This window comes from Niallia endozanthoxylica (assembly GCF_008710145.1).
GTDB lineage: Bacteria > Bacillota > Bacilli > Bacillales > Cytobacillaceae > Bacillus_BD > Bacillus_BD endozanthoxylica.
This window is the reverse complement of the sequence record NZ_VYKL01000019.1, coordinates 1-115,343: the sequence shown is the minus strand read 5'-3', so window position 1 is coordinate 115,343 and position 115,343 is coordinate 1. Positions and strand designations below refer to the sequence as shown.

General features: G+C 35.7%; 106 protein-coding genes, 2 tRNA genes and 2 pseudogenes (1 of these 110 running past the window's edge). 37 read left to right on the top strand and 73 right to left on the bottom strand.

Annotated elements, in window-relative coordinates; translation table 11 throughout:
- Together F4V44_RS13330 and F4V44_RS13325 are read left to right on the top strand one after the other, a co-directional pair.
- Positions 1-158, top strand: partial view of an AbrB family transcriptional regulator gene (locus tag F4V44_RS13330; RefSeq protein ID WP_150440511.1) — the final stretch only. It extends 979 nt beyond the left edge of the window; the window shows 158 of its 1,137 coding nt (coding positions 980-1,137); the start codon falls outside the window, past its left edge; it ends in the stop codon at positions 156-158.
- Between the two features lie 144 nt (positions 159-302).
- Positions 303-1,022 (top strand): NAD-dependent protein deacylase, encoded by a 720-nt coding sequence (locus F4V44_RS13325; RefSeq protein WP_150440544.1) that lies wholly within the window; start codon positions 303-305, stop codon positions 1,020-1,022.
- A 58-nt stretch (positions 1,023-1,080) separates the two neighbouring features.
- Here F4V44_RS13325 and F4V44_RS13320 read toward each other — a convergent pair whose 3' ends face one another.
- The 3 genes from F4V44_RS13320 to F4V44_RS13310 all read right to left on the bottom strand — a co-directional run bounded on the left by F4V44_RS13320 (position 1,081) and on the right by F4V44_RS13310 (position 4,248).
- A complete protein-coding gene (locus F4V44_RS13320) occupies positions 1,081-1,557 on the bottom strand; it encodes an SRPBCC family protein (RefSeq protein WP_150440510.1) in 477 nt (158 codons plus the stop codon).
- 45 nt (positions 1,558-1,602) lie between these two features.
- On the bottom strand, positions 1,603-2,367 hold the full coding sequence (locus F4V44_RS13315) for an NRDE family protein (protein ID WP_150440509.1): 765 nt from the start codon (positions 2,365-2,367) through the stop codon (positions 1,603-1,605).
- Positions 2,368-2,700: 333 nt separating this feature from the next.
- Positions 2,701-4,248, bottom strand: a complete 1,548-nt coding sequence (locus F4V44_RS13310) for a hypothetical protein (protein ID WP_150440508.1) — start codon at positions 4,246-4,248, stop codon at positions 2,701-2,703.
- A 308-nt stretch (positions 4,249-4,556) separates the two neighbouring features.
- On the opposite strand from F4V44_RS13310, the gene F4V44_RS13305 reads away from it, so the two are divergent.
- On the top strand, positions 4,557-4,733 hold the full coding sequence (locus F4V44_RS13305) for a YozQ family protein (RefSeq protein ID WP_150440507.1): 177 nt from the start codon (positions 4,557-4,559) through the stop codon (positions 4,731-4,733).
- A 49-nt stretch (positions 4,734-4,782) separates the two neighbouring features.
- Here F4V44_RS13305 and F4V44_RS13300 read toward each other — a convergent pair whose 3' ends face one another.
- The 4 genes from F4V44_RS13300 to F4V44_RS13285 form a co-directional block, all read right to left on the bottom strand.
- Positions 4,783-5,982 carry an MFS transporter gene (locus F4V44_RS13300; RefSeq protein ID WP_150440506.1) on the bottom strand — a complete coding sequence of 400 codons (1,200 nt, stop codon included), beginning with the start codon at positions 5,980-5,982 and terminating at the stop codon, positions 4,783-4,785.
- A gap of 224 nt (positions 5,983-6,206) precedes the next feature.
- Positions 6,207-6,575: a helix-turn-helix transcriptional regulator gene (locus tag F4V44_RS13295; RefSeq protein ID WP_150440505.1), complete on the bottom strand. Its 369-nt coding sequence runs from the start codon at positions 6,573-6,575 to the stop codon at positions 6,207-6,209.
- A gap of 166 nt (positions 6,576-6,741) precedes the next feature.
- Positions 6,742-7,332, bottom strand: a complete 591-nt coding sequence (locus tag F4V44_RS13290) for a class I SAM-dependent methyltransferase (RefSeq protein WP_150440504.1) — start codon at positions 7,330-7,332, stop codon at positions 6,742-6,744.
- A gap of 126 nt (positions 7,333-7,458) precedes the next feature.
- Positions 7,459-8,070: a cell wall hydrolase gene (locus F4V44_RS13285; RefSeq protein ID WP_150440503.1), complete on the bottom strand. Its 612-nt coding sequence runs from the start codon at positions 8,068-8,070 to the stop codon at positions 7,459-7,461.
- Between the two features lie 425 nt (positions 8,071-8,495).
- Between F4V44_RS13285 and F4V44_RS13280 the strand changes: the two genes are divergently transcribed.
- Entirely contained in the window at positions 8,496-10,145 is a 1,650-nt protein-coding gene (locus F4V44_RS13280; RefSeq protein ID WP_191090673.1) for a Na/Pi cotransporter family protein, read from the top strand.
- A 63-nt stretch (positions 10,146-10,208) separates the two neighbouring features.
- Here the strand turns inward: F4V44_RS13280 and F4V44_RS13275 are convergent, their stop codons facing one another.
- From F4V44_RS13275 to F4V44_RS13260, 4 genes are all read right to left on the bottom strand, one after another.
- Positions 10,209-12,317 (bottom strand): MMPL family transporter, encoded by a 2,109-nt coding sequence (locus F4V44_RS13275; RefSeq protein ID WP_317978325.1) that lies wholly within the window; start codon positions 12,315-12,317, stop codon positions 10,209-10,211.
- A 105-nt stretch (positions 12,318-12,422) separates the two neighbouring features.
- Positions 12,423-13,142 (bottom strand): YebC/PmpR family DNA-binding transcriptional regulator, encoded by a 720-nt coding sequence (locus F4V44_RS13270; RefSeq protein ID WP_150440501.1) that lies wholly within the window; start codon positions 13,140-13,142, stop codon positions 12,423-12,425.
- A 236-nt stretch (positions 13,143-13,378) separates the two neighbouring features.
- Positions 13,379-13,858 (bottom strand): aromatic-ring-hydroxylating dioxygenase subunit beta, encoded by a 480-nt coding sequence (locus tag F4V44_RS13265; protein WP_150440500.1) that lies wholly within the window; start codon positions 13,856-13,858, stop codon positions 13,379-13,381.
- On the bottom strand, positions 13,855-15,162 hold the full coding sequence (locus tag F4V44_RS13260; RefSeq protein WP_150440499.1) for an aromatic ring-hydroxylating oxygenase subunit alpha: 1,308 nt from the start codon (positions 15,160-15,162) through the stop codon (positions 13,855-13,857). The genes F4V44_RS13265 and F4V44_RS13260 overlap by 4 nt, the downstream gene beginning before the upstream one ends.
- A gap of 809 nt (positions 15,163-15,971) precedes the next feature.
- Between F4V44_RS13260 and F4V44_RS13255 the strand changes: the two genes are divergently transcribed.
- The gene (locus tag F4V44_RS13255; RefSeq protein WP_150440498.1) at positions 15,972-16,853 is read left to right on the top strand and encodes a LysR family transcriptional regulator; all 882 of its coding nucleotides are present in this window, start codon (positions 15,972-15,974) and stop codon (positions 16,851-16,853) included.
- A gap of 41 nt (positions 16,854-16,894) precedes the next feature.
- Here the strand turns inward: F4V44_RS13255 and pepF are convergent, their stop codons facing one another.
- Positions 16,895-18,685: an oligoendopeptidase F gene (pepF, locus tag F4V44_RS13250; RefSeq protein WP_150440497.1), complete on the bottom strand. Its 1,791-nt coding sequence runs from the start codon at positions 18,683-18,685 to the stop codon at positions 16,895-16,897.
- A gap of 183 nt (positions 18,686-18,868) precedes the next feature.
- Here pepF and F4V44_RS13245 point away from each other — a divergent pair, with 183 nt between their 5' ends.
- Together F4V44_RS13245 and F4V44_RS13240 are read left to right on the top strand one after the other, a co-directional pair.
- Entirely contained in the window at positions 18,869-19,672 is an 804-nt protein-coding gene (locus F4V44_RS13245; protein ID WP_150440496.1) for a hypothetical protein, read from the top strand.
- A 187-nt stretch (positions 19,673-19,859) separates the two neighbouring features.
- On the top strand, positions 19,860-20,996 hold the full coding sequence (locus F4V44_RS13240) for a CAP domain-containing protein (RefSeq protein ID WP_223881888.1): 1,137 nt from the start codon (positions 19,860-19,862) through the stop codon (positions 20,994-20,996).
- Between the two features lie 127 nt (positions 20,997-21,123).
- Here F4V44_RS13240 and F4V44_RS13235 read toward each other — a convergent pair whose 3' ends face one another.
- Positions 21,124-21,729, bottom strand: a complete 606-nt coding sequence (locus tag F4V44_RS13235; RefSeq protein ID WP_191090672.1) for a TVP38/TMEM64 family protein — start codon at positions 21,727-21,729, stop codon at positions 21,124-21,126.
- Positions 21,730-22,008: 279 nt separating this feature from the next.
- On the opposite strand from F4V44_RS13235, the gene F4V44_RS13230 reads away from it, so the two are divergent.
- Positions 22,009-22,419, top strand: a complete 411-nt coding sequence (locus F4V44_RS13230) for a hypothetical protein (protein WP_150440494.1) — start codon at positions 22,009-22,011, stop codon at positions 22,417-22,419.
- 100 nt (positions 22,420-22,519) lie between these two features.
- On the opposite strand, the gene F4V44_RS13225 is transcribed toward F4V44_RS13230, so the two are convergent.
- On the bottom strand, positions 22,520-23,446 hold the full coding sequence (locus F4V44_RS13225; RefSeq protein ID WP_150440493.1) for a ketopantoate reductase family protein: 927 nt from the start codon (positions 23,444-23,446) through the stop codon (positions 22,520-22,522).
- A gap of 376 nt (positions 23,447-23,822) precedes the next feature.
- On the opposite strand from F4V44_RS13225, the gene F4V44_RS13220 reads away from it, so the two are divergent.
- Positions 23,823-24,128 carry a phasin family protein gene (locus tag F4V44_RS13220; protein ID WP_150440492.1) on the top strand — a complete coding sequence of 102 codons (306 nt, stop codon included), beginning with the start codon at positions 23,823-23,825 and terminating at the stop codon, positions 24,126-24,128.
- Positions 24,129-24,407: 279 nt separating this feature from the next.
- The gene (locus F4V44_RS13215; RefSeq protein ID WP_223881892.1) at positions 24,408-24,767 is read left to right on the top strand and encodes a gamma carbonic anhydrase family protein; all 360 of its coding nucleotides are present in this window, start codon (positions 24,408-24,410) and stop codon (positions 24,765-24,767) included.
- A gap of 25 nt (positions 24,768-24,792) precedes the next feature.
- On the opposite strand, the gene F4V44_RS13210 is transcribed toward F4V44_RS13215, so the two are convergent.
- Positions 24,793-25,599 carry an SIR2 family protein gene (locus tag F4V44_RS13210; RefSeq protein WP_223881887.1) on the bottom strand — a complete coding sequence of 269 codons (807 nt, stop codon included), beginning with the start codon at positions 25,597-25,599 and terminating at the stop codon, positions 24,793-24,795.
- A 242-nt stretch (positions 25,600-25,841) separates the two neighbouring features.
- Here F4V44_RS13210 and F4V44_RS13205 point away from each other — a divergent pair, with 242 nt between their 5' ends.
- Positions 25,842-26,342 (top strand): MerR family transcriptional regulator, encoded by a 501-nt coding sequence (locus F4V44_RS13205; protein WP_150440490.1) that lies wholly within the window; start codon positions 25,842-25,844, stop codon positions 26,340-26,342.
- A 110-nt stretch (positions 26,343-26,452) separates the two neighbouring features.
- Here the strand turns inward: F4V44_RS13205 and F4V44_RS13200 are convergent, their stop codons facing one another.
- The gene (locus F4V44_RS13200; RefSeq protein WP_150440489.1) at positions 26,453-28,408 is read right to left on the bottom strand and encodes an LTA synthase family protein; all 1,956 of its coding nucleotides are present in this window, start codon (positions 28,406-28,408) and stop codon (positions 26,453-26,455) included.
- A gap of 461 nt (positions 28,409-28,869) precedes the next feature.
- Here F4V44_RS13200 and F4V44_RS13195 point away from each other — a divergent pair, with 461 nt between their 5' ends.
- The 8 genes from F4V44_RS13195 to F4V44_RS13170 all read left to right on the top strand — a co-directional run bounded on the left by F4V44_RS13195 (position 28,870) and on the right by F4V44_RS13170 (position 35,107).
- The gene (locus F4V44_RS13195) at positions 28,870-29,406 is read left to right on the top strand and encodes a ribonuclease H-like YkuK family protein (protein WP_150440488.1); all 537 of its coding nucleotides are present in this window, start codon (positions 28,870-28,872) and stop codon (positions 29,404-29,406) included.
- 353 nt (positions 29,407-29,759) lie between these two features.
- On the top strand, positions 29,760-31,106 hold the full coding sequence (locus F4V44_RS13190) for a cytochrome ubiquinol oxidase subunit I (RefSeq protein ID WP_150440540.1): 1,347 nt from the start codon (positions 29,760-29,762) through the stop codon (positions 31,104-31,106).
- A complete protein-coding gene (locus F4V44_RS13185) occupies positions 31,103-32,113 on the top strand; it encodes a cytochrome d ubiquinol oxidase subunit II (RefSeq protein WP_150440487.1) in 1,011 nt (336 codons plus the stop codon). The genes F4V44_RS13190 and F4V44_RS13185 overlap by 4 nt, the downstream gene beginning before the upstream one ends.
- Positions 32,114-32,140: 27 nt before the next feature.
- Complete coding sequence (cydS, locus tag F4V44_RS28390; protein WP_396897499.1) at positions 32,141-32,245, top strand: cytochrome bd oxidase small subunit CydS; 105 nt, start codon at positions 32,141-32,143, stop codon at positions 32,243-32,245.
- Between the two features lie 92 nt (positions 32,246-32,337).
- Positions 32,338-32,490, top strand: coding sequence for a hypothetical protein (locus tag F4V44_RS27375; protein WP_191090671.1), 153 nt, complete (start codon positions 32,338-32,340; stop codon positions 32,488-32,490).
- A 93-nt stretch (positions 32,491-32,583) separates the two neighbouring features.
- Positions 32,584-32,853, top strand: a complete 270-nt coding sequence (locus F4V44_RS13180) for a hypothetical protein (protein ID WP_150440486.1) — start codon at positions 32,584-32,586, stop codon at positions 32,851-32,853.
- Positions 32,854-33,042: 189 nt separating this feature from the next.
- Positions 33,043-34,539: an MFS transporter gene (locus F4V44_RS13175; RefSeq protein WP_150440485.1), complete on the top strand. Its 1,497-nt coding sequence runs from the start codon at positions 33,043-33,045 to the stop codon at positions 34,537-34,539.
- 139 nt (positions 34,540-34,678) lie between these two features.
- Positions 34,679-35,107, top strand: a complete 429-nt coding sequence (locus F4V44_RS13170; RefSeq protein ID WP_150440484.1) for a hemerythrin domain-containing protein — start codon at positions 34,679-34,681, stop codon at positions 35,105-35,107.
- Positions 35,108-35,145: 38 nt separating this feature from the next.
- Here F4V44_RS13170 and narI read toward each other — a convergent pair whose 3' ends face one another.
- From narI to F4V44_RS13125, 9 genes are all read right to left on the bottom strand, one after another.
- Complete coding sequence (gene narI / locus F4V44_RS13165; RefSeq protein ID WP_150440539.1) at positions 35,146-35,850, bottom strand: respiratory nitrate reductase subunit gamma; 705 nt, start codon at positions 35,848-35,850, stop codon at positions 35,146-35,148.
- 39 nt (positions 35,851-35,889) lie between these two features.
- Positions 35,890-36,438 carry a nitrate reductase molybdenum cofactor assembly chaperone gene (gene narJ, locus F4V44_RS13160; protein WP_150440483.1) on the bottom strand — a complete coding sequence of 183 codons (549 nt, stop codon included), beginning with the start codon at positions 36,436-36,438 and terminating at the stop codon, positions 35,890-35,892.
- On the bottom strand, positions 36,413-37,978 hold the full coding sequence (gene narH, locus F4V44_RS13155) for a nitrate reductase subunit beta (protein WP_150440482.1): 1,566 nt from the start codon (positions 37,976-37,978) through the stop codon (positions 36,413-36,415). Before narH ends, narJ begins: the two co-directional genes overlap by 26 nt.
- Entirely contained in the window at positions 37,968-41,657 is a 3,690-nt protein-coding gene (locus F4V44_RS13150) for a nitrate reductase subunit alpha (RefSeq protein WP_150440481.1), read from the bottom strand. Before F4V44_RS13150 ends, narH begins: the two co-directional genes overlap by 11 nt.
- A 178-nt stretch (positions 41,658-41,835) precedes the next feature.
- Positions 41,836-42,798, bottom strand: a complete 963-nt coding sequence (locus F4V44_RS13145) for an NAD(P)-dependent oxidoreductase (RefSeq protein WP_150440480.1) — start codon at positions 42,796-42,798, stop codon at positions 41,836-41,838.
- A gap of 164 nt (positions 42,799-42,962) precedes the next feature.
- Positions 42,963-43,145 (bottom strand): hypothetical protein, encoded by a 183-nt coding sequence (locus tag F4V44_RS13140; protein WP_150440479.1) that lies wholly within the window; start codon positions 43,143-43,145, stop codon positions 42,963-42,965.
- A 121-nt stretch (positions 43,146-43,266) separates the two neighbouring features.
- Complete coding sequence (locus tag F4V44_RS13135) at positions 43,267-43,923, bottom strand: DUF429 domain-containing protein (protein ID WP_150440478.1); 657 nt, start codon at positions 43,921-43,923, stop codon at positions 43,267-43,269.
- 22 nt (positions 43,924-43,945) lie between these two features.
- Positions 43,946-44,470 (bottom strand): hypothetical protein, encoded by a 525-nt coding sequence (locus F4V44_RS13130; protein ID WP_150440477.1) that lies wholly within the window; start codon positions 44,468-44,470, stop codon positions 43,946-43,948.
- Positions 44,471-44,692: 222 nt separating this feature from the next.
- Positions 44,693-44,902, bottom strand: coding sequence for a DUF1540 domain-containing protein (locus tag F4V44_RS13125; RefSeq protein WP_150440476.1), 210 nt, complete (start codon positions 44,900-44,902; stop codon positions 44,693-44,695).
- A 271-nt stretch (positions 44,903-45,173) separates the two neighbouring features.
- On the opposite strand from F4V44_RS13125, the gene F4V44_RS27370 reads away from it, so the two are divergent.
- Positions 45,174-46,016 carry a hypothetical protein gene (locus F4V44_RS27370; protein ID WP_191090670.1) on the top strand — a complete coding sequence of 281 codons (843 nt, stop codon included), beginning with the start codon at positions 45,174-45,176 and terminating at the stop codon, positions 46,014-46,016.
- 106 nt (positions 46,017-46,122) lie between these two features.
- On the opposite strand, the gene F4V44_RS13115 is transcribed toward F4V44_RS27370, so the two are convergent.
- The 5 genes from F4V44_RS13115 to F4V44_RS13095 all read right to left on the bottom strand — a co-directional run bounded on the left by F4V44_RS13115 (position 46,123) and on the right by F4V44_RS13095 (position 54,224).
- Positions 46,123-46,926: a hypothetical protein gene (locus F4V44_RS13115; RefSeq protein ID WP_150440475.1), complete on the bottom strand. Its 804-nt coding sequence runs from the start codon at positions 46,924-46,926 to the stop codon at positions 46,123-46,125.
- Positions 46,927-47,042: 116 nt separating this feature from the next.
- Positions 47,043-49,490, bottom strand: coding sequence for a DNA topoisomerase IV subunit A (gene parC / locus F4V44_RS13110; RefSeq protein ID WP_150440474.1), 2,448 nt, complete (start codon positions 49,488-49,490; stop codon positions 47,043-47,045).
- Positions 49,487-51,466, bottom strand: a complete 1,980-nt coding sequence (parE, locus tag F4V44_RS13105) for a DNA topoisomerase IV subunit B (RefSeq protein WP_150440473.1) — start codon at positions 51,464-51,466, stop codon at positions 49,487-49,489. The genes parC and parE overlap by 4 nt, the downstream gene beginning before the upstream one ends.
- 481 nt (positions 51,467-51,947) lie before the next feature.
- Complete coding sequence (locus tag F4V44_RS13100; protein ID WP_150440472.1) at positions 51,948-52,361, bottom strand: CoA-binding protein; 414 nt, start codon at positions 52,359-52,361, stop codon at positions 51,948-51,950.
- A gap of 144 nt (positions 52,362-52,505) precedes the next feature.
- Positions 52,506-54,224 (bottom strand): glycosyl hydrolase family 18 protein, encoded by a 1,719-nt coding sequence (locus F4V44_RS13095; RefSeq protein WP_150440471.1) that lies wholly within the window; start codon positions 54,222-54,224, stop codon positions 52,506-52,508.
- Between the two features lie 254 nt (positions 54,225-54,478).
- On the opposite strand from F4V44_RS13095, the gene plsY reads away from it, so the two are divergent.
- The 4 genes from plsY (at position 54,479) to F4V44_RS13075 (ending at position 57,463) form a co-directional block, all read left to right on the top strand.
- Complete coding sequence (plsY, locus tag F4V44_RS13090; protein WP_150440470.1) at positions 54,479-55,066, top strand: glycerol-3-phosphate 1-O-acyltransferase PlsY; 588 nt, start codon at positions 54,479-54,481, stop codon at positions 55,064-55,066.
- A 270-nt stretch (positions 55,067-55,336) separates the two neighbouring features.
- Complete coding sequence (locus tag F4V44_RS13085) at positions 55,337-56,083, top strand: sensor histidine kinase (RefSeq protein WP_150440469.1); 747 nt, start codon at positions 55,337-55,339, stop codon at positions 56,081-56,083.
- A 167-nt stretch (positions 56,084-56,250) separates the two neighbouring features.
- Positions 56,251-56,430, top strand: a complete 180-nt coding sequence (locus F4V44_RS13080; RefSeq protein ID WP_150440468.1) for a hypothetical protein — start codon at positions 56,251-56,253, stop codon at positions 56,428-56,430.
- 730 nt (positions 56,431-57,160) lie between these two features.
- A complete protein-coding gene (locus tag F4V44_RS13075; RefSeq protein WP_150440467.1) occupies positions 57,161-57,463 on the top strand; it encodes a HesB/YadR/YfhF family protein in 303 nt (100 codons plus the stop codon).
- 52 nt (positions 57,464-57,515) lie between these two features.
- Here F4V44_RS13075 and F4V44_RS13070 read toward each other — a convergent pair whose 3' ends face one another.
- From F4V44_RS13070 to acnA, 8 genes are all read right to left on the bottom strand, one after another.
- A complete protein-coding gene (locus F4V44_RS13070; RefSeq protein WP_150440466.1) occupies positions 57,516-57,809 on the bottom strand; it encodes a hypothetical protein in 294 nt (97 codons plus the stop codon).
- Between the two features lie 37 nt (positions 57,810-57,846).
- Complete coding sequence (locus F4V44_RS13065) at positions 57,847-58,266, bottom strand: acyl-CoA thioesterase (protein ID WP_150440465.1); 420 nt, start codon at positions 58,264-58,266, stop codon at positions 57,847-57,849.
- A gap of 35 nt (positions 58,267-58,301) precedes the next feature.
- Positions 58,302-60,656, bottom strand: coding sequence for an AAA family ATPase (locus F4V44_RS13060; protein WP_223881885.1), 2,355 nt, complete (start codon positions 60,654-60,656; stop codon positions 58,302-58,304).
- 179 nt (positions 60,657-60,835) lie between these two features.
- Complete coding sequence (tlp, locus tag F4V44_RS13055) at positions 60,836-61,057, bottom strand: small acid-soluble spore protein Tlp (RefSeq protein WP_150440464.1); 222 nt, start codon at positions 61,055-61,057, stop codon at positions 60,836-60,838.
- Between the two features lie 269 nt (positions 61,058-61,326).
- Positions 61,327-61,470, bottom strand: coding sequence for an acid-soluble spore protein N (locus F4V44_RS13050; RefSeq protein ID WP_150440463.1), 144 nt, complete (start codon positions 61,468-61,470; stop codon positions 61,327-61,329).
- A 142-nt stretch (positions 61,471-61,612) separates the two neighbouring features.
- Positions 61,613-61,744, bottom strand: a complete 132-nt coding sequence (locus tag F4V44_RS13045) for an FbpB family small basic protein (RefSeq protein ID WP_150440462.1) — start codon at positions 61,742-61,744, stop codon at positions 61,613-61,615.
- 263 nt (positions 61,745-62,007) lie between these two features.
- The gene (locus F4V44_RS13040; protein WP_150440461.1) at positions 62,008-62,517 is read right to left on the bottom strand and encodes a peroxiredoxin family protein; all 510 of its coding nucleotides are present in this window, start codon (positions 62,515-62,517) and stop codon (positions 62,008-62,010) included.
- A 131-nt stretch (positions 62,518-62,648) separates the two neighbouring features.
- Positions 62,649-65,354: an aconitate hydratase AcnA gene (gene acnA, locus F4V44_RS13035; RefSeq protein ID WP_150440460.1), complete on the bottom strand. Its 2,706-nt coding sequence runs from the start codon at positions 65,352-65,354 to the stop codon at positions 62,649-62,651.
- A gap of 320 nt (positions 65,355-65,674) precedes the next feature.
- On the opposite strand from acnA, the gene sspO reads away from it, so the two are divergent.
- Positions 65,675-65,824, top strand: coding sequence for a small acid-soluble spore protein O (sspO, locus tag F4V44_RS13030; protein ID WP_150440459.1), 150 nt, complete (start codon positions 65,675-65,677; stop codon positions 65,822-65,824).
- 33 nt (positions 65,825-65,857) lie between these two features.
- Here the strand turns inward: sspO and F4V44_RS13025 are convergent, their stop codons facing one another.
- Positions 65,858-66,118 (bottom strand): hypothetical protein, encoded by a 261-nt coding sequence (locus tag F4V44_RS13025; RefSeq protein WP_150440458.1) that lies wholly within the window; start codon positions 66,116-66,118, stop codon positions 65,858-65,860.
- Between the two features lie 115 nt (positions 66,119-66,233).
- On the opposite strand from F4V44_RS13025, the gene F4V44_RS13020 reads away from it, so the two are divergent.
- A complete protein-coding gene (locus F4V44_RS13020; protein WP_150440457.1) occupies positions 66,234-66,374 on the top strand; it encodes a small acid-soluble spore protein P in 141 nt (46 codons plus the stop codon).
- A 72-nt stretch (positions 66,375-66,446) separates the two neighbouring features.
- Here F4V44_RS13020 and F4V44_RS28280 read toward each other — a convergent pair whose 3' ends face one another.
- From F4V44_RS28280 to selA, 4 genes are all read right to left on the bottom strand, one after another.
- Positions 66,447-66,599, bottom strand: coding sequence for a hypothetical protein (locus F4V44_RS28280; RefSeq protein WP_317978321.1), 153 nt, complete (start codon positions 66,597-66,599; stop codon positions 66,447-66,449).
- Between the two features lie 14 nt (positions 66,600-66,613).
- The gene (locus F4V44_RS13015; RefSeq protein WP_317978324.1) at positions 66,614-67,687 is read right to left on the bottom strand and encodes an amidase; all 1,074 of its coding nucleotides are present in this window, start codon (positions 67,685-67,687) and stop codon (positions 66,614-66,616) included.
- Complete coding sequence (locus tag F4V44_RS28275; protein WP_396897498.1) at positions 67,671-67,808, bottom strand: hypothetical protein; 138 nt, start codon at positions 67,806-67,808, stop codon at positions 67,671-67,673. The genes F4V44_RS13015 and F4V44_RS28275 overlap by 17 nt, the downstream gene beginning before the upstream one ends.
- Before the next feature lie 697 nt (positions 67,809-68,505).
- Positions 68,506-69,915, bottom strand: coding sequence for an L-seryl-tRNA(Sec) selenium transferase (gene selA, locus F4V44_RS13010; RefSeq protein WP_150440456.1), 1,410 nt, complete (start codon positions 69,913-69,915; stop codon positions 68,506-68,508).
- 212 nt (positions 69,916-70,127) lie between these two features.
- Here selA and selD point away from each other — a divergent pair, with 212 nt between their 5' ends.
- Together selD and F4V44_RS13000 are read left to right on the top strand one after the other, a co-directional pair.
- Complete coding sequence (gene selD / locus F4V44_RS13005; RefSeq protein WP_150440455.1) at positions 70,128-71,177, top strand: selenide, water dikinase SelD; 1,050 nt, start codon at positions 70,128-70,130, stop codon at positions 71,175-71,177.
- A gap of 133 nt (positions 71,178-71,310) precedes the next feature.
- Positions 71,311-71,384, top strand: a tRNA-Arg gene (locus tag F4V44_RS13000).
- A gap of 168 nt (positions 71,385-71,552) precedes the next feature.
- Here the strand turns inward: F4V44_RS13000 and F4V44_RS12995 are convergent.
- The 9 genes and pseudogenes from F4V44_RS12995 to F4V44_RS12960 form a co-directional block, all read right to left on the bottom strand.
- Complete coding sequence (locus tag F4V44_RS12995; RefSeq protein ID WP_150440454.1) at positions 71,553-71,915, bottom strand: DUF771 domain-containing protein; 363 nt, start codon at positions 71,913-71,915, stop codon at positions 71,553-71,555.
- Between the two features lie 371 nt (positions 71,916-72,286).
- Positions 72,287-72,694 (bottom strand): annotated as a pseudogene (locus tag F4V44_RS12990) (MFS transporter); the annotation flags it as partial.
- 324 nt (positions 72,695-73,018) lie between these two features.
- Complete coding sequence (locus F4V44_RS12985; RefSeq protein ID WP_150440453.1) at positions 73,019-73,345, bottom strand: DUF421 domain-containing protein; 327 nt, start codon at positions 73,343-73,345, stop codon at positions 73,019-73,021.
- 112 nt (positions 73,346-73,457) lie between these two features.
- Entirely contained in the window at positions 73,458-75,038 is a 1,581-nt protein-coding gene (locus F4V44_RS12980) for an FMN-binding glutamate synthase family protein (protein ID WP_150440452.1), read from the bottom strand.
- Positions 75,039-75,291: 253 nt separating this feature from the next.
- A complete protein-coding gene (locus F4V44_RS27365) occupies positions 75,292-75,441 on the bottom strand; it encodes a hypothetical protein (RefSeq protein ID WP_191090669.1) in 150 nt (49 codons plus the stop codon).
- A gap of 285 nt (positions 75,442-75,726) precedes the next feature.
- Positions 75,727-78,852, bottom strand: coding sequence for a UvrD-helicase domain-containing protein (locus F4V44_RS12975; RefSeq protein ID WP_150440451.1), 3,126 nt, complete (start codon positions 78,850-78,852; stop codon positions 75,727-75,729).
- A gap of 116 nt (positions 78,853-78,968) precedes the next feature.
- Positions 78,969-80,390: a reverse transcriptase domain-containing protein gene (locus tag F4V44_RS12970; RefSeq protein ID WP_150440450.1), complete on the bottom strand. Its 1,422-nt coding sequence runs from the start codon at positions 80,388-80,390 to the stop codon at positions 78,969-78,971.
- A gap of 802 nt (positions 80,391-81,192) precedes the next feature.
- Positions 81,193-81,585, bottom strand: coding sequence for a hypothetical protein (locus F4V44_RS12965; protein WP_150440449.1), 393 nt, complete (start codon positions 81,583-81,585; stop codon positions 81,193-81,195).
- A gap of 460 nt (positions 81,586-82,045) precedes the next feature.
- Positions 82,046-82,143: transfer RNA gene (locus tag F4V44_RS12960), tRNA-Sec, on the bottom strand.
- An 898-nt stretch (positions 82,144-83,041) separates the two neighbouring features.
- On the opposite strand from F4V44_RS12960, the gene F4V44_RS12955 reads away from it, so the two are divergent.
- From F4V44_RS12955 to F4V44_RS12945, 3 genes are all read left to right on the top strand, one after another.
- The gene (locus F4V44_RS12955; RefSeq protein WP_150440448.1) at positions 83,042-83,920 is read left to right on the top strand and encodes a hypothetical protein; all 879 of its coding nucleotides are present in this window, start codon (positions 83,042-83,044) and stop codon (positions 83,918-83,920) included.
- Positions 83,921-84,750: 830 nt separating this feature from the next.
- Positions 84,751-85,032: a hypothetical protein gene (locus F4V44_RS12950; RefSeq protein ID WP_150440447.1), complete on the top strand. Its 282-nt coding sequence runs from the start codon at positions 84,751-84,753 to the stop codon at positions 85,030-85,032.
- Between the two features lie 168 nt (positions 85,033-85,200).
- Positions 85,201-85,929, top strand: a complete 729-nt coding sequence (locus tag F4V44_RS12945; RefSeq protein WP_150440446.1) for a M48 family metallopeptidase — start codon at positions 85,201-85,203, stop codon at positions 85,927-85,929.
- Positions 85,930-85,990: 61 nt separating this feature from the next.
- Here the strand turns inward: F4V44_RS12945 and F4V44_RS12940 are convergent, their stop codons facing one another.
- From F4V44_RS12940 to F4V44_RS12900, 9 genes are all read right to left on the bottom strand, one after another.
- Positions 85,991-86,323 carry a hypothetical protein gene (locus tag F4V44_RS12940; RefSeq protein ID WP_150440445.1) on the bottom strand — a complete coding sequence of 111 codons (333 nt, stop codon included), beginning with the start codon at positions 86,321-86,323 and terminating at the stop codon, positions 85,991-85,993.
- Positions 86,324-86,342: 19 nt separating this feature from the next.
- Positions 86,343-89,279 (bottom strand): type I restriction endonuclease subunit R, encoded by a 2,937-nt coding sequence (locus tag F4V44_RS12935; protein WP_150440444.1) that lies wholly within the window; start codon positions 89,277-89,279, stop codon positions 86,343-86,345.
- Complete coding sequence (locus F4V44_RS12930) at positions 89,276-90,565, bottom strand: restriction endonuclease subunit S (protein ID WP_150440443.1); 1,290 nt, start codon at positions 90,563-90,565, stop codon at positions 89,276-89,278. The genes F4V44_RS12935 and F4V44_RS12930 overlap by 4 nt, the downstream gene beginning before the upstream one ends.
- Positions 90,555-92,036, bottom strand: coding sequence for a type I restriction-modification system subunit M (locus F4V44_RS12925; RefSeq protein ID WP_150440442.1), 1,482 nt, complete (start codon positions 92,034-92,036; stop codon positions 90,555-90,557). Before F4V44_RS12925 ends, F4V44_RS12930 begins: the two co-directional genes overlap by 11 nt.
- Positions 92,037-92,137: 101 nt before the next feature.
- On the bottom strand, positions 92,138-92,878 hold the full coding sequence (locus F4V44_RS12920) for a hypothetical protein (protein ID WP_150440441.1): 741 nt from the start codon (positions 92,876-92,878) through the stop codon (positions 92,138-92,140).
- A 176-nt stretch (positions 92,879-93,054) separates the two neighbouring features.
- A complete protein-coding gene (locus F4V44_RS12915; RefSeq protein ID WP_150440440.1) occupies positions 93,055-93,558 on the bottom strand; it encodes a hypothetical protein in 504 nt (167 codons plus the stop codon).
- Positions 93,559-94,043: 485 nt separating this feature from the next.
- Positions 94,044-94,679 (bottom strand): AbiU2 domain-containing protein, encoded by a 636-nt coding sequence (locus tag F4V44_RS12910; RefSeq protein ID WP_150440439.1) that lies wholly within the window; start codon positions 94,677-94,679, stop codon positions 94,044-94,046.
- Positions 94,680-94,903: 224 nt separating this feature from the next.
- Positions 94,904-95,995, bottom strand: coding sequence for an RES domain-containing protein (locus F4V44_RS12905; RefSeq protein WP_191090668.1), 1,092 nt, complete (start codon positions 95,993-95,995; stop codon positions 94,904-94,906).
- 282 nt (positions 95,996-96,277) lie between these two features.
- Positions 96,278-97,279 (bottom strand): M48 family metalloprotease, encoded by a 1,002-nt coding sequence (locus F4V44_RS12900; protein WP_150440437.1) that lies wholly within the window; start codon positions 97,277-97,279, stop codon positions 96,278-96,280.
- Between the two features lie 735 nt (positions 97,280-98,014).
- Here F4V44_RS12900 and F4V44_RS12895 point away from each other — a divergent pair.
- Positions 98,015-98,458 (top strand): hypothetical protein, encoded by a 444-nt coding sequence (locus tag F4V44_RS12895; RefSeq protein WP_150440436.1) that lies wholly within the window; start codon positions 98,015-98,017, stop codon positions 98,456-98,458.
- Positions 98,459-98,872: 414 nt separating this feature from the next.
- Here F4V44_RS12895 and F4V44_RS12890 read toward each other — a convergent pair whose 3' ends face one another.
- Together F4V44_RS12890 and F4V44_RS27360 are read right to left on the bottom strand one after the other, a co-directional pair.
- A complete protein-coding gene (locus F4V44_RS12890; protein WP_150440435.1) occupies positions 98,873-99,073 on the bottom strand; it encodes a hypothetical protein in 201 nt (66 codons plus the stop codon).
- A gap of 130 nt (positions 99,074-99,203) precedes the next feature.
- Positions 99,204-99,377 carry a hypothetical protein gene (locus F4V44_RS27360; RefSeq protein ID WP_191090667.1) on the bottom strand — a complete coding sequence of 58 codons (174 nt, stop codon included), beginning with the start codon at positions 99,375-99,377 and terminating at the stop codon, positions 99,204-99,206.
- A 313-nt stretch (positions 99,378-99,690) separates the two neighbouring features.
- Here F4V44_RS27360 and F4V44_RS12885 point away from each other — a divergent pair, with 313 nt between their 5' ends.
- Complete coding sequence (locus F4V44_RS12885; RefSeq protein WP_150440434.1) at positions 99,691-100,257, top strand: tyrosine-type recombinase/integrase; 567 nt, start codon at positions 99,691-99,693, stop codon at positions 100,255-100,257.
- Positions 100,258-100,622: 365 nt separating this feature from the next.
- Complete coding sequence (locus F4V44_RS12875; protein WP_150440433.1) at positions 100,623-101,567, top strand: hypothetical protein; 945 nt, start codon at positions 100,623-100,625, stop codon at positions 101,565-101,567.
- A 248-nt stretch (positions 101,568-101,815) separates the two neighbouring features.
- Here F4V44_RS12875 and F4V44_RS12870 read toward each other — a convergent pair whose 3' ends face one another.
- A complete protein-coding gene (locus F4V44_RS12870) occupies positions 101,816-102,187 on the bottom strand; it encodes a hypothetical protein (RefSeq protein WP_150440432.1) in 372 nt (123 codons plus the stop codon).
- Positions 102,188-102,651: 464 nt separating this feature from the next.
- On the opposite strand from F4V44_RS12870, the gene F4V44_RS12865 reads away from it, so the two are divergent.
- Entirely contained in the window at positions 102,652-103,449 is a 798-nt protein-coding gene (locus tag F4V44_RS12865; protein ID WP_150440431.1) for a hypothetical protein, read from the top strand.
- 564 nt (positions 103,450-104,013) lie between these two features.
- Here the strand turns inward: F4V44_RS12865 and F4V44_RS12860 are convergent.
- The 9 genes and pseudogenes from F4V44_RS12860 to F4V44_RS12820 form a co-directional block, all read right to left on the bottom strand.
- Positions 104,014-104,613 (bottom strand): hypothetical protein, encoded by a 600-nt coding sequence (locus F4V44_RS12860; protein ID WP_191090666.1) that lies wholly within the window; start codon positions 104,611-104,613, stop codon positions 104,014-104,016.
- 1,134 nt (positions 104,614-105,747) lie between these two features.
- Positions 105,748-105,849: pseudogene (locus F4V44_RS28385) on the bottom strand (YHYH domain-containing protein); the annotation flags it as partial.
- A gap of 253 nt (positions 105,850-106,102) precedes the next feature.
- Positions 106,103-106,528 (bottom strand): hypothetical protein, encoded by a 426-nt coding sequence (locus tag F4V44_RS12850; RefSeq protein WP_150440428.1) that lies wholly within the window; start codon positions 106,526-106,528, stop codon positions 106,103-106,105.
- A 218-nt stretch (positions 106,529-106,746) separates the two neighbouring features.
- Complete coding sequence (locus F4V44_RS12845; RefSeq protein ID WP_150440427.1) at positions 106,747-107,076, bottom strand: hypothetical protein; 330 nt, start codon at positions 107,074-107,076, stop codon at positions 106,747-106,749.
- Between the two features lie 527 nt (positions 107,077-107,603).
- Positions 107,604-108,851 carry a hypothetical protein gene (locus F4V44_RS12840; RefSeq protein WP_191090665.1) on the bottom strand — a complete coding sequence of 416 codons (1,248 nt, stop codon included), beginning with the start codon at positions 108,849-108,851 and terminating at the stop codon, positions 107,604-107,606.
- A gap of 101 nt (positions 108,852-108,952) precedes the next feature.
- A complete protein-coding gene (locus tag F4V44_RS12830) occupies positions 108,953-109,780 on the bottom strand; it encodes an HNH endonuclease (protein WP_223881884.1) in 828 nt (275 codons plus the stop codon).
- A 17-nt stretch (positions 109,781-109,797) separates the two neighbouring features.
- Positions 109,798-110,775 carry a PDDEXK-like family protein gene (locus F4V44_RS12825; protein ID WP_150440425.1) on the bottom strand — a complete coding sequence of 326 codons (978 nt, stop codon included), beginning with the start codon at positions 110,773-110,775 and terminating at the stop codon, positions 109,798-109,800.
- Positions 110,776-110,829: 54 nt separating this feature from the next.
- A complete protein-coding gene (locus F4V44_RS28270; RefSeq protein WP_317978320.1) occupies positions 110,830-110,973 on the bottom strand; it encodes a hypothetical protein in 144 nt (47 codons plus the stop codon).
- An 88-nt stretch (positions 110,974-111,061) separates the two neighbouring features.
- On the bottom strand, positions 111,062-111,667 hold the full coding sequence (locus F4V44_RS12820) for a hypothetical protein (RefSeq protein WP_317978319.1): 606 nt from the start codon (positions 111,665-111,667) through the stop codon (positions 111,062-111,064).
- A 224-nt stretch (positions 111,668-111,891) separates the two neighbouring features.
- Between F4V44_RS12820 and F4V44_RS12815 the strand changes: the two genes are divergently transcribed.
- Together F4V44_RS12815 and F4V44_RS12810 are read left to right on the top strand one after the other, a co-directional pair.
- Complete coding sequence (locus tag F4V44_RS12815) at positions 111,892-113,793, top strand: nuclease-related domain-containing DEAD/DEAH box helicase (protein ID WP_150440424.1); 1,902 nt, start codon at positions 111,892-111,894, stop codon at positions 113,791-113,793.
- A gap of 53 nt (positions 113,794-113,846) precedes the next feature.
- Positions 113,847-115,175, top strand: coding sequence for a hypothetical protein (locus tag F4V44_RS12810; RefSeq protein ID WP_150440423.1), 1,329 nt, complete (start codon positions 113,847-113,849; stop codon positions 115,173-115,175).
- Positions 115,176-115,343: the final 168 nt, after the last annotated feature.

Genomic DNA, 115,343 nt, shown 5'->3' with positions numbered 1-115,343 from the left:
TGTCGACAACAGCAGTTATTCTACAGGCAGATTCTACATTTGTTGTAGCTGTTCAAGTACTTCGTATTGTTTTTGTCATCCTTGTCCTCCCTCCGTTTTTTAGAATGTTAAATCGAAAAGAACAACAAAAGAGCATGCAATCGAAAATGTCAGTATAATGGGAAAAAGGCAGCCGCTTATATCTTGTATGCTGCCTTTTTGCTATCTAAAGACATTGATATCTTAACTACTGTATTAATTGTGAATCTTAGTGGGTTATCATAGAATAAAATTAAGAAATTTATAAGGAGCTAAAAATGATGATGGTAAAAAAATGGTTACGCGAATCCGATTATACGGTTATTTTCACTGGAGCTGGAATGTCAACAGAAAGCGGTTTGCCGGATTTCCGTTCTTCCAAGCAAGGAATGTGGAATAAGAAGGATCCAAGCAAAATTGCCAGCACAAGGGCATTGAATGAAAATGTCCAAGAATTTATCTCTTTTTACCGTGAAAGAGTCCTAGGCGTAAAGGAATATAAACCGCACAAGGGACACTTTATTTTAGCGGATTGGGAAAAGAAAGGCACGGTTAAACATATTATTACGCAAAACGTGGATGGCTTTCATCAGCAAGCTGGCAGCAAACATGTTTCAGAATTACATGGTACTTTACAAAAGCTGCACTGTCAGTCATGCGGGAAAGAATACAGCAGTGAAGAATATATTCATCAGGAATATTACTGCACTTGTGGAGGCGTATTGCGTCCGTCAATTGTTTTATTTGGAGAGTCACTTCCGGAAGAAGCATTTCACACGGCGTATGAGGAGGCCGTAAAAGCAGATTTGTTTATTGTCTTAGGCTCCTCCTTAAGTGTTACGCCTGCCAATCAATTTCCACTCATTGCAAAGGAACACGGAGCGAAATTGGTCATTGTTAATATGGAAAAAACTGATTTTGATAGGTATGCAGATGAAGTCATACACGACAGGAAAATCGGAGAGCTATTAGTTGAATTGAATTCAAACGATTCTCCTGAATAAGACGAGGATTCACCTGAATTTATCTAACGAAAAACAGCGGACAACATGTCCGCTGTTTTTATTTCATGATTTCAACTGCTTGAACGTATTTTTCATACCATGACTTCCATACTTCTTCCCGGCTGTCAATCGTTTGTCCGTCAAGCAATGCTTGAATCACATCTAAACAAATATGCCATCCTGCAAGATCTTTAGGTGTGTGGTTTGTAATGGTTTGTAACTTTTCTTTTAAGATTAACCGGCATCCATCAGCCTTTTTTTGTAATTCAAAACGAACGATATCTTCCCCCCAAGTAAATTCTAATACCGCATGATGTTCGAGGTTTGTAATCGTCATTTCTTCAAATGTACCATCACCCATATCAAACTTAATAAGGCCGCCTTTTTTTAGCGCTTCAATATGCAACTCTGAAAACCATTTGTTCAATAAATCATTTTCGGTTAAATAAGCCCATACTTCTTCAATTGAATGATGATAGTATCGTTCAAACTGTGCAAGGTATCCATTATTAACTTTTTCAATTACAGCTAACAAGTCTTCCCCTCCTCTAGCTTACCATTCTTGTTATGTAAATAAATCTTATTCATCCGTGATTTGAATCGAAAATGCCTGATCTTTCCTTTCATTCTCAGTAAAAATTCTCTCATTAAATTGAATCTCATTATCCGATATTCTAATGACGGTAGAGCTTCTTGTCCCATAATTATCACTCTTAATAAATAATGGTGAAAGCATTCTTTCCATTTCTAGAGTAACACCTGTATTCGGCAAGAGCTGATCTGGGGCTGGGTCTGAATTTTGCAGAAGCATAAAAAGCTCCTCAACCATACAACAGTCATTCATTTTTATAATAGAGGACAAACCTGCCTTTCCCTTTTGAACCTTTGGCCATTCGGTATCCAATAAATGATTGCTTAAACCATAAACTCCCGGTGTCAATCTTTTTAAATGGTCGCTTTTATTTGAATAATAGTACAGGTTATTGGCATCTCCAGCAAGCAAATTATATCCGGGGTACAAGTCTTTATTTGCAGTTAATCGTTTCATATAAGCATGAACATCACCCTTAAATTGTAATGCGTCTGCCACTAACTCCCCACGAGATCGTTTCTTCAATGAAAACTCGCTCGGGTCTCTATAATTAGTTAATGCTGCGAACCGCCCTTTTGTCGTGACGCCCATCCAAGTACCCATCTTTTCTAAATCACGTCCAGCAAGAATCTTTCGGTTATCATTCCAATAATGAGCAGATGCAGTAGGTCTTTGAAAAAATTCGTCTCTGTTTGCCGCGACAATTAGTTTATAGGTAGGATGTACATGATAGGCAAATAAAATTAAACACATCTTTTCACCTCCTTTAGATTATTCTTTACCATACATGGAAATGAATGAATTGATAGTATTATTCTGACTACTCCCACCACTAAAGCAGTGGGGTTCTCTTGTACGTGAAAGTGATTCTAAGATGACAGGTAGAAGCGTTACGAAGCTCTCCGCAGATCGTTGAACCTAATGGAAAGGAGAGATTCCTTTCCGTTATGGATCTAACGGTGGTCTGCGTACAACCTCTTCGATTGATCCTCTACTCCAAGAGACTTTATGCTCTACACAACCGATGTTGTGTTAGCGAGCATCTTTAATGAAGGCGGGTAGCTCCACCTACAAAGGATTGAGTCCTTAGCTCATTTGTTGGATTCCCATACTGCCTGGTAGGTTCTGATGGCTTTGTTTTAATTCTTCCATATGCCTGTCATGCAAAATCAAAAAGGTATCAAAGGTGTCGAAACATAATTGTCTATTCGTGTGTTCCAAATGAGCCTCGCTGTTCATTAATAAAAAGGCACTGTATAAGTCCCGTTGTACAAGATGTCCGTTAATAGGAGCCCATCGTTGATGGAGTTTTTTCTTTTTAAACGTATCTGTCACATGATTGTATTGACTTGCCTTAAAGGTTCGAGTATGAACTTCATAAAGCTCTTTGTCGAGATGGTTTAATTTTTGTTTAAGGATTCTAAGCAGTTTGGCAGGGGCATAGTTTCCAATGCTCTTGCCATATCGTTTTTTGCGTTGGAATTTTCCTGTTTTTGAATTGATTTTGGTTTCTTTGGCTCGTTTCGCTAACGCTTTAAAATTCATGGTTTCTACATACCACTCATTTCCACAAGAAAGAATGCGGTTTGCCAATTTTGAATGCTGTTCTTTTACATAGACTGCTTTTAAGCGAGCAATTTCTTTGAGTTGATAGAGAGTTTTATAATAGTTTTTACTTCGATTCCAGGTTAATTTGATTCCTTTTTGAAAGGTTCCATCTGGATGATAGTTTTGTGGATTGGCGCTTCTGCGACTGCGATCCAATTTTCGAAGCCATCGTCTTTTTTCGGCTTCTAACAGTGGAACCTTCGGTGCGAGTGGCTGAATCCATACTTCTTTTTTAGAGGCAATCGCTACCGTTGACGTGCCAATATCGATGCCACCCCGTTCATTCGGGGATTCTGGATGACGAAAAGCTCCTGTTGCGTTGATTCGTTTAGCAGGAGGAATCCCATCCATAATAAGTTGAACGTAGAAAGCTTGTTTTCTACGGATCCGTTTGCGAACGATCCGACAGTATTTCACTCGATGAGAAGCGAGAGATTCTTGGGCAAATAAATCATTGTGACGGACCTTAACAGGGATGTCGAGTCCATTCCAAAGAACTTTATGGTCACGAAAGCGAATCCCTGAACTGTTTTTCTTTCCTTCGAGAGAAGTCAGGGTTCCGTATTTTTTAAAATGAGCTTTACTGCCATGAAACAGGACTTTCTCCATTGCCTGCCAAACCTGCGTGGCAATTTTTTGAGCGGTCAGGCTGTCGATGTGTTTCTTATAGTTATGTTGGTGTTTTTTGATGTAGTCGTGAAGACCATACTCGTTTAATCCGAAAGATAGACGAATCGCCGTTAATTCTTGTCGATACGTTTCTTTTTCTTGTTGGTAGAATTTGATTGGTTCTTTTGGTTGCGTTCGTTCTAACAGGTTCTTTGCTTCTTGATACAAGCGTAGGGTTTTTCGATAACGTTTGGATTCTTTCATGAATTGAAGTTGTTTTAAGGCGTAGGAAAGAGTGGTGTTGTAGAGTCTTTCGCCCATGCGAAAACGCTTATTTAGGATGTCTTGAACGAAAGGCTCCGTGATCAACTTACATTCTAAAATAAACGTAGGTTTCTTTTGTTTTCGTTTTGCCATATTTACCACTCCTCTCCATTTATGTATATGTCTATCATACAATAAGAACGTTTGTTTGACAATGCAAAAGGCATTCCATTCATCTCGACACCTAAAGGAGCGGGCTTTCCGGAACTAAATTCTGTAACAAATCCCTTTGTATAATGTCCGTATTTTACAAAGTTAAATCCCAATTCAGTTGAAAACAAAAAATCTGAAGAAAGTGATTCTTGTCATAATAATCTTGATTTTAAGATGCTTTTGTCTAATCATAGGAATGGTTTTTATTAAATTGAAGAAAACTAGAGAAATAAAGGAGGTATTATATTATGAATAAAGGTAAAGAAAATAACTTCAAACCAGTTAACAAAATTTATGATTCAAGTGATTATGAAAAAAACAATCAAGAGTCGAAAGGTTTAGCAGACACTCATGAACAAGTAAGTGATTCTTATATGGTTGGAGATATGATGACACATGATCCTTCCAATCAAGATAAAGGATAAACGGTAATTAAAAAAATCGCTCAATAGATGCATCTATTGAGCGATTTTTTTAATTCAGTTCTAGTTGACGAGTTTCTTTACCAAAAAAGGCTACTGCTACAACACCAATGATGATGCTGATACAGAATATGGTGAAGATGAAGGAGATGGAATAATCGGCACTTACCAATGTGCCAACGAGCAATGGACCGAGAATTCCACCAATTCTGCCAACGGCTGCCGCCATACCTGACCCTGTCCCGCGGATGACAGCCGGATATTGTTCAGGACTGTAGGCGTATAGAGCACCCCAGGCACCGAGATTGAAGAACGATAATAAAATACCGGAAGTCATTAAAATGGAAGTTGTCTCTGCGTTACCAAAGGCAAGTGCCGAAGCTGCTGTACCTAATAAATATGTAACAAGGACAAATTTACGCCCCATTCTTTCAATCAGCCAGGCAGCTGAATAATAACCAGGCAGCTGTGCAAGAGTCATGATCAATACATATTCAAAGCTTTGAATCATGCTAAATCCCTTTATAACCATAACACTTGGCAGCCAAAGGAACATTCCATAATAGGAAAAAACAACTGTAAACCACAGCACCCATAATACAAAGGTAGAACGGGCATATTCCTTTGACCACACATCAGAAATATTTTGCCAGGCACTTCTTTTTTTCACCTTATTAGGTGAAAAAGCCGGCGAATCGGGTAATCTTATACGTAAATATAAAGCATAGAGTGCTGGAATCGCGCTGATAATAAGCGCAGTTTCCCATCCATAAGAAGGAATGACAAAGTATGAGATAAGTGCAGAGAGGAGCCAACCAAATGCCCAAAAGCTTTCCAGTAAAACAATCACACGTCCACGATCCTTTGCTGGTACACTTTCTGAAACAAGCGTTGAAGCAACCGGCAATTCACCGCCAAGACCCATGCCGACAAAGAAGCGTAAAATAAGAAATACGGTAAGAGTTGTTGTAAATGCTGAAAGCCCGCTAGCTATTGAAAACATGAGAAGTGTAATGATAAATATATTTTTCCGGCCGATTCGGTCGGACAATATACCAAAAAGAAGAGCTCCAACTGCCATTCCAATTGAATTCACACTGCCAATCCAGCCCATTTGTCCCGGTGTTAACCCCCAGTCAGCCGATAAAGCAGCAATAATAAATGACAGCATTCCGACATCCATTGCATCAAACATCCATCCAAGTCCTGCTACCCCTAACAGCTTTTTCTGAGAAATTGTTTTTTCTGCCATTGTTGAAGCCTCCATCAGATTATCATGACATTTGTCTTTACCATTTTAATATAGACAAAATTAGACAGATTAACCAAGAAAGATTAAAAAATTCGCTGACGGTATTTGAATCTACTAAGCATTACACCTACTGCAAAAAAACTAACAATACAATATAGAGAAAACCTTTCAATAACTCATAATAAAAAGACATTCATGAACGAATGTCTTTTTATTATGAGTTATTAATAATTATCTTCAAGTGCTTTTCTTAGCAACTGAGCTGAACGGTCTAAATCAGCTTTAACCATTTTTTTATAGGTTTTTGCTTTTTCCTTGTCTTTAATAGAATATACGGCAACCTCCTGGTACTTTGAATCGCCTTTTTTAATTTTTCCCCTTGTCAGCACACCATCTTCTAATAAATCATGTAAAGCCCGATAAATTTCTGAATGCTGCGGTTCAAAGCCAAAAGGTTGAAATTCTTTTCGCATTTCATCTAACAGCTGAAGTCCATACCATCTGCCATTTTCAATATTTGTGATTAAGTATAACTTTAAGAACGCCCTCTGCTTCAGTAGAAATCCAGTGCTTTCTCTTTTTCGGATGCCCATTATTTATACACCATCCATTATTTTACTTTTCTGACTATATTATAGCACAGTGTGTTAGTTTGGAATATGAATTTGCAGCATTCCTTGAAAAAATTTGAAATTAAAAGCATATTTACTAAACAGTCTTACGATATGGATGAGATGGTCGTTTACAAAATATCTTTTCCTATTTTAACTCAAGCTCCAGCGTAACAAACAGACCATTGTAGTACCGATTCATTTCTACTAAATGAAAACTGTCCGTTGTAAATGTATGAACGGTTTCTCGATCTAATTGGCAGCCATCACAAATTTTACTCCAATAGGGGGTTAATTTTTGCTGCAGTCGTGCTAAAAACGGATTGTCCATTCTAACATGTTCAAATAAAAGAATTTTCCCATTAGGTTTGCAAATTCTTTTAATTTCCTTTATCGCTCTTTGTGTATCGGGTATAGTACAAAAGACTAAGGTGGCAACAACGGTATCAAAGGTATCATCATTATATGGCAATTTTTCGGCACTTGATTGAATGATTTCAATAGGAACAGAAGCGTCATACATATTCTTTTTCGAACGTTCAATCATATATGGGCTAGGTTCAATAGCTGTTACACTTTCTACCTTTTCGTATAAAGGGAAATTAACCCCTGACCCAGAACCAATTTCAATTACCTTTCCATATGATTTCTGTAGTAACTTTGTTCGGATATTTTTGAATTTTCCTTGCTCCAATGGATACATGAAGAAATCATACCATTTAGCGAATGCTTGACTCATTTTGTTCACTCCAACTTATAATGCTTTTTATTATTTAGTCAAAGTTTACCTGCTTTATAGAGCAGACACAACACAAAAAGACTGACTCCTTTATAATTAGAGTCAGTCTTTTTATCTCGTAATCTTTTATTTTGCAAAGCGATGATTTCCGATAGTAACGGTTACAGGTCTTGAATAAATCCAACTACTTGAAGCTGTATTTGGGTTATAGAAATAAAGTGATCCGTTGCCTTGACCTCTATAGGCAAGTGCTTCAGATACTGCTCTCTTCGATTCGACATCTGCGGGCTGATTAATTGTACCGTTTTGGACTGGTGTAAAAGCATAATAACCATGGTCAATTTGATAAATGACTTCTTTGACAGTATTAGGGAATTCAGGATGATCTAAACGATTAAGAATAACGGTAGCAACCGCTACTTTACCTGCATATGGCTCCCCTTTTGCTTCTGCCGAAACTAAACGAGCCATTAAGTCTTTATCTGCTGCAGAAATAGTAGATTGTGGAATAACTAGCTTTTGTCCAACATAAATCATATTACTAGTCTGGTTATTTGCTGCTCTTAAAGTTGTTAGTCCTACACCATAATGATTACTAATTTTCCATAAAGTATCTCCTGAACGTACAGTATGAGTGAAACTTGCTGCTTCTGTTTCTGTCGGTGGTTGAAATGTAAATAATGATACAGTTGACACAAATGCTAATGCAGCCATTTTTAGTTTTTTAAATTTTTTCATAAAGATTACCTCCTAGTAGTCTGCGTTTTCTCTACTATTAGGCTATCAGTTGTAACAAAACGTTTCATGAACCAATATGTGGTAATAGATTCATAGAATGGATAAAGCATTGCTGGACGTCTGCTGTTTGATTTGCTGGAAAATAATTCTGAACCTAAATAATATCCGTTTATATACTTTAATGGAAAGATCATACTACAATATGACAAAACATTTCATCCTTATTTCATGTATGATCCTGTTATTAAAACATGGAGGTTTGTCATTTGAGTCATTCTCTTATCATACTTTTATTAACAAAAGATTTAACTGTTATTAATAATTTTTTAAAAAGTTAACATAATATTTGCATTACCTTAACCTTTCCTTCATAATTTAATAGAATTGTATAATATTGTCGAATAATGTGGTCGGGAGTTGGAAATGTGGACTTAGAAAGTCAACGAATGTTATTTGAATTGCTCGGAGGTCTTGGAATCTTTCTGTATGGCATAGCTACAATGCGTACAGGACTACAAAATTGCGCCGGGAACAAATTAAAAGATATTCTTGATCGATTTACAACAAACCCACTCATAGGATTTTTAGCAGGCATTCTTGTAACAGTAATGATTCAAAGCAGTACAGCAACGACAGTTATTACAGTCGGTCTAGTAAGTGTAGGTTTTATGACCCTTCGTCAGGCAATAGGAGTTATTCTTGGTGCTAATATCGGTACAACCGTTACAGCTATTATTATTGGATTTAATATAGAAGAATACTCACTGCTGATCATAGCAATTGGATCATTTCTTGTTTTCCTTTTTAATAAGAAAACCATACAGAATGTCGGGCAGATTATCTTTGGGCTGGGAGCACTTTTCTATGGATTGGACTTATTCAGACTCGGAATGGAGCCGATTGGTAAGCTGGAAGTTTTTAAAGAGCTTGTCGTTCAATTAAGCTCAATGCCATTATTAGGTGTATTATCGGGAACAATCTCAACGATGCTAATTCATAGTTCTAGTGCAGCAGTTGGTATATTACAAGGACTTTATGCGGATTCTCTTCTATCAATTGAAGCGGCTCTTCCCATCTTATACGGTGACAACATTGGAACGACGCTTACAGCTGTCATTGTGTCACTTGGTGCATCGACAGCAGCTAAAAGAGCTGCAGGAATACATGTACTTATAAATGTAATTGGCACCATTCTCTTTTTAATACTGTTGAAGCCGTTTGCTGCGTTCATTCTCTGGAATACATCTGTTATGCATTTAAGCCCAGAAATGGCGATTGCTTTTGCACATGCGATTTATAATATATTGAGCAGCTTACTCTTCCTTCCATTCATTAATGTATTAATCTTATCTATTAAGAAGTTGATTCCTGGAGAAGACTCTGTTATCGAGTATCGTGTAAAAAGACTTGATTCTCATTTAATTAAACAATCTACAGTTATTGCATTAGGGCAGGCAAAAGAAGAAGTGATTTATATGGGGAAGTTTGCTATCAAGGGACTTGAAGACTCCCATCTATTCTTTAAAACAAAGAAAGATAGATATGCTAATAGTTCTAAGCAAATAGCGGAATTTTTAAACAGTTTAGAGCGTAAAATAACAAAATATCTTGTTGATATTGGTTTATGCTCTTTATCAGACATAGAATTAGAAGAACAAAATAAGTTGATTCATACAGTCCGAGATATCGAAAGAATAGGACATCTCTTTGAAAATATCATCGAGCATTCAAATTATCAACTGGCTATAAGAGTCAATTTAACGGATCATGCATTAGAGTGTTTAGAGAAAATGTTTGAATTAACAGTCGGCACTGTTCAAGAATCTATCACTGCATTGGATCAGAACAATAAAGAGTTAGCAAAAAAGGTTATCGAAAAGGAATTTCTTATTAATAAAATAGAAGAAGAACTACGTACTCAGCATGTTAATCGTTTGCAATCCGGTGAATACAGTCCTCAGGCCGGTATTGTCTTCATGGATATGATTAGTAATCTTGAACAAATTGGAAATCATGCTGTCAATATCGCTAATAGGATAGTCACAGAGCAAACCTTTTACTCGGAAATTAGATAGTTGGAATGATATTAAAATGCTATGCAATCTTATTTTTTTTATAAAATATTCGAAAACCCGGGATTAATTCCCGGGTTTTCGAATATTTTTGCTTCTAAAAGGCATCCACCAGTTCCAATCCCCCAACAGCTTCATTAACGAAGGCACAAGAATCATTCGAACGATGGTCGCATCAATTAAGATGGATAATGCCACAGCTATTCCAATTTGTTTTACAGGGACAATTTCGGTAAAAGCAAATGCTCTGGTTACCACAATCATAATAGCTGCAGCAGCAGTGATAATTTTGCTTGTAATGGTTAATCCAGTTAATGTTGCTAAATTATTATCATTTGTACGAAGATATTCTTCTTGAATTCGTGAAATTAAAAATACCTCATAGTCCATACTTAACCCAAACACAACGGCAAATGCAATAACCGGAATCATCAATCCGATTGCTGAAGGTGCATTGCCCAAATGCCCTTCTTGGAATATCCACACGACAATTCCAAATGCTGCTCCGAGGGAGAACATATTCATCAGGATTGCTTTTAATGGAATGAGGACAGAGCGAAAAGCAATGAGCAAAATCAAATAGGTTGAGCCAATAATCAACAAGAGTCCTAGCGGAACCTTCTCAAAAATTTCATCAAATATTTCTTGGTTGAACTTTGAGTACCCCCCAACTGTAAAGCTAAGCGGCATTTCTTCTCTTTCTATTTCACGTACCCAATCTTTTGCCTGGTCAGATTCAGGAGGAGCATCTATCGTCACATACAAAAGTGTTTTATTTGCTGTTGTTAATGAATCTAGAACAGGTTGAAGCTGTGCTTTTCGTATGGGATCCTGCATCATCAAAAGAAGTTGTTCCGAATTTACACCCGTAGCTGAAAAAATGGAATCAACGTGATGAACTATTGCTTGTTCTTCTAGCCTCGAAATAAAGTCTTGAACCTTCAAGAGAGATTTTTTATTTAATAGTTCTTCCTTTGACTTTAGTACAATGACTACATTAGACTCGTCACTAGGTACAAAATTCTTTTCGAATGTTTCATAGGCTATCCTTGTTTCACTGTCTGATGGTAATGCAGTGGCGTCAGGAATCTCAAGTTCCATATCTTTTATCGGCAAAAGAGCAAAGGTTAGAAGAATAAGAGAAGCTAATGTCATGAAAATAGGTCGTTTCATAACAAAAGACGCAAAACTCTTCCATTTTGCTTGTTCATTCCGATTCCCTTTAAGAATCATTGCTTTATTAATATTATGTCCAATTACTGATAAGATAGCGGGTAAAAAGGTTAGTGCTGATAGAATGGAAACAATGACGACGGCGATACCACCAATGGCTACTGATTGGAAAATGTCTACTTCAATCAGTAACATGCCGGATAAGCCTAAAGCAACACATAGACCAGAAAAGGCAATCGAACGGCCTGCTGTTTTCATCGTATAGGAAATGGCTGTCTTTACGTCATGTTTAATTAATTCTTCACGAAAACGATTAATATAAAGAAGTGCAAAATCAATACTCAGGGCAAGTCCAATCATCGGAACAACATTTAAAACAAATATAGATAAGTTTAAGTAATGGCCTAAAAAATAGACAATCCCCATCGTTGATAATACCGCAATAACCCCAATGACAATCGGAATAGCTGCTGCGACCAATCCTCCAAATGCAATAAGCAAAACAATTAAAGCGATTGGAAGTCCAATCATCTCAGCATTTTTTAAGTCTGTTTGCGACCCCTTACTCATCTCATCTTCAATTACTGTGCTGCCTGTAAGCAGTACCTTGAAATCATCATGCTTTGGTAATTGGGACTTGAAACTGTCAATATCAATGTCATTTTCAAGTGATATCGATACATATGCAAAATGATTTTTATATTGAGGAGGTTCCGCTTTCCCCTCATGATTTTCTAGTACATGATTGATGGTTTTACGAATAAAAGCTTCAAATTCACTTTTTGATATCTTTTTGTTCATTTCGAATAATAGAATCAACGGCCTTGGATCTTGGTTAAATTCCTCTTCTAACACCTTTTGTGTAGCGGCATAGCTCCCTTCCATTTCAAAGCCACTTCCAGAAAGTATAATCGGTAATTTAATAGCAAAATACCCCATTATAATTGTAAAAATAATCCAAGTGATGATGATACTCTTTCGAAATCGAAACAAAGATCTCACTTCCTTCAATTAAAAATAACTTTATTCAAGACCATTCATAATGAAAATGTGAGCAAGAAAAATAAAAAAGCAGACTTCCTCGTTAAAAGTCTGCTTTTCATTTATTTATTCCCCTAAATCAACGTTGTGATACACCTGTTGTACATCATCTAAATCTTCAAGTACATCTATTAATTTTTCGAATTGCGCTACAGCATCATCTGGTAATGTCACATCACTTTTCGCAAGCATGGTTAGTTCTGCAACAGTAAACTCACTTACACCAGCAGCCTTGAACGCTTCTTGAACAGCATGAAACTGATCCGGTTCAGCGTATACAATAACAGCGTCATCCTCTTCCATAATATCTCGAACATCTAGGTCAGCTTCCATTAAAAGCTCCAACACCTCATCAGATGTTTTTCCTTCAACCCCAATAACAGCTGTTTGATCAAACATATAGGCAACAGAACCGCTTACTCCCATATTCCCGCCATTTTTACCAAAGGCAGCACGAACTTCAGATGCTGTACGATTCACATTATTCGTTAATGCATCAACGATAATCATCGTTCCGCTTGGACCAAACCCTTCATAGCGCAGCTCGTCATAGTTTTCTTCTGAGCCACCTTTAGCTTTTTCGATGGCACGATCAATAATATGTCTTGGTACATTATATGTTTTAGCTCGCTCCAGCACGAAGCGTAAAGATTGGTTTGATTCTGGGTCTGGCTCACCTTGCTTAGCAGCTACATATATTTCTTTTCCAAATTTGGCATAGATACGACTTGTGTTAGCGTCTTTTGATGCTTTTTTTTCCTTGATATTGTTCCACTTACGACCCATAAAGTCCCACTCTCTTTCAACAATTTATGTATTTATTCATTTAAATAAGCCATCTCATCTCTTAACCAATAATAGTATTAGACGCTTACTTATTCATTCACAAAATATATTATACCTAAACAAAGAATATGTTAAAAGTCAAATATAATAAAAATTACTTTCCTAGTGAAATAACTTAGAATCTATTGTGACGCAAATAAAAACACGCATGGAGATTTCCATGCGTGTTTTGAATATTAAAGAAGAATACTTACTTTACCTTGTGGACGTAAAGCTTCTAAGTTAAGGATTACTTTCTTAGAAAGAATCTTTAATTCGCCATCTTCTTGAACTAATTGGTATTCATTAACACCTACATAAGTATCTAAGAAATCACGTTTCGCACGGTAAGTAACGAAGTTAGCTTTAACTGTTACAACACCATCTTCATTGCTAACGATTCTTACGTTAGATACATTATGTGTAGTTTTTGAATGTGGAAACTCAACGTGAGCTTCTTTCTTTAATAAACGTAATGCTCTTTGCTCAAGACGTGCTCTATCATCATGAACCAAGAATAAAGCTGTTTTGAAATCTGCATTTGGGCTACCGATAGGAGGAATTACATATGTTCCTTCTTTAGCGAATAAATCTGCCCATTCTTGCATTTTCCATTCATCAAGTAGTTCTGCCTCATGATATAAAAATTCTTCAACTTCTTGACGTGTTATATTCATGCGTTAACCCCCTCAGCTTCTTTACCTTCTCTTTTTGCTTCTTCAGCCAACATTAATTCATTCCATCTACGCCAGAATGCACGCATTTGTGCTTCGTCTGTTGCTTGAGGTACTTCTCTGTTCATACCTTTAGAGATATCGTTCCAGCCTGCTTCTTTCGCATTTAAGAAACCTTCTTGACAAAGTTCAAGCGCTTCATTATCGTCTGGAGTTGCGAAACCTGATGGTCCTAAGAATTCTAGGAAGCTATCATTACGAACTTCTCTGAAGTTTTCATTTTCAGCTTTAGGAGCTAATGCATAACCAGTTACTTCAATATATCCAGGCTCGATTGGATAGAAAGTTCTGATTGTAATAGCCATGATATCGTTAATGATTAAGTTAGGGAAAATCCAGATGTTACGGTTTTTCTTAGCAATACGGTGTGCTCTTTCTTTACCGAATTTTGCTTCTAATCTTTCATTGTACCCTTCGATTACTTCTTTCGCTTCTTCTCCGTAGCCTTCGATCCATTTACCAATTGGTCTTGGCCAAGCAGAGTAGTATTCCATAACAGCATGTCCGCCGCCAAGATCTTTACCTTCACCAATAAGACTGTCTTTTTCCATTGTACCGCCACGAGTAGCAACAATATCAAAATAAGTTTTGTGTGTAGGAACACCATGGTATAAGTCAACACTGTTTTCGCCCAATAGTTTCCAGTTCGCACGTACACTGTATTGTTGAGGATCCGTTAGAACTTCCATTCCTTGAGTTGGATCTTCAGCAGCAAATGCTTGATCAGCTACTAAATCTAAGTATTCTTTAGCATTTCCTAAGTATTCTTCTAAAGATACAGCGTTATCATCGAAGTTTACGAACATAAATCCACGATAGCTTTCAAGACGCTTTACTGTAGCAAGGTTTTTAGCTCCATCACAGTTATGGTCATTTGGGAAACCTGCTTTATCAGGCATACCAACTAGTTCACCTTGGTTATTGAAGCTCCATGCATGGTAGAAGCAGCGGAATACTTTAGAGTTGCCGCAATTTTCACGAGTAACTAATGCTCCACGGTGTGGACAGCTGTTATAGAAAGCGCGGATAACGTCATCTTGGCTGCGAGTAAAGATTAAATTACGTCCGCCAACTTTTCTTCTATGGAAATCACCTTTGTTTGGTAATTCAGATTCATGTCCGATATAAAGCCAGCACTTACTGAAAATGGCTTCTCTTTCTGTTTCTAAAATTTCTGGATTAACAAATGCTTGTCTGTTGACTTTGAATGACAACTTCTCTTTGTCTTCTCTTACATATTTCCCCATCAATGTCCCTCCTAGAATTCTGTATTACTTAGAAAATTTATATAAAAACAATCTTTCAAGATTATTTTTATTGCATGAAAGCTCTTACTGAACGCGCTTACAAATTAAGTAAATTATATAAGTATATTATGGAATTTATTAGTTTTTACTCAAAGGAAATATTACCACCAATAAAATCAACTATATTCTAATTTACTTTTTATTATATCATAACCAAAAATTATTATACAATAATTAATATTATGATATGTTATGCGCGATCCTCCTTTTTTTGTTGGAGTGAAATCGGATACACGATAATTTACCATATGTCCTTTTTCTTCTCTAACAAAAATAATTTCTATTTCTATTTCAATTCTTTAATAAGAGAAACTTTTAAATTTTCTCTTTTTTTGACTATATTCACATTATAAGCGCAAAATTCGATAAAATCTAATCAAAAATATCTTCCTTTTACATGCTTTACTCAATATTTTTTTTATAGACCTATTCCTAAATAGCTTTATATGTTTTATATTTTAGATTATATAGATGGTTCAAACCCCTGTCTAGCCAGTTAAATTCAGTTTATACTATCGTCATGTTGTTTAAATACTCGTGTTAGTAGACAAAATATCTTTTTTTTATTACTATTTTAATAGGTATAAATTTTTTCTAAGTGTTAATAAAAATTTTTTTAGGAAAGTATTATAAATCGACAAAATGTGATAGTACCTATATAAATTGAAGTGTATTACCATGTTATTGTGTAATTACTGACGACATTTGGAAAGTATATAAATGGTTTCATTATTATAGGAGGTATACTCGTGGATACAAGTCAACTTGAAACATTTCTAGCCATTTATGAGTATAATAATTATTCAAAAGCGGCTGAACATCTAAATGTAACCCAGCCTACTGTAACGGCACGCATGAAAAACCTAGAAAGCGAGCTTTCGTGTAAATTATTTGAGCGATCAGGTAAAAACGTAACACTGACGAGGGAAGGAAAGGTTTTTCTTAAATATGCTACGACAATCCTTTCATATGTTAAATATTCAAAAGAAGAAACTTTATCTTCTAACTACCCCAATTTAAAAGTCGGCTTTCCTCCAGGATTTTCCTACTCTTTTATTACCGAACTGATAACATCAATCATTTCGATAGATGATTTGAATATTACGGTTATTGAAGGTGAGGATTCTAGGAAATTAAATGAGCAGATTATTGCGGGTGAATTAGATTTGGTCCTTACTAGAAATGATGTTGCGTATAATCCGAACCTCATTACAGAGTATCTATTTGATGACAAACTGGTCCTTATTTGCGGCAAACATCATCATCTCGCTTCAATAGAAGATTTGAAAATGGATGATTTACATGATGAAACTATCATTTGGTACCGAAGAAATGCTCCTCTAATCTCAAGTGTTGATCAGAGATTAGTCGGCATCCCGAATATCAAGCATATTGAGGTTGGAAATAATGAAATGCTGAAAAAAGTCATAGCGAGCGGGATTGGAATTGGGATTACACCATTAATCGGGATTGACCAAAATGACCGTGAACGGTTAGTGGTTAAGGAAATAAAGGAATTTCAGCATATTCCAAATAAAATCTATATACAATATCGAAAAAATTTAATTATTGATGAGTTCATTGAAAAGATTATTAATTCCATTATTAATCATAAGAATAATAAGCATTAACCAATAAAGGTGTCAGACAGCAGTCTGACACCTTTTCTCTTCTATAATATTTTTGAAAATTCATCAACCAGCTCTTCAAACCTTTTTAAGGCATTTTCAATTGGCTCAGATGTAGTTAAATCAACGCCTGTCTTTTTTAACAACTCAAGCGGATAGTCTGAACATCCGCTCTTCAAAAATTCTAGATAAGATTGGATTGTTTTCTCATCTCCTTCAAAAATCCTTGTAGCTAGATGGATAGCAGAGGCGTATCCAGTCGCATATTTATAAACGTAAAAAGGACGATAAAAATGAGGGATTCTTGACCATCCGTATTTTACCTGTTCATCAAAAACGATTGTATCCCCATTGTACTCTCTAAATAAGGTTTCATAAGTCTGATTAAAAATATCCACATTCAGCGGTATTCCCGCTTCTGCCATTTCATGCGTCTTTTTCTCAAATTCAGCAAACATTACTTGAGTAAAGAACGTACCTTTATATTGATCAATAAAATGGTTTAACAAATGTTTTCGGACATTCGAATCCTGTTCATTTTTTAATAGGTAGTTTATTAATAGAACTTCATTTACTGTCGATGCCACCTCAGCGACAAAAATACTATATTTAGCTGAAATTTGCGGCTGATATTTGGAACTTAGCATACTGTGTACACCATGTCCGCATTCATGGACTAACGTAAATAAACTGTCCAAGTCATCCTGATGATTTAAAAGAATGAATGGATGTACCCCATAAATACCTAAATTATAGGCACCGGACCTTTTTCCAGGGGTTTCCCGAACATCGATATATCGAGCATCTCTAAATTCCCTGAGCATTTGAATATAATCCTTACCAAGCGGTGATAAGGCTTTTAACATCGTTTCATAGGCTTCCTCATATGAAATGACAGGCTTTACTCCACTAATTAATGGGACACTCATATCATATTGATGAAGTTCATCCAATTTTAATTTTTCCTTCCGAATCTTTGTATAACGATGAAGCGGAGTAATATTTTTTTTCGTCGTTGAGATTAGGTTCTCATAGACCTCTTTTGGAACACGGTCTCCAAATAGACCTTTTTCTAATGCTGATGGATAATGGCGTACTTTTGCCATGGTCACGTTATTTTTAATGGCACCAGAAAGTGTTGCAGCAATTGAATTTTTTAATTGAAGGTAGGGCTTGTAATAAGCAAAGTAGGCTTCCTTTCGTTTCTCTCGATTCTCATCCTCAATTAATTTTGTATACATTCCTCTTGTAAGCTCAATCGGTTCGCCGTTATCACCTGTAACTTTCCCAAATTTAATATCAGCATTGTTAATCATTCCAAAAGTATGGCTTGGAACGGATAATGCTTCACCTAATTGAGAAAGTATTTTCTCCTGGTCTTTACTTAACACATGAAGCTTATACCGAAAGGATTCCATTAAATCTTCTGCAAAGTAATCTAATCCTTTTTCTTCATTAATATAAGATTTTAAGGTTTCCTCTTCCAAGCTCAATAAAAATGGCATAAAGAACGATGTGGATGAGCTTACTTTCACACTTAATTGTTTAGCTTTGTCCAACAATGATTGAGAAGTGGTTTCCCGTGTATCTTCATCTACCTTTAACATCGGGTAAGCATAGAGTTTATTAAAGACATAGGAAAGTTCCTCGCTTTGCTTTAAGTATTGATAAAGAGAGTGACCATTGTGAATTTGTCCATCAAATGTTTTTAACTTTTCGGCCATTTCTTCAATATGCCGATAATCTTTCTCCCAAAGCCCAACATCTGAGTATAAATCGTTTAAATTCCATTTTTCCTGCTCAGGTACTTCCTGCCTTGTTTTATATGTAGTCAACTATACATCCTCCTTATTTTATATAATGACGTTCTCTCATAAATCATTATACTTAATATATTCTCACTTTCCTCCTCTAAAACCTTTAACAATTACAATGAAGAAACAAAAATACTTGAATTTCTCCCTCTTCTTCCTATGCGGTTATTTAGTGTACAATGGTTTAGAAAGGATGTGGATAAAATGGCCGTTACGCTGCCTCAAATTGAAGATTCAAACAATACAACATATTTTCCTCCAAAAGGAGATTTTGTAACATTTGAAAATGATGAACATTACATAGAAAAGCTAAAAGAATGGGGTCTTTCAACGACGAAGGATACGTTTTGGTATAAACAGCGAACTTATCAAAGGCTCGTTACGATAAAAGGCTATGAGGTTTATGGAGTAACAGGTGAATTTAATACGATTGTCCTTGAGTTTCAGGATGGAAATTTGACCTGTATACACCCTGCCTATTTAAAGGAAATGCAATCCCCAAGCTTTGAAAAGGCAAATGTTACGGAATTAGAAAAAGATAAGAATCAAGCAGTACCTATAAAAACAAAAGAAGCGGAACCTACAATAATTAACAAGCAAGACGGAGAGATACAGCAGAAAAAACCAGTAAACAAAAAGTCAGAAAAGAAATCTGAATCAAAAGTAAAGACGGTAAAGCTAGAACTGCCGACTGATAAAGTACATTTTACAGCAAAAGTAAAGCAATTGGCTTTAAGCTGGAATAATTTTAATGAAGATAATGATGAAGTTGTAGTTCTAGAAGATGTTATCATTCACGAAGAAAGCCCAATTGAAGTAGGTCTTGCTTGGTGCTCTCATTCTAAAACATTAAAGAAGTTTGAGCTTACTCCCGGAGAAAATCTTGAATTCGACGGTAAGATTGTAAAAAAGAAATTACCGAAGGGAAAAGATGTAGAAGAAGAGTTTATTGTAGATGTTCCAGTACCATATAAAATTAATAATCCATCCAAAATACAAAAAAGCTGAAAGAGGTCTATTCTATTTCAGTATGGTTTAGAAGTTCATTTTTATTTATTGTATAGTAGTAAAAACACATGCTGTTCTCGGTTGCATGTGTTTTTTAAGTTCATCTTAAGTGTTATTCATGCTTATATTGGCTATTATTTTAATAGTCATTTGAAATAAACTGTTAAAGACGAAAGGGGGAAATAGATTGAGAGTCATTTTTAGACTTTTCACCATAATGTTACTGCTCACAAGTATTTGGTTTCTTTTTGTAAAGGATCAACAAGGGATAGGTGGACAGACCGTTTATGAAAATATTAAATCGAAACTGGATTCATTGAAGGAACATCCAGATGTAACGAATGGAATAAATACATTAGAAATCGGTTTTGATACTTTGTTAAATGAAATTGATCAGGCTTTAAACTCCATTCAAAGGGATCAACAGCAGGAAACAAAAATCGCGAAGCCTAAATTAGAGGAACCTATATCGAATTCTTTCTCCATTTATAATATAGAACTTGGTGATTCGAGAACAGAGGTTGAAAGTCTCGCAGGTGCTGCAAAGCGTTCTTCCTATAACGAATATGGTGTCAAGTGGTTCGCGTACCACGAAAACTATCAAAATTTCTTCATGGCGTCCTTCGATGAAGATGATAAGGTGACCGGATTGTACACAAATCAAGACTTGCTGAGCTCGAAACAAGGAATCAAAATAGGTTCACATATGGACGAAGTTTTGAATATGCTTGGTGAGCCGAGCACGAAAATTCAAAAGGGTCATATTTCTTATCAACTTGATCATAACAATGAATATCATTTATTTGACTTAGATGATAGCTTTGTGACCGTTTTTTATGATAAACATGAAGAGGACTCGGTTACAGCGGTTCAGATTATAAGCGCTGATTTGGAGCAGCAAAAGACCGCTTTTTATTCAGCAGAGAGTCACGAGCTAAAAGAAGGATTTGAATATCAACTATTTGACTTAACGAATGCTGCAAGAGTTGTTCATGGTTTACCTTTTTTATCATGGAATGAGGCGGTTAAAGAAACAGCACGTGACCATAGCATGGATATGGCACAAAATCAGTATTTTAATCATACCAATCTGGAAGGGCAGTCTCCTTTCGATCGCATGAAAGAGGATAACATTTCATTTCGTGCAGCAGGCGAAAACCTTGCTGCCGGACAGTTAAGCAGTATTTTTGCCCATGAAGGATTAATGAACTCACTGGGGCATCGAGAAAATATCCTTCAACCAGATTTTGAAGCACTAGGAGTTGGCGTTGCTTTTGACTCTGATTCAAGACCGTATTATACAGAAAACTTTTTGGCTAATTAAGAAAGAAGCGGCGCATCCACAGTATATAGAACTTCCAGTATAGTATGACACAAAGATTTACTGGATTACTGTATTGTGGATCCTTCCCTCTTTGTTTATTGAGGGAAAGCCTCTTTCACTTTTTATTCTACACCCCTTTTGAATGATCTGAAATGGTCCTTTCTCCTCTCTTCTTCTTTTTCCATTTATATAGGAGAAACATGATGATTGCCATAAGAACGAATGCTTCGATAAAAAAGTCTTTCATTTGTGAATTCATTAAGCCTGCAGGAATTAAGATGAGGACAAAAAAGTAGAGAAAGTTTCCAAATATGGTTGCTGTAATAAAGCTATTGAATTGAATAGAGCTAATCCCGCCCAATATATTAATCAGGCTTGTAGGAATAAACGGCATGATTCTGGCTTGAAAGATAAATAAGAATCCATTCCTTTCTATTTTTTCAACGAAATCTTTGTTAATCCTCGGCAGAACCCAGTCTTGAAACAGATATCTGCTTCCGTAAAACATAAGTGCTGCGGCTATGATACTTGTCAGCCAGCTCCAAAGAAATCCATTAATAAATCCAAACAATGTATAATTGATTGTAATAACGAGAATTAAGGGAATAATAGTGAAGGTGTTTTGAATAATCATGATTAGCAATGTGATGAGTAAAGTTATCCATAGATTTTCATGAATGATTTTTCCTATGTTGCCGCTTTTAATGACTTGAAACCATTCTGCATGAAACATGGCATAAATCATTATAGAAATAATGAGAAGGAACGTAAGTGATTTTATCCAATTTTTAATTTGTATCACCTATTTCATTTGGAGTTGATTTTAAACTTAACTTTATTATAAACGTAATACTCATTGTGCGGTATTTCTTTATTTAATCTAAATACTCATGCATTTATAGTTCTGTGAAATTTCGACAAAAAACGACGACAATTTTCGATAAAATTATGATATAATTAAATAATGTTATAAAAAATGACATTATATGAAGTGTCAGAAAGGATGTTCTCGTTGAATTATGATATTGAAACCATTTATTATTTAGCCAATCCGGAAACGGATCAGATTACTTTTGCAACAGGCAGTCAATTACGATATGAGGATATCATTAAGGATGTTTTTGGTGTTGCCAGTATTCATGATTTACCAATGATGATCCAATATAACAAGAGCTTCCAAACTTCAATTTGTAAATATTTTGGAGTAGCTGAAAACGAAATAACTCTTGAAATGATTGTTCGGGTTGCATCTAAAATTGATTTGCTTCAATTGAAGAAGCAGTATGAAGAACAGCCCCTGCAAGTATCACAGGAAGAAAGCGGCATGATTCCACGGCCTTTCGATACGGTGATTCGATTGCAAGAGGGTATTTTTCAATGGGATGAAGAACACTCTTCCTATAATCTTGTAGAAACCACTTAATTCTCCAAAGTTAAAGCATCACTTTCCATTCAACAACGATTTCGTGACCTATGAAAAAACACCCACCAGCAAAAGTAAATGTGGTGGGTTTTGTTGTCCATTACTTATTTATTTTTGTCATTTCTTCAATGATGGTAATCATTCTATAAAGCTGTTCGTTAATAGGTGTCGGAACCTTATATTTCTCCCCTAACTCACATACTTTTCCGGCAAAATATTCTACTTCGGTTTTTCGTCCTGCTTCAACGTCTTGTAACATGGATGTTTTCCCTTTTGGGGAAAGTTTATTAATAATTGGCCAGAATTTCTTTATATCCTGCTCAGTTAATCCTGTTCCAATCTTTTCTGATAAAGCAACGACTTCACGCATAGCAGATTCAACCCATTCATATGCAATGGGCATGGTTTGAAAAATTCCATAAGGTGCTTTTAACACAGCGGATGTTTGGTTGATACCGACATTAATCATAAACTTCCACCACATTGTATGCGTAATATTGCTGGAAATTTCATAATCAATCCCGACTTTTTCAAATAATTTTTTAACTGCGAGAACATCATTGGATAAAGTATTGTCCAGTTCTCCATATTCAATTCGGCCGCGAGTGGTGAAATGGACTTCATTATTTGTTCGAACGGCATCTATTTCAACACTCATACTGTATAGAATATGTTCATTTCTATAGGCGGCATAGATTTCTTCTTCACTCGAAATGCCATTCAGAAGTGAGAGAATAATCGTATCTGATCCTATGTGATGTCTAACATCTTTAATGGCTTGTGGCAGCTCGTCATTTTTTACGGCAAAAATAACAAGATCTGCCGGCCCAGTTTTTGCTTCAGGTGTTATGTAGTTAAAATGGTACGGCTCATTGTTAATAAGGATTCCCTTTGTTTCGTATCGTTTAATCCGTTCTTCACTGGCAACCACTTGAAACGATTCATTTAAACTATCATGCAGCAAACTTCCATAAGCTGTTCCAATAGCTCCTAGGCCGACTAATGTTACTTTTTTAATTTCTTTCAACAGTGTTCCCCTCGCTCTATGAGTATTTCTTATTATAAGAATAACAAATTATAAACATTAGCAAAAGAGCGGTATTTTCATTAATAATGCCTTATCCTCTATTTTATCTCCAATAAGATTATAAACATGAAATTCCAATTACGGACCTTTATAAAAGGTTTAGAGAATTATGAAAGGTATGTGTCTAATAATCGTAGGGCCAATAAGAACATGGCTATTCTTCCTGCATTTATATTACGCACCTTTTGACAAATAGTGTATGATAAGAGTATGAAGTTTGTGGTGCTCAGGCAATAAGGGAAAATGTTATGAATCTGTCCTTTATTGAACATTAGTATCCATAACATGTTTATTAAACAACTGGAGGAATTAGCAAATGGATCTTTTTAAACAAGTTTTCACACTCGGTTTAGGTGCTGCAGTTGTAACAAAAGAACAAATTGAAAAAATGGTTGACACTCTTGTGCAAAGAGGTGAAGTGAGCAGAAACGAATCAAAAGATCTTATCCAGCAGTGGGTTGAAAAAGGTGAACAAGCCAAACAGGAATTAGATGATATCGTGAAGACAAGAGTGAATCAAGCTATAACGAATTTAAATCTTGTCACAAAAGAAGAGTTCCTTGAACTAGAGCGTAGAATTCAAGCACTTGAAAATAAAGATGTTAACAAGGATGAAAACTAACAGATAGTTGAAATCCCCCCTAAGGTGTCGCTTAGGGGGGATTTTTTTGATTGTAGGTATAAATCCTTATGAAAGAGATTTAGAATAGGTTCATTTCTCAGTTTATACTCCCATTTTATATTTTCTATATGGTATGATGAAAGTAATGTATTGAATTCATACGGAGAATAAATAAATATCCCTTGCCATTCGATGAAGCGTACATATTAAAGTTGAGAATAAACAATGCCTATAGGAGGTCTTTATTTGTTTATTCCTTTTAATCAATAGTCACTAGTCATTCATGAAGATGTATTTATTGCACCTGGCGCTCATCTAATTGGTGATGTAACTATGATAGAAGATGTGTTTACCGTGGGATATAATGTTATTCTTCATGCTTATATTGTGAAAAAACGTACAATGATTGGTAGGGGCTCAAGCATTTCGGATGGTGCACAAATCGGAGAAGAATGTATTATCGGTGCGAACACACTTATTCCATCTGGGAAAAAGATTCCTCCCCGACCACTGGTTCCAGGCTTACCTGGAAAAGTTGTCTGTGAGTTAAATGAAAAGGACTTGGAGTTAATTCACTTGTCAATCGCATCGTATGTTCAAAAAGGTAATCAATTTAAGAACACTCTCACAGAAGGATAAGCTTTAAATTGTTACATTCAGCCGGCTATATGCTATCTTTAATGTTTTTTAGAAAGTTCATTAAGGCCGTTCCGGGTTCTTCATTTGCTGATACAATGGGAATAATTCCCCTTTCCTTTAATATACTTTCTTTGATAGGATTTGGTTCAACTAATAGAATATAAGATTTAGGTCGTATATGTTCATAATTAGATTCTTTCCATTGCTTATGCAGTTTGTATAACATATAGCGAATATTAATATCCGACAAACTATATCCAATAAATAAGATGGATTTTTCAAGAGAATCGGAGCGCAATTTTATATCTAATGGTGATTCAAAATCAAGCCGCTTAAAAAAGCTTGATTCTGTTAAAACAAGTGATGAATCATCATCAAAGTCACCATGAAATTTAATAATCTGGGTTTTATTCTTTTTTATTCTGGCGATATCAGCTACATTCGTAATTTTAATATATGCTTTTTGATAATAATCATAGGCATTTTCCAGCCAGCGATCAAAATTCGTTGTATAAATAACAGGGAAATCTAATTCAATGATTAGTTTATATATTTCCGATTTACCTATATCAATATTTGAATGATGCCATAACCGGTCCATCCAGCTTCTTAAGGCACCTAGTGTGCCCTTTTGATTATAATAATATTCAGCCATGATTAAAAAATCACCATTTCCCCAAGAGTTGAATTGTGCTGGATCGAAGCCTAAATTTTCGGCCATTTGATTGATCAATTCGGAATACACAGGTAATCCTAGATTTTTGGGAACACCAGATCCGACAAATAGGATAACGTCTTTATTTTTTATGGCACTGGCCAACTCCTTTATCACAGGATCCCTCCCTAACATTGCGGGAATTTTTTATTACTATTTATACATCCTATGATACTTATTTTCTTGAAAGAACTTTTTCAATGAATCACCGGGTAAAATCAACCTGTGCTTTAAGGCTTGTTCTTCATTCGACAACAACTAGAATGAGCATTTTTAATGACGAATTGCTTCTTGTTTTGTCAACCATGAAGGAATGTACCAAAGAAAGAAGAAATATTAGATATAAGGAGGGATATAAATTGAATACAAAAGCAGTTGCTAAATTGCTAGGGATCTCGACAAGTACCGTACAAAGATGGGTGAAACAATTAAATTTAGAGATGGAAAGAAATGAGTTAGGTCATTTTGTATTTTCCGAAAATGATATCGAACTATTAAAACAAGTTAAACAGCAGCTGCATGAAGGTGTGCTATTACAGGATATTTCGATTCATCTCCCAAAACGTACGGGAATTGTGAAAGAAACACAAGCAGATGAAACTATAGATGAATTGACTCATAAAGTGAAAAGCTTGGAGATAAGTCTAAATCAGAAGGCCGATGCAGTCGTATCTTATCAAATATTACAGCATCGCCGTGAAATGGAAGAGTTACAAGAACAAATCTCCTTATTAACGGAACGGGTCAAACAGCTGGAAATCTTATTAAAAGAAAAAACAGAAATTGCTGCGAGCAGTGAAAGTGTTGGAGCAAAGTCACGTAAAAAGAAAAGCTTTTTCAAATTCATTTTTGGAAATTAAAAAATCAGCACCATTTATATGTGCTGATTTTTTTCAATTAAAAGGTTGATTATGAATAAAAGAGACTGCCTTTTCAGCAGTCTCTTTTTTCTTATTAATAATATCTTTACTTATTTTTCATTAGATTCATCATCTTGTTTTGTATAATCGTATTTAGAACGGTCAATTGGAGTGAAGGACTCAGGCGTATAGAATCGCAATAAATCACCATTTACAACTTTGTCTGATAACGCTAATTTATGACGAACAATCTCCTGCTGTTGTTTAGCCTCTTCTATTCGACTTTCATCTAATTCAATACCTGTTGTAGAATCATAAAATTTTCCTTCAACAGATGTAATTGTCGGACTGACAAACTCTCCATTTCTAAATGGAATTAGTTCATCATGACCTTCAGATAATAGGTCCGTACCAAGGTGAACATATTCCTTTGAATCCATTCCAAGTAAGTGAAGAAGTGTTGGAAGAATATCAATTTGCCCACTATATTCATGGTTAATGCCCCCCTGCATGCCAGGTACACGGATAAACAATGGTACACGTTGTAATCCAGCATTATCAAAAGGAGTGATTTCTTCTTTATTTAACACCTGTGTCATTGCTTTATTATGATTTTTCGAGATACCATAATGGTCACCATACATAATAATAATGGAGTTATCATATAAACCAGTTTCTTTCAAATACGTAAAGAATTCTTGTAAAGCTTCATCAGCATAACGTGCTGTCTGGAAATACGTATCAACCGATTTATCACCTGTTGTATGCGGTGCAATTGTTGCATCTTCTTCATCAATCGGATATGGATAATGATTTGATACAGTAATAAACTTCGCCATGAATGGCTGTGGTAATGTATCTAAAAGCGGAATAGATTCTGCAAAAAATGGCTTATCCATTAATCCATAATCAGCCAAATCCTCTTCCTTCATTTCATAGTAATTTGAATCGAAAAACTTCGTGTATCCAAATGATTTATAAATTTCGTTACGATTCCAGAATGTTCCGGAATTTGGATGGAATACAGCAGATGTATAACCTTGCTGACCTAAGATAGCCGGAGCAGCTTGATAGGTGTTTAACCCCTTTGTTGTAAAGGCAGAGCCTTGTGGTAAACCATATAATGAATTCTCAAGAATAAACTCCGCGTCAGCTGTTTTTCCTTGTGCTGTTTGATGGAAGAAATTATTGAAATACATCGTATTTGGTTCTCTTGTTAAAGAGTTTAAAAATGGTGTTACCTCTTCCCCGTGCAGCTGGTAATCAATTAAAAAGCTTTGAATCGATTCAAGGTGGAAGAAAATCACATTCATGCCTTTACCGATACCAAAGGTTGCCGGATTTGGCTCAGCATAATTAGATTGTGTAAAGTTAATGACTTCTGTAATATCGCTAGAGTCTGCTGTAACGCGCTGTGCAGATGCTTTAGTACTTTGAACAGCATCATAAACTGTATAATTGTAAGTACCTAAGTACTTAACAATATAATTTCGGTCAAAGCCTCTCGTTAATAGCTGAGGACGATCAGCTTCAGCTAATGCTAAGTTTAAGCATGAAATCCCTAAAGCAAGAGAAACTAACGCTGCTACTTTCCTTCTGCTTATATTTTTCATTTCTATCTTGGCCATTTTAAAAACAAGTAATCCTAATAACAAAATGTTATCTACAAAGAACAAGATATCATACGGTCGTAATAATGAAGATACACTGCTACTTACATCACCAAAGTTTTGTGTCTGAAAAATGGTTGGTAACGTAATAAAGTCATTAAAGAATCGGTAATACAGGACATTGGCGTACATTAGAAATGTCATTAAAAAATGGATAATCAGTAACCAAATATACTTTTTACGACCTTTAAAAAGAGATGCAAAACTTAAGAGTAATAACGCTGAGCCTAATGGATTTAAGAATAACAAAAATTCTTGAATCCCATTTTCAATTCCTAAATTAAATTGTGTTAATTGAATAAGGTATGTTTTGATCCATAGGAACAATACGGTCAAAAAGAAAAAACCGATATATTTATCGAGAATACTTGTCCCCTTCAGGAATCCTTTATTCATTTGTTACACCTACTTTCTAACAAACTATTATACATGAATTTCGGATATTTTAGTTAAAAAATAATTAAATCTAATAATCTATTATTTCTTTTCATAAAAAATTAAGAACTGCTTATATTCGTATTAAAGGCATAGCTCAACGTTTGGAGCAGAATGATTATCATTTTATACTTTAAGATACAAAAATGTCAAGTATACTTTCTCCTATCACCATCGCCTGCCTTTTATAATTTGACTGATTATCTGGAAGATTGCAGCAATTATTTAATCGGTTTGTTTTCATTGTAATAGGGGTGTTTTATTTGCAATGCCTCTAATAAAAACTTTATCAAAAAATATCATTTTTAAGACCTGTGACTGCATACATATGAATGTAGCAAGTCTTACCCATATGTGCCTTATACGTTATTAACAAGATGTCTTGAGAAATGTATAAAATGTATAAAAAGAAGGGTGATTGGATGAAATATGATGTTGAAAGAGATTTCTTGTTTCAAAATTCTCAGGAAAGAAATATGAATTTTGAAGAAGCATTTAATAGGATTATTAAATTTATGAATTTGGACAGAAGTGGCAACTTCCGTTTAATGATTGGTACTGACTCTCAAGTTCATGATAGATATACAAGGTTCATTACTGGAATTGTTATTTTGAATGAAGGGAAAGGCGCATGGGCGTGTATCCGAAAGGTCGTGATTCCAAGAAAAATGAAAATGCTTCATGAACGAATTTCAAAGGAAACTTCCTTAACGGAAGAAATTGTTTCTATGTTTACCGAAGAAAGGAAAAATACAATGATTGATATCGTACTACCAAACCTTTATAGAGGTGCTTCCTTTACGATGGAAGGACATTTAGATATCGGAGCCGGAAACAGAAATAAGACAAGAGTATTTGTAGAAGAAATGGTTAAACGGATTGAATCGATGGGGATTGAACCTAAGATTAAACCAAATTCCTTTGTTGCCTCTTGCTACGCTAATCGTTTTACCAAATAACTTATTGCTTCACTTTCTATTTTTCTTTCCCCCATAGGCTGCTTCCCCTTTTAATGGGAAGTTGATTTGAAGGACAGGCCCTCCCTCTCTCCATTCCACTCCTTATCAGCTAACATTTATATAAACAGTTAATCTCTTTTCCCTTTTCTATAAAAGAATAAATATATAGGTTTCGGATATCCTATTCAAAGTATGCTGAAACCGAAATTATTGTGATTTTTTGAACTTAAAGGAGTTACATAGATGTATAAAAATCATGAACGGAAATTAATTTGGCTGAGTTTTATTGTCGCTTTCATTATGGGACTATCTATTTTAGGACGTATTATTTCTGGATAAGGAGAATGGGAATGATGGTGAATGAAGAGGCTGTTTTCTACAGCCGTGTATTAACCGAATTAACATTATCTTTTCATATCATTTATGCAACCATAGGTGTCGGGATTCCGCTTATGATTATGATTGCGCAGTGGATTGGTATTAAAAAGAATGATCATCATTACATACTTTTAGCAAGAAGATGGGCCCGCGGGTACGTCATAACGGTTGCTGTAGGCGTTGTAACTGGAACGGCTATTGGGCTGCAGCTGTCCTTGTTATGGCCTAATTTTATGGAGCTTGCAGGCCATATCATTGCTCTCCCATTGTTTATGGAAACTTTCGCCTTTTTCTTTGAAGCTATTTTTTTAGGGATTTATTTATATACGTGGGATCGATTTGAAAATCAGAAGAAACATTTCATGCTGTTGATTCCGGTTGCCATTGGTGCGTCCTTCTCAGCTGTGTTCATTACGATTGTGAATAGTTTTATGAATGCTCCTCAAGGGTTTGATATTCAAGATGGACAGCTTGTTAATATTAACCCATTATTAGCCATGTTTAATCCGGCTGTCCCGACTAAAGTTTCGCATGTTCTTACTTCTGCTTTTATGACATGCGCATTTGTCCTAGCCTCGATTGCTGCATACAGGTTACTTAGAGGCTCAAGACATGTGTATCATAAAAAAGCTCTATTTCTAACCATGAAGATTGGACTGATTTTTTCGATTGCAACGGCGGTAATTGGAGATTTTTCCGGGAAATTTCTAGCTGAATATCAGCCGGAAAAATTAGCTGCTGCTGAATGGCACCTAGAAACGGGAGGAAATGCTCCGCTTATTTTATATGGAATCCTTGACGAGGATGTAGTCAAATATGCGATTAAGATTCCATTTGCCCTCAGTATTTTAGCTCATAGCAGCCCGACAGCAGAAGTGATAGGTCTAGACCACTTTCCAAAAGATGAAACTCCTCCCCTCTATATTCACTATTTATTTGATGCGATGGTGACGATTGGCATGATTACAGTTTTGGTTGCACTAATCTATTGGATTGGAACACTTAAAAAGTGGGATTTTATTCTTTCTAAATGGTTTAATTGGCTCATTTTACTATTAGGACCGCTCTCTATCCTGGCAATCGAAGCTGGATGGTGGCTTGATGAAGTAGGACGACAACCCTGGATTTTACGTGGAATTATGAAAACAAGCCATGCAGCAACAACTAGCGGTCAGGTTGATTTAATGTTGCTTCTATTTACCGGACTATATATTGTTTTAGGAATTGGCAGTATTGTCGTGTTAATTCGGATGTTTCGAAAAAATACGATTGAACAAGAATTAGCAGATCAAGGATTAGAGAAAGCTGGTGATTACCTATGACACTTGAAATAATCGGTATTTCCGTATTATGGATTTTTCTATTCGGATATGTCATTGTCGCATCCATTGATTTTGGTGCAGGCTTTTTTAATGCATATAGTACATTTAGAGGGAATGAACATATTCTAACTAAAATTATTCAGCGTTATTTATCTCCAGTATGGGAAGTAACTAACGTATTTTTAGTCTTTTTCTTTGTTGGGATTGTTGGCTTTTTCCCGAAATCAGCCTATTACTACGGTACTACTCTCCTCGTTCCTGTCAGCATTGCCGTTATTTTATTAGCGATTCGCGGGGCTTATTATGCGTTTACAACCTATGGAAAGCTCCGTCATAAGCGATATGTATACCTTTATGGACTAACGGGTTTATTTATCCCCGCCTCCCTATCGATTGTTTTAACGATTTCAGAGGGAGGATTTATCAGGATGGAGGAATTTGGTCCTGTCCTGGATTATAAAATGCTTTTTTTTAGCCCATTAACCTGGAGCATTGTACTGCTTAGTTTAACAGCTGTACTTTATATTTCAGCTGTATTCTTAACCTGGTATGCCCATAAAGCAAAAGATGAGGCAGCATCCAGCTTAATGAGGCTTTACGCATTGACTACTGCTGTACCGATGATACTCACTGCAGCGGGAATTATTGTTGAAATGCGCTCACATAATATGGAACATTATGAACAATTAATACATTTGTGGTGGATGTTTGTTCTATCTTTTTTATTATTTATGGGAACATTTTATTTATTATGGAAAAAGAAGTCATACGGGACAGCACTTGGATTGTTAATAGGACAATTTTCCCTGGCCTTTTTCGCTTATGGGATTTCCCACTACCCTTACTTACTTTACCCGTATCTGACCCTTTATGACAGCTTTACAAATGCAGCTATGGCTACCGCACTAGTTATCGCATTTATTGCAGGCTTAGGTTTGCTTATCCCGTCCTTGTATCTGCTGCTTAATCTATTTTTATTTAATAAAGAGTATGTGGAAGGTAAATGAAATGATTATGCGTAAGGAGGAAAAGAGATGGATGAATTTCTTATTTTTTATGCACCAATAATGGTGGTAGTTGCGTCCATTATTATTTCTTTTTGGAGTGCCGTTAAGGATGAAAGCGTTACAAAAAAGTGATTATATATAATAGAAGGAATTTGTTCCTTTCAAAAGGTTTGATTGCGCCTGAATTCAAGGGAAAAACTATTCTCGTAAAGGAGGAATAATTTATGACTGATAATCAGCATAATTCCGAACAAGTATCAGGTCTTGATTATAATAATCCAATCAGAGAACGCTTAAGAAGCAGACCTGCTGCGGATTTTAGCGGTGCAACTAGAAGACGCTTAGCGTTGATGTACCGTGGACGAGAGCTCAAGTAAAAATGATTTCATTTCTATAAATAATGCATATATCCTTATTATTCGGCTACACTACATGCGGGATAAAAATTTTCAAAAATGAGGGATTAAGAAATGAAAGAGATTTTACAGCAAGTGAAAGAACAATTAGAGAACGCCTATGATCATCCAGAATCTATTGATTTAGACCAATCGATTCAACAGCTTCAGTCTGCGTTAGAGCAATATGGAGATAAAGGCACAATGATTGAAAATGTTATTACTGCTTTAACACAGGCAAGAAATGCAAAGGTGGCATTGGAAAACGCAGGTGATATATCTTCTTCAGCTGCTTTTGGACAAGCCTTTAATGCATTGGAGCACGCGATTGAATCTTATACTTAACATGTGAAGAAAAAAATACTAAAGACAAAGGAATCCTCAATGACGGAGGATTCCTTTGTGCTTTTCTTCATGCTTGTTTCCTTTATAGATTTATATTAGGTAAAAATTGGTCCCTTTGTTTTGTCAGGTTTAGCAAATCCTATTAAAGAAAACATGAATGACTTTTATTCGCAGGAAGGTGCATAAAGGATGGCACGAGCCAATTCACAGCTTATTTTACAAACAGGAAACCTAATCTTAGGATTTATGGTTTGGGTAATTTTATCTTCACTTATTTCTTTTATAAAATTGGACATTGACATAACCCCAAGTGAGTCTGCCATGATCACAGCAGTCCCCGTTATTTTAGGGTCAATTTTAAGGATTCCAATCGGCTATTGGACGAACCGTTACGGAGCAAGGTGGATATTTTTTATCAGTCTCTTATTTTTAATCCTCCCTGTGTTCTACATTAGTGCAGCAAATTCCGTAGCAGATTTACTCATTGGAGGTTTAGCGTTAGGTCTTAGTGGTGCCATATTTTCCGTTGGGGTAACTTCTTTACCAAAATACTACCCAAAAGAAAAGCATGGGTTTGTTAATGGTATTTACGGTGCTGGGAATATCGGTACGGCGATTACTTCTTTTTCTGCTCCCGTTTTAGCTAATACGTTCGGATGGCGAAGAACGATTCAATTTTATATCATTTTACTTTTGGTATTTGCGGCCCTTACGTTTCTATTTGGTGATCGAAAGGAAAACCGAGTGAAAGTGGCCCTTTCTGAACAAATAAAAGAAGTCTATAAAAGTTATAAGCTATGGTTTATCTGTCTTTTTTATTTTATTACCTTCGGTTCCTTTGTAGCATTTACTGTATTTTTACCATCCTTTCTCGTCAATCAATTTCAGTTATCAAGTGTAGATGCGGGTATGCGTACAGCTGGATTCATCATTGTCGCTACCTTATTTCGACCGATTGGAGGATTACTTGCAGATAAAATTAATTCTTATATCATTTTAATCATTGTCTTTAGCGGTATCACTTTTGGAGGTTTTATCCTGTCCTTTAAGCCTTCCTTAACGATTTACACCATTGGCTGTATGTTGGTTGCCTTATGTGCTGGAGTTGGGAATGGTACTGTTTTTAAGCTGGTTCCTTTATATTTTTCAAAACAGGCAGGGATTGTGAACGGAATTGTAGCAGCAATGGGCGGTCTTGGAGGCTTCTTCCCTCCTCTTATCCTGACAACCTTGTTTGATTTAACGGGTCATTATGCGATTGGATTTATGGCTCTTTCAGAATTCTCCCTTGCCTGTCTTGTGATTGTCATCGGGTTATACTATCAGGATAAACTAACCGTATCTGACCGTATTATTGAAGGAACGATTGAAGGAATTATGGTAACAGATTTAGATGGCACCATCCAAAGAGTGAATCCAGCATTTATCACAGTTACGGGGTTTGAAGAAGAAGAAATCATTGGCAAAACACCTGCTGTGTTAAAATCCGGAAAACATGATTCCTCCTTTTATGCAAAGATGTGGGAGCAAATTGAAAAGAATGGCTATTGGCAGGGACACATTTGGAATCGAAAAAAAAATAATGAAGATTATCTACAGTTATTAACCATTAGTAGAATAAAGGATGAGAATGATAATCCAACCCATTATGTGGGAATGTTTAATGAATTACAGCCAGAAAAATAGTTTTTGCAGTGGTGTCCACAGGATTCCCCCTTTTTATGTTTACTTGTTTTCATTCATGACCATACTTAAAAATGTTCAAGCAAAAGGAGCTTTCCTTACAGAACAAATTCACTTTAATAAAACAGGAGGAATTCATCGTATGTCAGGTCCTTCATTACATAAATTAGATGCACATCGTTCGATTCATGATGGAGTAGTAACAGAAGGAAGAGATTTACTTAATCTTCTTTTAAAGGTTCGTCATGAAAAGCTTGAGGATCATGAAAAACATGCCAGAATGACAGCAGAAGCACTGATTGAGCATTGGGAAACACGACTAATTGCCCACGCTGATTCGGAGGAAGAGGAATTTTATGATGAAAAAATAAAAGAGAAGCCGGAATTAGCGACACCCTTAACGATGTTAAAAAGAGATCATGAGCTTTTTCGCACCATCATTGATGAAATAAAACAGAAAATGAACCAAGAAACCATTAGCGATGAAATGGTTGACTATTTTAAAGCCATTTATGTACTAGCAAAGATTCATAACCAGCAGGAAGAAGGTTATTTGTTCAATCATCATTAAAAAGGAACCATGCATTGTGGTTCCTTTTTTCGTATATATTACTCTTCAGCTCCACGAACGGCTTTACGAGTATTCATTTTACGGTAGACGACATATTTCCTTGTCAAATATTCCAAAGGAAGGCTCCAGACGTGGACAAGGCGGGTAAACGGCCAGAGAGCAAATAATAGAAAGCCCGTGAAAATATGGAGCTTAAAGCCGATTGGTGAAATCGCCATTAAATCAGGCATTGGTCTAAAGGTTAAAATGCCTCTGAACCAGGGACCGATGGTAGTCCGATAATCAAAATCTCCTCCGGTTGCTGTATATCCAATGGTATTCGTAAATCCGAGAACAACCACAACACCAATCCAAAGTAATGTAATCAGGTCCCTCTTTGCGCTGTTTTTCGAAACTCTCTTGTTTGTCACACGGCGGACGGTCAGTAGTAAACCGCCTATAACCGTAGCTACACCGGCTAAACCGCCAATCCAGACGGCACCGAAATGATACATATGTTCATTAATACCAATGGTATCATAGAAGCCCTTAGGTATTAATACACCTGCTACATGTCCGAAAAAGACAAATACAATTCCATAATGAAAAAGGATACTCCCCCATTTTAATAATGAATCTTTTTGGATAAATTCACTAGACTTAGCTGACCAGCCGAATTGATCGGTGTTATAGCGGTATATATGTCCTAATACAAATACAGTGAGCGCTAAGTATGGGAAAATCACCCATAAAAAGACATCCATGAATGTTAATGTAATCACTTGGATTCCCTCCAGCAAGGATTAACCAACATTGTGGTTAATCCTTTCTTCTTTTCTTGGCAATAGGTTGTCTATTTCCATTAAACATGCACTTACTAAATAAGCATATGGATTCTTTTGTTTGTTCAGCCCCTCAAATAAGGAATCAATTGCTTTTAAATGAATAGCAAGAACCTTTTTTGCGTATTTCAATTCAGCCATTGAAGCGAATTCAAGAATAAGCGGCAGATAATCAGGTAATTCATTTTCCTTAATATAAAAGCCTGCCTTCGCAAATTCCATCTTTAATTTCACAAATGCCGGTCCTCTTTCCCGGTTATCACCGAAAATCCCATAAGTTAAATAAAGGGTTGTACTTTCCGTAAGATCAAACCATCTCACATAATTTTCCGCTAGATCTTCCCAACTCGTTTCCCGCACATAGTCCCAAAAAGAGAGGAACGCGTGTCTCATCTCATCTTCTTCAACTGACTGAATCAATTCCTGCATTTCATCACTCTGTACCCATTCTTTGTCAGGGTAGCGAAGCATCATTGAACATAATTTAAAAGTCAACTGATAGTTTTCCATCCATTGCTCCACCTAAATCACTCCAATACCGTTCACTAAAAGCATAAATGTCATCATTCTCCTCCTGCAGCGGGCTTACACTGCAGCTGTTACAGCCTTCCGAGAATGCGTATCCTGTTGAACCCTGTGCCTCGTACATATTGGCTGCTTTTTCTCTATGTGATTTTGGTATCACATAGCGGTCATCATATTTAGCAATGGCTGATAGTTCATAAAGCTCAATCGCCGATTCGCGGGTAAGTCCAGCATTTTGCAGAAGTTGTTCATCATAGGATTTTCCAAGATTATGGCTTCTCATAAAGGTTCTCATAGCCACCATTCTTTTTAACACCCGTTTGATGACATCCGTATCTCCAGCCGTCATCAGGTTTGCCAAGTATTGAATAGGAATTCTGAATTGATCAATCGTCGGAAAGACAATGGCCGGGTCAATCGTGTCAATTTCTCCGCCAAACTGATTGATAATCGGTGAAAGCGGCGGCACATACCAAACCATCGGCATGGTGCGATACTCGGGATGAAGCGGCAGAGCGACTTTGTGTTCAATCGCTAGCTTATACACAGGTGATTCTTGAGCTGCTTCAATCCAATCTTCTGGAATCCCGTCACGCTTCGCCTGCTTAATGACTTCTGGATCGTTCGGATCAAGGAAAAGGCTAAGCTGTGCTTCATATAAATCTTTCTCATTTTCTACAGATGCTGCTTCTGCCACCCGATCTACATCATATAAGACAATGCCAATATAGCGGAGACGACCGACACAGGTTTCAGAGCATACTGTCGGTTGACCGTTTTCAATTCTTGGGAAGCAGAAGGTACATTTTTCGGCTTTGTTCGTTTTCCAGTTAAAATAGACCTTTTTATAGGGGCAGCCGCTCATACAAAAACGCCAGCTTCGGCAGGCATCTTGATCAGCAAGTACGATTCCGTCTTCATCTCGTTTGTATATTGCACCAGATGGACAGGACGATACACATGGCGGATTCATACAATGTTCGCAAATGCGCGGCAAATACATCATAAAAGCTTGATCAAAGTCTTGAATCACTTGGGCGTCCACATTATTCATATTGGGGTCCCGTTTCCCTGTTTCATACACACCGGCAAGGTCATCTTCCCAGTTTGGTCCCCAATCCAGGTCCATAAATTCACCTGTTAATAATGATTTCGGACGAGCGACCGGTTGGTGCTTTTTCTTTGGACTGTTAATTAAATGCTCGTAGTTGTAAGTCCATGGCTCATAATAATCATCAATTTTTGTCATGTTTGGATTATAGAAGATATTCATCAGCTTGTTTAAGCGGCCGCCTGCTTTTAACTCAATTTTCCCGTTTCGCAGCTCCCAGCCGCCTTTATGGGTTTCTTGATTTTCCCATTCTTTTGGATAACCAATTCCTGGTTTTGTTTCAACATTGTTCCACCACATATATTCCGCACCTGCTCGATTTGTCCAGGTGTTATTACAGGTCACACTACAGGTATGACAACCAATACATTTGTCTAAATTCATCACCATGCCAAATTGTGCTTTAATCCTCAAGCCAATCCACCTCGCTTCTTTCTAATTTTCGAATCATCACCTGCTCATCTCGTTGATTTCCTGTCGGACCATAGTAATTAAATCCATAGCTTAGCTGTGCATAGCCGCCTATTAAATGAGTCGGCTTCATTGTTAGACAGGTTGGGCTATTAAACGTTCCTCCCCTATCCTTTGTAATCGTGGATCCCGGTACATTTATCAAACGGTCCTGAACGTGATACATATAGGATATTCCTTTTGGCATCCGGTGACTGACCACTGCACGCGTGACAGTTACACCATTACGGTTATATACTTCGAGCCAGTCATTATCATTGATACCGACAGACTGTGCATCTTCATTATTCAGCCAAATCGTTGTTCCGCCGCGGAATAATGTTAACATCGGCAATGTATCAAAATAAGTACTGTGATAGGACCATTTAAAGTGCGGTGTTAAATAGCGGAGCCGTATTTCCTGTTTGTTTGTTTCAGGCTTTCCGTCTTTATCATAAAAAGCCATCCGTTTGATCGGTCCTTTAAAAACAGGAAGGGCTTCACCATATTCAAACATCATTTCATGATCCAAATAAAAATGCTGTCTGCCTGTTAAGGTTCGGAATGGAACTAAAAATTCACGATTAATTACAAATGGGGCATACCGTCTATTTCCTGTTTCAATCCCGCTAAATACGGGAGAGGTAATCACTTTTCGCGGCTGTGCAGATATTTCATCAAAAGAAATATGCTCTTCTGCACGTTCATGAGACAAATGACTTAATTTCTGACTTGTTCTATTTTCAAGTGCAACCCATGCTTTTTGATTAACAGAGCCATTCGTTGTACTCGATAGGGTTAAAATGGCTTCGGCTACATTACGATCAAACGATAAATCAGGACAGTCGCTATATTGGTTGGAATCCTTTGCAGTTCCCAAAATATCCTTTAGCTCGTCATATTCTTCTTTAACATCCCATCCCATTCCTTTAGCACCGATATTTTCTTTTACATTGGTTCCAAGGGCGACATATTTATCAAATACCTTTGTATAATCTCTTTCTACAACATGCACGCGCGGGAAATTCTCCCCAGGAACAGGTTCTGAACCATCCTGTTTCCAATCTGGAACTAATCCAAACTTCTGAGAGATTTCATCCCTAGAGTCATGAAGAAGGGCATTTGTCACAATATCCTTAACCGGATTTGGAAAATACTGCTTCGCCATTTCACTGAAAGTGTGGGCTAACTTTTTAAAAATATTCCAATCTGTTCGGCTTTCCCAAGGTGGTGTAATAGCCGGATTAAATGGATGAATAAACGGATGTGTGTCCGATGAACTGATATCATATTTTTCATACCATGTGGCAGCAGGAAGAATAATATCTGCATACATACCTGTTCCGGACATACGGAAATTCAAATCAATTAACAAATCAAGCTTTCCCTCATCAGGGATTGGGATTGTTTCATCTACTTCTGTACAGCCAAGATCTTTATAAGGTTCAGCCAATACACCATTATGGGTTCCAAGCATGTATTTTAAGAAGTATTCATGTCCTTTCGCTGAACTTCCGATTAAATTGGCTCTCCATACGAAAAGGGACCGCGGAAAGTTGACAGGATTACTTGGCTCCTCGACGGAAAACTTTAACGAGCCATTTTTAATTTGTTTGACCACATAGTTTATGGCCTCATCATTATTTTGGGCATTTGCCTGGTCATACAGTTTTAATGTATTAGCATTAAACTGAGGATAAGAAGCGACCCACCCAAGTCTGACTGCTAACGCATTATAATCCGCCATATTGCTATAGCGCGGCTGATCGTAAAGCGGTGAAATATGCTCAGCCGGACGCTGATCATCGTACCGCCACTGCTCCGTTACAAAATAGAAGAAAGAGGTAGCATTTTGCAGACGCGGCGGGCCACCCCAATCACGAGCCATGGCAATCGTCTGCCAGCCTTCAAGCGGACGTACCTTCTCCTGCCCGACATAATGGGCCCATCCTCCTCCATTTACCCCTTCACAACCGGTAAGGAGAACCATATTTAAAATGGCACGATAAATCGCATCAGAATGATACCAATGGTTGATACCTGCTCCCATAATAATCATCGATCTACCGCCTGAATCAATGGCATTTTGGGCAAATTCACGAGCAATTTGCGCACATACCTTCCGATCAATTCCGCTTATGCTTTCCTGCCAGGCCGGAGTATGCGGTTTAGGGTCATCATAATCTTGTGGATAATCTCCTGGTAAATTTCCACGCTTCACGCCTGCCTGTGCCATTAAAACATCTAATACAGTCGTCACATAGATGGTTTCACCATTTTGCTCTATTTTTTTAATGGGTACTCCGCGCTTTAAGATTTCATTGTTTTCCGTGCCAAAATAAGGCAAGTATAAAACACCTGTTTCATCTTCCATACCAAGTAACGTTAGAGCAGGATCCAAGTCTTGCAGACTATTATCAGAATCCTTCATTTCCAGGTTCCATTCACCTTTATTCTCCCAGCGATGGCCGATACTGCCGTTAGGTGCAGCGAGTTTACCTGATTTTTTATCATAAACGATTGTTTTCCAATCTTTATACTCAAGTTCCATTCCTATATCACTTGCGCGTAAGAAACGGCCCGCAGTAAAATGATTTCCATCCTTTTTTAATGTAATCAGGTATGGGAGGTCTGTATATTGTTTGACATAATCCTCAAAGAATGGTATTTGTTTGTCTACATAAAATTCCTTCAAAATGACATGGGTCATCCCCATTGCAAGAGCTCCATCCATTCCGGCCTGAACTGGCAGCCATTGATCAGCGAACTTGACATATTCAGCATAATCAGGTGCTACACAGACAACCTTTGTTCCTTTGTAGCGAACTTCTGTAAGAAAATGCGCATCAGGTGTACGAGTTTGCGGTACGTTTGAACCCCAAACAAGCAAATAGGACGAGTTATACCAATCAGATGTCTCTGGAACATCGGTCTGCTCTCCCCAGACTTGCGGGGAAGAGGGTGGTAAATCAGCGTACCAATCGTAGAAGCTGAGCATCGTTCCCCCAAGTAAATTAATGAACCGCGAACCGCTTGCATGACTGACCATGGACATGGCTGGAATCGGTGAAAAGCCGGCAATCCGATCCGGTCCATATTCCTGAAGCGTATAAATTAATTGAGCACAAATGAGCTCATACACCTCATCCCAATTCGATCGGACAAAACCGCCTTTTCCCCTAGCGCTTTTGTATGATTTTCTTTTTTCCGGGTCGTCTATAATTGATTTCCAGGCTTGAACGGGGTCACTTATTTTATTTCGCGCCTCTTTCCAGATTCGGATTAAATCTCCTCTCACATAGGGGTATCTGACACGTAGAGGACTGTATGTATACCATGAGAAAGTTGCGCCACGCTGACACCCGCGCGGTTCGTATTCCGGCATATCAGGTCCTGTTGTTGGGTAATCGGTCTGCTGTGTTTCCCATGTGATAATTCCGTCCTTCACATGGATTTTCCAGCTGCACGATCCGGTGCAGTTTACTCCATGTGTAGAGCGGACAACTTTATCGTGCTGCCACCGATTCCGGTAATATTTCTCTGTTTCCCGGTCGGCTCCCTGAAGAACACTGTGTTCTGTTAAATCCTGCGTCTTTCCAAAGTACGTCAGCTTCTTCAGTAACGGCGAGATTTTTTTTCGCATTCTTTTGCTCCCTTCATGGTGGAATTTTCCTATCCTTGTTTATCTTTCACGGTTTGGGATTTATTATGTAAAAATAGCGAGAAATAGTGGCGAAAAGTCTTTTCATTTAACCCCCTGCCTCTCTATACAGTCTTAAATAATAAAAAGCCCCCTATGGAAGGAGACTTTCATAAATTTCCTATTTTATTAAAGCAGGTGTTACGACAAATTCTAATGGTTCATTTTCCAATAACCTGGAAATATTTTGAATGGTTAGATTTCCGATTCTTTGAATCGATTCATAGGTTGATCCGCCAATATGGGAAGTAGCCACAACATTAGGCAGTATGGCTAATTCATTATTAGGCGGCTCTGTTTCGAAGACATCTAATGCTGCACCCTTAATTTTATGTTGCTTCAGAGCATCAATGAGATCCTCTTCATTAATTAGCGCACCACGTGAAATATTGATAATAAAAGCTGTTGGCTTCATTCTATTTAACAGTTCTTTATTTACCATTTGACGATTTTGGTCGGTCAAAGAAGTGCTTATGATGATATAATCTGATGCTTGAAAAAGTTCTTCTTTACTAACAAAGGTTACATTCCACTTCTTAGCAGCCTCGTAGTCCTTATAGTTGCCAAAAGCAATGGTTTTCATATTAAAGCCGGCTGCTCGCTTTGCAATGGCTTTTCCAATTGAGCCGAAACCGACGATGCCCAAGCGTTTTTTATAGATTTCATGGCCAACAGAAAGTTCCCAATGATTAGATTTCATTTCTTTATTTTTCCGAGGAATATCTCTCGCGGCAGACAGCATTAATCCAAAGGCATGATCGGCAACCGCTTCAGCATTATACCCTGGTGCATTTGTGACGGGAATTCCCTTTTCATATGCATATTCAACGTCAATATTATCGTAGCCGGCACCAAATTTGATGATATATTTCAATTTAGAGGCAGCATCTATTACTTCCCGGTCAATTTTCACTATAGCTACAACAATGATGTCTACATCCTTCACTTCTTTTATAAGACTTTCTATGCTAATTCCATTATCTGTATACAATACTTTGACCTCATCTGCCAATGCCTTTGCATCCTCAATCAGCTTCGGATAGGCATCAACAAATGGATCACGAATCATAAATAGTATTTTCATAGGCCTCCCCCCATTTCTAAGAAATGCGTTCCATATATAGCGTAATATACACTTCCATTATAACCCAGTTTTGCGACTTTCGCTTTATTTTATTAAATCAAGATTTTTTGGCATAATAAAAGGCTGACGGAATAAAGTCAGCCTTTTTATCCTAATACCTTATCTTATGAATTTCCTGATTTTCGTTTGTTTCGCTGCCAATTGATGACTTTATCCCTTACACCGCTATCTGACAGCTCTTCAGAGAACTCATGGTTTTGTTTGTTGTTTCCGACAAGCTTTGAAGAGCGGATAGAGCTTGGGGTCAAATTATTATTTGGTGCACTTTGTTCATTCCAATCACTCATGACATCTCCCCCCTTTTCCTTACTTTTGCCTTTCATGGATGATTTATTCTGCGATTTCATGAGGCTGTTTTAATTTTAGAAAATGGAAAATATATAAAAAGTCGATGGGCATTCGTGGTTTTTAGCAGCATATTTCAAATGGGTGAGCGGATGTTACGCCATCCCAATGCCAAACCGGCGTTTTTGCGGAGTCTCCCCAATGCCATGCGGCTAAAGCTGCAGCACATGCATCCATTTGGTGAGTGTTATCTGCAATATCAATGGGCAAATTTTTTAGACCAACGGATTGAAACCAGTCAAGAATAACGTATCTTGAGTGAATTTCTTTTTTATAATGCAGTGCATGGTATAAATACGAGGGTCCAATACGAGTGCCGATTGCAGCACCGGGATGTACTTCTACAATCTTTATTTTTTTATCATCGTTCAACTGCATGATTCTTCTTGTTAAGGATATACCGCGAAGGATTAAATAAACCATCTTTGTTAAAGTTGGCGGCATGATGGAACTGCCTAGAAGCCCATAACTTTTTATAAAATCGCGCAAGCTTTTATCCTGAGGCCGATCCCCTCCACCATCCTGGTAAGAAAGCGGGGCATCGATTCCGATTATTATTTCATATTTGGTATAAGAGAGAATCATGGAAAGAATCTTCTCATCATCAACATGAACCACCCTATCCAAAAGGTTCAATTCATCTCCTGTTGTTTGAAAAACCGCCATTGCTGTATCCTTATGATTGGCTGGTCCAGATAAATCAATTCCCATCACAATCATAATGTTAATATCCTTCCATTAGTTATATAGACTCACGTGCTTGATCCATATAAGTTGTTGCTGTTTCCATATGAAATTGAGCTTTTACTGTAAATGGGATAGTAAATTCATCGAAGATTTCAATCTTATTTCCAGTTTCGGCAGCCTCTGCAATAGCCTTTTTAATAACTTCATCACGCTTTATATAATTTTCTAAATTCATGAGGAACTGTTCTTTCGAGGATTTCATGTATTGTTGTGTGGTTTTCGGAATATCGTATACATATGGGATGGCATTTATTTTGTCATATGCCTTCTTTGTTAATTGGATACCATGTTCAAGGTTTTTTATATATTCTTTTGAGTGGGGGTTCAAACCTTCTTTAAAATCTTCATTTTCAGCATATTTATCAGCGAATTCATTGTAAATAGTTAATAAATATCCAAAGTAATGATCCACCTGCTTCATTTTCAATTCATTTTTTTTCTGTTTCTTATTTACATTCTCCTTCTTTCCGTCTTTATTATTTTCTTTATCCTTTTTTGTAAACCTATGAAATATCCCCATTTCATTTTCCCTCCTTTTTAAAAAATGAAGTACATAATATTACTTCGATTTAGAAGGGCTATTTTCCTTTATCTTTATTCCAAAATAATGAAATGATTGTGAACATTACTTTCCCCACCTACTCACATCATTCCTTGCAGAAAAATGAGTGTCAGGCACCGCAAAAGGACAAATGAATTTAAATTGTCCATAAGAAGTGCCTGACACTCATTAAGGTACTATCTATTTTTTTGGTTTAAAGGTTTTGCAGCATGTATCAGTTGATTGGTTTGCTTCTTCTTTAACCTCAGCAAAACCAAGTTCATTAGAGAATTCTGAATTATAATTTGAGTTGTGATCCATGTCTATTCTTATCTTATCTGCACCACACACATTTCCTGCTGCATGAAATACACAATTTACTACGGAGCATCCTACTTCTACATTTGGCATTCATATCCCCCATTTCCTAGATGATTGAAGCAGTATTGAACTTGCATTAGACGCTAGATAATTATTTTGTCCGGCTTTTATAACAATATGATTATCAGAAATGTCCAGTTCTGTTTGCATATGTAATGCCAAATATTTTAACGTATGAATCATTCGGTTCAACAAAAAATACGAAAGTGTTTTATTAGGGACAATCCTGATACATAGCTATCTACTTCAATAATCATTAGAAAGTGACTGCCACGATTAAAAATAAAGGAACGATTTAACTATGAAAAAAATGTTCTTACTTTTTGTCATCACAACGTTATTTATTATGAATTCAGTTTATAGTCATGCGATAACATTAGAGGATCCTGATACTCCTACTAGTTTTAACGTAGAAATTTTACCTTGGACCATGGTGAATCATATCATTCCTAATCGATCGATTTTCACCATTACAGATGTCGAAACAGGCTTACAATTTACTGTTCAAAGACGTGCAGGAAGTAAGCATGCAGATGTTCAGCCCTTGACATATAAGGATACAAAGATAATGAAAAAAATATACAATGGCAAATGGAGTTGGAAACGAAGAGCTATACTTGTTGGCACCAATGATCAATTGCTGGCTGCATCTATGCATGGCATGCCTCATGGAGCAGGAGCTTTAAAAAATGGATTTCCCGGCCATTTCTGTGTGCATTTTCTTGGTAGTACCACACATGGTTCAAGACATGAAGACTTGTCGCATAAATTAATGATTTTGCGAGCAGGCGGAAGGCTGGATGCTTATTTGAAAGCAATAAGTCCCTCACAGCTAATTAATGTTTTTGAAGCAGCTGTCAATCAAGGAGATCATAAAATCATAAAGATGATAGTTAAAAAAGGAAAAAAACAAAAAACACTGCAAGAAAAGTTACAACGGATTACAGTGATTCGTTTTGATGAGAAAACTCTATCTGTGGATGAAGGCAAAGATGATATTATCTCCCAGCAAATAAATGTGAAAGCAACCGTTTACAAAAGTGATAATAGGCAGGAAAGAAAGACTCTTCAATTCATGTTCTGGAAAGATATTGGTACAGGACAATGGAAAATAGACGATAAAATCGCAGAAGAATTAAATTAAAGGAGTAGAGACTGTAGGAAAACTTGATTTTCATCGAGTTTATCTACAGTCTGACTAGAAGAAATATCTTGATTAAAAAGATATTTCTTCTAGTTACTACATGGAATTACTTCTTCTTCGCCTTCTTACTTCTCTCAATCACTTTTGTTTCCATTAAAGTCCATTTTCCGTTTTCGTAAATCCATTTTGATTCCACAAATGCTATTCCATCTGCATGATAGGCCCCGCTTATTTGTTGAACCCCTTTCAATCCATATAATTCGTCCTTTACAATGACGGGCTTTAACGAGCTATATGAATCAACCATCAGCTCTCTAGGCTCATTTAATTTTCCATTAATATATAATCCTAATTTATTATAATTTTTTTTCCTGTTCATTAAATTAAAATTGTACGTTTGATTCGTATTATCAATGGTCATAGCCGCTTTATAGCCATCCTGAAATTCGCTGGAAATCATGAGTGGATCAGGAATACCTATATCCGTTAAAGTAAAATCCTTCAAAGTATATAAAAAGTGATTGGCTATTCCACCACTGCCTCCAGTTGGAATAGTTATATACATCTCTTGTATCCCATCATGGTTAAGATCAACAAACTTTAAATCTGGATCAAAGCCGCTATCCAATTCTGTTGTGTAAGTTTGACCATTCGAACCTTTGATTTCAAGAAAAATCCCCTTTAAAAAGGAGCTGCCATCTTCATATTGAACTCCTTTAATTACAATGGTATCTAGCTTGCCATCACCGGAAACATCCATCTCTTCTTTCAGTAAAACAATGGGTTTATCAACAATATTGGTTTCAACGGGTACTGAATTCTTATCCCCCTCTACTGCATAAGCACCTGTTATAGCATTTAACGACAAGAAAAACAATGCTAGTAAAACCAACCCAAATTCTTTTTTCATCGATTGTTCCTCCTTCGTGGTGAATTCTACTAGCTATTGTGTCCAAATTTGGTAAAAAAATGTAAGAGACCTCCTGTATTTCTACAGGAGGTCTCTTACTAACCTATCCATACATTTTATTGTTCTGCAGATGCTCTTTCTTCCTTTTGCTCAAGCTTCCAAATCGTTTTTGCCTTTCCGTTTTGCTCCTCGTCAAACAAGAAGGATCCATTTGAATAACGATCATTGAAACGAATAGTAGACGTATTTGTTTGCTCGATAATCCCTTTTTCCGTTTCAATCAAAATAGTGTCTTGCTCGTTTGCAAACACAAATCCAATGACATAATGTGGATTGTTCTTCAGTTCTCTTAAAATAACCACGCCGCGTTTTGCTCGTGAAGCTATTTCAAACTCGCTCAATTTCATTTTTTTAATGGCCCCACGCTGAGTTGCAATGATTACTGCCGGCTGTTCTTCGCTATCTTTCATTTTACCGCCAGTGACATAGTCACCATCTTTTAAATTGATTCCCTTTACACCCGCTGCACGGACACCAATTGGGCTTACTTCCTCTTCTTTAAACCAAAGAGCATAACCATAATAAGTTGTTAAGAAAACCTCTCTCGTACCGTCTGTTACATGCACATCAACAAGTTCATCGTCTCCTTTTAAATTGATGGCGACTAAAGACTTAGAACGGCGCTGGGCATGGTATTGTTTTAATTCCGTTTTCTTAATCATTCCATTTTTCGTGACAAATAATAGATAGTCTTCTGTTTCAAAATCCTTTACCGGAATCGCTGTAATAATAGATTCATCCCGCTCAATTGGAATAATATTAGCAATATGCTGGCCAACATCTTTCCAACGAATATCAGGAAGCTCATGAACGGGACAGAATAAGTAATTTCCCTTGTTTGTAAAAAGTAATAAAACATCGGTTGTATTCATATCAAGCTGAGCGATTAGCCTGTCTGAATCCTTCATACCAAAATCTTGTCCATTTGACGCAGCATAAGACCGCTGGCTTGTACGTTTCACATAGCCGTCCTTTGTAACGGTTACGATGACATCCTCGCTAGCAATGAGCACTTCGAGATTGATTTTAATTTCTTCAATTTCCGCTTCGATTTTCGTTCTTCTTGTATCGATAAATCGTTTTTGAACATCTCTTAATTCCTTCTTAATGACGGATAAAAGCTTCTTCTCGTTGCTTAATATAGCTGTTAACTCCTCAATTTGCTTAGCTAATTCTGCAGCTTCTTCTCTTAATGCGGTAATATCCGTATTTGTTAAACGATAGAGTTGTAAAGAAACAATTGCTTCAGCCTGAGGTTCACTAAATTGATATTTTGCCATCAAGTTATTCTTTGCATCACGCTTATCCTTTGAGGCCCGGATAGTAGCAATCACCTCATCTAGAATAGATAGAGCCTTCATTAAACCTTCTACGATATGTGATCGATCTTTTGCTTTTAATAAATCATATTCAGATCGTCTTGTAACAACCTCTTTTCGGTGTTCAATATATGCATCTAGCAATTCTCTAAGACCCATTAACTTTGGGCGTTTATTATGAATGGCAACCATATTGAAATGATAAGTAATCTGTAAATCACTATTTTTAAATAGATAATTTAAGACACCCTCCGCGTCCGCTTCTTTTTTCAATTCAATAACAATTCGAAGACCTGTCCGATCCGTTTCATCGCGCACCTCTGCAATTCCCTCAACCTTACGATCTAGGCGAAACTCATCAATTCTTTTAACTAAATTGGCTTTGTTTCCTTCATAAGGAATCTCAGTAATCACAATCTGTTGTTTTCCGCCGCGAATGGTTTCAAACTCTGTTTTTCCACGGACAATGACTTTACCTTTTCCCGTTTCATAGGCCTTTTTAATGCCATCAACACCTTGAATAATTCCACCTGTTGGGAAATCCGGACCTTTTACAAATTCCATTAACTCATCTACTGAACAAGTTGGCTTATCCATACGGTATATAACTGCATCAATGACTTCACCTAGATGATGAGGAGGTATTTCTGTCGCATAACCGGCAGAAATACCTGTAGAACCATTGACAAGCAGATTTGGAAACGCTGCTGGCAATACGGTAGGTTCATTTGATGTGTCATCAAAGTTTGGTACTAAATCAACTGTTCTTTTATCAATGTCACGCAAAAGCTCAGTTGAAATAGCTGACAGTCTCGCTTCTGTATAACGCATGGCAGCGGGCGGATCACCATCAATACTCCCATTATTTCCATGCATTTCAATCAGTACATTTCGCACCTTCCAATCCTGGCTCATACGAACCATTGCGTCATATACAGAAGAATCACCATGCGGGTGATAGTTACCTATAACATTACCAACTGTTTTGGCTGATTTACGGAAGTTCTTTTCATGCGTGTTTCCTTCTACATGCATCGCATAAAGAATACGCCTCTGAACAGGCTTTAATCCATCCCGTGCATCAGGAAGAGCACGATCTTGAATAATATATTTACTGTATCGGCCAAATCGGTCGCCAATCACTTCTTCTAAAGGAAGATCTCGAAATTTTTCTACTGAACTCATGAAGGATCAACCTCCTCTAAGACTGAGATGTTCTCATTTTCAAGGATGCTTCCGTCTTCTTCCAAGCCAAAGGCAACATTCGATTCGATCCATTTACGCCGCGGTTCAACCTTATCCCCCATTAGCGTGGTCACCCGGCGTTCCGCACGAGCTAAATCGTCTATTCTAACTCTTATTAATGTTCTTGTTTCTGGATTCATCGTTGTATCCCACAGCTGATCAGCATTCATTTCCCCAAGTCCTTTATAGCGCTGAAGTATATATCCTTTTCCAACCTTTTTGATGGTATCTTGAAGGTCATCATCACTCCAGGCATATTCAATCACTTCTTTCTTTCCAGTACCCTTGCTGACTTTATAGAGCGGCGGTAATGCAATATATACTTTACCTGCCTCAATTAAAGGCTTCATATAACGGTAAAAGAAAGTTAACAGCAGAACCTGAATATGGGCACCGTCGGTATCGGCATCCGTCATAATAATGATTTTATCGTAGTTTACATCTTCAACTTGAAAATCTGCACCCACACCGGCACCAATTGTATGAATAATGGTATTAATTTCTTCATTCTTAAAGATATCGGACAGTTTCGCTTTTTCAGTGTTAATGACCTTGCCTCGTAATGGCAGTACAGCCTGAAAACGACGGTCACGACCCTGTTTTGCTGAGCCTCCTGCAGAATCTCCCTCAACTAAATACAACTCATTTTTCTGCGGATTTCTAGATTGGGCAGGAGTCAATTTACCAGATAGCAGTGCTTCGGAGCGTTTTCGCTTCTTTCCGCTTCTTGCTTCTTCACGGGCTTTACGGGCTGCTTCGCGAGCTTGAAATGCCTTAATTGATTTTCTCACTAACAATGTACTAATATCAGGGTTTTCTTCGAGAAAATAAGTCAGGTTCTCGGAAATAACGGCATCTACTGCCGAACGAGCTTCACTGGTTCCAAGCTTCCCTTTCGTCTGACCTTCAAATTGAAGCAACTCTTCCGGTATACGAACGGAAATAATAGCTGAAAAGCCTTCTCTTATATCGGAACCATCCAAATTCTTATCTTTCTCTTTAAGTAGACCTGCTTTCCGTGCATAGTCATTTACAGAACGCGTTAAAGCTGTTCTTAAACCAACTTCATGTGTTCCTCCATCTTTTGTCCGAACATTATTAACAAATGACAATACATTTTCAGAGTACCCATCGTTAAATTGAAAAGCAAAATCAACTTCCATTCCATTTTGGACACCTTCAAAACCAATAACTGGATGCAGTACATCCTTTTCTTCATTTAAATATTGCACAAATGCTTCTAATCCATTTTCATAATGAAATACTTCATGAAAATCATTGCGCTCATCAATTACTTCTATTTTTACACCTTTTAACAGAAAAGCTGATTCACGAAGACGTTCGCAGAGTGTTTCGTAATTATAGGTTGTGGTTGAAAAAATCGATGCATCTGGTTTGAAGTGTATAGTAGTACCCGTTTGATTGGTTTTCCCAACTTTCTCTAAAGTTGTGACAGGCTTCCCACCATTCTCAAATCGCTGTTCATAAACCACACCATCACGTTTTATTTTCACAATAAGCCATTCTGATAAAGCATTTACAACAGATGCACCTACACCATGTAAACCGCCGCTCGTCTTATAACCGCCCTGTCCAAACTTACCGCCTGCATGAAGAATAGTTAAGATAACTTCAGGCGTAGGCTTGCCAATTTTATGCATACCAGTCGGCATTCCTCGTCCTTTATCCTGGACACTGATTGAATTATCTTTGTGTATTTTGACAATAATATGATCACCGTAGCCGGCTAATACTTCATCTACTGAATTATCTACAATTTCATATACGAGATGATGAAGCCCTCTTGAATCCGTACTGCCAATATACATCCCTGGGCGCTTACGGACTGCCTCAAGCCCTTCTAAGACTTGTATGGCATCATCATTATAGTCAAATGCCGTTTGATTTCTTGCCACGAACATTCCCCTTTCATGTCAATTCAAAGATCGATTAACGTGTTATATTAAGATTCCTTTTATACGTTTTTTGATCTGTTGTCTACATTTGTTCTAATTGGTATTCTCTTTTTATTCGGATTCTCCTCTTCATCACAAAGAAAGATTATTCCATTTTATTAGTCATTCTACAATATTACTTTTTACATATACCATTTGATGTAAAAAAAAACATAATTATTCCATAAAATCTCCTAAATCGTATCATTTAATAATAACATAAAGAACAAATGTTCCTTTTATTATCATAACATATCCGAAACGAGAGTCTACGTATTATTGTATCGATTTATTTTAATTTGGCAAATTAGATTTTAAGACGCAGAGGAAAAATACCGCCAATCATCCATTGGAGGATATGAAAGTAAGGGCTTCAGAGGAATCTTAAAATAAAAAGCATATACCAAAAATAATATCGGTATACGCTTGTTCATCATGTTATTTATTTGGTCATAGCATGTTCCACTTTTATACAACGATCCATGATAACCGTATAGCCTTTTTCTTTTAGAAACTGATAGGCCTCTTCATTTTCAAGCCCCTGCTGAGCCCAGAAAATATCAGCATCAATTTCAACAAATTCTTTTGCCACTTCAGGTAAATGCTCTGAACGACGAAATACATTAACAATATCAATATGTCCCTCAATCTCTTTTAAGCTTTTAACAGCTTGAACCCCTAGGATTTCAACTCCTTTTGGATTTACTGGAATGATTTCATATCCAGCATCCTGCATCGCTTTAGAAACCATATAGGAAGTACGCTCAGGGTTGTCACTCAAACCCACTACTGCAATGCGCTTTGCTTTTTTCAAAATTTCTCGGATTTCATCCCTTGTTGGATTTTCAATTGTCATTTTTATTCCCTCCAAATTTTTAAATAGTATGTTGACCATAACATTATTTCCCAATCTTCTTTAAGTGTATCATATTAGAGTAATAATCAATAATCATATGCAGTAAATAGGGGAATTCACCTAATGAATCCCCCTTTCACGAATCTATTCATTTTGCGCAATAGGTTTCGTCTCTATTGACAGAGACAGCCATGCTGTTTCATCTGCAAACGATCTTGACCAGCTGGCGATTCCCTTTAATTTGTACTTTGAGACAAGATCAACACGCTTGTTTAAAGATAGTTCATCTTCCAGCCAAATTCGATAGATAGAATGAGTAACAGGATCCACTGCTTCTGCATAGTTTTGTCCGCTTTGTTCATCATAGCTAGGTGTTACACCGTTTATCGTCAACCATTCCTTAACCTCTGTCATCGACAACGCCTTTGATGACATTTCACCTGATGGTTTTTCTTCCCATAGTCTTGTATATAACGGAACGCCAAGAATTAATTTTTCATTCGGTACTACGTCCAATAATCTTTGTAAATTTTCTTCCACCCATGGCAAACTTGCCACACTTCCCGCTGTTTGAGAGGATCCCCAGTGCTCATCGTAGGCCATAACAATTAAATAATCAACGGATTGGGCCAGTTTCTCACGTTCGTAAAAAGCAGACCAATTACCAGTCGTAATAAATGTAATGTCCATAGATACCACTAAGCCAGCTTGATGAAAATAAGGTGCGGCCTCTCGTACAAATTGTGTAACAAACGGCCCGTCTTCTTCACGTACATTTTCGATATCAATATTGATTCCATCCAACTGATACATTTTACTGTATTGAAGCAGCTGCCTAATGATATTTTGACGAGATTCATAATGTTGAAGAGTTTCATGTGTAAGATTCGGGTCAAAAGCATTAGAAAATAAGGCCCAAACTTGATATCCTTTATTATGTGCCCAGTTAACGTATTCTTGGGACCCTAGGTTATTTACCGATCCATCCGTCCCACTTAACTCAAACCATGTTGGTGAAACAACATTTACTCCTGGCATCTCTGGGATCATTGCAGGATTAGGATTCTTTGTATAAACTGCTTCCCAGGTTAAGTGAATGGGGCCCTCAAACATAGGTGTGACAGGTTCTGAGGTATCGTGCTTAATTTCAATTGTTATCGTTTGCTCCTTTTCTACATACTTTTTACGAATATAGCCGGCAATACCGTTTTCCTTGCGGATAAGATAATAATCATCTTTTTCATTTTCTATCTTAATTTTCTCTTTATCAATTACCCCTTCTGTAAAGGGAGACTGCTGATTAGGCTCTAATCTTAACCGCAGTTTTTCTTCATGGACATCCGCAGCCTTAATCAAACCTTCTACCACTTTTTGTCCATTTCTCACAATTTCAATTGCCTTTGTTTCTGGTAAAATAGTGTATTGAATTTCATAGATTTCAAGCAACGGAGTTAAGGCTAAATACAGTTCTCCATTACTTTCCTTTAAAACAGATAAAGGCACTTGGACAGGCTCTTGGTTAATATAGTAAACTTGAGAGTCCTTTGGTAATTGGATTACTTTACTATTTGTCGTTAGAATGATTGAAGAAGACTTTTCGTCATACATTATATATTCATCTATTTTTTCCTTCATAAAGCTAAACGGGACATAGACAGTCTCTCCCTCAAGTAAAACATTCCCTTCCTGTTGGCCATGAAATAAAATGGGGTTTTCGCCGTGAAAATAGTTAACTGTTTCATTTGAAGCAAAAGGGTACAAAAAGAATAGACTGCTAGAAATAACCAACAGAAGCATACCTACTATACCCAGCATAAAACTTATTCTCACGTTTTTTCTTCTTTTATAAACAATGTTTGACATTTTACTGTTCCTCCTCAACCATATCCTAACGAAATGTCATCTGCTTGAAAAGAAATTTCCTCATTTAATTATTGTTTAAATACTTTTCTACAATCATATAAATTTAATAAAGCCTTGCTCCCTCTTAACTATTGCTTGTACTTTATAAAAAATAAAATAATTTGGTAAATGGAATCTTTTAGTTAGAACATGGTAAAATATATAGGAACTTTGAGCAGTTATTTTTGATTCATTGGAAAAGAAGGAGAGTTTGAATGTTAGACTACGGAATCATTGTTATTCTTGCTTATTTAATTGGGTCCATTCCGTCAGGCTTAATTATTGGAAAGAAGTTTTTTGGAGTTGATATCCGGCAGCATGGGAGCGGAAATTTAGGTGGCACAAATACCTTTCGTGTCCTAGGTGTAAAAGCAGGCCTTACCGTAACAATTGCTGATATTTTAAAAGGAACACTGGCTGCTTCTTTGCCACTTTTTTTTCAGTCTGATATGCATTATTTAATTGCTGGGATATTTGCAGTACTAGGGCATACTTATCCAATATTTGCAGGCTTTCGGGGTGGAAAAGCTGTAGCTACATCAGCAGGCGTCTTACTTTGGTATGCACCATTCATGTTTATCATTATGATTGCGGGCTTCTTCATTTGCTTATACATAACAAAGTATGTTTCCCTATCCTCTATGTTTGGGGGCCTTGTAGCGTTGATTTACTCAATCATTAGTCAAGATATTCTGCTCATTATCGTTGTCGCTATACTTACTCTATTTGTCATTTATAGACATAGAGCGAATATTAAACGAATCATAGACAAAACAGAACCAAAAGTAAAGTGGCTTGGATAGGAAGCAATCGAAGCAGGCACACATCGTGCTTGCTTTTTTTGAAAAATTAGTTATTTTACCCTAGAAGTAAATGGGATTTAATTCGAAAATACTTCATTTTATCTATTTAATAACATTGCAATCATTTAGTATCATATAGAAAAACAATATTATTGACTTATTTTGACATTATTCTTCAAATTTTACTCATAAATTGTCAGTATTCGTCATACTGTTTATTAATCGGTTTTTACAAATGATTAATTCTTTAAAAAGGGATGCGATTGAACAATGATAAGGACGAATGAATTCCAAAGTGAATCTTTGACAATTGAAATCGGTGAGACAAACTTCGCTAAAGAGCAGTTATTTGACATTAGAAAGCATGCGGCAGAATTAGCCCATGAAATTCGCAACCCCCTAACAACGATTCAAGGGTTTCTTGAACTACTTAAACCTACTTTACAAGATATGGGCAGAGGCGAGTATGCTGATATTGCGCTGAATGAGATTGAAAGAGTAAATGACATTATTAATCACTTTTTGAACGACATAAAACGCAACCAATGTAACAAGGAATTACTTTCAATAAATGAAATTCTAATAAATATTGTAAGGTTATTTGAAAGTGAATCTAAAGTTAAAAACATTGAACTGTTGACCGATTTTTCAGAAGAAGATATTCAGATTTCTATTGATAAAAACGCATTAAAACAGGTTCTCATAAACCTTATTAAAAATGCCATTGAGGCAATAGAAGAAAATTGTACTCACACTGGTTTTATTACTATACGCACAGAAAAAAATGAGCAACAAGTCTTTATTCATATCATTGATAATGGCTGCGGAATGTCGAGTGATACAATCAATCAACTTTTTACACCCTTTTATACAACAAAAACAAATGGGACAGGGATTGGCCTTTCAGTCTGCAAAGACATTATCGATTATTATAAAGGTACTATTTCCATCGTAACCGATCAAAATAAAGGCAGTAAAATTACCGTCGCATTGCCTTTACACAATGAAAATCACTAAACTTCGTTAAAGAGAGTGTCTAATAAACACTCTCTTTTTTGTTCAAATTTTGTTCATTTAATGGTTATGAAAATACTGTTGTTAAAAAATGTCCATATTTACTAATAAATTTCAAAAAGTAAATGATATACAATAAAAATATAATAAACATATGGGAGGTTCTCCACATGAAAAATGAGGATAAACATTATATTTACTATACATCCATTGGCACATCAGAGAATCAAGATGAATTTTTATTAGAATTATTTACTTGCTCTGAAAATGATGAAGAACATATTGTACCGGAAACGGTTATTCATAACTTTGATGAACTCATTACTTTTTTTGAAAATATGGAACAATAACAGCCTTGTGAATAAAACAGCTAATAATGAAAGATTGATTTCCTTACTATATTTTAAGTAATTGAAATTTCCCATTGCCTAATACATCTTTTATATAATCCAGCTTAGTGTAATCAAAATAAGCAAAATCTTTCTCATGAATTAATATATCAACAAGATCAAATGTATACACTTGATCACCGGAAATAGGCCGCTCTTCCAGAGACAGCTTAAGTTCGGGGCCTCCTCAGCCAATGCCCATTGAAAGACGGACATACAGCTTTTCAAATTCATCTTTTTGTTCCTTTTTTATAGCCTGATCCAATATTGTCATAGCAGCTGCTGTAACCTTAAACAATATACCAACATCTCCTTTTGCTTAGTACGTATTTATTTTGCAGAATAAATACCGTTCCTTTGGGGCTTATAACCTTTAATCCTACAGTAACATGTGGTTTAGAATAGTAGATTGAAGTGATCTTCCCCATTGCTGTGCCATTCACTCGACTGTTTCTTACTAATCTTTATTTTATCCTTATTTTTTTAGCAGCACTAGTGGGTTTTCGACTGAAACGACTTTCGTTAGTGTTTTTCATACTTTTTACAAATAATCAATAGATAAACTTTCACGTACATATAGTGTACAATGCAGAAAATCTATTATACGATTAGTAATGATTTCATTAAGATTGTTAAATGATAATGGTATACAAGCTATACAGTATAATAAAACAGCGAAGGATGGGTTTGCATGAACTTAACAGTAAGTACGGAAGCATTAGAATGGTATGTGGATGAAATGAACTTGAAAGACGGCAGTTTTGTTCGATTTTATGCCCGCTACGGTGGATCCAGTCAAATTCAAAAAGGCTTCTCATTGGGAATCTCAACAGAAGAACCTGATCAAATTGGAATAAAAACGACTCTAAACGGAATTACTTTTTATATTGAAGAAAAAGATTTATGGTATTTTGATGAGCATGACTTGCACATTGGTTTTAATTTGACATTAAGAGAGCCTGAATTCCAATTTACTAAAAAAGCAGACGAGTAAGTTCGTCTGCTTTTTTAGTAAATTGAAGCATGTGTTGAATACAATATAAGAACTAGGGCCAAAGATCATTCGTTAATCCCTCTTTTTCAAGGATTTCTTTTTGCTTTTGTCCTAATAAATCAAAATGCGGATAACCGTCTTTTCTTTTATCAATCCATTCTTTTTTCAGCCCATACCGCTTTCCCCAAGCAACTAGCTTTTCTATATCTTTACAGCCTACTTTTGTGACTGTTTTACTCTCTGGGAAACGGCTATCGAGCCAATAATGAGTAAGAAAAGCTATTTCACCCTTATCAACTTTTTGTTTCCATTCAAGCAGTTCCTGTCGTGTAATGCCAAAAGCCATTTCCCAACCCTCCTTGACTTCGTTTTACCCTGCCTAACTACTTCTTCTTAATCTCTTCATATTTTTGATACCATTCAGGAAAAGCCTTCTTAAATTGAACCGGTTTGAAATCATCCTTTCTTACCACAATATGAGTCGTACTCCCTTCCGCACATACTTCATCATTACCATTCACTATCGAGTAACCGTAAACCGTTTTTAATCGGTCTACTGCTTCAACCCATGTATGAACAAATGCCTTCTCTCCATATCGAATGGCTTTCTTATATGTACAATTAACATCATAGACAGGTGCATAATAACCTGCCTCTTCCATAGATACATAGCTAAATCCAATGTCCTCAATTAACTGGGTCCTTCCAAGCTCAAACCATTTTAAATAATTCGCATGGTAAATAACACCCATCATATCTGTATCCGCATATAGAAGTTGAATTTCTTTTGTTGAAATAAACATTTATTTCTCTCCCTTTCATAACTTTTTTATTTTATTTATTCTTTTCTTATCTTACCAAATGCTGCTTGCACATCTTCCTTCATAATCACAACAGCTTCCTCAACCTTCGGAAAGGAAGATGAACCCATTAAACGACGAGCCTGAGCTTGAATGGACTCATCCATTAAATTTGCAGCAAATCGTCCATTCCCCTCGATTTGCTGCTCCTTTAGTTCCGAAAGGATGAATTGCTCTGCTTCTTCTGTAAGGTAGAAATCAAATTGCTTCCCATATAATTTCATGATTTGCAGTATTTCTTCATTTGTATAATCCTCAAAATGCAGAAACTTTTTAAATCGTGATTGTAAACCTGGATTGCTTTCTAATAAGAGATTTATTTCATTTGGATAACCAGCCAGCACAACGACAAGGTTTTCATTATGCTTCGTCATTTCATCCACTAATGTATCAATCACTTCTTTACCAAAATCACCGCTTGATTGTCCCAAAAGAGAGTAGGCTTCATCAATAAACAATACACCGCCAAGTGCATCTTTGATTTTTCGTTTTGTTTTTATTGCGGTTTGTCCCACATAGCCTGCAACAAAATCTGCACGGCTTGTGACAATTAAATGACCTCTTTTTAATAAACCGCATTCTTTTAGTAATTCAGCATAGATTTTGGCAACTGTTGTTTTTCCTGTCCCTGGGTTACCGGTAAAAACAGAATGAAGCTGGATGGGTACGACAGGCAATCCATGATCACGCCTCATTTTCTGCATTTTCACAAACGAGATAATCGAACGAACTTCTTCTTTAACATTTTCTAATCCAACTAAGCCAGATAACTTTTCCTCTGGGTTATCTCTTGATTCTGGTTCGTACTGAATAAAATCCTGCTTATCTAATAATGAAAATTGCAGAATATCATCCTTCTCTTCAACAGACTGATGGGCACCTTTTTGAAAAATAGCATCAAGAATTAAATGACGAACCGTTCGAGCATTCCCAAATGAATCATCAACCCGCTCTTTTTCGATTCGTTCCTCAAGAGCTATTTTTGCTTCATCCGTAAGAATATAATCATTATCAGATGCTATCATTTCACCAATTATGATTAACTCTTCATTGGTATAATCAGGTAAAGAGATATGATTAGACATTGGGAAACGGCTGCGCAATCCTGGATTCGCATCAAGAAATGGTCTCATTTCATCCGGGTACCCGGCAAGTATGACAGCAAATTTTCCACCATATTCATTCCCGGTCATTAACGAAACAAGTGTATCAATTGCTGTTTGTCCGTAATCATTCCCAGATTGTCCTTCCCGCTTTAAATTATAAGCTTCGTCAATGAATAGAACCCCGCCAAGAGCCCTTTCAACCGCCTGTCGTACATTTTCCTCTGTTTGTCCCACATACGAACCTACTAATTGAGAACGGTCTACCTCCACCACTTCTTTCCGAGGCAGCACATGAAGTTCATGATAGATTTTGGCAATTAATCGAGCAAGTGTTGTCTTTCCAGTACCCGGATTTCCTGTTAAAATCATATTCAAACTTACTTCATCTTTTGTTTGAAACCCCTTCTCTTTACGGATTTTTTGGTATTTAAAAAACTGGTAAAAATCGTTTAGTTTCCTTTTAACAGCCTCAAGACCTATCATATGGTTTAATTCTTCTAAAGAACTGACTGCTTCCTCTGCTTCTTCGCGTTCTAATTCATCAGCAAACAAAGCAGACCATTGTTTTTTTAATGCCTCAATGGCTGCAAGATGCAGCTTCATTTCTTCAAGATGAACGGCTGTATGAAATGCCCCCACCAACGAATTTTCATATTCACTTGTTGCTTTTAGTAGAGAAGCACTTTCCTCAGTCGTTTCTTCCAAGAGGTTTTTCATTTTTTCATAGAGGACAAGTATATCTGCGTTCGTTATGTATGTTGCTGATTGAATATAATAAGAAATTTTCTCAATAGTATCTTCAGCCATTGTTAAAAATTGCCCGCAAACGGCTTTATATATCTCTATTGTTTGTTTTTTTGCCTGACGGTTATCCGTTTCCCTTATTGGTGGAAAGGTTAATATATCAAGTAAATGAGTGTTTTTTTTCCATTCAAAAGTAGCTAAATACTCATTCACTCTCGTATTTGCCGGATTCAACTCTTTCGCTTTTTCCATCCAGGTTAGTACAACAGAACTTTTCTTTCCTTTAGACAATGCAGATAAAGCTAATATGGTCAATAGCTGTGAAGCCACTAGATGATTATCATCTTCTTTCACATCCATATGTTGAAGGGTTCTTAATATGTCTCCTTCATTTTCTACAGAACCTCTCTCATGAAGTTCATTTTCCCAATTTTGAACCTTCATTAAAAATTGCTCTCTGTCTTGTCGCATCAGTCTTTCCATTCATATCACTTCTTTTTCAACTTAATTATTTGATGAATAATTTCTTTTTTATTCTACCATATTTATTCAAAGGAATAGACATTAGAGGTTTAGTTGAGAGGAGAAATGGGTGGTCCCATTGAAGAGAACTCTCTTCTTCAATGGGATATAGGAAATATTAAGGATAGTAAATTCTTCTTTTATCGAGCAGAATTCTCGTCTTTTATTTCTGATCGCATAGCATCAATACTTTCCCGGCGACGTTCATTTTTTGCTTCAATGTGCGCTCGGTCTTCACCACTTACATTTTGCATCGTTTCTTCAGCCTTTTGCATATTATCAATAGTATTGACAATCATTTCCTGAAGCTTCTCTACGTTATCACTGCGATCATCTGGATTTGGTTTGTTATTGTACGTCATTTCAATTCCTCCATATTTTTAATAATCAAATTCGCTCCGTCGAATTTGCGCCCGGATTATTATCGAGCTCGCTCGATAAATTTCCATTAAAAAAACCGTGGCATCCGCCGGAGACTAAACTTCATTCTGAAGTTTAAAAGTACAGAGTTAGTTTGTCACCTTCACAAAAAAATAATCAAAAAAGACGAACAAAATTTTGTTGTTCATAAATATATTATGTAAACATAAATAAGAGAGAAATGCCATTAGGCATTTCTCTCTTATTTTTATTATTCACCCTTGGTTTGAATTACTTGGGCATGCTGTCCAGACGTATCCTGCATTTTCTTTCCTTTATTACCCCCAAAACCACGTGGCTGCGTACCTAATGTTTCTGGTACATGATGTTTGCTGTCTTTTTTTGGGTTACCCATTAGAATCCCTCCTCGAGCTAATCTTTCATGAGAATGCTATTACCAGCCGCTTCAATTGCTGCTGTTACTCCTCATGATAAAGTATCTCCTCTAAGACTGGTTTCATAAATGGTAATGACTGTTAGCTGTGTTTGTTCACACTCTATTCAGCCTTGCTTAAATGTCTCTTTTCTAATCTTTCTTCAATTTTCTCAATTGCTGCCTGATCACGTAATAATTGTAGTTTATTTTCATTAACTAGTTCTGAAAAAGAACGTTTTTTTGGTTTTCTCATTATGTTCCACACTCCTTATTTACTATTATAATGATTATTATGACCAATAATCGAATTAATTATTACAAATTTTCGAAAATTACTCTTTTTACGAGCGATTTCGACATTTTTCGCTTGGTTTTATTATAGCATATTTTGTCGGAAAGTTTTATATAAAATACATTATTTTCTGAAAATTTATTTTATTAAAAAACCCATTTTTCAAAAATTTTATTAATAGTCATCAAAAAAACACTGATTATTTTCAACCAGTGTTTTTTCACTTACATATCTTCCACATATTGCTTCATAATTTCTTCTGTCATAGCTGAAATATATTTATGTCGAATAATCCCTTCTTCATCAATGAAATAAGTGGTCGGTATCGTTAATACCTGATACAGCGAATTCACTTCATCCTTCTCATCTAATAATATGGGGAAGGTTAGTCCCATTTCTGATATAAATTTACTAACATTGTATTGAGGATCTATATTGACAGCAAGGATGACCACATCTTCTCCAGCAGATTGATAAAACTTTTCCATATCCGGCATTTCTTCTTTACAAGGCGGGCACCATGTCGCCCAGAAGTTTAACAGTACTTTTTTTCCTTGAAAATCAGATAGTTTGACCGTTTCTCCAGCTAAATTCTTCAATTCAAAATCTGGTGCCTTACCACCGATTTTTAACCCTGGAAGGTTGTCCGGCTTTTCTTCTTGTTCCATTGCCTGCACAATCGCAACGGTCATCATTGCAAGCAATAGAACAGCTACAGCAACCTTTTTAACCATGAAAAATCCCCCTTGTTTTCCAGCCATTATTATGTATATTGTAACCTAAAATAGTAGAATTATGAAATTATTATTTCTCTATATCAAATAAAACACCATACAATAAACTTGTATGGTGTTTCAAAAGATTCTTATTTTAATTTTTCACGAAGAACCATTTGCAGAATTCCGCCGTGACGGTAGTAATCAATTTCTACTTCTGAATCAAAACGAACAAGTACTTCGAATTCTTTCTTGTTGCCTGCTTCATCAGTAGCTGTTACTTTCAGTAAGTCGCGTGGACGAACATTTTCATCGATTTGAACATCGATTACTTCTTTACCAGTTAAACCAAGAGTTTCAGCACTTTCTCCATCCTTGAATTGTAATGGAAGAACTCCCATAAGAACAAGGTTAGAACGGTGAATACGCTCATAGCTTTCAGCAATAACTGTCTTGATTCCAAGTAAGTTTGTACCTTTTGCTGCCCAGTCACGAGAAGATCCCATTCCATAATCTTTACCAGCAAGAACAACTAGACCTGTTCCATCTTCTTTATACTTCATGCAAGCATCATAAATAGATGTTACTTCACCAGTTGGCCAGTAAGTTGTGAATCCACCTTCTGTACCAGGAGCGATTTGGTTGCGAATACGGATATTAGCAAACGTACCGCGCATCATTACTTCATGGTTACCACGACGAGAACCATAAGAGTTGAAATCACGTGGCTCTACACCGTTTTCACGTAAATATTTACCTGCTGGTGTGTTAATTCCAATCGCACCTGCTGGAGAAATATGGTCAGTCGTTACAGAATCGCCGAACTTACCAACAACGCGTAAACCACCTAATGGTTTTACTTCGTCTGGATCAGGCTTTAAGCCTTCAAAGAACGGTGGGTTTTGGATATAAGTTGATTTATCATCAAATGTATAAAGTGCATCATTGCTTGTTTGGATTTTGTTCCATAGAGCATTATCACCAAATACGTTCGCATACTCAGCACGGAATAATTCCGGTGTAACTGTTTGTTTAACCACTTCATTGATTTCAGCAGTTGTTGGCCAAATATCCTTGAAGAATACATCGTTTCCATCTTTATCTTTACCTAGTGATTCATTTTGAAGATCGATATCAACAGTACCTGCTAATGCATAAGCAACAACAAGCGGCGGTGAAGCCAAGTAGTTAGCTTTTACAAGCGGATGGATACGGCCTTCAAAGTTACGATTACCAGAAAGAACAGATGTAACAAGTAAATCGCTGTCTGCAACTGCTTTTTCAATTTCATCTAATAACGGACCTGAGTTACCGATACATGTTGTACAGCCATATCCAACTGTGTTAAAGCCAAGCTTTTCTAAATATGGAAGTAAACCTGAATCACGTAAATATCCAGTAACAACTTTTGATCCTGGTGCTAATGAAGTTTTTACAAATTTAGGCACTTCTAGACCAAGTTCAACCGCTTTCTTTGCTACTAATCCTGCACCTACTAATACATATGGATTTGATGTATTTGTACAGCTTGTGATAGCGGCAATTGCGATTGCTCCTGTTTTCATTGTTACTTGATCGCCGTTAGCAAAATTAACAACTGCTTCTTTGTTAATCTCATCCTCATTAAATCCGAAACCTTGGTTTCCTTGAGGAGCAGTAATGGCTTTGTTAAATTCTTTCTTCATTTGTGAAAGTGGAATTAAATCTTGTGGACGCTTAGGACCAGAAAGATTTGCTTCGATTTCAGCTAAGTTAATTTCAACAACGTTTGTATATACTGGCTCTAAAGCTGGATCAAAGAATAATCCGTTTTCTTTGCAGTATGTTTCAACAATGTTAATTTGCTCTTCTGAACGTCCAGATAAGCGCATGTACTCTAAAGATTCACCATCAACTGGGAAGAATCCGCAAGTTGCACCATATTCAGGCGCCATGTTAGCAATTGTAGCACGGTCTGCAAGTGGTAATGCAGGTACACCAGGTCCGAAGAACTCTACGAATTTTCCTACAACACCATGGCTACGTAGAACTTGTGTTACTTTTAAAGCAAGGTCAGTAGCAGTTGCGCCGTCTGGAAGTTCTCCAACTAGCTTAACCCCTACTACTTCAGGAACTGGGAAGTATGAAGGCTGGCCAAGCATTCCTGCTTCTGCTTCAATACCACCTACACCCCATCCAAGTACACCGATACCATTAATCATAGTAGTATGAGAATCCGTACCTACTAGTGTATCAGGGAATGCTTCAAATTCTCCGTCTTCATTTTCAACTGCGTGTACAACGTTAGCAAGATATTCTAAGTTAACTTGGTGTACAATACCAGTTGCCGGCGGAACCGCACGATAGTTATTGAATGCTTTTTGAGCCCAACTTAGGAATTGGTAACGCTCTGTATTACGTTCAAATTCTAACTCCATGTTAAGTCCTAAAGCTTCTTGAGTTCCGTATTTATCTACTTGTACAGAGTGGTCGATAACAAGATCAACTGGTTTAAGCGGATTGATTTTATCTGGGTCGCCGCCTAAATCTGCCATAGCCTTACGAAGTGATGCAAGGTCAACAACAGCAGGTACACCTGTAAAGTCTTGAAGGATTACACGTGAAGGTTTAAATGGAACATCAATTTCTTTAACTTCATCCGTTCCCCATTTAGCTAAATTCTCAACATGCTCTTTTGTGATCACACGTCCATCATACTGGCGAAGGACAGATTCTAATAATACTTTAATAGAATAAGGCAACTTAGATACATTACCTATTCCAGCTTGTTCTAACGCGGCTAAATCATAATAATTATAACGCTTCCCGTCTAATTCAAATGACTTACGGGACTGAAAAACATCATTAGTTGACATTATGTATTTCCCCCTCTTTTAAAATCATGTTCGTTATTATCATAAACAATTTTCGCATATTTGTCGAAAAGTTTGAATTTTTTATTTTGTCCCAAACTTCTCTAACATTTTTTATTTTAATATAAGCATTCGCATAAGTAAATAACAAGAATGTGATGTTTTTCATCATATAAACTTATTTTTTTCATAAAATATTATTTACTATTAGGATTTATCAATAAAATCTAAATTTGTCTTGTTTTGTATGTTAAATGGAATTTTCCCAACTGAATAACGACAAAAAACGCAGGAATAATAATAAAATATGGAGGTGAAGACAAATGGCAAAGAGAAGAGCAAATCATATCATTCCCGGTGCAAATGCCGCTAGTGCACAAGGGAAAGGAACTGGATTCAATGAGGAATTTTCTAATGAACCGTTGACAGAAGCGCAAAAAATGAATAATAAAAAGCGAAAGAAAAATCAATAACAAAAACCCCCAATATGGGGGTTTTTGTTATGATTACAATGTTCCGTTTACTTCATCTACCATGCTTCGAAGATCATTTTGAAATCTTTCCAGCTGCACTCGCTGGTGTTCGGAAGCGACTTCCATTGCATTCTCAATTTGCTGATAGGCTTCATTGACTTCCTTCTGCAAATGCTTTAACTGACTCCCATAGCTGGCTGAATCTTGAACAATGTCAAAATAGGCCTCTTGTGCATGTTCAACACCTTGCTGAGCAGCTTGAAACGCCTGCTGCTTATCTTTGTGATACGGCATATAAATAATCCCTCCTTTGCCCAGTATGTACCGTTAAATTGTGCAAACATGAAGTAAAATATTCAGCATAAAATCGGTTCAATTTCCTATCCTAATAAATGAGGAGGGATGACAAATGGTAAACAAAAACGACGGGAAAGATATGCGCAGAAATCAGCCAAAAACTTCAGGTCAGCCTGAACCATTAAGCGGATCACACAAAGTAAAAAATCGCAACCATACGAGACAAAAAAGCAAGTCACATCATGATATGTAAAGAAAAACAGACTAAAATTCATGTAGACTACAGTGATACATACTGTAGTCTACATACGTTATCTCCCGCCTATTAATAAATTCCATTCTTTTTTACATCAATCCAATCATCTGTTTCTTCCAACAATCCGGCCATTTGAAATAATAAATCCTCCCTTCCTTTTGCCGACATAAATTGGACTCCAACAGGCAATCCTTCTTTTGTCATATGCAGAGGGACGCTCATTGCCGGCTGTCCAGTTAAATTAGCCAATTGGGTAAAGGCGTTCGTTTTAAGTTATTTTCGACCATTTGATCAATAATTCCTAACTTTTTCACCGCCTTTTGTAAATGGAATGTTCCAACAATATGAATTAAATAATTTTCGAACGAATTCATATCAAGCTCACCGATTTTTGAAGGAGGATAAGCTGTAGTAGGCGTTATGTAAAAATCATAAGTATCATGAAATGCTTCCATCTGATTGGCAGCTTTATCCCATTCTCTTATACTTAGGACAAAGCCCTCTGCTGTGATTGCCTTACCAAGTAAACCAAGAATATAGGTGGACGGTTCCACGTCGCCAATTTTTATTTTTCTTCCGAGCAGTGCTTCCATATCCTTCAGAGAAGCAGCTACTTCCCCAAAATACAAGGTCATGAAACTGTTTGCTATTTTCTTTCCGTCTACAGGAGCATTCTTTTCTTCCACAATATGACCCAAGGACTCCAAGCATGTTACTGCCTTATAGACTGCTTCTCTACATTCAGGGTCTACTTCTGTACCAATCGGAGAAATGGTTGAAAAAGCAATCTTAAGTGGTTGGGTAAATGGCTCTTTGACAGCTTCACAATAGTTTGCTTCAAATGGACCAGCGTGAAAAGCAGCACCTCTCTCATAACCTTTAATCCAATCAAGCATAAGGGCACTGTCACGTACAGAGCGGGTCAACACATGATCAACTGCTGCCCCTTGCCAATGTCTTCCTTCTTTCTTACCAACTGGTGTTCTTCCCCTTGTCGGCTTTAATCCAAAAAGACCGGTAAAGGCAGCAGGGATACGAATGGAACCCCCTCCATCATTGGCTCCGGCAATTGGAACCATGCCAGAAGCAACAGCAGCTGCTGACCCTCCACTTGAACCTCCAGGAGTATAATTCAGATTCCAAGGATTTCTTGAAGGACCGTATAAAGAAGGTTCAGTTATTCCCATTAAAGCAAGCTCGGGAATATTCGTTTGTCCAATAAAAATGGTTCCTGTTTTCCTCATTCTTTCTACTAACTCTGAATCCTCTGCTGCTTTATAATGACAATAAGCTTTAGACCCGCTCGTAATAGGATCCCCCTTTTATTTCTTGAGCAATATCCTTTAACAATATCGGTACACCGGAAAATGCACCGGAGGAATCTAGTCGATTCGCCTTCTCCCTTGCCTGGTCATACATTTTATTAATCACAGCGTTTAATTCATGATTTTTCTTATCGATTTCCTCAATAGCAGCTTCTATGACCTCACCTGCTGTTACTTCCCGTTTTCTAACTAACTCGGTTAAACCAATTCCGTCATAGTTTTTATCGTATTCCGACAGAAGACTCCCACCTCAAGGAACGTGAAGGGCGAAGCCCAGTGAGTAGGCGGGAGATGAATGTCGGTTGGCTTTAGCCAACATTGTTGAATAATCCGAACAAGTGTACTATACTATACTCGTAAGTTGTTCTTTGAAAACTGGATATATGGGGTTAGTGCGAGAAAGGCTTCGCACTGTAAAATATCCAAGCACCATTCGCCTCCACGCACACCGAAGTTGCGAAAACCAAGCTAAAGTAGGGTGCGTGGCGAGTCCAACGTACAAGTTTGCAACACTTGCAGGAGGCTCACGCCACTGGTACTGCCAACCGTCGGTGCGACGGGGATAGCCTGCTAAAAAACTGAAGGATACTTCGGTGTTCGCAGGAATCTCCATCTTCAAATTTTCGTTAAAAAATTAAGGTGGAGTAGTTCAAAAGGAAATCCAGCCAACTCTCTCACCTCTGAAAGAACGATATAGGATAATAATTTATTCTTTCCTCAGACACTGTTTTCCTTTATTTCCATAAAAAAGGTGTTAATCTCCTCACAGATATCCAACACCTTTATCTTAACCCCACCATAATTTATGCAAGTTCTGCAAGTGCTTTGACAAGTAATTCCTCTTCTTCTTCGCTAACTGATCGTAAATCAATTTGGATTTCTTCTTTTTGAATTCTGACAACAATGGCAGGCGTTGACTTCATTCTTAATAACGCCGCTGCTTTTTCAGCTGTAAACTGTTTATGTGTCAGCGCCGCTACATAGGTTGGCAGCTCCACTTCAGGCATGGTCCCCCCGCCCACTTGGCTCGTTCCCTCAATAATCGAATAGCGATAGGAGTCACTTACTTCTGCAAGCTTTTTTACAAAAGCTTCTGTTCGCTGCTTTAATTCTTCTTTACTGACTAATAAATCTCGAACAACAGGAATGTTTGTCAGCTCTTCTTTTCCTTTTGCGTAATGCATCAACGTGCCTTCTAATGCGGCAAGTGTCATTTTATCGACCCGCAATACGCGGGCAAGCTGATGTTTTTTCAATTGATCAATGAGTTCTTTTTTTCCTGCAATGATGCCGGCCTGAGGTCCTCCAAGCAATTTGTCACCGCTGAAGGAAACAAGATCCGCCCCCATCTTTAACACTTCACTGACAACTGGCTCATCCCCAATACCGTGCTTCCGGAAGTCATATAATACTCCGCTTCCTAGATCCTCGTAAAAAATCACCTGTTCATGTTTGCCAGAAAGCTCTGCTAATTCCACGGTATCTACTGATTCAGTAAATCCCATGATTTTAAAATTACTCGTATGTACTTTTAATATCATCCTTGTTTCTTCATTCAACGCCCGTTCATAATCATATAAATGCGTTTTATTGGTTGTCCCAACCTCAACAAGCCGAGCACCACTTTCTTCCATAATAGAAGAAATCCGGAAGGAACCGCCAATTTCAACGAGCTGACCTCTTGATACAATCACTTCTTTTTCATTGGCCAACGCACGTAAGATGATATATACAGCCGCAGCATTATTATTCACAACCATCGCGGCTTCTGCACCGGTTATTTTCTTAATAAGCTCCTCTACATGGGTATGTCTCGACCCACGTTCTCCTTCATTTAGCTTATATTCTAAGTTTGAATACCGCCTTGCAACTTCCATAACATGCTGTACAGCTTGTTCGCTTAGCCTAGCCCTCCCTAAGTTTGTATGTAAAATCGTTCCAGTCGCATTAATCACATTTTTTAATGTGTAACTATATTGACGATGGATGCTTTGCTCCATTCTCGAAAAAATTTCTTCCAAAAAAAGTTCATTACCTGGCTCAGGACCGGCCCATTCATTATTCAAAATGAACTGTCTGATTTCATTTAATACAGTTGATAATATAGCTGTTAAATTCAATTGATCAATCCCAAATTGGTCCATAAACAGAGTAAACCGCTCACTTTTTTGCAGTTCGTGAACGGGGGGCAATGCTTTTAATAAATGTTTCATAAGAGATTCCTCCAAAACCTAAGTACTTCGATGCAACCTTATTATTATAGCATTTTTCACCTCATCTAATCTCATACACACAGTGAACTCTCATATAGATCCAGTGATATAAATATAATGAAATCTCACTTTTCTACTTTTGATTCTTATTCGTCATAATCATGTGCATTCAAAACAAAAAACTTGTATACTGAGGGTTGGAGGTGAGCCCTGTGAGTGAGCAAGAAAAAATTCGTCTTACTTCATTATCAACAAAAGCCGGCTGAGGCTGCAAAATTGGTCCTGAGGACTTAGCGCAAGTTTTGCGCTTATTACCTGAACAAGAGCAAGTACCCGAGTTACTAGTCGGACGCGAAACATCTGATGATGCAGGTGTATATCAACTGACAGATTCGATTGCATTAATACAAACGATTGACTACTTTACTCCTGTGGTTGACGATCCATATATGTTTGGTCAAATAGCAGCGGCCAATGCCCTAAGCGATGTCTATGCCATGGGCGGCAAACCAAAAACCGTATTAAACATGGTTGGTTATCCTGTGAAAAAACTGGGCGGCGAAATGCTGGCAGAAATTTTACGCGGCGGAAATGATAAAGTAAAAGAGGCTGGCGCTGTCTTAGTTGGCGGCCATTCCATAGATGATCAGGAGCCAAAATACGGTTTATCTGTAACAGGAATTGTCCATCCAGATAAGTTTTGGAAAAACGTCGGCGCAAAACCAGGAGAAGTCCTAGTCCTAACGAAGCCGATTGGAGTTGGAATTCTTACAACCGGAATTAAACGCGGTGCGGTCACGCAAGAACAGGAAAAAATCGTAACAGAAACAATGGCCATGTTAAATAAACGTGCGGCTGAAGTACTTAGTGATTTTACACCAAGTGCGGTTACAGATGTGACCGGATTCGGTCTATTAGGACATGGCAGTGAAATGGCCTCCGGAAGCAATGTGACGCTTGTGATCCACTATCATAAAGTCCCTATCCTTGATGGAACCGTACAATTAGCAAAGGATGGCGTGGTTCCAGGCGGTTCGAAGTCCAATCATAAGTGGCTTGAAAAGGATGTGGACTATCAGGATATTCATCCTGAAGAACAAATGATTCTTTGTGACGCGATTACATCCGGCGGGTTGTTAATATCCATAAACGCTGAAGATGCGGAAAAATATGTCCAAGCTTTGAAAGAAGCAGGCCAAGATTCCTGGATTATCGGGGAAGTTATCGAAAAACAAGAAAAACTGATTACTGTTAAGCGATAGGGTGTGGGAGTGATTCTCCCTCCCCTGTTTTGATTAAGCCTATTAGAATACCAAAGGACTTCCATTAGAGAATCTCATTGAAACCATTGACCAAAATAAACAAAATGATTATAATATATTAATGTCAAATGATGTCCCAGTAGCTCAGCAGGATAGAGCAACAGTTTCCTAAACTGTAGGTCGGGGGTTCGAATCCCTTCTGGGACGTAAGAGAGTTCAGATAGAAGAAGTTTGAACCATGTAGAAATGCTTCAAATCCTTGATGTATTAAGGTTTGGGGCGTTTTTTTGTTTTTAAAGAAATTAAGTACCTGCTTTTTTAAAATGTTCATTGTTGACCTATCTAAGTCAATGGTACGTTTAGATGATTCGTTTTTTAACGGACCAAATCCGCCTTCTTCCTTGTAACGCCATTGTCGATGGATATTAATCGTATTCTCTTTAAAATTAATATTTTGTCATTTTTTTTAGCATGAAACGTCCAAGCTTCTCCTTTTGATTTCGGATATGCTACTGGCCCTCCATATTTAACATCAAGTTTTTTTCTAAAATTTGGTGGATAAAGTATTCTCTCTTTTATCCACTCACTTTTCTTTCCAACCTTTTTTTCAACATCCTTCATTGTCCAGTAGAAACCATCGTATTTTGATTGCTGCAATTCTTCTAACTCAGTTCTTGAAATTAAAACACTGTCAGAAGAAATTGGAATCGTTAAATTCACTGATAATCGTTGTTGCATTTCCTTTTGCCTCCGTATATTTCTAATGAGTTGTACTTCATTTTCTAGTCTACATATTTTGATTTCAGTTGTATTGCATTTACTAAATAAATACCGGTAACTCACTTAATTGCAATACATCTTAGCTTCGAAATTTTAATATTTTAATAGGGATTAAAAAGTTTATATTTTCAGACTTCTAGACGTTTATTGTTAAAAGAACGGATAAGTTCCTCGATATGTTATTTTAATTAATTACGTGCGGAAATTTAATGTTCTGAAACTATTATTGGGCGAACATTTAATTTTTCTATTGTGTATTTAGCACAATATGTTTTTAGTTTATCCTGAATAGAATATGAATTTTCCTTAGCCATTCCAGCAGCCCATAATCCAAACTTTTTCAGCACATGATTATGTAAATTACTATCGACTGATCTGGCATTAAGAGTTGCACTATCTAATGCTGGCATTAATGCTGAATAAAAGAAATGTAAAAGCAAGGTAGCCAAAAGTAAGCCAATAAAGGAAGTTGCCGGGATATAACTCAAAAGGCTGATCAATGTACCACTGGCCATTATATTTAATAATGTTTGACTACTGAATTTTTCCGAGAAAAAAGGAAATGCGACCAAAGTAGAAAGACCTCTAGCAACCAATCCTAGGCTCATAATTAAACTAGCTTGTGAAACAGTTATCCCTTTTGTATAAATTATCCATCCGGTCCAATACGGAAGGAAAATGCCCCAAGTCATAAAAAAACTAAAAATCTGACTACTCATCCAACGTTGTGTGTTCATTTTTTATCACCTCATTGTTGCATCATAACATTAAGATTTTTACAATACTATGAGATCACTCATATTTTAAAAGGTGATATGTTAAATGTCAGAACTGTCCCGTACCAGTGAACAAGCCAACCCAATATCCATTGAACATAAATGGTTTACTTCATTTTTCTAGAAGTTTATACAGGGGTCAAATGTGACCAATAATAAATAAGGCCAGCTCATCGTCAAACTGACCTTTTACACCGTTATTTATTAAATGACCCTATCAGATTCAATTTCTGGGTTCAAATAATAATGCTTTTAGGCGAAGCGCACTTTGTCACTCATCTGTTGTTAATCTAGCTTTTTTAGTTCTTCTACCTTCATCTGTCCATCTTTAATAAGCACCGATGGTACTCCATTAATATATTTTCTTGACTTTGGTAGCCCTATTTGTATGTTTGACAATAAAATAATCCCAATAATAAGCAAAGTTCCACCGTATAATGCCTCCCACTCATCTCTCCATGCTAAAGGTTGAACAGGTATAGCACCAATAGACATTCTCAACACAGCTTCCGAAACAATTGTTTCTGCAAGTAATCGTTTACCTGCAATACGCAGAAGAAGAACAGCAGCAATAAAGATGATGATTGCCTTGACAGTGAAGGCAATCATCATTTTTCTCACCCCTTAATTTTTTTGTTATTATTTGTTAAATCCATAGTAGGAATGTAGATTGGTTTAAAAATGAAGTAATAACAAAAATTCATTCGTGTGAAAGATAAAAAAACTATAACTTTTCCATGATTTTTTCTAAAGGAATGACCACGCCTTTTTCATCCTTAAACATGATATGTTTTGGTTCAAAATGAACGGGAGAATCTAAACCAGCAGCTGCTGCTGCACGAAAAAGTCCCTTTCTGAGAGTAATAAGATAGTTGGCAACACGGTGTTTCTTTTCGTCAATGACGAGTGCATCCTGTAATTCAGGGTCAGTTGTTGCCACGCCCACAGGACAGGCATTGGAATGACATTGTAATGTCTGAATGCATCCCACTGTAATCATAAAAGCACGTGCGATATTGACAAGATCGGCCCCCATCGCCAAAGCAACAGCAATCCTGTCAGGAGTAAATAGCTTCCCAGAAGCAATTATTTTCACGCGATCACGAACATCGTATTTCTGAAGAGTGTTATGAACGATTGGAAGAGCTGATTTGATTGGCAGGCCCACACTATCTATCAGTTCTTGATAGGAAGCACCAGTTCCTCCTTCACCGCCATCGACTGTGATAAAGTCAGGACCTTTTCCTGTTTCTTTCATGTATTTAGCGAGATCTTCTATACTATCTGTGCCTCCGACTACAATTTTCATTCCGACCGGGATTCCTGTATGATTACGGATTTCTTCAATAAATTCAACCATTGATGGTACATCACCAAACTGAACAAAACGGTTAGGGCTGTCAATCGATTTATATGGTTCCACTTTGCGAATCTCCGCAATTTCAGGATTGACCTTCTCGGCATCAATATGCCCCCCGCGTGTTTTAGCGCCTTGGGCCAATTTGATTTCAAAAGCTTTTACTTGAGGAATTTCGCTTTTCCTTTTTAACTCATCCCAGTCTATGTTTCCATTTTTATCACGCACGCCGAACATGGCTGGTCCAATTTGCATAATGATGTCTGTTTCACCTTTTAAATGGTAAGGAGATAACCCTCCCTCTCCTGTATTCATCCATGTACCTTTCGCTATTCCAAGCCCCTCCGATAATGCTGTGATGGCATTAGATCCTAGTGCACCGTAACTCATCCCAGACATTCCGATTAACCCTTTAAGAACAAAAGGATATTTGGCATTAGGACCAATCACAACAGCATCGTCATCATGTAATAGGTAGGCAGCTGATTCTTCATCCTCTAACTTTTCCTTTCTTTGAGTAAAAAGCGGATCATTCAGCAACAAATATCTTTTGGTTAAAACCTTTATATCTCGATCGAACTTTAACTCCTCGTTTAACTTCGGAAACATATCATTTCGAATGAAGTATCCTTCCTCGTCAAAATCACGTTTCGAACCAAAGCCGACAACATTCCGTTTGTATTTTGCCGATTTGACAATCTGCTCATAATCGTCCCTTGAAAAGGGCTTCCCTTCGTTATCACCGTTAAACCAATATTGACGGAACTCCGGTCCAACATTTTCTAGAAAATAACGCATCCTGCCGAGCAAAGGATAATTTCTTAAGATAGAATGCCGCTTTTGATTTTTGTCAAAAACAAATAAAAAACTGAGATAAATGACGATGATGATAAAAAGCAATATGAACAAAAATCCTCCAGCAATAATTAAAAAATCTGCGAGATTCATCGGTACCCCCCTTTTTAACTGTATATGAATCTAATTTTCATCTTGGGGGATAAATTTATACTGTGCAGTCCGATTATTTTCTTCTTAAAAATAAAAATAACCGAGAAACGCGGGGACAGAGTTGATGTTTCATAGAAGTCCTTAATGAATTTCTCTCATAGAGCCTTTCATGTCAATGAACGCGCAGAACCGTCCCCTTGTTTCGCTAATAAAAAAACATAGGGAAACTAATCTTCCTATGTTTTCATTCATATTATTTATCTGTTTGTTTTTGCTTCTTTTTCAAATACTCCGCACGTATTTTTTCAAGTTGCTGCTTTTTATCAAATTTGGCAGGCGTCTGTTTTTCATGAAATTTTGTCACAGCTGCCTGACCTTTGTAATCCAATTGATATTTTCCCACTTTGTTCACCTACTTTCTTATCTTTAGAGAGAATCTATTCAAGAAATATAATATACCTTATTTTACTGAAGTAAACCTTATTATATTAGTGTACTGCTAACCTTGCATATATCAATAAAAACAGTAAAAACTTAGCAAAATAATTCATCGCCAAATAGTATTCATTTCATTGCTATAATTTAAATAAAGATGATAATGCCTTTCTTTTTCATCAGCCATTTAAACGTCCTACTGTTTGATAACCAGAATCAGCTTTCCTTCATGAGGACTAACGGTAAGGGCAGATTAGTACATCTGATCAATTTCTTTTTTTCTATTTTCGAGCTGTGTTTGTAAAAACTTTTCTTGGTTTTTTCTTTTCTTTACCATTTTTTCATATTCTTTCTCAAGTTTTTGAGCTCTTTTGATGTCTTTGGGAATCAGTTCGCCTCTTCGCAGGTAAATAGCTAAATCTGAATAAACATCTTCAAACCCTAGTTCAAGGGCTACATTCATCCAGTACATTCCCTTTTCGGCATTGTTTATACTCATATAATGGCTGCCAAGGTTAAAAGCAGCAAATGGATGTTGCTGGGATGCCGCTAATTCATAATAATAAACTGAAGTATCCATGTCATCCCCGTCTTCAAACATTGCTCCAAGCATAAATTGTGCTTCGATATGATTTTGATCAGCCGCACGTTTGAGCATCAGCTTAACTGTTTCTTCACTCATACCATTATCTTCAGCCATTAATGCAAATACATATTGAACATGTGAATCTTCTATGGAGAAAAATGGTTCTAGTTGTTTTAATGGAGTTTTTACTTTAAATATCTCTCGAATCATTCGTTCTCCAAATTCATTATAATCCGGTTTAATTAACTGCAGCATTTCTTTCACATATGCAACATCCCGGAGGAATTCTAAAGCTTCATTCATTCGAGCCACTTTTTGTTCATCTGTATATTTCAAGCTTGTTGCAAAAAAATGACGAATGTTTTTAAGTTCTTCTGCCGATATGGAAGCATCATCAAGTGCGTTTTGATAAGTATAGTCAATATAACTAGAACAATTATTTTCAGCCCGCTCAAATCGTATCAGAGCCTCTTTATAATAGCCTTGACGCCTACAGTAAACCCCGCTGCCTACCCACTGTTTCTTATAATCAAATTCTTTAATTTTATATTCATTTTTTAATGAAATCCACTTTAAACTACGATCTCTATGTTCCATTCGGCTACAAAGGTTTATTATTGAATGATAGTGTTTTTCCACCTCATAGCACTCAATTGCTTCATCATATAACATCGCCTGCTCAAACAACTGACCTGCACCTTCAAAGTTTCCTTGCTGTTTCACAAGATACGCTTGACAAAGTAATAGTCGTTGTTCAATGTCCCTATCGGGTGTTAAACGTAAATAACAATTTTTAGCCTGTTCATATAAGCCGCGCTTAAAGAAATGATCACCTTGTTCTTTCCAGTCCTGCTCTGAAAACTCCGACTCAGCTTTTTTGTCAACTGGCTCAACAGCTGTATGAACAGCCAACTGCTTTTGAATATCCTCCATTTGCCAAAGATCCGAGGCCTTGCAGCCGTCATAAATCAGACATTCCTTCATTCCTCTCGTTACAGCCACGTAAAGCAGACTTGCTTCATAACGGATAAACCTTTGCATCACTGGATTACTGGAAATTTTACTAAGTTCATTTCGATTCACTATGCCGGCAATCTTTTTCCATTGTGCAAATTCTTCCGTTTCTTCATGAAGTACCTTCCATAACATTACTTTCCTAAATTCCAGTCCTTTCGCTTCATAAATCGTGAACATCAAAGGGATATGTTCTGATTGTTTAACCAACTGTTTCAAAAGAGCGTCTTTCGTTTCTTCTGAACGGACTAGAATCGCATCATACGGACCAAATCGATTCAGCATGGGGTATAGCTTGTTCTCCTCCATCCCAAGTATTAGCTTCGGCATTTCACCAAAATGAAATGGAACTGTTTGATCTGATTTATATTTAAAATCCGTATAATTTTTTTGAAGCCTATTGATTTCCTGTGCCAGTAATGCGATTTTTCCCGTATTACGAAAATTTTTCGATAGTGAATGGATCTCAGAAACCCGCTCATTGAACTCTTGATAAAAGGCGTTTTTCACATTTTCCCAACGAAATCCACTATGATGAACTACCTGATGATCATCACCTGCAAGTATAAGCCGTTTCGAATCATTCTTTGCCAACTTGAATAGCAGTTTAACATGAAACATTGTCAAATCCTGAATTTCATCACACAGAACCATATCATAAGAAGTCAGAGATTCTTTGAGCAACCGCTGCAGCAAACCCTGTTCGTCAATGAGAAATTGACTGGACAAGTAATTCTGGTAGGATAAAAAGATATTATACACCTGCTGTCTGTTATTAGAAAAATTCGGTGCCTCATTAATACTAAGCTTAAGATATTCTTCTTCTGTCAAATATTCATGCTCTGAATGAAAAATACCACCTTTTATTACTCCTCGAATTTCTTCCCATAACATTAAAGCGGGAAAATCTCTCTCCAAATGCTGTCCTCTGGAAATATTATTATAATAATGAATAAAGTGATCCTTCGTAACGATTGTCTGAAAACGTTCAGAATTATAGTTTTTCATAAAGTCTTTGAAGGTTAAAAATGAGGTCTGCCTCTTGTATTCTTCTTCTTCATCCATTCCCTTCACAAGACTTAAAAACTGTTTTTCTGCGTCATCTCTTAACTGTTTGGTATAGGTAATATAAAGCTTTTTTACAGCAGGTTCTTCCAGCATTTTATGAATTAAGATGGTTGTTTTCCCACTGCCAGCTGTTCCACTAATCAAAAGTGGCATCGGCTTCGACAACAGCGCTCGTTGTTCACGGGTAAGACGCAATTTCATCTCCCAGAATTCGTCTGCATTCTCATCTTGTTTCATCATAAAGCGTGTAAGGGTGTCTTCGTCAATTTCATAGGTCTTCAGCTGTTGAAACTGATGGAAGAAATAATCATCTTTCCATAAGGCCGCCTGATCCTCCGCAAACGCTTGGAATGACTCACCCGCAGTAATTTCCTCCTCTTCATATAATGAGTAATCGAGATCATCATCAAGAATCATGCGGGCCGTACGAATGACATCATCGTGATGAAGCAACAGCCTAAACACTAGAACCACTGTTTCAGCTAGTTCACTGTCATAGAAAAGCGTAAACAACATTCTGTATCCTTTATCAATTCTTGCCTCAAAAATATTCAATTGCTTGTTAACAGCCCTGAGCTTTTTCACTCGCGTTCCATTTTTCCAATGCCCTTGCTTAAGCATGCGAAGTCTCTTTTCTATTTCACCGATTTCATCTGCCGAAAATGATTGCAGCTCATCCTTTGCTTTATGATGAAGACAAATAGTGTACATATCGATCCTCTCACTTTCATCATTAAAATGATACTAATTGTTAAAAAAAACGAAAGAACCGTTATAAAATGTTTATAGTTATCTGTATAGAATAAGGATAAATGAGCAATAGCTTATTAATACCTTTTAAAAAGAACATTTAATATAGACTCTCTTCGAAAATCAGCTACTAGCGGAGAACATGTGCATACTGTTCTTTTTCCGATTTCTTTTCTATAAGCATAATATAATTGCTCTAATCTCTGAATATTCATTTCTATTAAACGATGTCTTTTTAAGCGTTTTCCTGTTTGTTTAAAATAAAATAAATGGATCGTTTTTCTTATCCATAAATCTAAACCCTTTAATTGCTGAACATCTGTGAGACACAAAAAAAATTGCAGCCAGCTTCGACGGGTTTCGATTTTTTTGCAAGTTTGACAAATTCTCATTCCATTTGTCTCATTTCCCAAAAGCTTATATTGAATTTTACATATCACCTTTTTTGCGTCATTATCTTGAACTTCATCACTATCAAGTTCTGTCAATATATTGCGAATTCTTTGTTTAAATTTACGAATGTTATGTTTACTGATTCGAATACCTGTTTGCGAAAGATTAAATCCCAGAAAATCAATAGATTGTTCAGCAACATGTACTAATTTTGTCTTCTGTTGGTTGGGATGTAATTGTAGACCTATTTCAGATAGCTTTTCTCTTGTTTGATTTTTGATGGTTTCAAGGTTAAACCTATCACGGGTTAAAATAATAAAATCATCTGCATACCGTATATATTTGATATCCATGTTTTGCCCTAAATCATTTACCACCCACTCATCAAATGGATGTAAATATAAATTAGCTATTAATCCAGATAGGGCTCCTCCTTGAGGAATCCCTTTTCGCCGATATGTCCGTTTAGGTTTTTGTTTATAGAATAATTTTAAATTACCCTCATAGGTTTTCCATTCAACACGATCCGTTGAAATATATCTTTTTAGTAGTGTATAAAGTAGGGGACTTTCCTTTTGAAATAACTTCTCAAACTGTGCCAATAATAAAAAATGTGGGATTTCATCAAAAAAGTTTTTAATATCCGCATCCAATACATAATCGTATCCTTCTTTTATATATTGATATACTTTCATAACAGCCTGTGAAGCTGAAAATTGCGGGCGGTAGGCATAACTAACAGATGGTAATTGATTGAATAATTTCTCTAACTCATCCCTTAAAACAGTTTGTACTCTCCTCTGAACGAGTACGTCACGTATAGATGCAATGGAAATAATCCGATGTTTATGGGAGTCCTTTGGTACAAGCACTTCACGAAATGGATAGAAAAAATACGACCCACTGCTCATACGTTTGCTCATGCTGACCACTTGATGATCCAAGTCTTTCTCAAATGATTTCCAGGTAACCCCATCAGCTCCCATAGGAATCTGCACCTTTTTATGATTAAAGGCATCTGTTTTTATCTTCTTATATATAGAATACTCTTCTCTTAAAAGCTTAGGACTACACTCATGGATTAACCTAGAATCTAAGGCATACATATTTAAACTCTCCTTAAAGAAAAATATCCTCCCTATAGGAACTCAGCGTTAGGGAGGATAAATCAGCTGATCCACCGGATGATTCTCAATCCAGTGTTTAAAACAGTCAGCACAAAATGCCCAATAAGGGAATAGAAAAATCTATTTGAAACCGCCTGATGCAGCTTCACATACTCCCATTATACAATAAATAAGTAAATTTTATCCATTGGGGAACCTTTAAACCCAATATTTTTCATTCTATTTAGACCCTCTTATTGAAAAAGCACTTGGGCGATGATTACATCATGCCGTCCATATCCATAGGTTGCTAGAGTGTAATATTGATAACATTGAGTGCAAAATGTGCGGTAAATCAACGGTTGGAGGTTGTTGACTGTAAAATCTTTAACGGGGATTTACGTTTTTTATGCGAACAAAATCGGTGACAGGCACCATCCCTTGCTTGGCGTTTCTTCATAAATAATTCCCATTCATTTTCATCATTTTCCTACTTCCTTTAAACTCTAGGTATAAGCTTATTATTAGGACCTCTCCTTCGAATCTCCAAATCTACTGTATTAAATCTACACATCTACCATGGAATCAATAAAAATTGATCTTCAAAATTAGGCACTTTTAGTGATGGTCAGGATATTACGATTGATAGGTTCGTAGATCTGTTATTTAATCATTCATATTAACAAGCCGTATCTTCACCTGCGCTCCACAAATCAACGGTTTTAGTGATAAATTGTTCCAATCCCGTATCTTCAACTTTATCGATTTATTGATGCTTTGAAACGTTACCTTAATAAGGCAGTTATACCAAATCCACCTTTTCAATATTTTTAAAACAGAATAGGCCAATCGTAAACCCAACCACCGATAACACCAGCGGAATAATAATTACGCTTAGTACGGAAAAATCGGTTGGAGGGCTCATAAAGGACACCATAATTATCGATGATACAATGGTTATCGCCACAGATTTCTTCAGCATGCCGAAGTATAGCGGAATTAGACTAATTCCAGCCGCGGAAATAGCCTGGGATGCTAACTTCATGCTATGCTGCATTAATTCAAGACCAGTTAAGTTGTTAGGAACGATGCCTACTGCCCAATTTATACCGTAGAACAAACTGACTACAATCACATTTGTAAGAATAATAGAACTTAGTGTAAAGATTAGGACAATCAGTAATTTGGCCACCATGATTTTCTGTCTTTTAAATAACCAGAAAAAACGATTAAGTACGTACATATTTCTTGTGTATAATATGTTAAATAATTTCAGATCCCACCTTATTCAATAGTTTTCCTACAAACAACAAAACACCCTCAAACATTGAAATATCAACATTTAGGAGTGTTTTATTGTTTCTTAATTTAACTCATTACTAAAGATACCGGTGGTCGGGGGCGAACTGCAACTCCTCCTTACAGACCAGATTTTTTCTTGTAATTTCTTTATTAAAGTTAGTTCGTTTTACTCTTTTTTCTATCCTGACCAACATTATACTTACGAATAACTTTCAACATAATAATAGCCCCCGATAAATAGGAGACTAAGAGTAATTGTCCTCCAAGGTCATGAAAATCATTCTTACATAGTATAAAAAGAAACATTAGACTACTGGGGAGAACTTTATATGTAAACGTTGAAATCCTTAAGTTGGCGGGACCCCCTGGGAATCGAACCCACCAGACCTGGCACACAGGTCTCAAGCGGTTTTGAAGACCGCGTGGGGATACTAGTACCCCATTCAGCCCCATCCAAATGTTAATTTATCAATGTTTATACGTACCACTCCGACGGTTTTTTTCGACCATTCACACGGTCCTTACATCGGTTCACACGGTTTATTATAATTCAAAAGAATAAGATATTCTATAGATCTATAATAATTTAATAAAAAAAGACAATTTTTCTATTTCCTCACCTTAATGTATATTTACTAAAATACTCATTCGGTGACACCTTTCCCCACCGGTTGCAATTTCAGTTATATATGGTTCACGTTTATAAGTAGTTGTAGTGTTTAAACGTTTCTCATTTCAAAGTGGCTTTGCTTAGATAATACATACGTTTCTCTTGTGTTACGTGTTCAAATTAAGATGTGTTCTTACAAAGTCACAAGCAACATAAAAGAAAAAGGACTCACCATTTGTATGGATAAGTCCTTTTTCTAACCTTAAAATCAATTAATCGTAAAATTCTACGGTTATATCAACTAAAATTTTGGCTTCTTTGCCAATAATTATCACTGCAATGCTGATCGGTTCTCCCTCAACGTCGAACAATTCAAGCTGGTACTCTAGTTCTATGTCCCCCATACTAGGATGGCCGATAATATTAAAAGTGTATATTTCCTATTTTTCGCATATAAAGGTAGCTTATTCAAAGACGTAAATAGTGTATTGGTAACATTGAGTATTTAACCATTGATATATTTAAAAGATAAAGTAAAAAAGACATCCAGAGTACAGCTACACAGAAGTGGTTGTTTGTAATACCTCGTGAAATTAAAAACAAATACGAGAAAGCACCTTAGGGGAAATCACCAAAGGCTGAATAATAACCTTGTTTAAGTTAAAAATAAATCTGTCTGCAATTAGAAAATTTTTTTACTATTTTACTACTAAAAAAATTATATAGGAGTGAATTCTTAATGAATAACCTTAGCGTTTCTCTCACTGAAAGTACCATTGAAAATTTTTTAAGATCACAGTTAGCCAATATTACATTTCAAAATGAAGAAACATCTTTATATGATAATAACGGAATAAAGATTGTAGCTAATGTACACATTAGGACAATTGAGTTTAGTGATTTCGATTTAATCCAACCAGATACGTTTGCTATAAAGAGAATAAGCGTAGAGTTTGAAAAGATAAATATTGTTATTAGTGCGGATATAAAGCATTTTAAGGATAGGAAGGTTATTGAAACTCCAGACATCCCAAATATAAGGAATCCTATTACTGGAAGTATTATAGTTCATGGAAGAGAAGTTCCAGATATAGTTCTTTGGAGTGTTGATTTATTCGGAGAAAACCCTGATATAAATTTAACAGTAGGTCTTGAAGAATTTATTAAGCCAGTTTTCTCAGTAAGTTTTAATTTTATTACTAATGACTTTAAAGTGTCATTAGGACTAAGAGATTTTGAAATGCATGATTTTGTCCTCCCAGAGAGCATTGCCGACACGGTGAAAAATAATATTTTAGAAGAAGTTGAGAAAAAAATTAGAGACGTAGTTGGTAACGATGTTATTGGTGATGTACTTGGTAAAATCGGTGACTTACTACAAATGCTTCCTGACTCAGATATTACAGGTTTAGTAATTGATAATGTGGTTAAAAGTGACCAGTTTGAGCAGTTTGTACAAAGTCAAGTGCGTTCAAAATTAGGTGATTATGTTTTATATGTGCCGCAAAGCTTTAAACTTGGTTCAGATCAATCACCTATAGAATTAAGCATAAATAGCCCTACAGTAAATGTATTAGATAATCAAATTACAATAAGCATTGACGTAAATGAGTTATAATATTACGATGAATGGCCTTTTAAAAAAGAATCTTCAAATGAAGGTTCTTTTTTAATTTCCAAAATTTATGATAATGTAGTTTCTTTAGAAAGATTTTTGGTTCTTGCAATTTCAACTTTTTAAAGGAGCCTTCGTATTATAGTTTCTTCCCCACCGCATTTTTTCAAATTCATCTTTATTTTGTTCGGTCATTTCTTAACGCTCCCCTTAAACAGTGACTAATCAGTATAATTTCACCCTAATTTTTATTTATTTATTATTTCATTAACCGTTAGTACAATAAGCAAAGCATAAGGTACTGCATAAAAATAACCAATTATACTTAATTTTAGTTTGTAAATATGCTTAGAGTTTTATAAACATACTGCCATTAGGTACATAAATTGATTGCCAGAAACACTCAAAGCTAGCTCTCTCGATGAATTCCGGAAGCCTCATATCCATTGTATTGCATACGCTTTATCCGTTAAATCGTAAATAAATAGCTCTCCGGCCGGATTTAGGAGCTACGTTTTTATTTTTATAATAGTTAATTTTGCTTCAAAGCATTCCTTTTTTCTCCTAATTCCTAATTACATTTTTGGCTTTTTATATTGAAATTGTGTAATTAACACATAGTGTTATTAATATTTTAAGTTTCATGGTGTCATTGCTTCCTTTTCGGATGAAACGACACTACTGAAAATGAGCCTCTATTTCTGATGATGATGTAAATCATATTCCAGTGCAAAGTGTGAGATTAGTCTCATTTAACAATTCAATGTCATAAAACTGTTAATAGGATTCAATGAGTTTATTATGTATATTGAAAAATAAAGGAGGTGAATTATTTGGGCAAGTTAATGACCGTTTCTAAGGCAAGAGAGGAAATAATAAGACTGCAACATTTTGTCAATTTGGTTGAATCATATGATGCAGATACATTAGAAAAAATGGTTATTAAAGAGTACGCATATACAAACAGCATTACCAAAGTGACGAATAAATTAAATGTAGAAAAAAAATATGTAACTGCAGTAATTATGCAAAAAGGTACAGATGATCTACATAAGTTAATACAACATTCCGGTTATATGCTTAAAACAAAGTCTCAACGAAACCGTTTTAAATAAAAAAAGGACCGATTCTCTGGTCCTTTTGTCGGTTAGTCCTCACAAAAAGTAAATCACCCCACATCTCCCAACCTATTTAACACCTCATTATTTTTTTCTTCCTTATTTGACGACTGCCTTCAATAACTTATAGAATAACAGTAGTTGGCGACTGGGGGATTTAACTACATGCATAAATTACAATACGGAAATACAACAATTGATTATTCGGTTGAATACATAAAAGGAAAAAAAGACGTCTCTCTTTCGGTGTGCTTAGCAGAAGGGGTCAAACTTGTTGCCCCAGAAGGTATTGATTATGAAAAACTGAATAAAATTCTTCATAAAAAAGCTCCTTGGATTTTAAAGAAAAAGTATGAGCTTCAAGAGATAGCTGATAAACCTTCATCCAGAGAATATGTTAGCGGAGAAAAATTCCCATATTTAGGTCGACATTATCGGCTAAAAATACATAAAAATGACGATTTGAAAATGCCAGTGCTAACATTTAAACAAGGCAGATTCATAACAGAGATCCCAACATATTTATCGGAATTAGAAAAAAGAAACGAGTTGAGAAGGCTTTTTAAAGAATGGTATGTTAGACAAGGAAATAAAAAGATCGAAGAAAGACTTATGATTCATTGTCCAAAAATGGAACTCAAACCTTCAAAAGTAGTTTTTAAGGAGCAACAAAAGCGCTGGGGAACTTGTACGAATGAAGGTGCCATCTATTTGAATTGGAGAATCATGATGGCCCCAATGTCGGTGGTTGATTATGTTCTCGTCCATGAATTGGCCCATCTAAGGCATATGGATCATTCTACAGATTATTGGAAAATGGTTCGGTCAATACTTCCAGATTATGAGCAACGTAAAGAATGGCTAAGGATAAATGGTCCTTTATTGAGTTTATAAAACATAGCTTATGTTAAAAGGTTGCCCAATTATAAGGCAACCTTTTAATTTTAAAATATTACTACTGGCTTATTTTATCGTTCTCTTTTCTTTCAATACCAAAAATCGAATCAAAAAAAGGTTCAAGACTACACACAACTTTTTCTACATTATCTGCACCGTATTTTTCTTCTAATCGTATCAACATATCAATAGTATTAGGGATGGAAACACCTAAATGAAACAATTCTCTCCCCCATGCAGCTTTACTGATTTTTCTCAACTTTTTCTGCTTTATATCGAATCGTTTCTCACCTTTTCTTTGCAAATGAAAAACCCTTGTTTCTATTTTTTTCCACATTTCAATATCTACTTGTACATTTATTGTTTCAATTTCACTTTTTACAACTTTCACTTAAATTTCCCCTTTTTTACTACTTATAATGAACCTCAGCTAAATCCATCAGCTGCTGCGTTAATCCTTCGAGCTTATCTTTCGGGCATTTACTTGCACGGAGCTGTCGTTTAATCTTTTTACGCATTTCCCGTTTTACGTCCTCTTTCTCAGTCCATTCAAGTACGGCTTGATCTTGTATGTTTTCCGTAATGATATGTGTCAATTCTTTTAAAGCTTCCTTATCTTCTTCATCTGGAAGCTGTTGTTCAAGCATTTGATAAAACGGATACTGTTCTTTTGTAAAACCGTGTTCCTGGCTTTTTTGTGCCGTATTACGCATTTCTTGAACCATTTCACGATATTCTTCTAAGAGTTCTTCAATAGTCAACTGACGGTCTTTTCTACGCTGTATAAGGGCTTCTAGTCGTTCTCGCAAGGAAGTGTAAAGAACCGGGTTTTCCTCTATCTTAATTTTAATTTCATGCTTAATCGCATGTTCCATTTCAGCAGCTTTGGCTTCCGGCGTAGTTGCTTTTTCCAATTGTTGTTCAAATTTATTAGACAGTATATCGATTGGATCATGCATCACTTCGATATTACTTACAAACAAATATTCTTCGATTAGTTCTTTTACCTTTTCACCACAATCAGAAATATCCATACTATCTTCACGGTATCGGGATTTTGCTAATTGGCGTACTTTACCGAGAAATTTTAAATCATTCAAATAAGGCTTAGCCTTTGGACTTGGTAAGATCATATCCATACTTTCCGCAAACTTTTTAAATGACGTTTCAAATTCATTTCGTACGTCCTCTGGCTCCAGCACTTGTATGCAGCCCTCTAGATCATCTTGCCGTAAATAATCAAAGAAGCGCATAGCTTTTCGGTGCCTAGATTGCAACCGTGGGATCTCAGAATCAACACTTTGCAAAGCCCCTTGAATATCTTCACTAGCAAATATGCCTAGTGCTTCTTCAAGGAACCTTGATACGCCAAAATAATCAACGATTAGTCCATACGTTTTTTTATCATAAGTTCGGTTTGTCCTTGCGATTGCTTGTAACAAGTTATGTTCTTTCAATGGTTTATCTAAATACATTACTTGTTCAATTGGTGCATCAAAGCCCGTTAATAATTTATCACAGACAATGATAAAGCTAAGCGGATCTTCATTCATTGGCTTTTTAAAACGTTCAATAATCTTCTTTTCCTCGTCCTTTGATAGATGATGTTTTTTCATTCGCTCTTCATCATTATGACCACCAGAAATGATCACTGCCGATTGATAATCAGTTAACTCATCAAACAACTCTTTATAGGTTACAGCAGCTTCCCGAGTAACCGCTACCACTTGGGCTTTAAAACCATTCGGTTTGATATGTGTTTCATAATGTTCAATCATATCGAGAACAATCCGTTTAAGTCGTTTAGGAGAAGATATTAATGCTTGTTCAGTGACATATTTCTTTTTAATCCGTTCTCGATCTTCTTCACTATATTCACGGAATTTTAAATTAAATAAATCATCTAAGGAATCCCCTTGTACATGAAGATCCACCATTCTCGCTTCATAAAAAATTGGAACTGTTGCACCATCTTGTACAGCTTGTTCAATGGTGTATTTATCTATGTATGTACCGAATGTTCGAATCGTGCTTTTATCTTTCTTATCAATCGGTGTTCCCGAAAAGCCCAGATAACAAGCGTTCGGCATAGCTGTACGCATATTCATAGCCAAACCGCTGTATTGCGTTCTATGACTTTCATCAACCATAACGAATACATTCTCTGATTCTGTTAATACTGGATAACCATTCTTTTCAGCATCCTCTTGGAATTTTTGTACAAGTGTCATAACCGTTGTACCAGAACCTTGTTGTAATAGTTTCTTTAGATCCGCTACCGACCCAGCTTGTTGAGGATTAGGAAAACCACATCTTCGGAACGTGTTCGCAATTTGGTCATCCAAGTCTTTACGATCCGTTACAACAACAATGGTTGGATTCTTTAATCCTTTGATCCGACGTAGCTTTACAGCTATGAATACCATTGTTAGTGATTTTCCGCTTCCTTGGGTATGCCAAACAACACCACCACGATTATGAGGGTTTTCTGCGTGTAGAATACGATTGATTGCTTTATTAACAGCCCTATATTGCTGATAACGTGCCAACTTTTTAATCGTGCGACCTTCTACGGGTTCATAGACAATAAAGTTTCGAATAAGGTCAAGTAAATTCTCTTTTGGAAAAATACCCGTCACAAGAACATCTTGTGTTGATGGATTATCTCCTATTTCTGCAACTGTTCTGGGATAAGGATCTTTCCATTCTCCATAATGCTGAACTCTTGCCCCAATCGTACCAGCTTTTGCACGGTCATTACTCGTAGCAATCAAGATTTGATTGTAATGAAATAGCGGTTCACATTGATCTTGATACCGTAATAGCTGCTTAACCCCTTGCCCAATTTGTTCATCTGGTGATAAGGTGGGACTTTTACATTCAATCACAACTAACGGTAATCCATTGATAAAAACAATCAGATCTGGTCGAATGGTTCCTCTAGCGTTTGAGATAGAAAATTGATCGACAACCAAAAATTCATTATTCTCTGGGCATTCAAAATCAATCAGCTTAACCGTCTGATTTTTTTTTCCCTTCCCAAGATCTTGCTGTATGGAGATCATATTGATGAGATTTTCATGAAATAGCTGATTCGCTTCCATTAAGCTCATTGCATGGATATGAGTAACGGATCGGATTATTTTATTTAAGTTGTTATCTGAGATCCAAGGATTTATCTTTTGAATAGCTTTAATAAGTCGATCTTTTAATACGACAGCACCTTGTGTTTCACGTTCACTATCCAGAGAAGGACCATGAATATGTTCATAGCCCATTTGTTTTAATTGATTGATGAAGCGGTCTTCAACAAGTGTCTTTTCGTTCCAATCCCTTGTAAGTGTCATGAGGTTGTCACCTCTTCTTCATCAACTTTCACACGAACTTTTCCCGATAAAAGGACTTGCATAAGACCATTTTTAATCTTTGATAGGTTTTCTTTACGATTAGTCTCGATTTGTATTTTTTCCTCTAACGAACCTAATATTTCGGAAATTTTTTGTTGTTCATTAAGATTTGGAATAGGAACTCTTACTTTTGATAAATCCTTCCAATAGATTGCTGCTACGCTAGTTGTACCGTTAACCAATCCTCTAATCTTCCCTTTAAGTAACCCTTCATTAAATTGATAAGCAACATAATCGGAACTTGAAATAATTTCCTTATTAAAAACAATTCTTAATATATTATTGTTATAGATTGCTTTCTCCAATTGGTTATGCCAGATAGCAGTCTTACCAACAAGTTCTGGTGTGTTCCTTGTATTGAATAAAAAATCACCATCTTTAAGTAAAAAACTTTCATATTGTTGAGGAATTGCGTTAATATATTCTATCTTAGAAAAATTAAATCCCCCAAATGTAAGATTCCCCATCTTTATTAACGGAAGCCCCATATTACCATTAGCAGTATCATTTGTTCCTAATTTAGTACTTGATATTATATCTTCAAGTCTTCTAACTTCCCACTCTTCCGGAATCTCACCAATCTCCGTTTTCTTAAACTTCGTATGCCCAATTCCTTTTGTAAGAAGCTGCTGCATTAACCCTTTTTTTACTTTTTCCGTTTGTTCAATGATTTTCTCTGTTTTTTGGATGGTATCGTCAACAGAAGTGAGAATTGCTGAAATTTTTTGTTGTTCCTTTTCCGATGGAATAACAATGTCTAATTCACGAAGTTTTAATATCCCAATTGTTGGACGAGTAGAACCCGTTGTTAACCTCTTAATTTGGTCCATTAATTGCTGTGATTGTAAGAAGTAATATAAGTAACTATTAAAAACTTCTTTAGATTTAATCAAAACTAACGTAGCTGATAGTGCGTATCTCTTATCGTAGCTCAAATATCTAGGATTACCAATTGTACCAACCTTGCCAAAGGCGATATCATTTTGATCAATTTTAAAACTACTCTCTTGTTTTATTATAGCTTCTTCGACAACTTTTCTTGTTTTTTCGAAATTTATTGTACCGTCATTATTAAAATCGCCCACCCCTACATATGGATAACCATTTGGAACTTCTTTTGGCGCCCTATGATCGGGTTGAGGATCAATAACGTCAGCAACCTCACCTAATTTTTTTATTTTCCATTTTTCTGGGAGATTTTTAGAAGCACCTATGTTATTCACCATACCCCAACCCCTTCAAATAACCGTACATCTTCTCTTCGATCTCATTCCGTTCTTCTTCGAACTTACGAAGTTCTGCCAATGCTTCTGCTACATCTACTAGTTCTTCCTCTTCCGTTGTATCAATATATCTTGCAATATTAAGGGTATAATCATTTTCTTTGATTTCATCTAAGCTGACGGGGCGACAATACTTCTCAACCTCTTCCCACTTGTCATAGGCAGAAACAATTTTTTCAATATCTTCATCACGAAGGGTGTTCTGATTCTTACCTTCTTGATAATCTTCTGCCCCATTAAGAAAGAACACTTTACCCTTTTTGTTTTCTTCTTTATTACGATTCAAGATTAAAATACTTGCTGGTATCCCGGTTCCATAAAATAGATTTGATGGCAATCCAATGACGGCTTCAAGGAGATCCTCTTCTAATATACCTTGACGAATTTTTCCTTCTGCACCACCACGGAAAAGCACACCATGTGGCATAACTACCCCAGCTTTTCCTTCATGATTCAGTGTTGAGATCATGTGTTGAACGAATGCGAGATCACCTTTATCTTTTGGAGGAATACCAAAGCGGAACCGACCATATTCATCACTCTCTGCTTCTTCTCTTCCCCAATTGCTTAAGCTAAACGGAGGATTGGCAATCACACGATCATAAAGGATTAGTTCCCCATCTTCTAGGAGCTTAGGGTCACGGATTGTATCCCCTTTTTCAATTCTGTGGTCACTTAAGCCATGTAGCAACAGATTCATTTTACAGATTGCCCATGTATTTAGATTTCTTTCTTGCCCATGCAACGTTAGGTTACGGGGATTCCCACCCTGGGATTTTATATAGTCAACCGATTGAATTAGCATACCGCCAGATCCAACAGTCGGATCACAAACACGCATTCCCTCTTCTGGTTTAATCAGATGTACGATTAATTCAACCACTTTACTTGGTGTATAGAACTCTCCACCCTTTTTACCAGCATCATCCGCGAACTGCTTAATTAGGTATTCATAAGCACGACCCAACATGTCTGGTTCAGATAAATTTGCGTTGCTTAGATCAATAGCGGAAAAATGGCTAATTAATTGCTGCAGTAATTTATCCGGTAGCTTCTCTTTATCATTAAAATCAATCGTTGCTAATACTCCTTGTAATGAAGCATTTTCTTCTTCTAAAGCTTCAAACGCTTTATTAATGGTATCCCCTATATCTTGCGTTTGTGATTGAATATTCGCCCACCTAGCACGTTCTGGAACGAAGAATTGATGTTCATCACGATCATACCAACCGTAATCATCATCTTCCTCTTCTTCAATTCGTTTAGCCGTTTCGACAAAAACATCATTTAAACGTTTTAAAAATAATAAACCGAATATGTAATTTTTATAGTCAGATGAATCAATAGATCCTCTTAGTATATTCGCTGATTCCCATAGATGTGATTCGAGTTGTTGTAAAGTAAGATTTGACATGTGCTTCCTCCTTTTTTGCTATCGAAATATGTAGTCAGTACACTTCTACTATAAATAATGATATTAATAAAAATCTAAAACGAATTAAATAAATCCATATTTTATCTCGGCGAAAACCCACCACCCAAGTACGTTCTATATTGATAGAAGCGTTTACAAGTATGATTTTCACTTACTTCAACTTTTCTGTGTGCAATACATGAGTTATTATTGTAGTTTACACAATTATTACAACGTCTAAAAGAGTTAGGATATGTCAAATATATACCATACTTCTCATATTCAAATTTATTATTAATATAAGTCGATTTTATATTATTCTGTTCTTCATCTCTAATTTCCGAATCAAAACGATCTGGTTTTACTTCAGACGAAATCCTTACAATAGTTCTCTTATCCCATACCTCTATAGACCTTCTTTGTTTATGTTTATTGAACAAAGCATTTATACTTTGTTTGGTATGTTTTTTTAATATAATCTGAATCTTAAATAATTTTTTATCAAGTATTATAGTGAAAGGACCATTATTAGACCTATACTTCTTAAGACTCACTTGGTCTAATTGATAAATAAAATCGATATATCCTTTTTTATGCTTACGAATTGTCACTGGATGACGTTTTAGTGATATATTCTTTTTTTCCAATGGTCTTTTGTTATTTATTAATTTGAATGCTTCGTTTAAAAAAGTAAGATTTATTTTAATTTTACTACTTTCATAATAAAAACAATAGGTATCTTTATTTTCTTGAAATTCAGTATATTGGATTTCATTCAATCTTATATTTAAAACCGTTCCTTTGTTTGGCTCATAATCAATATTTAGGTTTAACTTTGACATTGTTTCAACCCCTATATTAAGTTTAGTAATATAGTACATTTTAACTATACCAAATTTGTTTACTCTTAACTATTTAACTTTTCATAAAAACAATTAGAACAAAAATAAAAAAATTAGGAACCCCACTTAGGGTCCCTAAAATAATTGAGCTTTATGTTACTTAGTCTTCCCGCTTTTTATCCTCTATTCTTACATAACGTAATAAGCATTTCTTTTTCCTCTTCTGTAATAACCTTTGGATTTAAGGTTTTATCTCTAATTGCTTCTAACTCACCAACACCATTTGCTTTCTTTTGTTCAAAGTAATTATTATCAGCACCATATGATTTAATTTCACCAATTAACCCTCTGTCAAAGTCTAACGGAATAGTTAAAACTTTCGAAAACAATCTACTCCCGATAATAATTACTTCATCTTCTTTTGCACTGCAAGTTAATGATTCTATTTCCTCGTCATGCTCACCTTTAAATAACATTTTTTCCACATAAAAGTAAGCAGTAAGATACCTTTTAGCTCCAATACGAGCATTAAAGAATATGTATGATCCTGGACTTAAATTGCTCTTAAGAATATTTCCCTTCCTTCCACTGTCTCCATAAACCAATTGAGTGAAATTTGGGTCTACATGCCCTTCACTTGCTCTTTCTGCACTATAAGTTATAACGATATGATGACTCATCCTTCTCACACTCCCCGTTTTTTATTACATTATCTTATAACATTCATATTAGCCCCATATTAACCCCATGTGCAATTTTTAACTGTCTTAAAGTTATAACTTTTGTACATTAATAAAAAAGCTGTTATTGATGCTATATTTTCCCTTGCTTTATGTCTAAAAGTTAGTCTATTTTAAAAAGCACAAAAATTTAGACTTCTAGTTGTTTAAGTGGAATTAATCACAATCTCTTCTAAACTTATAAAATAATCAATTTTTAGTGTTAGTTTTTCAATTAAAAAAGCGTTCCTGATTAGTACAGAAACGCACCCAACGTGATAATATAACTCAGTAAATTAAAACAAAGTAACATAACTTTTTTAAAAAAGTATAAGTTAGTAGTTAGATGAAATAATTCTATTTTTTTGGTCTATATTTTTTTGGTCTATATTTTTTGGTCTATATAAAAAGTCATTCATTTATTGGCTTTAACCCCATACCTATTCTTAATATATTAATTTCATCTTTTTTTGTTCGTTAAAATTTTTTAAAATAGATAATATGCAATCAACATCCAGAGTATCTATTGATTCAGGATACCAAGCGTTTCCTTCTAATGCTAACGAATAAAAGTTTACAATTTCCCAAGCATTTTGTAATAAATCTTCTAGATTTTCTATGGTGAGTTCGGCATCTTTGATTACTTGGTTCTTTTCGAAAAAATACTTTTTGTCATTGTGTGCATATACTCTATCACGCCAAGTAAAAAGGTTATCTAATTGTTCTTTTTTGGTTTCAATACATACTTTATGTTCTTTAATTACTTCATTATTTAATAAAGATTTATTCTTTTCTTCATAAATAAATATTTCTTTGTGATTTTCAGCAATATTGATTAATTTATTTAAATTTATTGTACCTTTACCATGCTCATATAATTTTGCAGTTGTTATAATCACATCATTAAACATGGATTGTAGAATTAAGGTAAAAAAAGCTGGAGCAAGGTTTAATTCATCTATATACTCATTTCTTTGTTGCTGGATATGTTGCCACAATTTAAACTTGGATTTAACTTGGATTATTTCTTGCATTAATCCTTTTATAAGTTGCTTTATCATTTCTTCATCGTAAGCACTCAAAAAAGCATCCTCCTCTTCTTTTAAGTTAAAGATCTGATATTAAATATGAGTTAACTTAAATAGGTACATTAGGTCCTTTCTTTGATAATTAGTGAATTTATTCTTAGTCAATACCTTATAGTAAAAAAGAAAACGCTCTAAGAATGGCAACGTGCGTGTACTGAAATGAAGAATTTAGTTATTTTGTTTCATTTCTTTTTATTTGCTATGATAATCTGCTCTCATTAATACAACCTTTTTTCAAAGGAACACTCAATGTTTGATACCACAAAATAATCCAATTGCTTAATAACTGTTTTTAATTGATCAAATATAACTAAATTGTTGCTTTTCCCCAAGGAACTTTTAAATATTAAACCGTCATATTTTAATGATTTAATAAACTCCGTTAAAAATTGTGATGGGATGTATTCAATTTCAGATTTATTAGGATTTATTGGTCTAGATAACATTTGTTGAAGAATTAGTAACAGATTCCGGCTACTAACTTCGGACATTATATTTTTAAATTGAAATGGTGATATTATAGGATCAATTTTCGATAAGTCAATGAGGTTTAGCTTTTCCTTATTTTTTATTTTTGCAACGGTTACCTCTGCACCTTTCCACGGTCTTACCTCAGATATGGCTGTCTCAACTGAAAATGCACAATACAGCACAGATATCCCAACTGGATTTGCTCTTCCTCCTTTAAGTATTCTTTCAAACGGAGGGGCTTGGAGCTCTTTATAGTCAGTGAAATGACCGACCCTTGCTCTAAAAATTTCAGTTTGCTCATTGATATTAACAACGTATTTTTTTATTAGATTTTCTATTTCACCTAACAGTGTATCAGTGCTGTAATAATAATCTAAGTCCTTTTTAGGGAAAAAACGATTCTCTTTAATTAGACTATTAGAAAGGGAATCCCATAAGTAGGATCCGTCTATGTATGAAAATGCATCTGATGCTCTTGAAAAGAGTACTGATTCATCTATATTACCTTCAATTTCGTAATCCCTACCATAATTCATAATTTCATACAACAAAGGTTCACCCGAACCATCAGGGAATATCCCCCAGTCTTCCTGAACTAAATTATATAAACTGTCACCAAAATCAGAGGGGTTATCGTGGATTTGATAAATATAATGTTCACCGTGCTGGGTTTCTTGATAATAAGAATATAGGTTTTGAAAATAAACATCGTAAAGTTCCCTAATAGGTACGATTTGGGTGTCTGCTTCACCACAATAATCACAATCCCCACAATGTCCTTCTTGATGAAAATAATTGATAATTATTTCATCTTCAAAGCAATTTATACAGCAATACAAGTTTTCCACTCCCATACAATAAACTAGATTCTAAAAATTGGAGATTTTAAAGCTTTTAAATAGGGTACCAATTACTGAATAATAACGACAAGCATAAATTAAAGTATGTTTACCATTAGGATACTGAATGATAAAGGGATCCACTTGACCTACTTCGAGGTATTTCACCATCATTTCAAGTAAATCTTTAACTAATTGAATCTTTAGTAGACTTACATACTCTACAATTATTACATTAAGCCTTACTTATAAAACTCTAAGGTAAAAAAATTATTTTATATTTTATACCCACCATTTGTTACCATTCCAGGGATTTTTAATTTCATGTATGTAGTTAATAATTCGGTCAGTTAGGGCAAATAACGTTTCGTATTCTTCTTCACTGCAATAACTCTTTATTTTATCCTTAATATTGAAAAATCTATCTTTAAGGGACGGGTGCGTATCACTTGATTTATCGAGACACTCATCTTCAAGAGCTAATGTTAAGATTGCTATAAGGGGTCCGGCTAGATACTCGATTTTAAAGCCCCCTTCTTCATTACTTTTAAGCATTAAGCTTAATGCATATTCATCAGCTGCAAACTCATACTCATGATTAATATTCCCACCTCTGATATTATTACTTCTAAATGGAAGGATAGAATCTTTGTTTTGATCTGTATGCTTTAAGAAGTGGTGGCCGATCTCATGTGCTACTATAAATGCAGTAGCCCCAAGATAAGCATAAATACTTAAATCTGAATATTGTTTTAATAGTTGCTCTGGAAGTAATTTTTGCACTTGCATTCCTACATTGCTTTGATTTGGTAATGCTTTTATATTTGAAACAAGTAGCGTTGCTATCAAATTTTTCATGATATTTTCATGGGTTATACATAGTAATATTTCTGCAGCAAACACTTCTGATAGATTAAATAATTGATACTCAAGTTCAAAATTAAATGAAATTAAGTATCCTTTGTAGCTGGGATCAAGGTTATGTGCAGTTGCATTTGCTTCATCGCTATACTTTTTTCCTATATAAACTTCTTTGAGTTCATTTCTCGTAAGCTCATCTGCCTCATCAATAAACTTACTCATTAATAAATGAATAAAAACGTCATTAGAGTACCATAAATCTAATTCCTCTATTAAATCTTGTTGCACCTCGAATTCCTTTATAATAACGTCCTTTACATTCTCTGGAACATCATTTAAAGTATCTTCTGTAAACTTTTTCAACCAATTTCTATCATTATTTGGATTATCCTCAAAAAACTGATCCATTACATATTTATTCATTTTATTTTTTATCCCCCAAGCGTATTTATGAATTAAATAACGACTCCCTGGCTACACTTCTTTAAAAAAGAATCGACCAGCTCGATTTGCACTATGGGCTCCGTATATTAAACAAACTACAATAATCCATGTATTTTTATCTCGATATTGGTTTACTTCAATATTCCAGTTTTTTTATTTACAGTTCTTCGCTTTTGTATTAGTATACCAACCTCTAAATCTTTTACAATTTTTACACCATACTATTTTTTCTGAAGTAGTTCACAATCCAAATTCTAGCCCCCCTTCACAAAAAAAATCCATATTTATTTTTTTCATTATTCTTCTTATACAGTAATATTCCTTCTACAATATCCTATAAAAAACTTTTAAAAAACTAAAAGTTATATATATTGCTGGACTCCTTCAACTCACTTTTAACAAATCAATTTAGCCATACTATCATTTCTCAAAATTTTACTTGTGTTCTTTGATTAGAACATTCAATTTTAGTGTCTTAACTTATTAGTTATGGTATGGGCACATTATTCCACAATCGTGCCAGACTGTTAAAGAAAAATAAAGCATAAAGAAGACTACTTAGTTTATGTTTTATGGATGGTAATGTAAATGAATTACATCTACAATTATCCATATAGTAGTGCTACTATCGAAAACCCTTGGGATATCGAAGATTAAAATCTTGTTATAAGGGAATTGAGGAGACTAATGAATTATGTAATGGAGGAGGATAATATGAAGCAAACACCCGAAAAAGCAGATGTAGTTAAGGTTAATTCGAAGAATGTTGAATTAGTTGAGAAGGATAAATTTAACTCCACTTCCAGTAAGGGGTCTGTAGTGAAAGACTTTGCGTTTGTAGTAGGGACGGAGATTGCTAAAACGGTAGGTCCTGCTTTCGCAGAAGGAGTGATGAAGGAATTTGAGGATAATCGTGCTGAGCGAAAAGCATTTAGACAGGACATGAGGGCAGAGCTGCAAGAGGAACATAAACACTATATGGAACTCATTAGCAAAGAAGAAGCTAAGGAAGATTACGATCAAGAAAGACTTGATAGATGGTATGCACGGCTAGATAAGATAAGGCAGGATCGTAGGGATATAGAGGAAAAATCAAATGGAGGTCTGCTGAAATTTGTAAAGGATCTTAAGGATTTTATGTCATCCATCAAAAACTAATAGAGTAGTAGAGTAAAAGTCGGATTCTCCAATGGAAATTCGGCTTTTTTTATATCTTGAAAAACTATAACAGACTATAACAGCCTTATGTGGTGTCGTAACTTAAGGGTTTTAACACTATTTAACGCATGTTGTAAAATCAAGGTACAATACAGTGTCAAAACTGATATTAATAAATAAAGGGAGAAAAATCATGAAAATCGGGTTATGCCTAAGGTTAAATAACCTTTATAAGCAAACATGCGACACCTTAAACGGTGTCGCTTTTCATTAGGCTCTATTTAATAACTAAAGGAGAATCTAGTTGAATAGGCACCTTTTTTTTATATTTATTGTATTATTTTCGTACTGTGCCATTAATTGAAGCCTACAAATTAATTTTTGGACATGGCTATATGACCCTTATACTCTTTTTTATTCTTTAATTGGGTGAAGAACATTAGCTTCTTCATCAATTACTCGATATGCTTCCATAGAATAATGGGTTTCTAATGCTTCAATGATAACTTTCCACCAGTAGTCATTTGTTACATAGCACATTGTTTCATATGTATCCGGCTCTATACCTGTTAAATATTGTATCCTTATATCTTTTTCTAGTATTTTCATTTTCAAAACTCCCACCATTCTTTTTTCTACTTTACAGCTGCTGCATACTAGCTACGATTCCTCAGCAATCCTTATTAAATTATTGTTGCACTCGTTAATTAAATAAGAAATTAGATATTACAAGAAACATTCTTAACTACTCGGCTTGAATTGGAATTTCAAATGTAAGCTTTTGTTCAGATATATCACTATTAAAGTCTACTTGAACAGTAGTTGTATCATTTGTTAATGAGTAAGCACCATAAGATTGCGCACTCCTACCAACATTAATGTCTTTAGGTTTAAATTTAAAAGGATAGGTCCCTCTCATATAATGTATTTCCTCCAGATCAATTAATAATAAATATTAAAAAGAGCTTATGGTAGTATACCTAAAGCCTCTACTTTTTTAAAAGTATCCCCATTTTTCTATTTCGTATCCCGTATTGAACTAAACTGTATACTTAGTTTTTATTATTTTTACGAATGTATGAATTTATTTAAAAACATACATTCATTTTGCTGTTTCTATTGTTATTAGTCGTTTTTGGATTTATAATGGAATTACCCAGAAAAAAGGTACATTCAATTCCTTGATTTTACTAACTTAATTGAAACTATATTTGTATTAAGGGGAAAATAACATGACGGAAGAAATTTCAAGCAAACAAGAGAAAGATGTTCAACCAATCCGGGACAAAGAACAGCTGGAAAGTATGAAATGGGCTTTGAAACGGTTCTGCTCGGAACGGGATTACATAATGTTCCTAATTGGGATAAATACCGGTTTACGGGTCGGAGATTTGCTGGAACTGAAAGTATCCGATTTAAAACGGAAAAAGAGGATTATCGTTAAAGAGGGGAAGACAAAAAAGAAGCGCACAATCCAGCTGGATAACATCTATAATGAAATCCAGAACTATGTTAAAACCGTCGATTCAGAATGGCTATTTCCGTCAAGGAAAGGCCATAAGCCAATTACTACAACCCAAGCCTACCGGCAGCTGCAGAAGGCAGCAGAAATGGCAGAGATTGATTCTGTCGGTACGCACACCATGAGAAAAACCTTTGGGTACTGGTTCTATAAGAAAACGAAAGACGTAGCCCAGCTGCAAACGATATTGAACCATTCACATCCGGAAATAACATTACGTTACATTGGTATCACCCAAGAGGAAATAGAGGACAGCTTGAGTGATTTTGTATTGTGAGGATTTATTGTGCCGGAAAGGCCGAGAAGAACGTGATGAAGGTTTTGAAGCTTTATGCTGAAAGTGAATCAAAACTGTTTAAGCGTCAATGATATTGTTAAAATGACAGGTGTTCCTCAATCTACCATATATGCTAAAGCTAAACAAGCTTAAAAAAATAGCTAATAGCTACGAAAAAAGTCAATTAAGTAAGCCTGGATTCTAATCCAAGTTTTTTTGTATACAACAAACGCATTGCTTAGATTACTATTTTTCTTTCATGATTTTGGAAGGGAAAAGTGTTATTTTATCGAATATTACACACTGTGCTGTTTTAAATGGTTTTACTTTATATTTTATTATTGAATTTTTTAGGAGTGTATTTAATGAAAAGGAAGTATTTAGCTGAATTTGCTCTACACACTTATAGTTCACATGTTACAATGTCATATCCAAATGATTTAGACCTAATTAATGATGGGCATGATTATCATATTTATATGATTAATTTAATACCCAAATTGACATATATTGATAACACTTTAGAAATATTTGAGCATTTTGTTACAATTGATGTTTTAGTGAAAAAAGCTGAAGTAGAAAATGTTGAAAAGTTAAGAATAAGATTTGCAGATGTGGATCATAGGGATTATAACTATAATTTAGATAAGCCGAAAAAGACTTTAAGTATGTTAGATGAAGAAGGTGGTGGAATAGGAGCTAGGGTTCTTCCAGTTTATTTGCAGTTTTCTCAAAAGAACTTGGATACAGAAATAATTTATATAGGTCGGTCATTTGGGAAAAATGGTGAAAGAAATGCTTTTCATCGTTTGAAATCCCATAGTACATTGCAAAAGATTCAAGCTGATGTAATGTTCAATGAACCTGGTTTGGATTTGGCAATAACATTATGGGAATTTACTCCTCGCCTATTATCTTCTTTTGATGGAATTACTAAACAGTACCAAAAGAGCATGGAAGAAGATTATCAACATATGTTAAAAATAGCTAATGATCCACCTTTAACGTTAAAAAAGGATATAATCGCTATCACTGAAGCTGCATTAATACATTATTTCAAACCCGAATATAATAATGATTATAAATATAATTTTCCAAGCGAAGAACATAAAGATTACAACTATTATTATGAGTTCGATTACAATGCCGTGTGTGTAGAATTAGATCCGAGTGCAATTGATATAAACATTTTTTCAAAAGAAAAGCAGTATTCACTATTTAAATCGATAGAATACCCACTACATTCAGAAGAAGAAAGAAGGAGCTTCTTTAAATTCGTTGTGAAAGATGGGTTTCTTGGTGAAGATTAGGTTTTACAAACATCTAATTTATAGGTGTTTTAATTTTATTTCCACCCCACAAATGACGGAATCCTGAGCAGCCCAGTTTTCGTTATGTTCCGGTACTTTACCCTACACGGGATTGGTTCTATAAAAGCAAATTTATCATCCTCTGAAATCACTTCTAGCTGCCCGTATAGGGCCTTCCGTTCACCCCCGGGGGGACAAATTCACCCGTTACTAAATAGTTAATGTAAAGTTCTATATAATATGAACAATCATTCGTTTTGTTGAAAAGAGCTAAATATATCTTTTAACTTCGATTTAGATTTTCCTTTGACAAATTCAAGTTCAAGACCCTCCATTACTTTTTCATAACTTTTGAAGCCTTTTATATAATTTCGGTGGACTGCCTCGCGCGCTAAAGCTACTACAGCATCTTCGGTTTCTGTGTCAACTCCTGAAAGTAGGGAATAGATTTCGCTAAATGCCTCTACTCTTGCTTTGTTTCTTGCTTGATCGTGTTCGTTTACATATTCCTGGTACATTAGATAAATCATATATCCGTACTCAACAGTTAATAAATCAAGCACCTTTTCCTTAGTTAATTCAATCGTATCAAAATCACATTTAAATAAGTCAAGTTCCATATTCTTACTCCCCCTATTTTGTTATTTATATACAAATTCTGTAAGTCTTTGTTTTATCCTTTAATAAGCGTTAGACAAATAAAGAGGTAATGTTGCATAATTTTTCTTTACTCTGTTAACGGGGATGTATTCAATTCAAAATCCCCCCTTTAATCGTATACCTACCTTTCACTTTTCAGGAAATCGGCTTTTTTTGAAAAAATATTTGCTTAACATATAAAGTTTCCAAAATATTGGATATACTCTTTTTAATGTTAGTACCACCATCCAATTTTAATTCCAAAAATGCCACACCTGAAATGGTGTCGCTTTTCATTATGCATTGCATTACTTAACTAAAGTACTATTTTGTTAAGATTCATGGCTAAGAGAGCATGGATGACTTAAAAGATATCAATTTCTAAAGAAAAAATTGTATAATTATGATAATTACCGGTTTTAAAATTTTTTAAAGGAGAGAATTTATGACGAAAAAACAAAAGAAGAAAACTATATATCAAACAAAAGATAATAATCAAAATAATGGGCCTGATCCAGAAACATTAAAAGAATTCACAAACTTCTTTAATGATGCTGATGATTATTATGAAAAATCGAATAATATGGCAAAATACAATGAAAATTTATCCAACTCCTTCTTTGGGGAACTATACCAAGCTCATAGAATAGCTCTTTCTGTTATTTGGGCTCTAGTAAAAAAGGGACAGAAACCAGGAAAAACTGACCAGTCAATTTCTGATAGACTTGTTTTAGTTGCTTCCTTTATTCAAGGGATAGATTTATGTCAGTCAACAATTAATTCTGGTCTTTACACACAAGCATCAGCCTTGTTAAAGCAAGAGTTAGAAACATTGGCAGCAATTGAGGAAATAAACCAAGGGAAAAGAATGATAAATAAAACACCTAATGTAAGTAATGTTAAGTGGAAACTATCTGAGTACTATGGCCTTCTTAATCAAATTTCTCATGTTGCAAACCATAAAATATTAAATCCTATTTATAATGGGAAGAGTGAAACAGTGTTAGAGGAAGCAATTCCAGTAGCTGTTCTGCCTACATACAATCAAGAATTATCGATTAAATTGTATTCCTTCCATGTATGTTTATTATTGCAACTGTGTAGTTTAATGGCAGCATTACATGAGGAACAGCATGGAGAAGGGACTACTATTGTACAAAATTATTTAATAAGTGACGCAGTTAATATCATTTTGGAAAGTGGTTTTATGCGAGATTTAAACCAAAAAGTAGAAAGCGATTAATAACTAATAAGGTCATTTATTATATCAGATAAGTCTGTGTTAAATTTACACTTAGCATCTACGTTGAAAAGAAGAAAATAACTGTATAAAAGACCCAGCGAATTTTCTGGGTCCTAGCTTTCATCACTGATATTTTAACTGTCCTTACCCCAATCAACAAATGACGGAATCCGGAGCAACCCTGCTTTTGGTTAGATTCCTATACTTAATCTTACACTTTAACGACTCGATAGAAATAATTTTATCATTCTCAGATATGATTAGTTGCTGTAGAAACGTGTTCTTCCGTTCAGCTGGTGGCATAAACTCCATAATCCCAGCTGGTTTTCTGTCCAGGAAGCTCAGCAGTAGCCCCAATTCGTCTTTTCTTATCCCAATCATCAATACATCTTCATATTGCTGGCCTTAAGTCATGACTGGCTACGCTTTCCGACCTCATAGCTTGAATCCTTACGAATAAGTACTGCAGAGCCAATTCTAAGTAAGCCAGCCTGTAATTTTTATTGATAAAAAGCATGAAAAAGACAAGGAGAAACTTTCTCCCGTCTTTTTCATTTTATCCGATTATTCTATATCGTTGTACCACGGCCCAAATGTACCACCGTGTTTTAAACCAATCTTATACATTTCCGTATGATTGTATTCTTTATTTTTAATTATCTGGTAGTAATTGTAATATCCTTCTTTCTCGTAAAACCGTTGTAATACCCCGTCAAATATTGTACCATCTGGTAGCTCCACCCAAGCATGATCACAATGATTATCAAAAGAGGATGGCTTATAGAGTCCATGAACTAATCTAATGCCTTCTATATTTGCTTTATTGGCAACATAACGAAATGCTTGTTGAAAACATAATCTAGGACGTATATGTCTTCTCTTACCGGTCTTGTATTCTTCTTTTGGCACAATTTCATATTCAGCGAGATGTTTAATATCTTCCCGGGCACTTTTTTTAACTTCTTCGTATGTTGCTTGAATAACATTTGTCTTGATTTGTACATGTCCATGAGTTTCTATACGTTCTTTTAACTGTTTTTGCTTTTGTAATAACTTTTCAATTGGATCATTGGCACCTTTTATATGCTCCTCAGATGCTTCTTTCATTTGTTCAAATACTCTTGTTTCTTCCGGGGAATTCGTTAAACGGGTAGTTTTTTTCATTTTAAGCTCCTTTGATAATAAATTTTCATGTGATAAACTATCTCCGTCTCGAAGCATGGCCCCTTTTCCCTCACCACTATTATTAATTCTTCATGAGCGTCAAACTTCCTCCTTTCTTTTTTAACTTCATTTATCAAATCTTTTCGTTCCAATAACACCAGCAGGGCAACCGTCTCACCTTTATATTGAATTAAATCAAACACTACGTAACTTAATTGGCCTTCATTCGTTATCTTGTTCCTTGATTGGAACCTGCCATCACGGCCTCAAAATCCGGCTTTCTTGCAAAGTCAATAACAACTATCTCCCCATTTAATACCGTTTCATCGGAAATATCTATCGTTAGCAATTCGGAAACTGGAAAGTAACCTCATTGTGTCGTGTATACAAACTTTACTTTATTATCAAACTTTGAAAGTATTAATCTAGTGCCATCTAGCTTTAATTCTGTAATATATTCTTTGTCGTCAAACGGACGATTAGACTTATGCAATAACATTGATGAAACAAACACACATGCCACCTCAAGATAATTCTGCGGTTCAATTACTCTTGATTCACTGGTAACTAATTGTCATTTAAGGAATTTTTCACTTAATCATTATTTCGACGATTCCTTCGATTTCGGTAGTAATCATGCGCGATACTTAATCCGACAATCCCAAGAATACTACCTATTGTAATAGCACTTGTAATCTGAATCTTATCATCTTCGCTGCCGTCTGCAATCCCACCTTCCGTTTTTATTACTTCGACTGCTTCTTCTTTATCAATGGCAGCTCCAGCATAGGCTTCCCTGTCATAACCCTCAGCGTATCCTTTGCTATATGATGTTTCATCATACCAATCCTCTATTTCCTGATCCTCAGTATACACTATACCTTCATAAGAATCGGCTTCGCCGGCTTCCATTCCGGCTTGGTAACTATCGTCATAGCAAACTAATAATCCATCATAATTTCCGTCATAAATTCCGTCCTCATAGCCTTCACCGTAAGCTTGCGATCCTATCCAATCCCGGTCATAGTCTGTTTCACATGCGGACGTATATTCATAAGCGTAATCATAGCCCTCTTCGTATCCATCGTCATAATCAAAAACTGAGTCACTATAATCGATTATATCATCGCTACTATCGTGGAAATGATATTCTCCATAGTCTAAGCCCCAGTTGTCGCAGTTCGTACGACAAGTGTGTCCACCGCTACTGTCAGTATTACCTGGGTGCGCTGCAATCACCGACGGAAAAATGAAATAAATGAATCCGCATATAATGAGAATTTTTCGTATCATAACGAGTCCCTCCCCAGGATAAGTTTACCATATAAAGTTAGTTTCTTATTCTAGGTGTAAATAAAAAAAGCCGCTTACAGATTAAGCGACTCAAACAGTTGTTTACTTTGTCTTGATTTATTCCTTTATAACAAAGTATCTCGCGTTGCGATGGATAGTGTTATTTCTCTTTCTTATAGAAATAACTCATTTATATTTAACTTCTATATCTACTATTTTTCCTAATAACAAATTCTCCACGTGGACACCAAAGCTCTAGCCATTGATCAATTTTCTTTTCCTCATTGTATACATGCACTAGTAACCCTTTACCTCTTTCTTCGTAACCTACCAAATAATCACCTATTTTTTCTGATAAATATTCAGCATAGTCATCCTTCCAAGGTTCTCCATGTTCATTAATAAATTCGCCTCTTGTTTTAGCACCGACTTGTCTTGCTATTTCATTCATTTTCTCTGGGGAATCTATTTGAACATATGCTATTCCGCGATCACTATTTTTTTTCTTCGGTATAAATGGACGGACAGCTCTGTCGTCATCAGGAAATTGCTTAAATCCAATAAATCCATTTGTAGTATCCGGAAAATCAGCATACCTAACACATCTTCTGATTGCTTCCATTTTATTTCCGACTCCTTTTTTATTATTTGCTTTCAAATTTATATTCAATTATAGATTCGAGACTTAATAAATATTCCCTTTATTAAAGATTTAAAGTTCATAATACCTCATCATGATCTTAGGTAATTCCAATATTACGTAAAGTCTCGCGTTGACTTACAACCCTATAGTTATAAAAATTAAAAAGACGATCCTCTAAAAGATCGCCTTTTCCAATTTTAATTATTTGCTGTTACTGGATCGAGTTCATTCGTACTAATAAACATCATTAGATCTATAGCTGACATATTGGGAATTGCTCTAATAAAATCACGTTGATGGGATTCAGATTGAAAACTAAATGTTGTTATTTCATTCAAAATAAAATAATTTTCATCATCTTCATCAAACTGTAACAGAAAAAGATTCACCTGGCACTCATTGAGACACTCCCTGCTTGCTATTAATAACCCGAAATTAATTTCAGGATTTCTTACAACATTTTCAAGTTGAAATTCATTAAGCCATTCGTTGTCCAGAGTTACAGCTATGTCATGAGTCTTTGGCATAATCAAAATCTCCCAATAAGTTATTTAATAGTATTGATATAACAATGCTACTTTGTTAATCATACAATTAAACAAGGGGCTAATACCGTCCAATATATGGTATTTTAAGCAATTTTTTATCTTCACTTTAATGAATCAACCCTATACCATTGTACAAGGCCCAGGAAAAACACATCGGGCTTGTTGGACAGGCAGAAAAAGATGTTAAGAAGGCTTTGAAACTGTACGCTGAGAGAGAATCAAAAGGGCTAAGTGTTGATGATATTGTAAAAATGAAGGGCGTTCCCCGGTCAACAATTTATGCAAAAGCTAAAGAGCACATTTTTAATTAATGTGAACCCATCAGCTTCAATGGGTCTGTTAAAAAAGATAAAGCTTGGGTCAATTCCAAGCTCTTTTATTTTGTCTTAAACGTAGATTACGTTTCCACATACCACGTGTGTTTTGATAGATTGATGATACTGAAACGCGTAAATTCGTTTTTGCGTAATGATGTACCCCCCTAATTTCAGGGGGACTCAAACATTTTACTGATCTTCAATTGGCACAAATACTCGTTGTTTGTTATTTTCGGTAGGAATATACAGAATTTCTGTTTCTTTATATTGTAGTTTAACGACTTCATCAATAATATTATCAATTCCATCGCTCTCCTTGTTTTGTTTCATACCTTTTTTTACTTTGCTCAAGTTTTTCTTTTCTAACTCAACTTTTTCTTTTGCTTTATTAACATCTCTTTTAGCTTTACCAGCAAAAAACATCCTGATTCCAATTTCAGGTAGAATGCCCCAACCAGTAGAAATATAATTATCAGTTAATTTATCTAATGATTTTTCAAATTTTATATTTTTATCAACCAATTCATTACTACTCCGCTGCTGTATCATTGAATAGATCTTCTCAACTTCTAATTCATTATTATGATAAAAACTATTAGCATAATTTTGTTTTAATTGGCTTGTTAGTCCATTAATAATTTCAATTTGACCACCGATCTTCATTCTTGTACCAATCTCAATTAGTTCTGCAAACAGAGATAATTTATTGGCCTCAAAAGCAATTAAAATTGTGTAATTAATATCCGAAAGCTTCTTATCCTCACTTTCTTGTCTTTTTAAACGATATATATATTCTTCATGAATTTCATCTGCAGTTTTTTTATAGTTCCTAATTGCAGATAAATCAGTAGTATCAACAAATTCTCTATTTACAATTTCAGACAAGCCCTTTCTAGCTGCAATCAAACGCCCAATACTTGTATCATGATGAAATCTTTGAAGTTCATCTAATTTCGCATCCATATCTGTAATTTGATCATTAATTTCCTTCAAATAATATGTCCCTGAAACAGCTGACATTACTTGCATTCCTGCCGATAGATAAATGGCCGGATTCATCATTGAAGCCCTTAAACCAACTTCAGCAAAACCAGCGTGCTCGACTAGACGTCCCGACGCATCTCGCACCATTGTTGATGTAGTTCCATTTGCAAATTTAGACAAATTGGCCGGATTCGCAGTTGCAGTAAACAAGCCATTAGGTGCTTGTTTAGCAATCTGGGCTAAAGTCATTCCTTGATTAGCAACTTGCAATGCCGTCTGTGAAATGTTACCCGTCATCAATGACAAGTCAGATACAAAGACCTCCCTGTATTTTTTCTTTGCTTCCAATTTATCATCAGTTACTTTTTCCAAAGAAAGCTCATCGCCTATAGTGTTAAAGACAACAATTTCACTAATTTCATTTGAGTTATTTATCATTTTATCTTCAGACATTTAAACTATCTCCTCGGTCTTTTCATTAGATATATTTTACACGGAAATCAATAAACATTCTGAAATGTGCTAATAAGAGATACTGTCTACATGAGCAACTTTTATATCTCCCCTGCTTTATTTAATAAAATACTTTTATCCTCGCCCCTATCTAAAACATGCATCTTACGGTGACAATTCGGACAGAGTGCAACCGTATTCTCAATCGTACCCGGACCGCCTTGAGAAAGCCAGACTATATGATGCGTTTCAAGGTAAGGCTCACCCTTCTTATTATTAAATGGGGCAGATTCCTCACAAAGCTGACAAACCCCATTCGCTCGTCGCTTGCCATATTCGCTAACATACGCATTACGTTCATAGGTTTTTGTCGCCGTTTTTCTTATACTAGTTTTAGAGGATTGACTTTCTAGTACCTTTCTATGTAACTCATCATTGGACAATCTCTTTGCTTGTTTTTCCTTTTGTTCGTAGTTATCCTTGATGATTCTTTCATCAACCAGATTTGAAGCTTGATCATCGATCACTTTTAGAGGAAAGATCCAAACATCCCTTATAAACCCATCTTCATCTTTTTGTTTTTCTTGATACGGCTCGTCTACTAATTTTACTTTGCCTCTATATATGTAATTGTTCTCTTTAAACACTTCAAATAAATGTACATCTACACCGTTATGATTAGATTCACTAAGAGTTCTATTTTGGTTCTTATTAATCTCTTGGTTACCTTTCTTCCCCATACCAGTGTAGTGAAGAATATCGCCAATCCATTTATCCTCATATAATCCTTTTGTATGATCAGAAATAATAACAAGTGTGTTTGTAGTTAGAGACCTACGCATTCCACCCATGTTGCCACAACTAAATATTTCTCTTAATCTATTGTTATTAATTATCTCACCATGCTTTAACCCAGTATCAAAACTCACAGTCTATCCCTCCTAAACTACTCCATTCTTTTCTTCGTAAGGTCTCTGGCATCTGAAATAGTATCACATGTAAGTAGTGTATCTAAATGGCACCACACTCGACCGCTCGGATAAATCTTTCCCGTCTTGACTTCTTTTGATGGCTTGATTGCAGGACCTAGGTTATAAATAAAGAGTGGTTCCCATTCCCTATCTGGCATTTCAGTTATAATATTGTGAAGGTTTGTTGAAACATCATACCCTTCTATATGGTGTATTGATTGGAGCTTTCCATCGTACCTAAAGGCTATGTAATTTGGTGGTTCTTTTGGCCAGCCACTACCACCCATTGGATGAAAATATTTATTCTTTTTCTTCACAATATCAATCCAAGTCAATGAGCAATCATCAGGTTTACCAGAACCAAGTGATACAACATATACTTCATTTGAATTTTGATTTTGCATTGTCACTAACCCCCTTAAATAAACTTGCAACTCCTTTAGTAGCTTTTTTTCTGAATTGGAAGAAGATGAATAAGCAGCTGCAGTAAAATCATGAACATCCTTCCACGATACATGCTTAATTGGAACACCATTCGCGTCCTTTATTTCTAGATTATGATACGCATACTCTTTCGAACATTCTGAAAGGGTTACAATCACTTTGTATTTAGCATAGCTCTTTTTAAAAGAATCACGATTCGCGTACTTAAGTAACTGTCCCTTTGAGGGAAGGACCCATCCCCGCTTAGCTTCGACTATTATGAAAAAATCTTTATCATCTCTAATCTCAATATCCGTAATACCAGAACCTTTGTCATATTCCTGTACACATATCTCAACGTTCTCCTTGTTGAAACCAACTACTCCACATACATCCTTTATAAAAATTTCAAGCATAGCTCCACATTTACTTAATACCCAGGCAGTACTATGACTAATATCATTCTCTTTGTAGCCCATCAACTGAAAAATGCTATTAACATCTCTCCCATGTAATTTAAAACTTGGCAAAGTCTCACCTCCAATGATTTATTATTATAAATCGTGCTAATCACCCATTTTTATTTATTCCGATTGCAAATAAGGCAATGTCTTAGAAAGATATTCCTGCCAATAGTCTTCACCACCATTTAATTCATGGAGCCAGTAATACATCATCAGTATCTCAAATTCCTGTTTTCTTCCTTTTGTATATGACTTTTTCGGCATTTTCCTATAAAGAGAATCTAAATTAAACAAATTGCTTTTTTGTTTAAAATCATAATCGTATTTCCTATAATTAGTAGTACTCTTTTTCCTATGAGAAGCTGGCCAAAAAATTGTCATTGTCCCAGAAGTAATTCACCCACCGGAACGAAAATTCACGCAGATTAACCTGGTATTTTGTCCACGTTTTTTGTATCCATTCATTTAACTCATCTGAAATGAACACACCCTCACTTTGCATTCCTCTCTGACTCATTACCCTGTGATAATCCTTAATAAATAAAAACAACATCTCTGTTTGATCCTTTATAAAAGGATGCTTTTTAATCAACTTCGAATAACAATCATAGGATAACGATCTGAATTCCCTATCGGAGCTGTATAGACAAAAGAACATATCTTCTTTTAATATATTTCCAATGTTTTTGTTTATTTGCTTACCGTATTCAGAATATATACCTGTTAACCAGTCAATTATTTCAGGATCATATTCCTTTAGCTGCTGCTGATATTTAGTTAATTTCTCATCTTTTAGTGCAGTTTTTTCTTCTGCTTCAGTAATGTTTAAGTAATTATTAAAATATTCAAAGACGTAATTAACGCATAGCCTCATATTTTCATTTCTTTCATCTATATTAAATTCATCAATCTTATCTTCTTTTTTTCTCCTTGCAACGTATTCTTCAATGGTAAGCATTTAAATCACTTCGCTTTGCATATAGTTAATATGAAATGCCGAATAAATTTATTTGACTTCAAAGCCTAGTACGATAGTATCCAATTTTATTTATGTATTCGACTCCATCAACTCCATTATAATTTTATGTATTATAGGTTTTCAATAAATTACTAATTTTTTCCCAATGTTTAAGTTTTTTGTAATATGATAAAAGTACTAAATACTACTGTGAGGTGTTATTAATGCCTGCAACAATTATTGAAAACTTTAATCCAAATGATCCAAGAACAGAGGGAGAAAAATATTTATTAGAGATGTTCAGAACAAGTACTAGATTTGAAGGCTGGACAGTATTTGAACAACCCCATATTAACTCTATGAAACCGGATTTTGTTTTAACGAATCCTCAAAAAGGTATTTTAATTATAGAAGTTAAGGACTGGAATTTAAACTCTGAGGTATACAATAGAAATGGCTATATTCGTGGTACCGATGGAAATTATTATAAAAGCAATCCTATAAATCAAGTGGAATATTATAAGAAAAACATTTTACATTACCAGCTGCTTTCAAGTGTCAATCTATCTGAAAGGTTTTCTCGTTATTTTTCATGTATTGAAACGATTGTTTATTTTCACTATGCAACTAAACATGCAGCTATGAATTATTGTAATGCTTTTGATAGCCATACAAAAGTATGGACCAAAATAGATATAGATTATATAGGAAACTCTGAAAATCGATTAAATCACAATGAACATACTTATGCGCTATCCAGAAACTATTCAAGCTTTTCACAGAATGGTTTACTTGAAAATTTAGTATCTGAGTTAAACCTACAACTCCAACATGCTGATTATAACTATGAACGTCGGCAACCTTTTACTTTAACAAGTGATCAAAAAAAGTTAGCAAGTTTAAGTCCTGGTTCCATTCGTAGATGGAGCGGAGTCGCTGGTTCAGGAAAATCAATAATAATTGCTGAAAAGGCCACTCAAGCAGCGAAAATAGACAAACAAGTCTTAATTTTGAGTTTTAATATTACATTAAGACACTATTTAAGAGATCTTTGTAGTCAACAATTTGGTCCAGGAAAATATCAAGGGGAACGAAAAAAGCTAAAATCGCACATTACTATTAGTCATTTCCATGACTTTCTTAAATTGCTTTTAACAGAACACCAATTAGAGGTGAATTTTGATGACGAGAATGAAAATGAGGGTTATGAAATCACTCTTATGAAAGCTGCAAATGATTACTTTCAATCGCACGCCATAAAACCCCATCTTAAATTTGACTATATCCTAATTGATGAGGGACAAGACTTCAAGGCTGATTGGATACGTTTTTTAAAGAACTTTTTCACCGATAGAGGGGAATTATTTATTGTGTATGACAAAGCACAAAATTTATATGGCCATGGTGTATGGATAGAGGACAGTGAACAAATAAAGGATATAGGTTTTAGAGGAAAGCCAGGTCACTTAAAATATACACACAGATTGCCAAATAAGATAGTTCAAAAAATTGCTTTAGTAAGACAGAAATTACAACTCGATGGTGAAGATATTTTATTGGCTAAACAAGAACAAGAAAGTTTCTTTCAAAAAACATTTTGGCATAATTATCGCCCTCATACCCGTCTAGAAAAGTTACAACAAATTGAGCAACATCTTCGGCATTTATACGGTTCTAACCAACTAGAGGATATCACTATTTTAACAACTAATGAAAATACCGGCGCTGAAATAGTAAAGTATGTTAATAATCTCGGTGCCGAGACTTCTCATGTTTATGATTTAAATAGACAACAAGACAGAGAACGTAGAAGAGTAGAAAAGTGGAAATTCCAGGGAGGAACTGGTCGTTTAAAAGTTTCTTCTTACCATAGTTTCAAAGGTTGGCAAACACCCAACGTATTACTTATTTTAGACTCTCCGACTACTAATTATAATGGGGAGCAAATTATTATGGGAAATCCACCACTTGAAGCTGTTCAAAATGCATTATTTATAAGTATGTCACGAGTAAAAGGAAGAGCTGACAATGGAGAGTATACATTCACATGCTTAAACTATTTACCTGAATATGACCATTTGTCATCTATTTTTGATGGTCACTTTGAGGTGGAATTGCCTTTTTAGATATGTACCCTGTGTGTTGATTAATCATTTTTATATGATGGGAGATAAAACTAATGGAATCTATAAAATTGCTTGAACAAATAGATGATTGTATCGAGCGAACTGCCTCTATTACCAAAACAAATGGAGAATATATATTGGCATTGTCTGCTGGACAAATAATAGAATTAATAAGTATTTTTATGTTAACCAAAGAAGAGCATTTGCAAGACCCTTTATCTTTGAATAGAATTTCTCCTAAAAAAATACTAGATGAATGTTTCAATAAAGGTTATCTTCGAACTGATATTTACATGATGATGAATACTATAAGAATTTACAGAAATTATGCAGCACATAAAATCGATGGTAAAGACGATTACTATCATGTTTGTATGCCAATGTTAATTAACATCCTTCAGTGGTTCTATCGAGATTATTTAGGGGATACTGCGCAATTTGTTAATGTAAAAGAAAGGTTTTATAAAGAGACTAATACCTATCTTGTGAAAGAATCTGTAGCACAATATGAGGTTGAAAATGTATATACAAAATTAGAACAAGTAATGAACGTATGTAATAGTATGTTTAAGAAACTGACTGATTTAGGTATAAAAGTTGAAAATATTGACTCAAAAGTTACAAATATATTAAGTCTAGTGCAAGAGATTAATAACAAGATACATAGTATTAAGATATCCGCCTTAGATACTGAGGAGAAAATGTTACTTATTAATGATAAGCTCGATGGATTACTATCTGAAAATATTGAAATTGATACGTACATATCCATTGTAAAACGTTGGCTTAGTTTTGACTGGGATCAGCTTGATTCTTATAGTAAAAGTTACTTGCCTACTGCAGAATTTCTTTTTGGCGAATTATCAAAATTACCTGATGTCGATTTATCCCCTTTCATATTACAGTATTGTAGAACTTTAGAAAATGAAATGCTCAAAAAGGTTTTTAGGGCATATGTTTTTAATATAAAAAAAAGAAAAATAATAATTAATCGAGAATTCAACTGGGATTTATTCTCCAAAAATGAGAAGGGATATAATCAGGATACCCAAAAATTCGCCAAGATGTTGAGAAAATATATAAACAATACTAATAGCGATGAATGGTTTTTTGAATTTGGAACAATGCTATTTATTATGAACTTACTTAATAAAAATATAGCTAAAGAAAGTCCCCTATTAATTGATTTTAAAAGCTTCATCCAAAATTACTTTGAAGAAAACATAACTGATTTAAACTTTTTAAATGCACTTGAAGAAATAAAGGATAAGTACAGAAATAGATCTGCACATAGTGACATTATTAAAATTGAGGAAGCAAAGCTTGGTAGAGATGAGATTAGAGAAGCAATAAATACTTTCCTAGAATTATATAAACAGTAATTCCTTACTTAATAGAAAAAACACAAGGCTTGGAGGCTACCATCTCCAAGCCTTTTATTCAATATCATATTCAACTTCTGTACCATCCAGCAAAGTCACAATTATTTTTTCTCCGTTAAACAGTAAGCCCGTAATCAAATAACGCATATAAACAACCAGGCACCTCCG

Bases quoted from the DNA above. Each gene is read 5' to 3' on its own strand.
- F4V44_RS12845 (WP_150440427.1), bottom strand. From the start codon at position 107,076: ATGCCAAAGACTCATGACATAGCTGTAACTCTGGACAACGAATGGCTT.
- tlp (WP_150440464.1), bottom strand. From the start codon at position 61,057: ATGACGTACAATAACAAACCAAATCCAGATGATCGCAGTGATAACGTA.
- F4V44_RS13045 (WP_150440462.1), bottom strand. From the start codon at position 61,744: ATGAGAAAACCAAAAAAACGTTCTTTTTCAGAACTAGTTAATGAAAAT.
- F4V44_RS13095 (WP_150440471.1), bottom strand. From the start codon at position 54,224: ATGTCAAACATTGTTTATAAAAGAAGAAAAAACGTGAGAATAAGTTTT.
- F4V44_RS12870 (WP_150440432.1), bottom strand. From the start codon at position 102,187: ATGGAACTTGACTTATTTAAATGTGATTTTGATACGATTGAATTAACT.
- F4V44_RS13180 (WP_150440486.1), top strand. From the start codon at position 32,584: ATGAAAGAGATTTTACAGCAAGTGAAAGAACAATTAGAGAACGCCTAT.
- F4V44_RS13085 (WP_150440469.1), top strand. From the start codon at position 55,337: ATGATAAGGACGAATGAATTCCAAAGTGAATCTTTGACAATTGAAATC.
- F4V44_RS13065 (WP_150440465.1), bottom strand. From the start codon at position 58,266: ATGTTTATTTCAACAAAAGAAATTCAACTTCTATATGCGGATACAGAT.
- F4V44_RS28270 (WP_317978320.1), bottom strand. From the start codon at position 110,973: ATGCCGAAAAAGTCATATACAAAAGGAAGAAAACAGGAATTTGAGATA.
- F4V44_RS13100 (WP_150440472.1), bottom strand. From the start codon at position 52,361: ATGACAATTGAAAATCCAACAAGGGATGAAATCCGAGAAATTTTGAAA.
- plsY (WP_150440470.1), top strand. From the start codon at position 54,479: ATGTTAGACTACGGAATCATTGTTATTCTTGCTTATTTAATTGGGTCC.
- F4V44_RS13300 (WP_150440506.1), bottom strand. From the start codon at position 5,982: ATGGCAGAAAAAACAATTTCTCAGAAAAAGCTGTTAGGGGTAGCAGGA.
- F4V44_RS12975 (WP_150440451.1), bottom strand. From the start codon at position 78,852: ATGTACACTATTTGTCTTCATCATAAAGCAAAGGATGAGCTGCAATCA.
- F4V44_RS13125 (WP_150440476.1), bottom strand. From the start codon at position 44,902: ATGCCAAATGTAGAAGTAGGATGCTCCGTAGTAAATTGTGTATTTCAT.
- parC (WP_150440474.1), bottom strand. From the start codon at position 49,490: ATGAGTTCAGTAGAAAAATTTCGAGATCTTCCTTTAGAAGAAGTGATT.
- F4V44_RS27375 (WP_191090671.1), top strand. From the start codon at position 32,338: ATGACTGATAATCAGCATAATTCCGAACAAGTATCAGGTCTTGATTAT.
- narJ (WP_150440483.1), bottom strand. From the start codon at position 36,438: ATGGAAAACTATCAGTTGACTTTTAAATTATGTTCAATGATGCTTCGC.
- F4V44_RS12815 (WP_150440424.1), top strand. From the start codon at position 111,892: ATGCCTGCAACAATTATTGAAAACTTTAATCCAAATGATCCAAGAACA.
- F4V44_RS12920 (WP_150440441.1), bottom strand. From the start codon at position 92,878: ATGTCAAAGTTAAACCTAAATATTGATTATGAGCCAAACAAAGGAACG.
- F4V44_RS12860 (WP_191090666.1), bottom strand. From the start codon at position 104,613: ATGAAAAAAACTACCCGTTTAACGAATTCCCCGGAAGAAACAAGAGTA.
- F4V44_RS12980 (WP_150440452.1), bottom strand. From the start codon at position 75,038: ATGAATCTCGCAGATTTTTTAATTATTGCTGGAGGATTTTTGTTCATA.
- F4V44_RS27360 (WP_191090667.1), bottom strand. From the start codon at position 99,377: ATGAGAGGGACCTATCCTTTTAAATTTAAACCTAAAGACATTAATGTT.
- F4V44_RS12945 (WP_150440446.1), top strand. From the start codon at position 85,201: ATGCATAAATTACAATACGGAAATACAACAATTGATTATTCGGTTGAA.
- F4V44_RS12965 (WP_150440449.1), bottom strand. From the start codon at position 81,585: ATGGTGGCCAAATTACTGATTGTCCTAATCTTTACACTAAGTTCTATT.
- F4V44_RS12925 (WP_150440442.1), bottom strand. From the start codon at position 92,036: ATGTCAAATCTTACTTTACAACAACTCGAATCACATCTATGGGAATCA.
- selA (WP_150440456.1), bottom strand. From the start codon at position 69,915: ATGAAACATTTATTAAAAGCATTGCCCCCCGTTCACGAACTGCAAAAA.
- sspO (WP_150440459.1), top strand. From the start codon at position 65,675: ATGGCAAAGAGAAGAGCAAATCATATCATTCCCGGTGCAAATGCCGCT.
- F4V44_RS12915 (WP_150440440.1), bottom strand. From the start codon at position 93,558: ATGAGTCATCATATCGTTATAACTTATAGTGCAGAAAGAGCAAGTGAA.
- F4V44_RS13115 (WP_150440475.1), bottom strand. From the start codon at position 46,926: ATGAAAAAAGAATTTGGGTTGGTTTTACTAGCATTGTTTTTCTTGTCG.
- F4V44_RS13135 (WP_150440478.1), bottom strand. From the start codon at position 43,923: ATGATTGTGATGGGAATTGATTTATCTGGACCAGCCAATCATAAGGAT.
- F4V44_RS27370 (WP_191090670.1), top strand. From the start codon at position 45,174: ATGAAAAAAATGTTCTTACTTTTTGTCATCACAACGTTATTTATTATG.
- F4V44_RS13290 (WP_150440504.1), bottom strand. From the start codon at position 7,332: ATGAGTCAAGCATTCGCTAAATGGTATGATTTCTTCATGTATCCATTG.
- F4V44_RS13060 (WP_223881885.1), bottom strand. From the start codon at position 60,656: ATGGAAAGACTGATGCGACAAGACAGAGAGCAATTTTTAATGAAGGTT.
- F4V44_RS13245 (WP_150440496.1), top strand. From the start codon at position 18,869: ATGGCCGTTACGCTGCCTCAAATTGAAGATTCAAACAATACAACATAT.
- F4V44_RS12970 (WP_150440450.1), bottom strand. From the start codon at position 80,390: ATGTATGCCTTAGATTCTAGGTTAATCCATGAGTGTAGTCCTAAGCTT.
- F4V44_RS12810 (WP_150440423.1), top strand. From the start codon at position 113,847: ATGGAATCTATAAAATTGCTTGAACAAATAGATGATTGTATCGAGCGA.
- F4V44_RS13220 (WP_150440492.1), top strand. From the start codon at position 23,823: ATGGATCTTTTTAAACAAGTTTTCACACTCGGTTTAGGTGCTGCAGTT.
- F4V44_RS13130 (WP_150440477.1), bottom strand. From the start codon at position 44,470: ATGGGGATATTTCATAGGTTTACAAAAAAGGATAAAGAAAATAATAAA.
- F4V44_RS12885 (WP_150440434.1), top strand. From the start codon at position 99,691: ATGACGGAAGAAATTTCAAGCAAACAAGAGAAAGATGTTCAACCAATC.
- F4V44_RS12820 (WP_317978319.1), bottom strand. From the start codon at position 111,667: ATGCTTACCATTGAAGAATACGTTGCAAGGAGAAAAAAAGAAGATAAG.
- F4V44_RS13285 (WP_150440503.1), bottom strand. From the start codon at position 8,070: ATGAAAAAATTTAAAAAACTAAAAATGGCTGCATTAGCATTTGTGTCA.
- F4V44_RS13140 (WP_150440479.1), bottom strand. From the start codon at position 43,145: ATGAGTGATTGGAATGAACAAAGTGCACCAAATAATAATTTGACCCCA.
- F4V44_RS12995 (WP_150440454.1), bottom strand. From the start codon at position 71,915: ATGCAACAACGATTATCAGTGAATTTAACGATTCCAATTTCTTCTGAC.
- F4V44_RS13075 (WP_150440467.1), top strand. From the start codon at position 57,161: ATGAACTTAACAGTAAGTACGGAAGCATTAGAATGGTATGTGGATGAA.
- F4V44_RS13195 (WP_150440488.1), top strand. From the start codon at position 28,870: ATGAAATATGATGTTGAAAGAGATTTCTTGTTTCAAAATTCTCAGGAA.
- F4V44_RS13200 (WP_150440489.1), bottom strand. From the start codon at position 28,408: ATGAATAAAGGATTCCTGAAGGGGACAAGTATTCTCGATAAATATATC.
- F4V44_RS13270 (WP_150440501.1), bottom strand. From the start codon at position 13,142: ATGGGTCGTAAGTGGAACAATATCAAGGAAAAAAAAGCATCAAAAGAC.
- F4V44_RS13325 (WP_150440544.1), top strand. From the start codon at position 303: ATGGTAAAAAAATGGTTACGCGAATCCGATTATACGGTTATTTTCACT.
- F4V44_RS12840 (WP_191090665.1), bottom strand. From the start codon at position 108,851: ATGTCTGAAGATAAAATGATAAATAACTCAAATGAAATTAGTGAAATT.
- F4V44_RS13050 (WP_150440463.1), bottom strand. From the start codon at position 61,470: ATGGGTAACCCAAAAAAAGACAGCAAACATCATGTACCAGAAACATTA.
- F4V44_RS13315 (WP_150440509.1), bottom strand. From the start codon at position 2,367: ATGTGTTTAATTTTATTTGCCTATCATGTACATCCTACCTATAAACTA.
- narI (WP_150440539.1), bottom strand. From the start codon at position 35,850: ATGGATGTCTTTTTATGGGTGATTTTCCCATACTTAGCGCTCACTGTA.
- F4V44_RS13040 (WP_150440461.1), bottom strand. From the start codon at position 62,517: ATGGTTAAAAAGGTTGCTGTAGCTGTTCTATTGCTTGCAATGATGACC.
- F4V44_RS12875 (WP_150440433.1), top strand. From the start codon at position 100,623: ATGAAAAGGAAGTATTTAGCTGAATTTGCTCTACACACTTATAGTTCA.
- F4V44_RS13265 (WP_150440500.1), bottom strand. From the start codon at position 13,858: ATGAATATAACACGTCAAGAAGTTGAAGAATTTTTATATCATGAGGCA.
- F4V44_RS13020 (WP_150440457.1), top strand. From the start codon at position 66,234: ATGGTAAACAAAAACGACGGGAAAGATATGCGCAGAAATCAGCCAAAA.
- F4V44_RS13025 (WP_150440458.1), bottom strand. From the start codon at position 66,118: ATGCCGTATCACAAAGATAAGCAGCAGGCGTTTCAAGCTGCTCAGCAA.
- F4V44_RS13235 (WP_191090672.1), bottom strand. From the start codon at position 21,729: ATGTTTCATGCAGAATGGTTTCAAGTCATTAAAAGCGGCAACATAGGA.
- F4V44_RS13310 (WP_150440508.1), bottom strand. From the start codon at position 4,248: ATGGCAAAACGAAAACAAAAGAAACCTACGTTTATTTTAGAATGTAAG.
- F4V44_RS13145 (WP_150440480.1), bottom strand. From the start codon at position 42,798: ATGAAAATACTATTTATGATTCGTGATCCATTTGTTGATGCCTATCCG.
- F4V44_RS28280 (WP_317978321.1), bottom strand. From the start codon at position 66,599: ATGAGCGTCCCTCTGCATATGACAAAAGAAGGATTGCCTGTTGGAGTC.
- F4V44_RS13185 (WP_150440487.1), top strand. From the start codon at position 31,103: ATGACACTTGAAATAATCGGTATTTCCGTATTATGGATTTTTCTATTC.
- F4V44_RS12930 (WP_150440443.1), bottom strand. From the start codon at position 90,565: ATGGTGAATAACATAGGTGCTTCTAAAAATCTCCCAGAAAAATGGAAA.
- F4V44_RS12985 (WP_150440453.1), bottom strand. From the start codon at position 73,345: ATGATGATTGCCTTCACTGTCAAGGCAATCATCATCTTTATTGCTGCT.
- F4V44_RS13295 (WP_150440505.1), bottom strand. From the start codon at position 6,575: ATGGGCATCCGAAAAAGAGAAAGCACTGGATTTCTACTGAAGCAGAGG.
- F4V44_RS12900 (WP_150440437.1), bottom strand. From the start codon at position 97,279: ATGAATAAATATGTAATGGATCAGTTTTTTGAGGATAATCCAAATAAT.
- F4V44_RS12865 (WP_150440431.1), top strand. From the start codon at position 102,652: ATGACGAAAAAACAAAAGAAGAAAACTATATATCAAACAAAAGATAAT.
- F4V44_RS13070 (WP_150440466.1), bottom strand. From the start codon at position 57,809: ATGGCTTTTGGCATTACACGACAGGAACTGCTTGAATGGAAACAAAAA.
- acnA (WP_150440460.1), bottom strand. From the start codon at position 65,354: ATGTCAACTAATGATGTTTTTCAGTCCCGTAAGTCATTTGAATTAGAC.
- F4V44_RS12955 (WP_150440448.1), top strand. From the start codon at position 83,042: ATGAATAACCTTAGCGTTTCTCTCACTGAAAGTACCATTGAAAATTTT.
- F4V44_RS12895 (WP_150440436.1), top strand. From the start codon at position 98,015: ATGAAGCAAACACCCGAAAAAGCAGATGTAGTTAAGGTTAATTCGAAG.
- F4V44_RS12935 (WP_150440444.1), bottom strand. From the start codon at position 89,279: ATGACACTTACAAGGGATTGGAACGAAAAGACACTTGTTGAAGACCGC.
- F4V44_RS13190 (WP_150440540.1), top strand. From the start codon at position 29,760: ATGGTGAATGAAGAGGCTGTTTTCTACAGCCGTGTATTAACCGAATTA.
- F4V44_RS13305 (WP_150440507.1), top strand. From the start codon at position 4,557: ATGAATAAAGGTAAAGAAAATAACTTCAAACCAGTTAACAAAATTTAT.
- F4V44_RS12850 (WP_150440428.1), bottom strand. From the start codon at position 106,528: ATGGAAGCAATCAGAAGATGTGTTAGGTATGCTGATTTTCCGGATACT.
- F4V44_RS13175 (WP_150440485.1), top strand. From the start codon at position 33,043: ATGGCACGAGCCAATTCACAGCTTATTTTACAAACAGGAAACCTAATC.
- F4V44_RS13260 (WP_150440499.1), bottom strand. From the start codon at position 15,162: ATGGGGAAATATGTAAGAGAAGACAAAGAGAAGTTGTCATTCAAAGTC.
- F4V44_RS13170 (WP_150440484.1), top strand. From the start codon at position 34,679: ATGTCAGGTCCTTCATTACATAAATTAGATGCACATCGTTCGATTCAT.
- F4V44_RS13150 (WP_150440481.1), bottom strand. From the start codon at position 41,657: ATGCGAAAAAAAATCTCGCCGTTACTGAAGAAGCTGACGTACTTTGGA.
- F4V44_RS13080 (WP_150440468.1), top strand. From the start codon at position 56,251: ATGAAAAATGAGGATAAACATTATATTTACTATACATCCATTGGCACA.
- cydS (WP_396897499.1), top strand. From the start codon at position 32,141: ATGGATGAATTTCTTATTTTTTATGCACCAATAATGGTGGTAGTTGCG.